We start from the raw sequence: 115,343 nt of genomic DNA on the forward strand, positions 1-115,343 counted from the left end.
GGCCCTGACGTGGACTTGATGTTCACCCCCATCTCGCAGGCAATGATGTTGGCGAGCGTGGTCTTGCCCAACCCCGGCGGACCATAGAGCAGCACATGATCCAGGGCCTCGCCGCGCTTTCGGGCCGCGTCGATGAAGATCCGCAGGTTCCCCTTGGCCTTTTCCTGGCCGATGTAGTCGTCCAGGGCGCGGGGGCGCAGTGATGATTCGACGTAGTCGTCGTCGGTCTTTTCAGGGCTTATCGTTCGAGTCGTCATGGGCTATTTCATCAGTACCCTGAGGGCCTGCCGGAGCACCGCTTCGGTGGAGGCATGGGGCTCGACGCTCATCTCGGCCAGCACCTTCCGCACCACCGCCTCCTTGTAACCGAGGTTCACGAGGGCCGAGGCCACGTCGTCGGCCACCTCGGCGGGGGCTTCGCTGGAGGGCGCCTCCTGGGCCGACGGCGCCATTCCCATCTTCCGGACCTTTTCCTTGAGTTCCAGCACCAGCCGCTCGGCGGTCTTTTTGCCGATGCCGGGTATGGACGAAAGCCTCACGAGATTCCCCTGCACAATGGCGGCGGCCAGTTCCTCAGGCTGGATGTTGGACAGAATGTCGCGGGCCATTTTGGGGCCGATGCCGGACACCGAGATGAGCCGTTGAAAGAACTCTTTCTCGGCAATGGTTCGGAAGCCGAAGAGGCTGATGGAATCTTCCTTCACATGGGTATGAATCGAGAGGGAAACGGTCTTTCCCTCCTCGGGAAGCTCGTAATAGGTCGAAAAGGGAATCTGGACCCGGTAGCCGACGCCGTTCACGTCGATAATGATGGCGTCGGGGGATTTGTGGGCAAGCCTGCCGGTAAGAAGGGCAATCATCGGATGCTCCGCAGCACGGATTTCATTACTGCTGAATTGGCGTGGCAGACCGCCACGGCCAGGGCGTCGGAGGCATCGGCCTGGGCGATCTCGGGGAGGTTGAGGAGCGATTTGACCATCTGCTGCACCTGCTCCTTGCGGGCGTGGCCATAACCGACCACTGCCTGCTTCACCTGCATGGCCGTGTACTCGCTGACCGGCAATCCCGCGTTCACCCCGGCCACGATGGCGGCCCCGCGGGCCTGGCCCAGCTTCAGGGCGCTCTGGGCGTTATGGGCGAGGAACACCTGCTCCACAGCCATGGCATCGGGTCGGTACTCTGCGATGACGCAGCGCAGCCCCTCGTAGATCGCGTGGAGACGGAGCGCGAACTCCCTGTGGCTGTCGGTATGGATGGCGCCGTTATCCACGTGCACGAGGCGGTTGCCGATCTTCTCGATGATGCCGTAGCCGGTGATGCGCGAGCCGGGGTCGATGCCGAGAACTCTCATGGGGAGACATTCTGCCACAGAGGGCGCGGAGAGCACAGCAGAAAAAAAAACGCGCGAAAGGAGAGACCCGGCTTCCGACTTCCGCGCTTGAACCAACCGGGGTGGCAGGGCCCGCCTACATGAGCTTTTCCATCTCCTCAGTGGAGATGTCGAAGTTGGCATAGACGTTCTGGACGTCGTCGTTGTCCTCGAGGCGGTCCATGAGCTTGAGCATGTTCTCGGCGTTCTTGCCGTCGAGTTTCACCATGGTCTGGGGAATCATGGTGATCTCGGCGGATTCGAAGGGGAAGCCGGCCTGCTCGAGCGCCTCGCGCACGTCAATGAACGCTGCCGGGTCGGTGAGCACCTCGTACTGCTCCTCTTCGTCCGCCACGTCGTCCGCGCCGGCCTCCAGGGCCGTCTCGAAGAGCTTTTCGAAGTCAACGTCCCTGGACAGGACAATGAGCCCCTTCTTGTCGAACATCCAGGAGACGCATCCCGCCTCGCCCATGTTGCCGTTGCACTTGGTGAAGGTGCTCCGCACCTCGCCCACCGTGCGGTTGCGGTTGTCGGTCATGCACTCCACCAGCACCGCCACGCCGCCGGGGCCGTATCCCTCGTAGATGATCTCTTCGTAGCTGACCCCTTCGAGCTCGCCGGTCCCCTTCTTGATGGCCCGCTCGATGTTGTCCTTGGGCATGTTCTCGGCCTTGGCCTTGTCGATGGCGGCACGCAGGCGCGGGTTGCCGTTCGCGTCGCCGCCGCCGATTTTGGCGGCAACGGTGATCTCCTTGATCAGCTTGGTGAATACCTTGCCGCGCTTGGCATCGGCCGCCCCCTTCTTGTGCCTGATGGTGCTCCATTTATTATGTCCCGACATGCGGTTGGTCCTCCTGTCCCTAAAAGTCAGCCACCGGCCTTAAACCGGGAAATACTATCACGGGAAATTCCGGGTTGTAAAGGCCCAAACTTCATGTAAAATAGCGGTGCCGGCACCGCTACGGAGCGTCGGAATCCCATCCATTCCCAACGAGGTATCGCATGCCAACCAGCACCCCTCTGGCCCCCCTCGCCCGCCTTGCACGACGCGTCTTCCTGGCCGGCACGGCAGCGGCGCTCCTCGCCGCATGCGCCACCACTCCCCAGATAGCCGACGAAGCAGACCGGGACCTTCCGCCCATCCTGGCCCAGGACGAGATTTTTCGCCCCTACGTGAAGATTGGCACCGTTGAAGTGAACCTCAAACGCTATGGCCGCATTGAGGAACTTCAACAGGAAGCCGAAGAGTGGGCCCGTGACGCCCTGAGCATCGAAGCGTCCAAAATCGGCGCAGACGCCGTCATCCTCCCCGAAGTCCGCATCGAGAAGAACACCTACATCATCTTTCCCGTCATGTACGTCAAGGGAAAGGGGACCGCCGTCAAATTCCAGTGAAGCCCCGCCCGCACCCCGCACTTCTGAACCGGGCGGCCGGGTTTGCGACCGGAGGATGATGCGGTGAGACCGGCCTCCCCCCAAGAATGCAACAACCGGATGCGAGACGCCCCCTGCGCTACCGACCGATTCAAACTCAGCCAACGCAACGGCCCGGCACTACGCCGGGCTGCCCCCAACCAACAACCTCGTTCGTAATCACGTCTCAAAGACCGCCCAACAGCATAATGCCCCGCCCGTATTTTCCTCGCTTGATTTTTCAATAAACCATGTTCTACTTATCAACAGAACGTTTATTCGCTCTCGTTTTTCAACCTGTTTATCACCTATAATATTGAATTTACAGGGATTATTTTTAGATAAACTTTTCAAAACAAAATTATATTGACGGAATTAAAACGCCGTGTTAGTTTTCCAACAAAATATAACGCTGTTTTTCAAACACCCCGATCACCACGGCGTGACAGGAAAGGGAATGATGACGAGGGAGAAAAGCTCATACGCGGTACAGACCGTTGAAAAGGCCCTCGATATCCTCGAAACGCTCACGGACGAGAGCCGTCACGCCACCCTTCCCTATCTGGCCGAAAAGCTCGACCTGTCCCGCAACAAAGCGTTCCGGCTCCTGGCAACCCTGGAGAGCAAGGGGCTGGTTGAACGGGACGAGACGAGCGGTGTTTATCGCCTGGGCATCTCATCTGTCGAACTGGCCCAGAGGCTGCTGAACAGCACGAGCCTCATCCGCCACGCCCACCCGATCATGGAAAAATTGGCGCGCAAGCATGACGAGGCCGTCTATATCGCGGTCCTCAAGGGGGACGAGGTCCTTTTCCTGGACATGGTGGACTGCGAGCAGGCCATCAAGACCGCCCCCCTGGTGGGACGGCGTTTTCCCTTTTTCAGCAATGCCGCCGGCAAAGCCATCCGGGCACTGGAGTCGACCGACCTGCTGGACCGCTTCCTCAAGAAGCGGGGGCGGAACGGCGGTTCCTTCGACCCAGCGGTACTTCAGCAGGAGTTGAAGGCCGTGCGCGAGCGCGGCGTTGCCGTTGATTTCGACGGCCTGGGCGAGGGGATCGTGAGCGTTGCCGTGGCGGTACGCGACTATGCGGGCAAAGTCATCGGCGCTCTGACCCTGCTGGGACCCTCATTCCGCATGATGGCATCCCGCATGGAAAACGAGATTATCCCTTCGCTGCGCGAAGGGGCGGAAATACTCTCCATGAAGTTTGGCTACGCAAAGCTGTGACCGGAGAACTGCCAGAACAAACCATGGGCGAAAGGGGGGAGGAGACGTAGAGGATTGCGACGAAAGGCAACGGGAGCGGGACGCTGCTCCCTGGGAATGCAAATTCACGACGAAAGGAGTAACGAACCATGGCAGAAAAACAGTACGATTGGGCGTCAATAGCCAAAAACCCCAAGTTCGTCGAGCTCCACCGGAAGAAGACCACCTTCCTGGTCGGCTGGTGGGTGTTTTCGACCGTCTTCTACTTCCTCCTCCCCATCGGTGCGGCCTATGCACCCGGCCTCTTCAAGATCAAGATCCTGGGACGGATCAACTTCGGCTACCTGTTCGCCCTTTCCCAGTTCTTCGTCTCCTGGGGGATCGCCATGTACTATGCCCATGTGGCCAACAAAGACTTCGACCGGCTCACCCGCGAGCTGGTGGATGAGCTCAAATAGGAAGGAGGTCTGTGATGAAAAAACTGATTGCCGGTATCACTCTGGCCCTTTCCCTGGGCTCGTTCGCCTTCGCTGAAGAGCCGGCCAAGGCCCCGGCCGCCCCCGGCGCTCCGGCTGCAGCAACCGCTCCGGCCGCAACGACTCCGGCTCCGGCGGCAACCGATGCCGCCAAAGCGGCAACGCCGGCCCCGGCTCCCGAAGCGAAGCACACCGTGAAGGCCAACCCGATGGTCACCATCCCCATCTTCCTGATCATTATCGGGGTCACCATGGCCGTTGTGGTCTGGTCGGCCAAGAGGACCAAGTCGGCCGCCGACTTCTACACCGCCGGCGGCGGCATCACCGGCACCCAGAACGGATGGGCCATTGCGGGCGACTACATGTCCGCCGCCTCGTTCCTGGGGATTTCGGGCATGATCTCCCTCTACGGCTACGACGGGTTCATGTACTCGGTGGGCTGGCTCGTGGCCTACATCACGGTGCTCCTGATCGTGGCCGAGCCCTGCCGTAACGCGGGCAAGTACACCCTGGGCGTCTCCCTCTACGGCTACGACGGGTTCATGTACTCGGTGGGCTGGCTCGTGGCCTACATCACGGTGCTCCTGATCGTGGCCGAGCCCTGCCGTAACGCGGGCAAGTACACCCTGGGCGACATCCTCTCCTTCCGCACCGAGCCCAAGGTCGTCCGGGCCGTCTGCGCCATCTCCGTCGTTGCCGTCTCCACCTTCTACCTGACCGCTCAGATCATCGGCGTCGGCATCCTCATGCGGCTACGTCGTGTTCGGCGGCATGACCGCCACCACCTGGGTCCAGATCATCAAGGCCGGCCTCCTCATGACCGGCGCGGGCCTCCTCTCCGTCCTGGTCGGTCTCAAGGCCGGCATGAACCCGTTCACGTTCTTCAACGACATCGCCACCAACCCCAACATCATCGAGCACGTGCAAAAGGTCGTTCTCAAAGACCCCGTTGCCGTGGCAGGCTTCGATTACGGGCAGCGCTTCCTTGAGCCGGGCCTCTTCCTGAAGAACCCGCTCGACCAGATTTCCCTCGGCATGGCGCTGGTGCTCGGCACCGCCGGCATGCCCCACATCCTGATGCGCTTCTTCACCGTGCCCACGGCCCAGGCCGCCCGCAAGTCCGTTATCGTGGCTATGTTCATCATCGGCTCCTTCTACATCCTGACCACGCTCCTTGGCTTCGGCGCCGCCATCCACGTGACCCCGCAAGGGATCACCGCAGTCGACAAAGGCGGGAACATGGCCGCCATGATGCTGGCCCAGCAACTGGGCGGCGACATCTCCCCCTTCCTGGGCGACCTGCTCCTGGCGTTCCTGTGCGCCGTTGCCTTCGCCACCATCCTGGCCGTGGTGTCGGGTCTGGTTCTGGCCGCTTCCGCTGCCATCGCCCACGACATCTACGTAAACGTCATCAAGGACGGCCACGCCGACCAGCACGAGCAGGTCATGGCCGCCCGGATCACCTCCCTGTGCGTCGGCGCCGCCGGCATCCTGATCGGCATCGCGGCCGAGAAGCAGAACGTGGCCCACCTGGTGGCCCTGGCCTTCGCCGTTGCCTCCTCGGGCAACCTGCCGGTGGTGGTCATGTCCCTCTTCTGGCGCAAGTTCAACACCGCCGGCGTCGTGTCGGGCCTCGTGGTCGGCACCGTGGCATCCATCGCCCTGGTGATGGTCTCCCCCAACATGACCTACCCGAAGGTCGTTGCCGCCGACGCCCAAAAGGTCGTCAAGAAGCTGGAAGAGAAGCAGGCCGGCGGTGCGGTCCTTTCCGAGAAGGAGATGAAGGATCTCGACAAGGCCAAGGGCGACTACGAGAAGAACAAGGACGGCAAATCGTTCCTCGGTCTCGACAAGCCGCTCATCACCCTGAAAAACCCGGGCATCATCTCGATCCCGCTGGGCTTCATCGCCGCCATCATCGGCTGTCTGGCCTTCCCGAGCCGCCGTTCCGAGGAGATGTTCGACGAGATCTACGTCCGCCAGAACACCGGCATCGGCATGGCAAAGGCCATCGACCACTAAACGGCACGCTGATCATCGGCACACCCGCAGGTCACGGGGGAAGGGAAACCTTCCCCCTTTTTTCATATGTTTTCATACCCACGTTTGATATCAACCGGAATTACTTCATAAAATACCATTAGCAAAATCCCCTCACCCAGCGTGGCGCCATTCGTTTCAAAACGAATACCAGGTATCCGCGCACCACGATAGCACCCATACCCACCTTGAAAATAAACAGACTGTTTGCTGCCATTCTATTTATTATTATTTAATTTCAATAACTTACAACCGGTTTCTTGTCCAAATAAAAAACTATTGCAAAAAAATATACAGCCGTTATATTAGGAACGCATTTCAGGTCAATAAAATGACGTTATTTCAGAGTGTTTACACCGCATTTCCGATGTCACACCAGTTGTACCCCCCGGCACCATTGTCATTAACAGCCCACCGGTCTCTATGCCGGAGCCCTGCCCCAGGCGGGGAGACATAACCGGCCCATACCCGCATGCCCACAATGAAAGGAGGACACGAAACCGAAACCGAGGACGTCACAAGCGCTTCGGTACAGGGCGGGACGCCGCTCTCGACGCGCTTACCACACATGAAAGGAGTAACTGAACCATGGCAGAAAAGCAGTATAACTGGAGCGCCATCGCGAAGAACCCCAAGTTCGTCGAGCTCCACCGGAAAAAGACCACCTTCCTGGTCGGGTGGTGGGTCTTTTCGACCGTTTTCTATTTCCTCCTCCCCATCGGCGCAGCCTATGCACCCGGCCTCTTCAAGATCAAGATCCTGGGACGGATCAACTTAGGCTACCTGTTCGCCCTTTCCCAGTTCTTCGTCTCCTGGGGGATCGCCATGTACTACGCCCATGTGGCCAACAAAGACTTCGACCGGCTCACCCGCGAGCTGGTGGATGAGCTGAAGTAAGGAGGAATGAATCCGATGAAGAGACTCATTGCAGCGTTTTCCCTCGCCCTCTCGCTGGGCACATTCGCCTGGGCCAACGAGCCGGCCAAAGCACCGGCCGCACCCCAGGAGCAGACCGTTGCGGCCCCTGCCCAGTCAGCAGCGGCCCCGGCCGCGCCCGCTGCTGAAAAAGCCGCCGTGCCGGCAGCACCGGCCGAGCAGAAGCATGAAGTGAAGGCCAACCCGATGGTCACCATCCCCATCTTCCTGATCATCATCGGCGCCACCATGGCCGTTGTGGTCTGGTCGGCCAAGCAGACCAAGTCGGCCGCCGACTTCTACACCGCCGGCGGCGGCATCACCGGTACCCAGAACGGATGGGCCATTGCGGGCGACTACATGTCCGCCGCTTCGTTCCTGGGGATTTCCGGCATCATTTCCCTCTACGGCTATGACGGGTTCATGTACTCGGTGGGTTGGCTCGTGGCCTACATCACGGTGCTCCTGATCGTGGCCGAGCCCTGCCGCAACGCCGGCAAATTCACCCTGGGCGACATCCTCTCCTTCCGCACCGAGCCCAAGTCGGTTCGGGCTGCCGCGGCCATCTCCACCGTTGCCGTCTCCACCTTCTACCTGACCGCCCAGATGGTCGGCGCAGGCAAGCTCATGCAGCTCCTGCTCGGCATCCCCTACAAGACCGCAGTCATCGGCGTCGGCATCCTCATGGTCGGCTACGTCGTGTTCGGCGCTGCTCTGCTCTCCGTCCTGGTGGGCCTCAAGTCGGGCATGAACCCGTTCACGTTCTTCAACGACATCGCCACCAGCTCCAACATCATCGAGCACGTGCAAAAGGTCGTCCTCAAAGACCCCGTTGCCGTGGCAGGCTTCGATTACGGGCAGCGCTTCCTTGAGCCGGGCCTCTTCCTGAAGAACCCGCTCGACCAGATTTCCCTCGGCATGGCGCTGGTGCTCGGCACCGCCGGCATGCCCCACATCCTGATGCGCTTCTTCACCGTGCCCACGGCCCAGGCCGCCCGCAAGTCGGTCATCATCGCCATGTTCATCATCGGCTCCTTCTACATCCTGACCACGCTCCTCGGCTTCGGCGCCGCCATCCACGTGACCCCGCAATCCATCATGAATGTGGACAAAGGCGGAAACATGGCCGCCATGATGCTGGCCCAGCAACTGGGCGGCGACATCCACCCCTTCCTGGGCGACCTGCTCCTGGCGTTCCTGTGCGCCGTTGCCTTCGCCACCATCCTGGCCGTGGTGTCGGGTCTGGTTCTGGCCGCTTCCGCTGCCATCGCCCACGACATCTATGTGAACGTCATCAAGGGAGGCCATGCCGACCAGCATGAGCAGGTAAAGGCTGCCCGGATCACCTCCTTCGTGGTCGGTGCCTGCGGCATCGTCATCGGCATCGCGGCCGAGAAGCAGAACGTGGCCCACCTGGTGGCCCTGGCCTTCGCCGTTGCCGCCTCGGGCAACCTGCCGGTCGTGGTGCTCTCCCTGTTCTGGAAAAAGTTCAACACCGCCGGTGTCATAGCGGGACTGGTGACCGGCACCATCGTCTCCATCGCCCTGGTGATGGTCTCCCCCAACATGACCTATCCGAAGAAAGTGGCTGAAGATGCACAGAAAGTTGTGGTCAAGCTGGAGGGGAAACAGGCGAGCGGTGCGGTTCTTACCGAGAAGGAAGTGGCGGACCTAGGCAAGGCCAGGGCCGACTACGAGACGAACAAGGACGGCACATCGTTCCTCGGTCTCGACAAGCCCCTCTTCGGGCTCAAGAATCCGGGCGTGGTGTCCATCCCGCTGGGCTTCATCGTGGCGATCATCGCCGCCCTTGCCTTCCCGAGCCGCCGTTCCGAGGAAATGTTCGACGAACTGTACGTCCGCCAGAACACCGGCATCGGCATCGCCAAAGCGGTGGACCACTAACGGGCTGTCAACGAATCAAACATTGTGTTAAACTTTGGGGGAAGGTCAGCCTTCCCCCTTTTTTTACCTTCGGAGCGCCTGGAAGATGCCCCATAGCGTCGAACAGCACATAACCGCCATCACTGATCGGATCAAGGATTTCGTCCGGTTTCTGGACCGGGAGGAAGTGACGCCGGTGCTGGCGGAATTGCGGGAGATGTTCGCCCGCGAGCTGCGGGCGACGGAGGGGTTCGCCTCCCACGAGCGCGAACTCCACGGCCGGATTCATCACGAATCCGATTACGAACAGTTGCGTGCCATCCATGACGAACTGAACACGCTGGAAATGGAGCGGTTCCTCGCCATCAGCTCCGTGGCGGCTCTCCACGCTAACTGCACGGAATACCGGGACATCCTGGCCGACCGGGCCCTCGTCCTGGCCGAAGGCGAAATGGAGCGCAACGGCCGCGGCCGGGCGCCATGCCGCTATGCCCTCTGCAGCATGGGGAGCGACGGCCGCGAGGAGCAGACCCTCATCACGGATCAGGATTATCTGATTGTCTATGGGGACGGGGGCGGAGAGGCGGCCGATGAATGGTTCCGGGAGTTCTCGGAGCTGATCGTGGAGCGGCTGGCACAGATCGGGTTCAAGAAGTGCACCGGCGACATCATGCCGTCGAACCCCACCTGGCGCGGCTCGCTCTCCCAGTGGCGACGCAAGCTTCTGGCCATCGTCCGTTACGAATACGAGGACTACGCCAAGAACCTCATGGACCTGATCGTGATCTCCGACGCGCGGCACGTGGCCGGTGACCGGAGCCTGGCGGAAACGCTCACCTCAACCATCAGGGCGTTGGAAAAGGATTATTTCCAGGTATTGTGGGGCATGGCCAAGGCAGCCACGGAAATGAAACTGGCTCTGGGATTTCTCAAACGGCTCTGGACCGAGGGATCCGGGGAACACAAGGGGGAGTTCAACCTGAAGCTGCTGGCCTGGGCGCCGCTGGTGATGAACGTCCGCATCCTCGCCATCAACCAGGGGGTGCCGGCCACCAATACCGTGAAGCGGATCGAGCACCTGGCCCGGGAGGGGAGCTTCTCGCCCCCGTTCGCCCACGGGCTCGTGGAAGCCTACGAGGTGCTCACCCGCCACCGGATTCTTCTGCAGATCAAGGTGATCAAGGGAATTCAGAAGAGCTCCTACTACCTTAATCCCTATACCCTCCCCGCCGAAGAGCGTGAAGCGATCCGTCAGGCCCTGCTCCGGATCGAGGACCTGCAGCGGACCATCCACACCAATTTCTCGATCATGTAGCGCCGTCACTTGAGCTGGCGCCAGCTCCGCAGGCCGATCTGGCTGCGGCCACTTCCCTCCAGCAGTTTGATGATTTCCCCCGTGGTCTTGGTGATGTACTTGTACTCGTGCTCATCTCCGGCCCCCGCGATGGCAGGCGTCGATGCGAGACCGTCCCCCAGGAGGGTGCCGGTGGGCTTCACCTTGAGATCGCCGAGTACCGTGTCGCCATAATCTACCTTCCCGTCCAGATTCACATCGAATACCGGCCTGATCACTTCCCCGCCGGTGTCCATGTTCAGCTCCATGAGCCAACTGATCCCGCCGAAACTGCAGGCATTGGTACTGGGGATGAAGGTGGTGAAGATTATCTTGCGCGACCGGGCCACCGGATCGGTGATCACCCGCTCCCCGGCCACGGGAAGGTCCAGATGCCACCCCTTGCTCAGGCCGATCGGATTGTTCGACGAGGTGCGCCAACTGCCCCCTCCTTCGTCGACCCGGGTAACCGTCTGGGCGGTCAGGTCGGCACGGGTGAGCAGGGCCCCGTTGGCAGCCTGGGCGTTATCGGGGTTGCTGGTGCTGTTGTAATCATAGACCCCGTAAAAGGTCTGGGCCTGGGTAGAGGAGATGTCCGTGGACTCATAATATTTGCCGGTGCCGAAAAAGACGATCTGGTAGCCGCCGCGCAGAACCACGTCGGGAACCGTGGTGATCGGCTGGACACTGCCCGCGGCAGTTTTCGCCCGGAACAGGGCCACGGGAGTCCCCGATCGTTTCCAAGCCACGTCCCAGGTGCTCCTGTTACTGCTGGAGAGGTCGAACTTCCAGAGGTGGCCCGTCAAATCTCCGGCATACACATAGTCCACAAAGCCGTCGGCATTCCTGTCAATGGCGGCCGGCGTGGCGAGACCGTTGGGCGAGACGCCGCTGAAGGTGCTCGCATCCGCGACGATCTCCCGAATAACCGCCCCCGTTGCCAAGTCAGCCACGATCAGGGTTGCGGCACGCCCCGAGGTGGTCCCCTCGTAACCGTTGGCCAGCAGCGCAACCCAGCGGAAGCCGCCCGACAGGGAACTATCCTTGAGCTTGACGATCAGGGGGGTGCCGAAGGAGTATCCCAACCCCACCACCGTACCGCTCGTTTCGCTTGGTGAAGTGTTGGTGATCTCCCAGAGGGGAATCGGGTTGGCGGCGTCGGTCACATCCAGGGCGAAATAGCCCTTGCCCCCCTCCCGCAGGCCGCAGACCGCAATGGTACGCCAGGATGGCGACGTTTCAGGCTTGCCGTCGAGGCCTTTGGCGGTAATGAACGCATCACCCACCGTGATCGCGCCGTTGACGTAGTTGGTGTGAGTATACGGGGTGGCGCGGAGCAGTTTCAGCTTGGGCAGGAGAATATTCGGAATAAAGGCCCACTCCTCGGCACCGGTGTCGGCATTGAACGCGTGCAGCATCCCGTCGTTGGCCCCGGCCAGGATCAGCGACTGGCGCGTGGCGTTGTTTCGCTTGAACGTGGCGTAGTTGTTGTCGCTGTAGTAACCGTCCGGCGGCCCGAGAATGACCGGAGCCGACTGGACCATGTCGCCGAGCTTGCTCGCCCGATGCCGGTAACCGGCCGGTTCGGCATCGCCCCGCACGTAGCCGATCATGGACGCGGTGCTTGCCGACGAGAAATTCATGAACCCGGCAGGGGCAAGGGTGGCTGCATTGGCGGAGGTAAAGTCGACCCGCCGGTACACGCCCGACTGGACGCCGGCGGTATAGACAGTGCGGGCGGAATTGGCATTCAGCAGCGCCCCGGCCTCCCACTTCGGCGAATCGGGATAGCCGGTAATGGCGCCGTTTGCCTTGTTGATGCCGTAGGCCTCCAGGTAGCCGCTCCAGTCGGTCGAATCGAACCGGGCCCGGTAGAGCGTGGTGTTTGAGGTGAGATATGCGGTACTGATCGCCACGGCGCTGGCGGAAGACTGTCTGCCGAGGATATCGTTGACGGCGTTCTGGAGAGCCGTTGCCAGGTCCATGCCCGACGTGGTGGTGTAGTAGGAGCCGCCGCCGTTCTCGGCGGTCGTCCGAAGCAGGCTGCTGTCAATGGTCATGCCGATGGTGTAGGTGGTGACGTTCTGGGTGCCGTCATGGGCTGCGGTTGCGTCGCTGCTGTTCATATGGGCGGCCACATCGGCCAGGTGGCTGTCGGCATCCATGGCATTGTCGCACCCATGGGAGCTGAAGTCTCCCCGGTAGCAACCGTCATAGGTCGGTTCGCCGTCGGTCACCACAATGGTGAAACTCTTCTGGCAACTGGATGTGATGGGGCTCGTATAGGAAACGCCGGAGTTATAGAGGGAGGCACCTCCCTTGAAGTACTGCCAGACCTCAGACAGGGCCTCGCCCAGGGGGGTCCAGGTCTCGGCGCTGATCCCGTTCACGCTCGTGTCGACGGTGGCTGAGGTCAGGTCGCCGCAGGTTCTGACAATGCTCCCGCCGTCAGTCTGCTTCCTGCCGAACCTGTCATAGCCGTCCACATTCAGTTTCGCCAGCCCGAACCTGACGCCTGACACGGTCTTCACCAGATTGCTGATGACCCCCCGCGCCGTCTGGATCCGGGTTTTCTGGAGCGCCGCATCCGTGCTCACCATGCTGCGCTGGCCCAATGTCGCATGATAAAACAGCCAGTTGAGATAGTTCCCGTCCCAGCGGGTATTGTCATAGGGAAGCGGAAGCGTGATGGTGACGCTGTTTTTGGTGAAGGTGCCCTTTTTGTCGTCCCGGATATAGTCGTTTCCGGTCGAAAGGTAGTGATACCCGTTACTGGTTGTCTGATAGTAGGTCCGGTCGTTGTCGAACTCGCCGCTGTAGCGGGTTTTGGGGTCGAACGCAGGGTGCTGCATGATGGTGTCCATGCTGCCCGAGTTGTCGAGCAGGATCATGACGTTGGGCTGGGAGATATTGAGCAGGAACAGGGGGATCTGCGAGACCGCGGCCAGAGCCAGGGATGCGGCGATGCCGGCAACAGCCACTGCCGCAGCCAACAGAGCAAACTTTTTGAGGGTCGGGTTGTCGGTGTTCATGGCAGGCTTCCTAATAGGCCGCAGTGGTGACCACCTGGATGTGCCTCGTGACAGTGGCGTTCCTGTTTTCACCTTCGGACGTAATCCGGTAGTAGTGGACCATGGCCCCGGCCGACGTGGATGTCCCCAGCTTGGCGCTCTCGCCCCCCGCATAGGAGGCGGGCGCGTTTTTCAGGTGCTGGATGTAGTAGCGGAATCTGCCGCTCTCCACACCGTCTGCCGTGACCGGTTCGGCATCGCTCCATACGGTGGCTGCGGTCGGTCGGGAGGTGGTGGTGTTGCTGAACCACGGGGCCGGGTTAAGCTGGTTCTCGGGCGCGGAACCCTGGTTCGCCAGCCACGCCAGGCCTGCCTTCACCCCGGATTCGGCGGCAAAAAAAGCCTTCTGTGATTCCTGGTAATGGGTGCTGAAGAGCATATCCATGAGGGTTGTCCGGTACAGGATCGCCACCATCAGGGAAAGCACCACCATCAGAACAAGGGCCAGCGCCAGGGCGGCTCCCCGGTTGTTTGTCAGCGGACGGACCATCGCGTCTCCCTTTTCACATATCCCTGATGGCAAGGTTTCGCAGCGAGATTGTCGTGCTCATCACCATCCGGCGGTATCCTCCCCCGCTCCGGGCCACACCGTTGCCGTCGTCTCCGGTGAGCCGGATGGAATCTCCGGCCCCGTACTGCCGATCAGGCTTTGCCGTTCGCACGATAATGCTGATCCGCACTGCCCGCAGCTTGTCGACGTCATGGTCGGGGTCGTCGGTGACGGGAGCATCGAGCCACGTGCCATCCCGGAAGTAATATTTGACCTGAAAATCCTCGATCCCCGCGGCGACCAACCGCTCTTCCACTGCGCCGGTCAGGCCGGCCTGGGACTGCCGGCGCAGGTTCATGTCGGCATCCACGTAGTACCTCACGGTGCGGAGGGCCTCGGGGGCCAGTCTCAGCACCTTGGCTCCGACCGGATAGCCGCCCGGTGGAAACAGGTCGACGGCAGGGTTGGACGGATTGTAGAAGGAGGCCAATGGCCCGTCGCCCGCGCCGTTGCCGTGCTTGACCGACAGCCCGCCGGCGGGTGTCGTGTCCGTTACCATCAGGATTGAGCCGTACTTGGCAAGATCAGTGGGATCATAGATGATGATCAGGTCGTTAGCGTTAATCCCGTCGATCGAGCTGACCGGGGTATTGCTCGACGATGGCGGCGGGACACTTCCTGACAGGGTAATGTCCGGCATCACGTCGGAGGGCTGATCGCAATAACGGATGGCGATGGAATCGGTATCCGCCGCCGGCACTGCCGCCTTGGGGGAGCCGAAGACGTTTGCCTCGACGACTGCGCAATAGTTGCCGGTGACCGTACCGACCCCCTTGTTGTAAAACCGTATCTTCAGGTTCCCCACATCGCTCAGGCCGTAGCCGGTCATCCGCAGGTCCCGCTCCATGGCGGCCATGGCCAGCCGGGCCTGCTGCTGCATCCGCACGGTCCCCTCCCGGACAAGGTATTCCTGCTGCCCGCGGAGGAATACCGTTGAAACGCCGGCCGTGACAATCGCGAAGATCACGATCACCACCAGCACCTCCACAAGGCTGTACCCCTTTGTGCCACCAGGCCGGAATGTCGTCATCGCCGCCTCTAGTAGTCCCGCTTCAGCATGGTGAACGTTCTCGATTTCTCGCGGCCGCTGCTGTTCCACCTGATTCTGACCGTAACGGTCTTGATCCCCGCCTCGGGGACATTGTCCTCCACCTTGACCTCTCTTACATAGCCGGCAGCCGCCGCATTGGCGCTGGTATAGGGTTTGAACGCGCCGCCGGTGGCGGGCAAAGAACTGCTATCCCTGGCAGTGAAGCGCTCCAGCATGTCCTGGCCGAGACTGGCCGCCACGGTCATGTCGCGGGTGAACCTGCCGGAATTGATGGACATCCAGAGAACCATGATGACCGACAGAAAGCCGACCACCAGAATCAGCAGCGCAATGAGCATCTCCACGAGGCTCATGCCCTGCTGGCTCGAAAGACATCCCTTGACCATCACTCCCGGCTTCGTCATTTCTTTGGCCCCGATTTCCGCCTTTTTGACTTCATCATACCCTGCAACGATACCCCATTGTCGAATGCAGCAACGCCCGTGCCACATGTCCGGAGGCCGCAAACCGGCGCACGGGGCGGGGATTGAGGCGAGCCGCGAAGGGGCATCGGCCCCCTACTATGAAAAACATGCGGCGTCATGCCCCTTGAGAGCGGGCATATGGCCGAAGGTCCCTGCGTGACGTTTTCGGCGCGGCGCTCAGCGTGTTACCGATGAATAGGCGGCACAGGCCCGCTCCGCCCCAGTGAGCAGGTCCATCATCTCCCCGGCCGACCCGGGCTGGGGTGCGTCAACCAGCCGATGCTCCATGCACTCAGCATAGCTCCGAAAGGACGGGGGCGCGGCGCCTTCCATGACCTGAGCGGCATCCGGCACGCCCGCCGGCGGCGGCGCGCCGCCGTCTTTGTGCTCAATACCGCTTTACCGCGCGTTCTGGTGAACGTCTTGCGGGCCGGCGATCCGGCCGGTTCCTGCAGATCAGCGGCGGATCGGGGATTATCGGTGAAATAGACGCTTCCGTCCCGCGCTTTCAGCTTGTACAACACCATGGGCGGAGGCGGAGGAGGAGCCTCTTCCGACGCCTGCTCCGAAACTGGTTCTCCTGCCCGCTCGGAACCGGTCTTTCCTCCGATGTTACCGGCCGGTGCGTCACCGGCGGCCGGTTTCAGCGGCTCGCGAGGGGCCGGTATCGATAGTGCCGCTTCAATTTCTCCCTCAGGCCTGCGGGCAGTCGACACCGGGGGACGCATGCCGGCAGGGATGGCAAACCCGTTCTTGAGAAAGGCGGTTCCAAAATCATTGAGTTTCGGAATCCTGGAATGGCACCCGTCACACTGCATGCCGTATTTTCCGGAAAAGGCCGACATGGCCGAGGCATCGGCGTACTGCCATGCCAGCACGGCCACTGCAACCAGAATCCGCAACATCCACGAGTTCACCCCCATCATGCCCCCACTGTTTACCCGTACTCGTTCGCTGACGGCGATACCGCACCGTCTGTCACCGGCTCACCATAATAGTAAGCAATTCTCATTCCTTCAACACACAAAAACATGAACACTGCCGGCCATCCCCCCCTTGCCCTTCCCCATCCCCCTGTGTTACAAGCTGGTATACATTTTTCCCACAGAGGTTCGTCATGCCCATAGCCACGAAAATCGCCGGCCACATTTCCAAGTCGTCCTGGATTCGCAAGATGTTCGAGGAGGGGGAGCGGCTGCGGCAGATCCACGGCGCCGACAACGTGTACGACTTCACCATCGGCAATCCCGATACGGAGCCGCCCCAGCAGTTCCGGGAAGAGCTCCTCAACCTGGCCCGGCATCCCGTGCCCGGCATGCACCGCTACATGAGCAACGCGGGCTATGCGGAAACCCGCGGTGCCGTGGCCGAAGTCCTTTCGGAGGCAGCAGGGCTGGAGGTGAAGGCCGACCATGTCATCATGACCTGCGGGGCCGGCGGCGCCCTCAACGTGGTCCTGAAGACCATTCTGAACCCCGGGGAAGAGGTGATCATCCTGGCCCCCTACTTCGTGGAATACAAGTTCTACATCGACAACCACGGCGGGGTGCCGCGGGAAGTCTGGACCGACCGCGGGACCTTCCAGCTCGACGTGGCGGCCATCGAGGCGGCCGTGACCGCCAAGACCCGGGCGATCATCATCTGCTCGCCCAACAACCCCACCGGCGTCATGTATCCCGAAGAGAGCCTGGCGGCCCTGGGCGAGATGGTGGCGCGGATGGAGCGGCGCTTCGACCGCCAGATCTACGTCATCTCCGACGAGCCCTATGCCCGGATCAGCTACGACGGCAAGCAGGTGCCGAACATCTTCCGGTTCGTGCAGAGTTCCGTCATCGTCACCTCCCACAGCAAGGACCTGGCCCTGCCCGGCGAGCGGATCGGCTATCTGGCAGCCAATCCCCGTGCGCGCGGCGTGGAGCAGTTCATGGAAGGTGCGGTCTTCTCCAACCGGGTCCTCGGCTTTGTCAATGCGCCGGCCCTCATGCAGCGGCTCGTGGCCAAGCTGCAGCGGGCCTCCGTGGACATCGGCGAGTACCAGGCCAAACGGGACCTGTTCTACGACAACCTCACCGCAATGGGATTCAGGATGGTGAAGCCCGACGGCGCCTTCTACCTCTTTCCCCAATCACCCCTGGCGGATGACGTGGCATTCGTCACCATGGCCCAGAAGCACCGCATCCTGCTCGTCCCCGGTGCGGGCTTCGGCGCGCCCGGCTTCTTCAGGATCGCCTACTGCGTGGATCGGGGGGTCATTGAACGGAGCCTGCCCGCATGGCGGGAGCTGGCCCGGGACGCGGGGCTTTCGGGGGGATGCAGGTAGCCGGAAACCCAAAGCAATTTCATTATGAACCCTGCATCACAATATCCCCTGACTTGACTTTGCGGATTGAAATACGCTAAGGTCATGTCACTTTTGACATAGCATCAACACCTGCCGCAGATACACGACAATACTAAACCATCCGCGAGGATGGGACGGAAAGCCCACAGGGTCTCCCCGAGACAGCCGGGTCGCCGAACTATCGATACCGATATTCAGGCGGCCCGGTTTTTTGTTGTGGTGGCGAACAAGGAGACAACAGTATGACCATGGGGAAAAAAATACAGGAAATGGCGGTATGGATAGAATTTCTGGTTGGATCGGGTCTTGCGATCTTTTTCCACCTGGTGCTCCACTACGAGCAGGCCGCCTACGTGATCTTCGGCATCGGCATCCTGCTGGCCCTGGGCACCTACCTGATCCGGGAGGACATCGAAAAAAACCGTGCCCACTTGGTGGAGCAGTATCATCAGTCCCATGAGATACCCTTTGCCCTGGCCAGCATCACCGATCCCGAGTGTCTGGCAAAGGCCCATGAGTTGATTGCCGGTGCCAAGCGGAGCATCACGCTCCTCCAGCAGGGGTACATACCGCTCGACGAGAACGAATTCTATCTGGAAGGGGCACGGCTGTCCGACCAGGCGGTGCGCGAAATACGGGCCGTGGATCCGCTCACGGCAGGCTACTGGACCCGGGGGGCCCTGGTCAACTTCTACCAGGCAAACCTGCGCGCCTGGACCGGGGGGTGAGGATCAGAAGGATCTTTGTCCTCAACCGGGAAGAGCTGGCCGAGCCCGAGATCCAGAAGGTGCTCCTGGGCCAATACCGCGACGACATCGACATCAGGATCGTCTATCGGGACGAATTGCCGGCAACGGGCGACGCCATCGGCAGAGACACCAACAGCTCGTTCGACTTCGCCCTCTACGACGACCGGGTGGCCACCGACGTTTTCGCCCATCCGGGCAAGTACTACGGCAGAAAGACGGGACATCCCGTTGAAGTGGCCAAGTACCGGCACCTCTACGACCTGATCGAGCACAGCGCCCATGCGGTCTGCGAGGAAGGGGACCGGATCGCGCCGTCAGCCGGGGCCATGCCGTTGGCATCATGACCTGGTTGAAAAAAGGCCGTAACCCCCAGGAGGGTTACGGCCCTGTCACAGGGTAGCGGATCAGCCTATCCCCTGCCCAACGCCTCCAGCATGGCGACGCCCATCCGCGTGGGGCTGGTGGCCACCACCACCCCGCATTCGGTGAGGGTCCGGATTTTGTCCTCGGCCTTTCCCTTGCCGCCGGTAATGATGGCGCCGGCATGCCCCATCCGCTTGCCCGGAGGAGCGGTGACGCCGGCGATGAAGGATGCCACCGGTTTTTTCATGTGTTCCGTGATCCAGTAGGCCGCATCCTCCTCGGAGGTGCCGCCGATCTCGCCGATCATGAAGACCGCCTCGGTATCCTTGTCCTCGTTGAAGAGCTTGAGCACGTCGATGAAGTTCATGCCGATGATCGGGTCGCCGCCGATGCCGACGCAGGTGGACTGGCCGAGCCCCGCCTCGGTGATCTGCTTGACCGCCTCGTAGGTGAGGGTGCCGCTGCGGGAAACCACGCCGATCCTGCCGGGCTTGTGGATATAGCCGGGCATGATTCCCACCTTGCACTCGCCCGGAGTGATGACCCCGGGGCAGTTCGGTCCCACGAGCCGGGTCCGGCTCTCCTGGAGGATGCGCTTCACCGGCACCATGTCGCGCACCGGAATCCCCTCGGTGATGCAGACCGCCAGCTCCAGTCCCGCGTCGGCCGCCTCAAGGATGGCGTCGGCCGCGGCCGGCGGCGGGACAAAGATCATGGACGCGTTGGCTCCGGTGCACCTGACCGCTTCCTCGACGGTGTTGAAGACCGGAATCCCTTCGATGTGGATTCCCCCTTTGCCGGGGGTGACGCCGGCAACGATCTTGGTGCCGTAGTCCCGGCACTGCTGGGTGTGGAAGAGTCCGCTGCGGCCGGTTATGCCCTGAACGACTATTTTCGAATCGCTGTTGATGAGTATGGACATGTATGTTCTCCGTTTATCCCGAAAATGGAGGGCGGGGATATCCCGCGCCCGCACGCGTCAGCCGAGCATCCCCACGATCCGTTCCGCACCCTCGCCCAGGGAGTCGGCGGTCTGGACGTTGAGCCCCGATTCGACCAGCAGTTGCTTCCCTTCTGCCACCTTGCTGCCGTCCATCCGGACCACGATCGGCAGGGTGCAGTGCACCTCGCTGGCAGCTTCGATGATCCCCTGGGCGATCACGTCGCAGCGCATGATGCCGCCGAAGATGTTGACGAAGACCCCCTTCACGTCCGCATCCTCCAGGATGATCTTGAAGGCCTCGGCCACCTTCTCGCGGGTGGCGCCGCCGCCGACGTCCAGGAAGTTGGCCGGCTCGCCGCCGAACTCCTTGAGCACGTCGAGGGTGGCCATGGCGAGCCCCGCGCCGTTGACCATGCAGCCGATAGTGCCGGAGAGCTTGATGTAGGAGAGGTCATACTTGCCGGCATTGATCTCCAGGGTGTCGAGCTGGGAGTAATCCACCATGTCCGGGTATTCCCGGTGCCGGAAGATGGCGTTGTCGTCGAAGTTGATCTTGGCGTCCATGGCCATGAGCCAGCCGGCACGGGTGACCACCAAGGGGTTGATCTCGACCAGTGAGCAGTCCTTTTCCAGAACCACCTTGTAGAGATTGAGCATCAGCTCCACGCAGTCTTCGCAGAGGGTGCCGGAAAGCCCCAGGGCCAGGGCGATGCGGCGGGCCTGGAACGGGCGAAGTCCCGTGTAGGGGTCGATGGTGAGCACATGGATCTTGTCCGGGGACTTCTGGGCCACCTCCTCGATGTCCACGCCCCCTTCGGCCGAAGCGATGAGGCAGTAGCGGGAGGTGGAACGGTCGAGGGTAATGGAGAGATAGAACTCGCGGGCGATCTCCACGGCCTCCTCCACCAGGATGCGGCGGACCTTGAGCCCTTCGGGTCCGGTCTGCGGGGTGACGAGGCGGCGGCCGAACAAGTCCTTGCCGTAATCCTGGGCCTGTTCCGGATGATGGACCAGCTTGACGCCCCCGGCCTTGCCGCGCCCGCCGGCATAGATCTGGGCCTTGATGACGCAATGCCCTCCCATCTCCTTGGCCGCCCGCTCCACCTGGTCTGAGGTGAGGGCCACCCGACCCCGGGGAACCGGGATGCCGTAGGCGCTCAGTATTTCCTTTGCCTGGTACTCATGAATGTTCATGCCGCCCCCTTTAGTATTAATAAAACGGTTTTACGTATACCATACGCACGACAAGAGTGGTAAGACAAACTCACAGAGCCAACCTTAACTGTTTACTCCTGTCGTCAACGACTTATAATGATACCAGACTATGTCCAGGGAGGAAGCCGTGCCCGGAACCGATCTTCAGGAACTTGTCGCCCGCGGGATGAAGGCCGCCGACAGCGGCAGGACCGCTGCAGCACTCGAATGTTTCGAGCGGGTGGTAAGATTGCAGAGCACCCCTGCCAACTGGTCCTATCTCGCCTTCTGCCTTGCCCGTGAGCGGCGGCAGTTTGAGCATGCGACCCGGCTCTGCGAGGAAGCGGTCCGCCGCGAGCCCCACAGCTCGGTTCTCTATCTGAACCTGGGAAAGGTCCATCTCCTTGCCGGCCGCAAGGACGACGCCATCAGAACCTTTCGCCAGGGACTCCTCTACGAGCGCAATGCCTTGATCGAATCGGAACTGCGCAGGCTCGGGCTGAGGAAACCACCGGTCCTGAGCTTTCTTGCCAGGGAACATCCTGTCAACAAATATCTCGGCATAGTGCTGAAAAAGTTGAAGATACGATGAGCCACCCGGGGCGATTGAAAGGAGGGGCGCCATGATCAGGCACCTGGAATTCAAGAGCAGAGCGCGAACCGACATGATCGACATCACGTCCGCGGTACAGGAGCAGGTGCGGTCTGCCGGAGTCCGGAACGGCGTGTGCCATCTCTTCGTGCTTCACACCACGGCGGGAATCACCATCAACGAGGGGGCCGACCCGGCGGTCCAGCGCGACATGGTCAGCTTCCTCGACCGGCTTGTCCCCATCGATCCCTACTTCACCCACGCGGAAGGGAATTCGGACGCGCACATCAAATCAACCCTCACGGGAACCTCACTCACCATTTTCATCGTGGAGGGGAAATTGCTGCTCGGCAATTGGCAGTCGGTCTACCTCTGCGAATTCGACGGGCCACGTCATCGGCGGGTAGCCTCAAGGTGGTGAACGATCCCTGACGCATCCACGGCTCAGTCACGGATCCCGTTCCTCAAGTTTCCCGTTGTTTTGCCGATAGGAATACTCATGAAAGAGTACATACTCGATAGCACTCCGCCCCGGACAGGGGGACGGCCATGATCGGAGCCGCCGGATCTCTCGTGGCGGCCGGCCTGCTGCTGGGGATGATCGCGGGATTTGTCATGCACCGCTCCGATTTCTGCATGGCGGGCGCCTTCCGCGACCTGTTCCTCTTCGGCAGCCTCACCATGCTTCGGCCCGTGCTGCTCATGTCAGCGGCAGCCATGGTCCTGTTCGAGGCCGGACGCTTATGTGGCCTGGTATCGCTGCCCCCTTTCCCCCTTTTCGAGATCCCCTCCGCATCGAACCTCGCGGGAGGCGCCATTTTCGGCCTCGGCATGGTGCTGGCGGGAGGATGTGTGGTGGGGACCCTCTACCGGGTCGGGGCAGGAAACGTCGCCGCCATGGTTACGCTGGCGGGACTCGTGGCGGGGAGCGGGCTCTACGCGGAGATCCACCCCGCCTGGAAGCGCCTGGCCGATGCCACCGCCATGCCGGCCCTGGGAACGACGGTCCCGGCGTACCTGGGGATCGAATCCTATTGGCTCACGGTGCCGCTGGCCACCGGCGCCGCCCTGGTCTTCCTCCGCTGGCGGCGCCAGGGCAGGCTGACCCGCCAGGCACAGGTGGAAGGCTACCTCCAGCCGTGGCTGACCGCGCTGGTGCTGGCGGGAGTCAGCCTTCTGTCCGTGATGGCCACCACCATGCCGCTGGGGGTGACCACGTCCTACACAAAGGCGGGAGTATGGCTTCTCGACCGGCTCGCTCCCGGACACCTGGCCGAGCTCTCCTACGTCCGGACACTGCCGCTCAACCTAGCGGCGACAACGCCCCTCGGCGGCATTCCCCTCATCGGCGGGCCCGCTCCGGTAATGGACGCGATCACGCTTGTCCAGGTACCGGTCATCGCCGGAATCATCGCGGGCAGCGCGCTTTCCGCGCTCCTGCTGGGGGAGTTCGGCCTCCGCTACCGCATCCCGGCCCGCCAGTACCTGGCAGCCCTGGCTGGCGGGATTCTCATGGGCCTTGCCGCACGGATGGCCCCCTCCTGCAACATCTGGCACCTGGCCGGAGGACTGCCGATTCTGGCGTGGCAGAGCATTATCTTTACGGCAGGACTCCTGGCCGGCGCCTGGCTGGGGAGCAGAGCCATCGCCCGATGCCTTGCATGACCGGCCCCTGACGGGCTTCCGGACCATCCCGCGACAGAGGTGTATGCCATGACAACCATTGAATTCGACATCCGCGGCCAGATATGTCCCTCCACGCTGCTGACGGCGCTGAAGGAAATCAACCACCACCGCACCGGTCTCAAAAACGGGAACTGCATGCTCGTGTTCCTGACCGACAACCGGGATGCAACCATCACGATCCCGGAAACGGTGCGCAACATGGGATATGGGGGCCAGGTGGAAAAGCGCGACGGATACTACGTACTGACGATCTCACGGGCGGGCTGAAGCAATGGGCATCATTGATACCTTGAAATCATTTCTCGGCAACCTGTCCGGCAGGGACGAGATCCGCCGGCTCCACAGGGAAAACGAGAAGTTGGCCGAGCGGGAGCGCAAGGCGATCGCCTATATCCGGGAGAAGACGAACCACCTGCTGGCCACCATGGGCACCCTCCCCCTGCGCCACGAAGAGCTCGACGACCGCAGCCTGCTGGAAGTGGATCCCATCGGCATCGTCTGCAACTCCTTCGAGCAGATTCTCGAACACATGAAAGAGGTGAATGCCGAGCTGAAGCTGGCCCATGACGAGATTCAGGGGATCTTCGACTGCTCCGACGCCGCTATTTTCGTGCTGGACACCTCGAGGAACATCCAGGCGAGCAATTCCCAGGCCCGGAAAATATTCGCCTACGACGGCAACCCCGTCGGGAAGACCTGCGATGAGATGATCTGCCGCATGGAGCACCCCGACGACTGCATTTTCGCGAGCATCATGGCCTCGAAGCGCGCCGAGCGGCGCAGCGAGTGCGGCCGCGTCGGAAGATGGTTCAACGTCCACGGCGCCCCCATCAAGGACCGTTTCGGCGACATCACCCACGTGGTTCTCTTCTACACGGACATAACCGAGGAAAAGCGGGTGCTCGACACGCTCCGCGAACGGGAGGGGATGTACGACCTGATCCTCGACAACGCCAGCGACCTGTTCCAGAGCATAGCCATCGACGGCTCCATCAACTACGTGAACCGGGCTTGGCGCACCACCCTGGGCTACACGGACGAAGACCTCGCCACGCTCTCCATCTTCGACGTCATCCATCCGAAGTCCGTGGACCACTGCCGGGAAATCTTCTTGAGACTGCTGGCCGGCGCGCGTTCGGGGCCGGTCTCCTTCTCCTTCGTGACAAAACACGGCCGGACCGTGCCGGTCACCGGCTCCGTATCGTGCAATTTCCGGGACGGGAAACCCTATGCCACCTGTGGCATTTTCCACATCATGTCCGGCATCGGCCAGGACAGCGCCGCCCCCTGCCCCGGCACGGAGGACCGGGCCGACAGCCAGCGCGCCGGCTGATCCGCGGCCATGGCCAGCACTGCTTCCGGTTCCTGTTTCGCCCATTCCCCCGACACCCTCATTCACTATCGTACCCACGGCTGCGGCCCGGTGCACGTGGTCTTCATCCACGGCTTTGCCGCGGCCCTGACCACCTGGGACGACCTGGCCCCGCTCTTCCCCCCCGACCGCTTCACCCTCTACCTGATTGACCTGAAGGGGTTCGGCTTTTCGTCCAAGCCGCGGTGCGGATCGTATTCCCTTGAAGAGCAGGCCGCCGTGGTCACGGCCTTCATAAAGGCACAGGGGCTTCGGCAGGTAGTGCTCGCTGGGCATTCCCTCGGCGGCGGCATCGCGTTGCTGGTTGCCCTCCGGGCGGGTGAGCGGGGTGACGACGGACTGATCGGCCGGCTGGTGCTCCTGGACTGTGCCGCTTACCCCCAGCGGCTTCCCCGCTTCATGCGGCTGCTCCGGGTACCGGTGCTCGCCCGGCTCGGCATGGCCCTGATCCCGGTACGCCTGATCGTCAAGGCCACCCTCCGCGCGGTGTTCGAGGACCCAGCCGCCATCACGGCGGAACGCATCCTGCGGTATGAAACCTGTTTCGGCAGAAGGGGGATAGCGCGGGTGCTGATCCGGACCGTGCGGGAGCTTTCCCGGACCGATGCCTCAACCGTCATTCAGCGGTATGGGGCGATAGACATTCCCGCCCTCATCATCTGGGGAGAAAACGACCGCATCGTCCGGCCGGCCCAGGGCCGCCGCCTGGCTGAGGACCTGCCGTCGGCGCGACTGGCCGTCATCGGCACCTGCGGTCACAATCCCCACGAGGAGCAGCCACTCAGGACCTACGAACTGATGCGGGAATTCATCGAACAAGAAGAGGAGAAGGGCGAGGGTGCGGGCACCGCGCAACGCGGCAGATGGCCTGCGCAGTAGTTCTGCATCAGATGAGTATGGCTAAGGGGTGCGGCGGAGTCCGTCGACAAAGCGCCGGTAGCGCTCCTCGCCGGCTATGAACCGGATGATCCTGACTCCCATGCCGCTCTTCCTGACGAGATGAATGACCTGGGGAGGAACCTTTTTGGACCACCTGACCATCCCTTCCAGGAAGACCGGATCGCCATCGGGCAATTCCAGTTCGATCTGAATGAGGGTACCCGGCGGGCAGAGGTTGGTGGTCTTGACGAAAAGGCCGCGGGCCGAGACATCTTCGGTAAAAGCGAGCCGGCTGGGGGTATCGGTTCCGAACCTGAGCGACAGGCGCCTTTTGACTCTTCCCGCCTTCCGTTTCTCGGCCATGACCGCATCCTTTCCGTTTCAACCCTGATCTGGGGTTCTGGTGAGAGTTACGGGCAGCGACTGACCAAACGAGACACTGCCACGACCGCCCGATTCGCACACATAAAATGTATGCGGTCATGGGGACCGGCGGGCGGTGTCTCCCGTGGACGCGGAACCGCCGGTTACGGCAGGGTGAAGGTGAAGGTGGCCCCGTGGCCCTGCACGCCATGGGCGGTTACGGTGCCGCCGTGCCGCTCGATGACCCGCTGTACGGTGGCGAGCCCCACGCCGGTGCCCGGGAACAGTCCCTCGTCGTGGAGCCGCTGGAACACCTCGAAGATCCGTCCCACCGCTCCCATGTCAAAACCGGCGCCGTTGTCGCGGAGATAAAAGACGCGTTCGCCGTTGCGGTCGATGGAGCCGAATTCGATCCGTCCGCCATCCACGTTACGGGTGAATTTCCAGGCATTGGACAGCAGATTCTGCAAGGCCACGCGGAGCAGGGAGGGATCTCCCTCGGCCGTCAGCTCGGGGGAAATGACGAAATCGACCCGGCGGGCCGGGTCTGACCGGCGCAGGTCCAGGGCGAGCTGGCTGACCATGGCGCCCATGTCCACCGTCTCGCGACGGAGCTCCTTGCGCGAAACCCGGCTCAGAACCAGCAGGGCATCCATGAGGTCCTCCATCTGGACCCCTCCCTCGCTGATGCATGACAACAGAAACCGCCCCTCGTCGCCCATCCGCTCACCGTATAATTCCCGAAGCGCCTCCACGGCACAGGATATCTTGGTGAGCGGAGCGCTCAGGTCGTGGGAGAGGGAATGGCTGAACGCCTCCAGCTCCCGGTTGTTGGCCGCCAGGTCCCTGGCGCGGCGCTCCAGGGTGGCATTGAGGGACCTGATTTCCTCCTCGTTGTGCCTGCGTTCGGTCACGTCGCGCACCACTTCGACGCCGGCGACAATTTCGCCGGAGGCATTGCGCACGGGAGAGAAGGTGATCTCCAGGAAACGTGTCTCCCCCCTGCTGGTGAGCCGGCGGGTCCCCGCACGCACTTCGCCCGTCTCCATGGTGCGGGCCATGGGGCAGTCGCCGCAGGTGTCCGGGTCTTCGCCGTATGCCTCGGAGCAGAGCTCCCCCCCATGCTCGCCGATGAGGCGCTCATGGGCCCGGTTCTGGTAGACGATGCGGAAATCCCGGTCAAGCATGCAGACCCCGTCGCCCACCGCGGCAATGACGGCATCGGTCCTGGCCTTTTCGTCCAGGGCAGCGGCTGCCGCCGCTTCCAGCTCCCGGACCAGCAGCCGGCGCTCCCTGAACAGCCTGCGGACGAAGATAATGAGCAGCAGTTGGGCAATGAGGGGGATCAGGTGGAACAGGGAGGCAAGCAAGGCCGGCACGTGAAGGTGGCCACACTCGCATTCCACCTGGGGGATGACGGCATCGATCACCGCATCGACGAACCAGAAGGCCGTAAGCGCCATCAGGGCCGTGACAATGATCGATTCGGTACCGTTTTTCAGCGGGACATTCATTGTTTTCACGGACAAGACCTCGCGTCCCTGCGGGGAGTCATCTCTCAAACAGCATCGACATTCCACCAGTTGCGCCACTGTACAACCAAAGATCACAATACGTTGATTTTTTGATGCAAGGACAATACCCATAACGCGAGGCGTGATACACTTCCCTGTAGAAGGCCATGGGAGACCTATGATGCCACCACTCTTCCACCCCCATCTCGTGAATTGCCCGTTCGAGGACCCGGGCCTCTACGTCGATTTCCTGTTCGAGCGGCGGGCGGTCCTGTTCGACCTGGGCGACACGGCTCCGCTGCCACCCCGAAAGGTGCTCCGCCTCTCCCACATCTTCGTCTCCCACACCCATGTGGACCACTTCATAGGCTTCGACCGGGTGGTGAGGCTCTGCCTCGGCCGGGAGAAACGGCTTCACCTGGTTGGACCGCCGGGATTCGTCGACCGGGTGACAGCGCGACTGGGGGGATACACCTGGAACCTGGTGGGGACCTTCCCCACCGACTTCACCGTTGCTGCAGCCGAACTCCATCCGGACGGAAGCATCCACAGTGCGGAGTTTCATTGCCGTGCGGCGTTCTCGCGGGAGAACGAGCAGCGGGATCACGTCCACGGCGGAGTGCTTCTGGATGAAGAGGCGTTCCGGGTCAGGAGCGTCTTCCTCGACCATGGCATCCCCTGTCTCGCCTTTGCCCTGGAAGAGAAAAACCACGTGCACATCCTCAAGAACCGCCTGCGGGAGGCGGGACTGCCGACGGGACCGTGGCTGGCGGAACTCAAACGGGCGATCCTGGGCGGCAGGGACGACGGGGAACCCTTCACGGTCTGGTGGCGGGAAGAGGGACAAGAACGCGGGACGCGGTTTTCTCTCGGCGAACTGCGGGAGCGCTTCACCAAAACCGTGGCCGGGCAGAAGATCGTCTACGTCACGGACGCAGCACCGACCCCCGAAAACCGGCGGCGCATCGTGGAGCTGGCGGCCGGCGCCGATTACCTCTTCATAGAGGCCCCCTTCCTGGATGAGGAGCGGGAGCGCGCCGGCGACCGGTGCCACCTGACCGCCCGCGTTGCAGGCGAACTGGGCAGGGATGCGGGCGTTGCGCGGGTGGTTCCGTTCCACTTTTCACCCCGTTACACGGGGAGGGAGTCGCTGCTGCGGGAGGAGGTGGAGCGGGCCTTCAGGGGGTGATGTCGAAGCAAAAAAACCGCGGCGCCGAAAGAGCGCCGCGGTCACGGTCAGACGGCTGACAAGATCAGACGCCGCAGCACTTTTTATACTTCTTGCCGCTGCCGCAGGTGCACGGGTCATTGCGCCCCACCTTGGCGCTCACGGCGGGCTGGGGCTTGATCCCATAGCCGTCGGTAAAATACCAGGCATCATCGACTTTGCGGAACTCGGCCAGTTCGTGGTGGGTGCGGCGTCCTCCGGCGTCGCGGTAACGGGCGATGAACTCCACCCGGCCCTCGGCGTCGGCGGGGCCTCCGCCCGCGGTGGCAACGATTTCGAGCCCCTCCCATCGGGATGATTCGGCCCACTCGCGGGTTCCCTTCTCGTCGAAATCGGCCCGGTGGTCCGGATGCGTCGTGTCGTGGATATAGCCTATCTCCGCACGGGTATAAGCGGTGTAGCGCGAACGCATCAGCTCTTCGGCGGTAAGGGCGGCGCGCGCCCCCGTGACGAGGGGCTCACAGCACTCGCCAAAGCTTTTGCCGCTACCGCAGGGACAGAGGTTGGTCATGGGTGGCTCCTTGTGGCGTGTAAATCGGCCCCGCTGCCATGGGTTCGGGGGGCCTCCTGAAAGCCATTACATACCTGCCCGCGCTGTCCGTGTCAACTGTTAAGGAGCCGCTACCGGAACGGGATGACGAACAGCGCATCAAGGAAGGCACCAACACGCTCCCGGTCTGCCGGAGTCAACGCGCTCACCGGTACCGGTGTGCGGAAGCGCCTCAAAAACCGCCGGTCGGCAAAGCCGAGCACGGGATTCTCGATGCCGAGACGGGGAGGTACGGCCAGCGGCGCGAGACGGAGAGCGCCCACATCGTGCCGGAGGGCAGGATTGAGCATCAGGAGCGCGTCCGGGGCGAGGCCGCAGCCGCCCCGGGGGTCGCGCCCCAGGTAGAGGACGAAGTTGGGCACCGGTCCGCCGGCCTGCTCCAGCCCGCGCAGGCGCGCCACCTCGGCCGCCGGCTCGGCAAGGGCGCGGGAGTGGGCGAAACGGAGCGGCACCAGGCCGGTCTCCCCCACCATGGCCATGAGCCCGTCGATGCCATAGGCACAAGCCCGGGGATGAAGCAGGGCGTCGGCAAGCCCCGCGTCCCCTCCCCCTTCGCCCGAGGCCTCCACGGCATGGCCGAGTCTCGACCCGGGCGGGGAACGGCGCAGGAGAGCCTTGAGCCGCGCCATGTCCCGTACGCCGGCGAGGCGCAGGGCCCGGCGGGCCGATTCCACCACCCGCCGGGCGCCCCGGCTGTACACCATGAGCCGGAGGATCCCTCCCGGCGCCAGCCGCCGCTCCAGGGCCCGCAGTCCCTCCAGGGGGTCTGCCAGGTGGTGGATAACGCCGAAGGAATCGATGAAGCCGTACCCCCCCTGGGCCGCGGCCGGGTCCATCAGGTCTCCCTGTTCGAAGGAAATGCCGAACCTGCCGTGCATCCAGGCGTGGAGCCGGGCCCGCCTGAGATTCGCGGCGGAGAGGTCCAGGGCGGTGACCGGCACGCCGGGGTTTGCCACTGCCGTGGGGTACGGGGAAAAGCTGCCGCAGCCGGCAAGGAGGATGCGGCGGGCCGCAGCCGGCGGCAGCGTGCCGTTGAAGCGGGCGTAGAGGGCGTCGAGGTTCAGGGCATAGGTGTCGCTCCGTCGCACCGACGCAGCGAGCGGATAGCGGGGGTAGACCCAGGTCTCGTAGTGAAGGCGGACCTGATCGTTCATGGCGCCGGGGTTTTCCGCAACCGGAATTTGCGCACCAGTTCCACCGGGTGGTAGGAGAGCTTGGCGGTGCGCAGGCCCGGCTCGCCCAGGTCCTGCTCGCGGTTCACGAAGGTGCAGTCGGTGAAGAGGCGACAGAACTCCCGGTTCACCAGTTGGGAAATCCCTTCCATGAAAGGGTCGGACTTTTCGAAGTGACAGACGGCCGTCTCGCGGTTGAGCCGTTCTCCCAGGGCAAAGGCCCCCACCCTCTCCGCCACGGCAATCACCACCCCTTCGAGCCCCAACTCGGCGGACAGAGTCACCGCTTCGGCGGCAGCGGCCGTTTCCGGGTCCAGCGACATGCTGCCGGCGACATCGCGCACCCGGCGCCACTCGTCGAGCAGCGCCAGGCATCCCTGGCGGTGGTCCGGCCCGAACACCCGCACCTCGAAGGGGTGACGCGCGGCAAAGTAGTTGATCCGGTTCTTCTTCTTGTGGAAGCGGTTGCCGGGAAGATCGGCCAGGTCCGACCGGAGATAGAGGTAGTCGAAGCCATCTCGGTCTTCTTCGGCCTGGATGTCCGCATCCGCCCCATGGCGCTCCAGAAAGGCGTCATCGGCCCCATAGATGGTGAGGCCGCCGGCCAGAAGCGCGCGGAGCGCCCCCTTCACGTCGCCGGAGAGGGGCGGCAGGGCGTACGCCTCGCCGCCGTAGCCCCGGCCGAGCACCACCAGCGCGTCACCCAGCCGGGTGAGGCGATAGTCGTGGACCCCGCGGAACAGGTAGAGATTGGCGAAGGTCAGTTCGGACACGCGGGGCTGAAGCTCGGCGAACAGGGCGTCCAGCAGCGGCTTGTCCGCCAGGGCAAGGGGGCGGGAGTCGGGGTGGCGGGGAATCTCCATGGCGTTCTCCACCCTAGAGCAGGATCACCAGCACCACCCCGCCGGCAATCACCGACAGGTTGCACGCCGCTGAAATCCCGTGAAGCTTCGAAAACTCGCGCCTGAGAGGATGATCCTTGGTGGTGGTTTCGAAGGAGGGGATCTGACGCTTGAGCTCCGCGGCCTTCGGCTCGACATGGAATGCCTGGAATGCCGTGACGGCAAGCATCACCACCATCAGGCCGCGGCCGGAATCCAGCTCTTTCCCCTGACGACCAGGAGCGCCACCAGGGCCACGGCGCCGCAGGCGAGCCCCCAGCGAAAGTAGCCCGGGAAGAGATAGCCAACGATGCGCCCGGCCGCGTCGCGGCTCTCGGAACGGAAGATGATCGGGGTCAGGATAAAGGTGAACAGGGCGGCGCCGCCGACCCACAGGGCGACGGCCAGGCGGCAGAGCGCGGAAACAAATGACACGGTAAACCTCCCTTACGGTGCTGGTATGCTTTTTCGGATCCCGAATCCCGAGTCCCTGCCTTTCACGGCGTTTCCCGGTCCCCGAGGGCGAAGCGCTCGATGATCCACCGGGCAATGCTGCGGTGCTGTGGGAGCGAACCGGGCATCCGGTCCACGCTGAACCACCTGGCATCCTCGATTTCATCGGGATCGACCCGGATCTCGCCGCCTGCGTATTCGGCCACGAACCCGGCCATGAGCTGGCTCGGGAACGGCCAGCACTGGCTCCCCACGTAGCGGATGCCGGCAATCTCAACCCCGGCCTCTTCCCGCACTTCGCGGCGGGCACACTCCTCCAGGGATTCGCCGAAATCGAGAAAGCCGGCCACGAGGCTGTAGCGCCCGGGCGTCCACTCGGGCTTGCGGACCAGGAGGAACTCGTCTCCCCGCCTGACAAGGATGATGGCGCAGGGATGGATGTGGGGAAAGTGCTCGGTCCGGCACGAGGGACAGTGCTTGCCCCATCCGCCGGCAAGGCGTTCCGTGGCACCGCCGCACCGCGGGCAACGGGTGCTGGAGCGCTCCCAGTGCAGAACCTGCTGGGCAATGCCACCCAGGGTCAGGGTCACGTCATCCAGACACTCCCCGCCTGCGTTGAATGGTTCAGCAGCCAGATGCGGCGGCAGCTCCGTCCGGGCGCCGACGCGGACGGCCCTGACCGGCATCCCCTGCCAGCGGCCCATGAGAACAGGCTCGGACTCGACAAAAAGCCCCTCCGGCAACGTCCCGCAGGGAAGCGCCAACCGGCCGCCCTGAGCGGCAACGACCAGCGAACCTCCGCGCAAAATGGCCCAGATGCCCGGTGAGCCGTCATCGGGGATGCCGGGATGGAGCATGTCGAAGCTGTCGCCGAGGACCGCCGCGTTGAAGGGGAAATTGACCGTATCGGGATAGCGCATGGGGCCTCCGGAGGCTGTAGAAGGGGGCGTCTCCGCAACCGGCGCCGTGACGCGGGGACTGGTGGCGCGCCGTCTGCGCCCCCGCAGACCGTTGCCTGCGAACAAGCTCTAATGATACCTGCCCCGCCGCGCCCGCGCAACCGTGAACTGTGCGGGTTGTTTCGCCTCCTCAGGGATTTCCTGGCTTGCGCGGCACGACATGGAGCCGGTATACTTCCCCTACGCCACCCACTAAACACTTTGGCAACAAAAAAGCATCAAGCAACTATGGAAATCTCCATGACCGAAAACAGGAACACGTCCGAAACCTTGCCGTTGCTGGTCATAGGGACGGGAATCCTTGCCGGGCTCTACCTGACGAGCTTTTACAGCTTCATTCTGTTCCATGTGCTGGTTGAGCTCTTCTCCGTGGTCATTTCGGGCGGGATATTCGTCATTGCCTGGAACTCGCGCCGCTTTGCAGCCAACGGGTATCTGCTGGCCATCGGCATCGCCCACCTCTGCGTCGGCGGCATCGACCTGCTGCACACCCTCGCCTACAAGGGCATGGGGCTCTTCCCCGGCTTCGACGCCAATCTCCCCACCCAACTCTGGATAGCAGGACGCTACCTGCAGAGCGCCTCGTTCCTGCTGGCCCCCTTTTTCATCGGCCGCCGGCTTCTGCCGCACACCCTGCTGGCCGCATACCTGGCCGTCACCTCGCTGACGCTCGCCGCCATCTTCGCCTGGCAGGCCTTTCCCGTCTGCTTTGTGGAGGGGGTCGGCCTCACCCCATTCAAAAAAGTCAGCGAATACATCATTTCCGCAACCTTCGTGGCAGCCCTGGCCCTGTTGAGGCTCAAGCGCAGGGCTTTCGACCGCCGGGTCGCCAATTATCTGTCAGGGGCCCTCGCCCTCATGGTGGGAGCCGAACTGGCCTTCACCTTCTACATCGACGTCTTCGGCCTGAGCAACCTGGTCGGCCACCTGTTCAAGGCAGCGGCCGTGCTGCTCATCTACCGGGGACTGGTCGAAACGGCCCTGACCCGCCCCTACGACATCCTGTTCCGGGAACTGGCGGAACGGGAAGAGGCCGTGCGGGAGTCCCACCAGCGCATCTCCGCCATCCTCGAAAGCATTACCGATGCATTCTTTTCACTGGATCACTCATGGTGCTTCACCTACCTGAACGGGGAGGCGGAACGGCTGCTCGGGCGCACCAGGGGAGACCTGCTGGGGAAGAGTATCTGGGAGGAATTCGCAGATGCCTCGGGCACCAGGTTTGACGTGGAGTACCGCCGCGCCGTGGCGAGCGGAGCGACCGCCACGTTCGAGGAGTACTACTCTCCCCTCGCCCGCTGGTTCGAAGTTCACGCCTACCCCTCGCGGGACGGGCTCTCGGTCTTTTTCCAGGACATCACCACCCGCAAGCGGGCCGAAGCCGAACTCCGCGCTTCGGAGGAACGCTTTGCCAAGGCCTTCAACACCGCGCCCACCATCATGATCATCGCATCCCTTGCCGACGGACGGTATCTGGAGGTGAACGGGGCGTTCGAAAAGGCCCTTGGCTGGCGGAAGGAAGAGGTGCTCGGCCGCACATCGTACGATCTCGGCATCTGGATTGACAAAGCCGAGCGCGAAGATGTGCTGCGCGAGGTTACCGGGCAGGGCTCGGTCCACGACCGGGAAATCGTGTTCCGCAACAGGAACGGTGAAACGATCATCGGACTCTACTCGGGCGTCATTATCGAACTGAACGGCGAGCAGTGCCTGCTGAGCCTTGTCCGGAACATTACCGCCCGCAAGCGGGCCGAGCAGCAGGTCGTCATCCTCAACAAGGAATTGGAGGCCCGGGCGGAGGTGCTGGAGGAAACCAACTGCGAACTGGAGGCGAGCGTCGAGCAACTGGAAGCGGTAAACCGCGAACTGGAGGCCGCCAACGAGGAACTGGAGGCGTTCAACTACTCGGTATCCCACGACCTGCGCCGCCCCCTCACCAACATCAACGGGTTCTCCCAGCTCATTCTGGAGTTGTACGGCGGTCAACTGGAAGATCAATGCCGCGATTTCGTCCGCAGCATTTACGACGAAACGCGCAACATGGACCATCTCATCGGAACCCTGCTCAACTTCTCCCGGATCACGCGCTGTGCCATGAAGCCCGAAACGGTAAACCTGAGCACCATGGCCCGTCAGATAGCCGAAACCCTGAGGATGGGCGAGCCGGAGCGCAGGGTCAGCTTCCATCTGACCGAAGGGGTGACGGCCCGGGGGGACGCGGGGCTACTCCATGTCGTACTGGACAACCTGGTGGGAAATGCATGGAAATACAGCAGCAAGCGCGCTGATGCCCGCATCGAGTTCGGCGTGACCGGCAGAAGCGGCGCCGCAACCTACTTTGTTCGCGACAACGGGGCCGGCTTTGACATGGAACTGGCGGAACGGCTCTTCGCGCCGTTCCAGAGGCTCCATCACACCGACGATTTCGAAGGGCACGGCATCGGCCTCGCCACGGTGGCGCGGATCGTCCAGCGCCACGGCGGGAAGGTCTGGGCGGAAGGAGAGGTGGGACAGGGGGCCACCTTTTACTTCACCCTCTGCTGAAGATAGGACACGAACGCCCTGTCCATGCCGCAGACATGGTCCACGAGCCACTGGAACAGGGCCCGGACGGTTTCGATCACCAGCAGGTTGGTTGCCCCCTGCTCAGCGAGCGATTCCCTGAAGCCGCAGAGCTGTTGCCGGAACGTCTCGTGGGCCGTGCGATGGGAATCGGCGTCGGGATAGTGGCATTCCCGCAGCAAGGTTTCTTCCTCGCAAAAATGCTCCTCGGCGTATGATTCGAGGAATACTATTGTTTCCTGCAACTCGTGCCTTGCGGTCCCTCCCGTGAGGGCATCCATGAGCCGATGGAACCGGTCGAAGAGCTCGCGGTGCTGCCGGTCCACTTGCTCGACCCCGATCAGGTACTCATCCTTCCATACAACCATCAAATTCTCCCTTCTCTATTTGTACTGCAAAGGTCGGCGCCTTTCGCCGGCCCTCCGCCATGCCGCGCGGAACCGGCCCGCGATGTCCCGGAGATTTTCGGAGAACGCCGAGAGGGGGTGGGCCGCAGTGGCGGCCTCCTCCGAACCGCGGGAGGACGCGTCGATCGCGTCCGAGACCTGCTGGAGGTTCATGGTGATCTGGTCGGTGGTGGCGTTCTGCTGCCCGGAGCCGCCGGCGATCCGGCTCACCAGCTCATTTGATTGCGTGCTCATCCAGCTTGCGGTAAATGGTCCGGCGGCTCATGCCGAGGAGCTTCGCGGCCTTGGTCTTGTTGCCGCCTGCCCGGACGAGGGCATCGCGGATCAGGGCTGCTTCGTCCGTTACCCTGGCCGCCCGGGGTGCCGGAAGACGCGGGGCGGCCGGAGCCAGGTCGGCGGGCAGGTGATCGGGCAGGATGACGTGCCCTTGGCACAGGATCGCCGCATGCTCCAGAACGTGTTCGAGTTCGCGCACGTTGCCGGGCCAAGGATGGGACATCAGCGTGTCCAGCGCCTCCTGGGAGATGGTGAGGGGGTTCCTCTCGAAGCGGGCGGTCAGGCGCCCGAGAAAGTGCTCCACCAGCGGGGAGATATCCTCTTTGCGCTCCCGGAGGGGGGGGAGTTCCAGGTGCACGACCTTGAGCCGGTAATAGAGGTCCTCCCGGAACCGCCCTTCGCGCACCAATTGCGCCAGGTCGCGGTTGGTGGCCGCCACGATCCGCACGTCGACCCGTATCGGTGTCGCATCGCCGACCCGTTCGAACACCTTCTCCTGAAGCACCCGCAGCAGCCTCAACTGCATGGCGGGCGATACGTCCCCTATCTCGTCCAGGAAAATCGTTCCGCCATCGGCCTTCTGGAAGCGCCCGTCCTTGTCCCTGAGCGCGCCGGTGAACGCCCCCTTCACATGGCCGAACAGCTCGCTCTCCAAAAGAGTTTCGGGAAGTGCGGCGCAGTTGACCGCCACAAAGGGCTTGTCTGCACGGCGCCCACCCCGGTGGAGGGCATCCGCGGCCAGTTCCTTGCCGGTTCCGCTCTCACCGGTGATGAGGACGGTGGTATCCACGTCCGACAGGGCCTCCAGCAGCGCATAGAGCCGCTGCATCGACGCGCTGCCGCCGACCAGCGACAGGTGCGAACGGCGCCCCGAGGCCCGGCGCTCCAGGTGGTCGAGACGGGTTTCGTCCCGGGCCACGAGGACCGCTCCGTCGAAACCTTCCAGTTGATCCAGCAGGGGCGACGTGGCGGCGGCGATCACACGATCGGGCTGCCCCTGCCTGCGGCAGACGAATCGCTGCCCTTCGATGGGCCGGCGTTTGACGAGGGTCTCTTCCAGAAGTTTCAGGCACTGGTGCTGGCAATCTTCGGGGCAGAAGAGCTCTTGAGCCTCGACCTTGCCCTTCGTGATACCGCAGAGGGTGGCGGCGGCAGTGTTACAGGCGATGAGCCGCATTCCCCGGTCAACGGTGACGATGGCATCCTTGACGCTGCGGAAGATCGCCTCCAGGTTGGAGCGGTACTGGTCCTTCTCCCTGGAGACCAGGTGGTGGCGGATCGCCATGCGGGCGACCCGGACAACGGTCTCCTGCTTCACCGGCTTGGGAATGTAGTCGTAGGCGCCGAGCCTGAGCGCTTCAGAGGCGGTATCGATGTGGGGATAGCCGGTCACCATGACGAAGGGGACGTCGAACCCGCGCAACCGTGCCTCGCGCAGCAGATCGACGCCGGTCCAGCCGTCGAGGACGATATCGGCAAAGACGAGATCGAACCCTGCGGGCAGGGCCGCCAGGGCTTCTTCGTAGTTCGATGCCACCGCCACCTCGTAGCCCTGGTGCTCCAGGAAGCAGCGGAAAGTATAGCGGAGGCTCTCCTCGTCGTCTACCACGAGAATGCTGTATGTCATAGCACCTCCTCGGAGGGAAGGTCAATGCTCACCAGGGTGAATTCCCCTTCGCGGCTCTCGATGGAGAGCCTGCCCTCGTGGTCGCGGACGATGTTCTGGCTGATGCTGAGCCCCAGGCCCGTCCCCTTGCAGGTGGGCTTGGTGGAAAAGAACGGCGTCATCACCTTGTCCTTGATGGCGTCCGGGATGCCGGTGCCGGTGTCTTTGAAGCCGATCCGGATGTACGGGCGGTCGTCGATGAGCACGCGTTCGCCCCGAATTTCCAGGATCTTGGCGGAATGGAAGCCGCGGAACTTCTCGTTGAGGGCATAGCGGGCGTTGCTGATGATGTTGAGGAAGACCTGCTGGAGCTGCTGATGGCTGGCCCTCACGCGGCCCAGGTCCGCCGGCACCCCGACCTTGAGGGTGATGCCGTCCTTGCGGATCTGGGCCTCGGTGAGGGTGAGCGTATCGGTCAGCACCTCGGCGACGTTGCAGGGCAGACGAGCGCCCATGCCCTCCCGGGCAAAGAAGAGAAGCCCCCGGACGATTCCCGCCACCCGATCCCCCTCCCGGATGATCCGCTCGGCGATATCGCGCTCCTTGCAGGCGGACGGCAGCCAGTTCACCAGCAGTTGCGCATAGTTGATGATTCCGTTGATGGGGTTGTTGATCTCGTGGGCCACGCCGGCCGCCAGTTCGCCCAAGGCGGCCAGTTGCCCCGACCGGAGGGCCTCTGCCTGGAGGGAGACCATCTCCGTCATGTCCGAGGCCAGTTCGATGATGCCGCGCACGGTGCCGTCTTCGCCGCGCACGGGAAAGTATCTCATGTCCCATATCTTGCCGCCGGCGGATGATACGCGCTCGTAGAAGGGCTCGCCCGAGCCGAGCGACGTGCGCACGGCAAAGGCGTCCGACGGTATGCCCCGCGCCCCCTTGAGGGAGACGAACTCCTGACCCGTGAGCCGCTCGACGTAATCCCCGTAGAGGTGCTCCGCGCTCCGGTTGGCCCAGAGCAGTTTCAGGTCGGTGGAAAAGAGGACAAGGCTGTCGTTGATGGAGTTCAGGAGCGCCATCAGCTCGCCCGAAAGCAGACGGCTGGTGGCCTCGCTGCGCTGGAGGGAGACAAAGGCGTCCCGTGCCCGCAGCAGGTAGGGGAGGCGGTGGTTGAGGAGCATCCAGTTCACGGGCTTTTCGATGAAATCGGTGGCCCCGGCGTCAAAGGCGCGGCCGATGGAACTCACGTCGTCCAGGGCGGTCATGATGATGATCGGGACATGCTCGCCGCCCGGCAGGCCGCGGATCGCCGCACAGGCACCATACCCATCCATGACCGGCATCATGATGTCGAGGAGGACCAGATCCGGCGAGTGCTCGCGATACATCTCGACCGCCCGGGCACCGTCCTCCGCATCGGCCACGCGGTAGCCCGAAAGCGTGAAGAGATTGCGCAACATCTTGCGGGTCACCGCATCATCGTCCACCACGAGGATCAGAGGAGGCGCATTTTCCAGGGGACATTCATCCATAACATGTTTCATCCGCAATTGAGTGATCATACTATACCGTATCGGTCATAAGTATCGGTGAATTTAGATTTTTTTCAACCTCTCTCCGGACCGGAAACATTTTTTTGTCATGGTTGGCTGTTTGACAGAAAAAAAGGCTGCGTCTGCCGCAGCCCCATCGTTCCCCTTCCTTTCATAATGTTCAGCAGTTCAGCCGGCGTGCCGGCATCATCGCCCCCGCGCCATGGCACGCGCGGGCGCGTCGCGCCATCTACCGGCCCGGAGCATCAGGCTCGCCTCATCGGGGGCCACCGGCTTGCCGAAGAGGAACCCCTGGGCCTCGTTGCAGCCATGGGCCAGGAGGAATTCAGTCTGGCTATGGCTTTCGACCCCCTCGGCCACCACCTGGAGATTCAGGTTGCGCGCCACGGCAATGATGGCCTTGATGATCGCCGCGTCCTCGTGGGGCGAATCGATTTCCCGCACGAACGAGCGGTCGATCTTGACCGTGTTCACGGGAAAGCGCTTGAGATAGCCCAGCGAGGAGTAACCGGTGCCGAAATCGTCGATGGAGATCCTGACCCCCATGTCCCGCAGCTCGGAGAGGGTCCGCATGGTTTTGTCGGTCCGTTCCATGAGGATGCCCTCGGTAATCTCGAATTCGAGACAGGAGGGGGGCAGTTCCGTCTCGTCAAGGACCTCTTTGACCAGAGAGGTGAGGCTGCCGCTGGTGAACTGGTGGCTTGAGAGGTTGATGGCCATGCACAGATCGGAAAAGCCCTCGTCGATCCACACCCTGGCCTGGGTACAGGCGGTTCTCAGCACCCACTCGCCGATCCGGACAATCAGACCGTTCTTTTCCGCCAGGGGGATGAAGGTCTCGGGGGGAATCAGCCCCAGCTCCGGGTGGCGCCAGCGGGCCAGGGCCTCGAAACCGGTAATCTCACCACAGGACAGGTCCACCTTGGGCTGGTAGTGGACGAAGATCTCACCCCGCTCCAGGGCCTTGCGCAGGCTGAGTTCAATGGCGAGACGCTGCTGGGCGGCTTCGTTCATGCCCCGGGTGAAGAAGCGGAACGACGGCCCCCCTTCTTCCTTTGCGGCAAACATGGCCATGTCGGCGTTCCTGACCAGAGAGCCGGTATCTTCGGCGTCGTCGGGATACATGGAGATGCCGATGCTCACCGAGACGAAGATCTCATGGCCGTCGATCCGGAACTCCCGGGAAAACTCGTTGGTAATCCGCTGCGTCACCGCAACCACATCGTCGACGGAGTCCAGGTTCCCCAGCGACAGGATGAACTCGTCGCCGCCGAAGCGGGCGATAGTGCCGCACAGGTCGCTCCCTGCCCCGCTGGCCACGCAGTCGCTGTCCCGGACACACCCCTTGAGGCGCTGGGCCGCTTCCCGCAGCAGGTGGTCGCCGGCGGCGTGGCCGAGGGTGTCGTTGATGAGCTTGAAGTCGTCAAGATCCACGAAGAGAATGGCAACCTGCTTGCCGTCGCGCCGGGCGCGGGACAGGACGAGCTCCAGCATCTCGCCGAAGAATATCCGGTTGGGCAGTCCCGTGAGGCTGTCATGATGGGCCAGGTAGCGGATCATTTCCTCCGACTGACGCCGCTCCGTCACGTCGCGCACGATGGCGAGCACCGTGCCGGTGCCGTTGGCGACGATCCTGGCCTCGTGGGTATTGAGGCCGCCGGGGCCCTCCAGCTCATACTCACAGACCATCATGGTTCCCGTGGCAAGGGTGTGCCCGATCTGGGCCATGAACTGGGCTGCCGCACCCGGGGGGAGGAGATCCGCGATGGTCCTGCCGCGGAGATTTCCCCCGAACGCCGCATAGGCGCACCCATTGCCGGCGCGGAAATCGAGGATGGTCCCCTCGCGGCAGACATGGAGCATCATGTCCGGAATTGCGTTCAGCAGTGCCCGGTTTTGCGCTTCGCTTTCATGGAGTTCCTGAAGGACACGGCTTGATCTGACGAGGTAGGTGAGGTGTTCGGGGAGGGTTGAGACGTTGATCGGCTTCTGGACGAAAAAGGTGGCTCCCGCATCGAACGCCTCCCGGACCGCATCCGAATCGCCCAGGGCCGTCATCATCACGACGGGGACCCGCTCGCCCCCGGGCATCTCCCGCAGGACCCTGCACACGGTCATGCCATTCATGTAGGGAAGGATCACGTCGAGCAGCACCACATCGGGCCTGACCCTGCCGAACTGGACCACGCCTTCCCGGCCGTCACACGCCTCCACCACCACGAATCCGGCCTCCTTCAGCACCTCCCCGGCAAGGCGGCGCACCTGCCGGTCGTCTTCGATGATCAGAACGACCGTCGGCCGTTCCGGCACCCCGTCCTTCATGCCGCACACGGCATCAAACCCGGAAAAGCAGCGCTGTTGCCCGCCGGTGGAGGGAAAACGCTGTTCTTTCTTCTTGCGTATGTAGTGGCGCACGGTCCATTCGGCCGGCGGACCGGGCACTGGCCGGGCATCGTCGTCCGCGGCGGGAGGAGCCGGGCGGCCGCCAGGGACGAACGAGGCGAACGGCGCCGTTGCATCCGGGTCCGGTTGGCTCACCAACCGCATCACATTCCGCTGCCGCGTACCTTTGCTCTCCCTGCCCATTGGACACCCTCCCCGATATCATGACGTCATGCAGTGCGAGCTCCTGCCAATCAGATTACAAGTGTCGTGCCGCCGTGAGCGTAATAACCGTATCGGAATAAAAAGCTGACACCTCCTTGAAAACATCAATGATTCACTATTGATACATGTCCGTTACCCGACCGATGGGCAACCGGCAACGTCATGACCTGCCGTATCTACACACTGTCAAGTGTGCCGTGGCACGATAGTGTGACATACAGGTCTGTACCACGACACACTCGTGAGGAGGTCCATCGGAAAACCTGGCCGGCGGACAACAACTCAGCGTCGAATAAAGTTATTTTTTAGGTTATACTCAATGAGTGCCATCTTACCCGTACCTACGGGGTCACAGACAGGATTCATTTCAGCGTCAAACTGCGCAGAATCGATGGGGCCTTACATGATTCAGGGCGATCACGCCAAAGACGGCACGGCATCTGCAAGACAGGGGGACCCCCTCGTGCGGGCCCTGGTGGTTGCGGTGCTGGTCTTTGCCGTGAGCGCGACGATCGTTACCCTGATGGAGCAGCGCTATCACCAGGAACAGCGGCACATCGTGGCCGAAGTGGCCGCCGGGGCGGCCCATTCCCTGGACCGGCAGCTCTCCCGCTCCCTTTCCCCCACCTACGTCCTGGCCTCCATTCTCCGGGCCTACGGTTCCATCAAGGATTTCGACAGCCTGGCAGCCGACATGATAACGCAGTACGGGGGCATCAGCGCGCTGGACCTGGCCCCCCACGGCAAGGTTTCGGCCGTCTATCCCCGGGCGGGCAATGAAAAGGCCGTCGGCTTCAACCTGCTGGACGACCCGACACAACGGGCCGAGGCCCTGCACGCCATCAACAGCCGCTCACTCACCCTGGCGGGTCCCCTGGAGCTCAGGCAAGGGGGAACGGCCCTGGTGGGCCGGTTGCCGGTTTTTCTGGAAACGGAAGCGGGACCGGAGCGCTTCTGGGGATTTGTCATCGCGGTCCTGCGCCTCCAGGATTTTCTCCCGGCAACCAACCTGGGCAGCCTGGCCCAGAGTGGTTACGATTACGAACTATACCGCTCCCACTCTGAAACGGGAAAGCGTCAGAGCATTGCCCGCTCCACCGACTCCCCCCTCCCGGCCCCCGTCACCCACGTGATAGAGGTGCCCAACGGCCAATGGGTCCTGGCGGTGGCGCCCCGGGGGGGCTGGCCGTGCTCTCCCCTCTATGTTCCCGGCTACGGGCTGGCTGTGACGGTTTCGCTGCTGGTGGGGGCCTTGTTCTTTTCCACCCAGCGCCAGCCGGCGCTGTTGCGTCGCCTGGTGGCGGAAAGGACGAAGGAGCTGGAGCGCACCAACCGGGAGCTCACCACGAAAGTTACCGAGGTGGAGCAGGCGCGCGCGGAAATCCGCACCCTGAACGACCAACTGGAATTGCGGGTTGCCGAGCGGACGGCCCAACTGGAGAACGCCAACCGGGAGCTGAGTTCCTTCAGCTACTCGGTCTCCCACGACCTGCGGGCTCCCCTGCGCCACATCGCCTCCTACGCCCAGGTCCTGCTCCATGAACAGGGCGACAAGCTCGATGGGGAGGGAGTGGAGATCCTGGGCCGGATCCATGCGGCGGGAGCCGGATGGGGGAATTGATCGACGCGCTGCTCAATCTCTCCCGGATGTCCCGGGACGCCCTGCGCTGCAGACCGGTCGATCTGGCGGCACTGGCCCGTGAGATCCTTGACGAACTGAACACGGCGGAGCCGGAGCGCCGCGTGTCGGTCACCCTCCCCGACCGGCTGGAGTGCTGCGCCGACCCGGACCTCATCAGGTCGGCGCTACGGAACCTGCTGGAAAATGCCTGGAAGTACACGGCCAGGAACCCGGATGCAGCCATCGAGTTCGGCGTGACCCAGGATGCGGGCACCCCGGTCTATTACGTGAAGGATAATGGAGCGGGCTTCGACATGAGGTACGCGGGCAAGCTGTTCGAGCCCTTCCAGAGGCTCCACGGCGAAGGGTGGTTCGGCGGAACCGGCGTGGGCCTTGCCACGGTGGACCGGATCATCCGCCGCCACGGGGGCAGAATCTGGGCAGAGGCGGAGTTGGAAAAGGGGGCTATCTTCTACTTCACGCTGAGCGGAGATGAGGACAACCTTGCGGAGGAGAAGTGACAATGCCGGGAACTCCCGGCATTGTCGGCAACATCTGGCGGACAACCACTACCCGGCGGCCCTGAACCGCCCCGCTGCGGCATGCTGCTCTTCGGCAAGGCCGGCAGGTCCAGCGGGATCAGTTTGAGGGACAACGTCAGTGCTGCCGGCCGTGCAGGCATTCTCATCCCTATCCTCCCGAGCACTCATCCCGACAGTCCACGCCGCCCTATGCCGCCAGCCGAAACTGCCCCACCAGCCGCTGCAACTCCTCGGCCTGGCGTTTGAGCCGCTCCGCAGCCAGGGCCGACTCCTGGGCGCCATGTGCCGTCTGCTGGACGACATCCGTAATCTCCTGCATGTTGCGGCTGATCTCATTCGTGGTCGCGGTCTGCTGTTCGGCGGCGGTTGCGATCTGGTGCACCTCGTGGACCACGTCGTTGATCCGCGAAAGGATGTCCTCCAGCGCCTCACCCGACCTGGCGGCCTCGCCGGTGCCGCTTTCCACGTCCCGCACGCCTTCTTCCATGGAGCTTACCGCATCATGGGTTTCCGACTGGATCGCCTTGATCATGCCGGCAATCTCGCGGGTCGCCCGGGTGGTGCGCTCCGCCAGGGCACGCACCTCATCGGCCACGACCGCGAAGCCCCGGCCGGCTTCCCCCGCACGGGCCGCCTCGATGGCGGCATTCAGCGCCAGCAGGTTCGTCTGGTCGGCAATGTCTTCGATCGTCTCGATGATCTCCCCGATCTGCTCCCCCCGCGCCCCGAGCTTTTCCACGGTACGGGCCGCCGCGTTCACCCGCTCGGCAATGCGCCCCATGACCCGCACGGTGGACTCCACCACGCCGGCCCCGTCATCGGCCGACAGGGAGGCACGGTTCGCCCCCTCCGACGCCAGGGAGCAGTTCTGGGCAATCTCAGCGGATGTGGCGGCCATCTCTTCGCTGGCCGTGGCCACGGTGCCGGATTGGGCCGCCACCTCCTCGGCGCCGGTGGCCATCTGCTCGGCCGTATCGTAGACATGGGCCGCCGCCGACGCCACCTCGGCGGTGGTCAGGGCGACCCGGGAAATGATGCCGTGGAGCTTGTCGGTGAAGGTGTTGAACCAGGCGCTGATCTCGCCCAGCTCGTCGGTCCTGTCCGCATTGAGGCGCTTGGTGAGATCGCCCTCCCCTTCGGCCATGTCCTTCAGCATGGCAAGCATGGTCCGCAAAGGGGCCGTGATGCTGCCGACGAGAAGGAGCCCCCCGGCGAGTGCCAGGACAAGAAGCACCAGGGTGATGACTCCGTCGCGGACAATGGCCGTTGAAGCGGCAGTGGCGAGCCGGTCAGCCGTTGCCATGACCCCGGTCGAGAGGTGGTCCTCCACCTGCTTCATGGCATTGATCTTCTCGGTAATGGTCGTGAACCAGACCCGGGGGTCCACGCCGAACGCTCCCTCCCGGTGCCGCTCAAGTGCCCTGCTGCGCATTTCATCTACCGTGGCGGCGGCGGGGCTGGCCATCTTATCCTTGAGCAGAGCCACGGCCCCGTCGCTCGCATAGGCGGCGAAAAGGCGGAGGTAGGCGTCCTGAGCCGCCAGGATCGAAACGAAGCGGCGATAGGTCTCGTCATCGAAGGAACCGGCCGTGAATACGGCATTGAGGGTTGCCCGCTCGCGCCCCGCCTGCTCCTTGGCATTGATGAACGCGGCATAGGCACTGATCTCACGGGAAAGATCGTGGTGGGAACTGGTGCGGGCGATCCGCGTAACGAGATCGGTAAAGGAGCCGATGAGCCCCGAATAGAAGGCGAACGAGTCCTTGCCCGCCAGGTGGAGCGACGTGGCCGATCCGCGGATGTCGCCAAGCCGGCCCAGATCGGCCATGGCCGTGTCCAGTGCCGCGCGCACCGGTGCAAGCCCTTCGCCGTTGGCCGCGACAAACGTCTTGAGATCGTTGATCCGGCTGTCGGTTTCGTTGCGCTGGCGGTTCAGCTCATCGCCGAAACGGGCCCCTCCGGACGCCAGGAACCCGGCGGTCATGCCCCGCTCCTTCTGCGCCTCGTGAATCATGGCGCTCGCCTTGACCGCCAGTTGCGTCAGGGTCCTCACGCTTCGTGCGCTTGCCATGGCGCGGTAGTTGCCCGCCATTTCCATGGCGGCAAAGTAGACAAGGCCGAGCAGGGGAAAGAGAAGGATACAGAGCATCTTTGATCTGATCTTCATGGTGACCATCCGCGTTAACTCCTTCGCATCGAGGGATGACAGCAACCGGCTACTCCGGCGGATCGCACCATATCCCACCCACCAGGGTGTCACGATTCGTTGCAGGCATTACACTACTCCATATCGGGATTTTCCCGATTGACTTTAGGTAAAATACAATTTGTTACAAAAAAGCCGGCAACAGGCGCGGGCTCTTACAAAGCCAGGATCGGCAGCACAGCACCTCAGCCGCCATTCCGTGAACGTATACGCACGCCGGGCACCGGACAGCGTATACGTTTGCCCTCGCGAGACAAAAAAAGGGCCGGTCGAAACCGGCCCCTGACAGGGGGGAACTGATGGGGTTTTGCGGATATCAGACGATGCTCAGGCGAGCTTGAACTTGCACACCAGGCCCTGAAGCTCCTCGGCAAGTTTCGCCAGTTGTTCTGCGGCCTGGGCCGACTCCTCGGCGCCTCGCGCGGTGAGTTGGACCACCTCGGTGATCTGCTGAATGTTGTTGTTTATCTCCCCCGTGGTTGCGGTCTGCTCCTCGGCGGCGGTGGCAATCTGGCTCACCTGCATGGTAACGCCGCCGATCTGCTCCAGGATCGCCTGCAGGGCCTCGCCCGACTTGGATGCGTTGGAAGTCCCTTTTCCCACCTCCCTGACCCCCTCTTCCATGGAGATCACGGCCCCCTTGGTTTCCCCCTGGATCGCCTTGATCATCTGGGAGATCTCCTTGGTGGCCTTGGTGGTCCGTTCCGCCAAGGCCCGCACCTCGTCGGCGACCACGGCGAAGCCGCGCCCCTGCTCGCCGGCACGGGCCGCTTCGATGGCAGCATTGAGAGCAAGGAGATTGGTCTGGTCGGCGATATCCTGGATGGTGCCGATGATCTCGCCGATCTGGTCGCTCCGCTCACCCAGGGATTCGACGGTGTGCGCTGAATCCTTGACCCGCTCGGCAATGTGGTTCATGACGGTGAGGGTCTCCTGGACCACATCCGAACCGGTCTCGGCCCGGTCATTGGCATGGCGGGAGCTCTCGGCGGCCAGGGAGCAGTTGTGGGCGATCTCGGCCGAGGTGGCGGCCATCTCCTCGCTGGCCGTGGCCACGGTGGCGGCCTGCTGGGCCACTTCCTCGGCGCCGGTGGACATCTGGGTGGATGTGGCATGGAGCTGGGTCGCCGCGGCAGTCACCTGGGAGGCGTTCTGGGCTACCATGCCGATGATCTCGTTGATCTTGGTCGCGGTACTATTCACCTCGCGCGCCAGCAGCCCCATTTCGTCGGCACTGTCGACGTCGGCCCGGGCCGTCAGGTCACCGGATGCCACGCTGGTGAGAACGTCGAGCACCTTGTTGAGCGGGGCACTGATGGAACCGGCGATGGCCATGCCCGCAACGGCGGCAAAGCCGACCACGGCCAGCACGATCACCACCATCACGATGAACGAACGCCGGTACGAGGCCATGTCCGCTTCGTACATCCGGTGAGCTCCTGCGATATTTTCCTGCACCATCGATGCGATGATCTTGCCGGGGTGTCGTAGAGGGGGGCCACGCTCTGGGTGGCAAAGGCCACGGCCTCGGCCCGGCCCGCCTCATCGCCCTTGGCGGCAGCGGCCTTGATCTGTTCGGCGAGTCTCGTCCCCTTCTCCATGTAGGATTCAAAACCGCCCCTGAACTCGGCAAGGGATTTTTTGTCACCATCCGTCAGTTCCTGCTTGCCCAGATCGCCGAGGATCTGCTTGATCCTGTCGGCGGTCTTCAGAAACTCCTGTTCCTTACCGGCAATCTTTTCCGCATCTTTCATGGCGAGCATGTAGACGAGCGCCAGCCGCATCTCCAGGAAATCGCTCTTCATGCCGGAAAAGCCCGCCACGCGTTCCATGCCGGTGTTGGCCTCCTTCACGCTGTTGCTCAGGGCGCGCATATTGTTGAGTGCCATTGCTCCCAGCACCACGAGCCCCAGACACCCTGCGGCCACCAGGGCGAAAATCTTTGTCCTCACTTTCAAGTCCCGCCACGCTTTCATCGTATCCAGTCTCCTTCCAGAATAAAGATAATTTCCTAACTCGACATAACCAGCTAATGTTATTATCATTTACATAAGCATATCGGCACGATCCGACCAAACTTTAGAAAAAAGCAATTCAATACCAAAACAGCAACAATTCCATGTCAGTTCAGAGAACATGAATATTTAACAACGATTACACAGCCCTGGTATCGGAAATGATCCATTGCATTCCGCCCCCGATTTCCCTAGACTTATTTTTTTAATCCCATGCCGTCAGGAAGTATCGCCATGACCATACGCCTCCCCGCAGAGTGGGAAGAGCAGGACGGGGTGCTCATCGCCTGGCCCCATCCCGACAGTGACTGGCACCCCTGGCTCCGGCTGGTGGAGCCGGTCTTCGCCCAGATCGTCCGAGAGATCACCCGGTTCGAGACCGCCCTGGTGGCGGCGGCCGACGGCGAGCGGACCGCCGCGCTCCTGGAGGCCGTGGGCGCCCGCATGGACCGGGTAACCATCGTGGAACTTCCCACCAACGATACCTGGGCCAGGGACTTCGGCCCCCTTACCGTGGAGCGGGACGGTCGTCCCGTGCTGCTGGATTTCGGTTTCAACGGCTGGGGCCTCAAGTTCGCCGCGGACCGGGACAACCTGGTGACCCGCCGCCTTGGCCACCTGGGCGTTTTCGGCCATATCCCCACCGAAACGGTGGGGCTCGTCCTGGAGGGGGGAAGCATTGAAAGCGACGGCCGGGGCACGATCCTCACCACTGCCGAGTGCCTTCTGAATCCCAACCGCAACCCCCACCTCTCGCGGACGGAGATTGAGGAGGCTCTTGCCTGCCACCTGGGGGCCGAGCGGGTCCTGTGGCTCGAGAACGGCTTCCTGGCCGGAGACGACACCGACTCCCACGTGGACACCCTGGCCCGCCTGGCACCGGACGATACCATCGTCTACGTCCGCTGCGACGACGCCGCTGACGAGCACTATGCGGCGCTCTTCATGATGGAGAAGGAGCTGGCGAACCTGCGCACCCGCGAAGGGAGCCCCTACCGGCTCATCCCCCTCCCCTGGCCCCGGGCCTGCTTCGATCACGAGGGACAGCGGCTGCCGGCCACCTACGCCAACTTCCTCGTCATCAACGGCGCCGTTCTGGTCCCGGTCTACGACGACCCGGCGGACGAGGCGGCCCTGGAGGCCATTGGCCGGGCGTTTCCAGACCGCGAGATCGTCGGCATCGACTGCCGGCCCCTCATCATGCAGCACGGTTCCCTCCACTGTGTAACCATGCAGTTGCCCAAAGGAGTTCTGTCATGTCCAAACTGAGCGTCGCCCTTGTCCAGCAGAGCTGCACCGCCGACAAGGATCTGAACCTTGCCAAGAGCATCGAGAACATCCGCAAGGCGAGCGTCCTGGGCGCGCGGCTCGTGGTGCTCCAGGAACTGCACGCGGGGCCCTACTTCTGCCAGAACGAGGATACCGCCCATTTCGACTTGGCCGAGCCGATTCCCGGCCCCACCACGGAACTGCTCGGCGGCGTGGCCAAGGAATTCGGCGTGGTGCTCGTCTCCTCGCTGTTCGAGCGGCGGGCTGCGGGGCTCTACCACAACACCGCCGTGGTCTTCGAGAAGGACGGCTCCATGGCCGGCACCTACCGGAAAATGCACATCCCCGACGACCCGGGCTATTACGAGAAGTTCTACTTCACCCCCGGCGACCTGGGCTTCGAGCCGATCCGGACCTCGGCGGGGAACCTCGGGGTCCTGGTCTGCTGGGACCAGTGGTATCCCGAAGCCGCCCGGCTCATGGCCCTGGCCGGCGCCGACCTCCTCATCTATCCCACGGCCATCGGCTGGGACCCCCGTGACGAGGACGGGGAAAAGATCCGCCAGAAGGATGCCTGGGTCACCATCCAGCGAAGCCATGCCGTGGCCAACGGCATCCCGGTGGTGAGCGTCAACCGGGTGGGGCATGAGGCGGACCCCTCGGGAGTTCTCCCCGGCAGCCAGTTCTGGGGCTCCAGCTTCGTGGCCGGCCCCCAGGGCGAGATCATTGCCCAGGCATCCAACGACGGCGAGGAACTGCTCATCGCCGAACTGGATCTGGCCCGCAGCGAGGCGGTCCGGCGCATCTGGCCCTTCCTGCGCGACCGGCGGATCGACGCCTACGGAGACCTGCTGCGCCGCTACCGGGACTGAGAGGCCCCCATGCTCCAAGACAAGGAATTGCTCGAAGCGCTCTCCGGCGCCCGAGTGCTCACCTCCATGATCACGCCGGCGGTGCTCATTTCCGCCGCGGGCACCCTCATTTTTTCCACCTCCAACCGGCTGGGGCGCGTGTTCGACCGGGTCAACGGCCTGAAAAGCGAGATCGAGTCGGTCCTTGCCGGAACGCTCCCCTTTGCGGCGGAACGGATGGCGTTCCTGAGGGTACAGGTGCAGAAACAGCGGGTCCGCGCCCGGCTCATCCAACACGCCCTGGCGGCCCTCTACACGGCAACGGGCCTCTTCGTGGCATCGAGCCTCGGCATCGCCTTCAACGTGGCCTACGGCAGCAGCGACACCAGTTGGATCCCCACCGCCCTCGCCCTGGCCGGCGGCCTCTTCCTCTTCGCCGCCAGCGCCATCCTCATCTACGAAAGCCGCCACAACCTCACCTTCATCAACCGCCACATCGATTTCGTGGAATATCTGGAAGAGCAGTACGGCAAGCAGAACGGAAAACCCGCGGACGACATTTGAAATTCGCTTTCAATTTGTTACACTACTCTTTAAAAGATGGACATTTTCCCTTTGTGAGGAGGTCGTGTCATGGTCGGAGGCATCGGCATGGGTGGAGTCGGCTCACCGCATTCAGCGGAACGGGACCGGCGCAACGACGAACTCCTCCGCGGAGCGGAGCGAAAGGGTGACAAGGACGTCCGGAACGAGGTCAAAGACCGGGTAACTATCGGCGAATCCCCCGGGGAAACCAGGGAGGTCACCTATGGCAAGCCGCTGGACCGGGAGCAGTTCCTTGATTCGAAGTTTCTCATGCTGCGCGAGCTGGTGGCGAAGACCTTCACGGAGCAGGACATTGCCACGGCCATCGATGCGGGCGGGGGGAAAACGGTAAACCTGGAGGACCTGACCCCCGATGAGGCGGCAAAGCTGGTGGCGGACGACGGTTACTGGGGGGTTGAACAGACGTCGGACCGCATCGTGGAGTTTGCCGCCTCCCTGGCCGGAGGCGATGTGGCCCTCCTGGAAAAGATCAAGGAAGGTGTCGTGAAGGGCTTCGACATGGCCAAGAAGGATTTCGGCATGGAGTTGCCCGAGATATCCCGGAAAACCTTTGAAGCCGTCATGCGAAAGCTGGATGAATGGGCGCAGCAGGCAGGCGCGAAGCCGGAGGGAGAGGAAGCGGCCACCTGAGACGGGTGCCGGCAGCCCTGCCGGCGCGGGTAACCGGCAGAACAGCGGAGGTGGGCCGTTCGAGCGCAGCAAGGATTCCGGCACCGGCCTGATAACTAAAGAAAAATGTGTGGTGCTCCTTGCAAAGGGGCCGTGTCCCCGTACAATTGGGGGCAGACTTTCGCACTAAAAGGAGGAGCGCCATGAAACGACTGATAGCAGCCGCACTACTCACCCTGTTCTGTGCCGGCCTCGCCGTTGCCCACGACACGGTCGTGGTCCTGGAAGCAAAGAACGGCAACGTCACCTTCGACCACAAGAAGCACGCCGGGGTGAAGGGCGAATGCAAAGCCTGCCACGAGACCGAGGCAGGGGGCAAGATCGCCGGCATGGGCAAGGACTGGGCCCACAAGACCTGTACCGGCTGTCACAAGGAGATGGGGAAAGGCCCCACCAAGTGCGGCGAATGCCACAAGAAGTAACAGTTGATTCCTGGAGAAAAAAGGGGGATGGCCACTGGCCATCCCCCTTTTTCATCATCCCCCGAAACGCCTGACAAAGACGCCCACGCCGAGCCGTTTGCGCAGCGCCCGGAAGTAGAGCTCCTCATACGCGCCCGCCGAATCCTCCCAGGTGAACCGTTGTGCCATGGCATTGCCGATGAGGGCTGACATGGCGTCCTTGCGGTGGTACCAGGTATGGACCGCCCACCCCACCGTGTCGAACAATGAGTCGGCATCGTGGCTCCAGAACTTGAAGCCGTTGCCGGTCAGGTTCTGCTCGTCGAAGTTCTCCACGCTGTCGTCGAGTCCCCCGGTGGCCCGGACAACGGGAAGCGTGCCGTAGCGCAGCGAGTACATCTGGTTGAGCCCGCACGGCTCGAAGGCCGACGGCATCACGAAGAAGTCGCTCCCCGCCTCGATCCGGTGGGACAGCCCGTTGTTGTAGCCGATATATAGCCCGAACTGTTCGGGACAGGCGCTCTTCACGTCTCCGAAGTAGAAGTGCGACCAGGGCTCGCCCGCCCCCAGCATGACGACCTGTACGTCCAGGGCGAGGATGCGGGGAATCGCTTCGGCCAGGATGTCGATCCCCTTCTGCTTCACCAGCCGCCCCACCATGCCGAACAACGGCACGTCCTCCCGCTCGGGCAGGCCGAAGAACCGCTGCACGTCACGCTTGCACAGCTTCTTGCCCGACAGGTCGGCACTGGAATAGTTCGCCACGATGTGCGGATCGGTCTCCGGGTTCCACTCGTCGTAATCAACGCCGTTGAGGATGCCGACCAGATCGGCGGCCCGTGCCCGCACTACGCCGTCGAGCCCCCACCCGTACTCCGGCGTCTGCATCTCCCGGGCGTAGCCTCGCTCACGGTGTTAAGGACCGTGGCGTGATAGATGCCCCCCTTGAGCAGGTTGGTCTGGTTGTCCTTTTCGAGCCCCAGAAAGGTGAAGTGCTCCCAGCCGATGCCCAGGACCTCCATGGCGCCGGGGTAGAAATTCCCCTGGTGCTGCATGTTGTGGATGGTGAGCACCGATGCGGCACCGCCCACCAGGGGGTCGTCGCGGTAGAGGGTGTTCAGGAATACGGGCACCGCGGCCGTGTGCCAGTCGTGGGCATGGAAGACATCGGGCGCGAAGCCGATCATCCTGGGCAGTTCCATGGCGGCCCGGGAAAGGAAGATGAACCGGTTGTCGTTGTCCATGTAGCCGATGTTGTCTTCCTCGTAGAGCCCTTCCCGGCCGTAGTACCCCTCGTGTTCGAGGAAATAGACCGGCACGTCGGAGCCGGGAAGCCGCCCCTCCCAGACGCCGCAGTACTGGTTGCCCATGATCCCCATGGGGACCACGAGCACGCCGGGAAGCCGCGTCAGTCCGTACCGCTCCGGGTCGATCCGGTAGTAGCGCGGCATCACCACCCGCACATCGTGCCCCATGCGGGCCAGGTATCTGGGCAGCACCCCCACCACGTCCGCAAGCCCCCCCTCCTTGGCGAAGGGGACGCACTCGGATGCAGCCATGAGGATGTTCAGTCGTGTCATGTCGAATGCTCCGTAATGTGGAAATGGAAGTCAATCCGGGGAATTGTAGCCCGAACCCCCGGCGGCTCAAAGCAAAAATTCCATGCAGCGGCAATCTCTTCGTTCCTGACGGGCCATAACTTGTGATAGGCTCATGAATACCATCGTCACCCCTCACAGGAGAACCAGCAATGACCGACCTGCCCCAATCCTCCGGCGAACGCCATATCGAACGGATCATGGAGGAGCTCGACCCCTCATCGGAGCGCTTTCAGGTACTGGAAACCGCGAAAAAGTTCAAATCATCCTGGGTGGAGCTGGGCGACCGACTGCTCGGCGTGAACAACCGCAATCTCTACCGGGACTGGGGATACGGCAGCTTCGAAGAATATTGCACCAGGGAAGTCCGCATCAAGAAGGAAACGGCCCGGAAGCTGACGCTGGCCTATCGCTTCATGGAGCAGCACGAACCCCAGCTCCTGGCCCGGCGGGAAGAACCCCGTCCCCTCCCCGACTACCGCTCCATCGATCTCCTGCGCCAGGCCCGGGAGGAAAAGGGCTTTTCAGAACAGGAATACGCCGACCTGCGCAAGCGGGTCGTGGAGGAGGAGCGGAGCCACCCCACGGTGCTGAAGCAGTTCAAGGAGGTCGCCGGGAGCAGGCAGGAGCCGGTGCGTGACCCGGCGGTCGCGGTCAAGGGCGCTCTTGCCGCGGCGCGGCGCCTCGAAACCGCCCTGGCCGGGGTGGACGGGCTGTCGGACGGGCATCGGGAAGCGGTGAGAGGGCTGGTTACCCACCTGGAGAATGAACTGGAGGAACTGGCCGTGACGGTCGAGCACGGCTAAGGTTTCCCGCCCCGACGCAAAAAGGCCCGCCACCATGTGCGGGCCTTTTTGCGTCGGAGATCCGCCACGCTCACATCTTGGGGAAAAAGACGAACAGCAGCACCGCGAGCCCCGCCAGCACCCACATGCCTGCAGAGACCTGGTGCCTCTTGCCGGCGGCGGTCTTGAGCAGGGGGTAAGTGAGAAGCCCCGTGCTCATGCCGACCCCGATGTTGTACGTGAAAATCATCAGCACAATGGTGAGGAAGGCTGGAACCAGCTCGGTAAAGTCCTCGAAATCGATCCGGCGGAGCGGCTCGATCATGAAGGAACCGATCACGATGAGGGCGATGCCGTAGGCATGGGGAGGCACGATGGTGAAGAGCGGGGCGAAAAAGAGGGACAGCAGGAAGAGCCCCGCCACCACCAGGGCCGTGAAGCCGGTGCGCCCCCCCTCCTCAATGCCGGTGGCCGATTCGATGTAGGCGCCGGTAGTGGAGGTGCCCAGCAGCGGCGCCACGGTAGTGGCGAGGGCATCGGCCAGCATCGGCTTCTCGATCTCCGGCAGGTTACCCTGCTCGTCCAGCAGATCGGCCCGCATGGAAAGGCCGATGAGGGTGCCAACCGTATCGAGGAACGCCATGATGAAAATGGTAAGGACCACGGGGAAGAAGCGGATGTCGAGGGCATCGCCGATGTTGAGCTGAAACAGGATCGGCGAGAGATCCGGCGGCATGCTCACGAATTCGGTCGGCATGGGCGTCACTCCAAAGGCCACCGACAGGACGGTGGTGGCGACGATGCCGATGACGATGGCCCCGTGAATCTTGCGCGTCATGAGAAACACGGTGAGGAGATAGCCGAAGACCGCCAGGAGCACCGACGGTGAGGCGATGTTGCCCATCTTGACCGGCGCCCCCGGCACGCCGAGGGTAACGAGACCGGTTTCGTTCAGGCCGATGAAGGTGAGAAACAGGCCGATGCCCACGGCAAAGGCGCATTTGAGCGAGAGCGGGATCGCCTCGGCCAGCCAACTCCGCACCTTGAAGACGGTCAGGACCGTGAACAGCACGCCCGCCACGAAGACCGCACCCAGGGCAGTCTGCCATGAATAGCCCAGCACCTTGACCACGGTGAAGGCGATAAAGGCGTTCTCGCTCATGTACGGGGCAATGGCAAAGGGGCGGTTGGCGTACAAGGCCATCACCACCGTGCCGAAGACCGCGGCCACGATGGTGGCAGTCGTGGAGGGGCCCCGCGGAATGCCCGCCGCTTCGAGAATGGCGGGATTGACGATGATGATGTACGCCATGGTCAGGAAGGTGGTGATGCCCGCCACCGTCTCCCTGCGGTAGGTGGTGTTGTGGCGGTCGAAGTGAAAAAAATGTTTCATGGACGCCTCAGAAAAGTGGATATGGGTTTCGGACGGCGCTCGGGGTACCAGGGGGTCAGTCCCCTGTTCTGTGACGCCGCTCACAGCAATACCATGCTGCCACAGACTAAAATTGCCTCAACAGATCCATAATCCGTTACGCACTGTTTTCGAAGAGGTAAACCCCGGGCAACCGGGGGGCACAAAGCTGCGGGTCCCGCCGGTAATGGCGGGATAGCCGGGTTGGCGAAGAAACAGTTCCGCGTCCCTCAGGGGGCAGGCTGTTTCTTTTTTTTTGGCCGCGCCCACCACTCACGCACGAAGGAGGAACCATGAAAGCGGCAGTATTGAGTCTCGCCATCCTTCTCGCGGCATCGGCATCGGCCCTTGCCCAGCCGTTGCAGGTGGTCCTTGCAACCACCGCCACGGCCCTTACCGGCACCGTCATCAAGCCGGCGCCCACGGAGTTCTACGGCCTCGAAGTCGTGCTGCAGCTCCCCGTGGGGATCACGCCGAAACTGGACCCGCTCACCCCGGCAGGTACTTCCTCGATCCGGCAACGGTCGTCATGGTGGACAACAGCATGCTGAACACCGGCACGCTCGTCTCATCCGCCCTGACCCCCTCGACGGACCCCACCGTGGGCGACACCGTGAAGTTCCTGCTCGTCAATCCCTACGGGGTCAAGTTCGGGACGTTCGGCTCGCTCTGGTTCGACTTCAAGCCGGGATTCGTGCCGAACTACAACGCGACCACACAGAATGTCAGCAACGCGGACTTCAAGGTCTTGAGCTACCGAGTGCTGGACGTCTCGGGCGCCGAGATTTCCACTGACCAGGCCGCCGCAAGCATCAGCAAAACCTACGTATGGAAGCAACCCTAAGTGGTGCCCGAGCCGTTCAGGGCGTACCGGGGCAATCCCCGGGCCCGCCCTGAACGGCTAATACCCCTTCACCGCATAGATCCCCGGCGCGTTGCGCCAGTATCCCTTGTAATCCATGCCATAGCCGAAGAGGAAACGGTCCGGGGACACAAGCCCCGTGAAGTCGGCTTTCAACCCCGGCCGGGCCTTCCGGTCATGCTCCTTGTCCACGAGCACGGCGGTGAGGACCTCCGCCGCCCCCTCCTGCCGGCACCATTCGGCAATGGCGTCGAGCGTTGCCCCCTCGTCCAGGATGTCATCCACGACCAGAACCGTCCGTTCTCTCAGGTCCACAGCGGGCCGCACCCGCCAGTCAAGGGATTTGCCGAAGATGTGGTGCCCGTAGCGCGTGGCATGGAGGTATTCGATCTCCAGGGGGAACCCGAGCCGGGGCAGCAACTTGCCGGTGACGATGAGCCCCCCGTTCATGACGCAGAAAACCAGGGGATTGGCCTCGGCCAGACGTTCGGTGACCGCGGCGGCAAGCCGGTCGATGGCGGCCTCCACTTCTGCTTCGGAGAAGAGACAGTCGGCCTCTTGGTAGACTTGCTTGATTTCATCGAGAGTTACGGACATGAAAGACCTCGCGGGAACATGACGATCGCAGGCCACAGTAGCCCAAGGCGCTCGCCTTGACAAGCAGGTTGACATGAAAACGACCAGGCCACTTTCACCATGCCCCGCCGGAAGCGGCTGAACCCGGCAGGACATCACATGAGCATCGTAAGCAGTATCTGCACAATGAGAATCTTGCTGATGGTGGCCACGGGATAGACCGAGGCATAGCCGATGTTGGGAAGATCGTTGCCGGTCTGCTCCAGGGCATAGCCGAGAACGGCGGGCTGGGTCTGGAGGCCGGCGACCATGCCGATGAGGATGCTCATGGGAATGTTCATGAGTCTGTGGCCGATCCAGAGGGTGGCAAGGGCCGTAAGGCAGGTGACCACCGCTCCGGCAGCGAAGATGGCCAATCCGCCACCCTTGGCAAGGGTGGTGACGAAGCCGTAGCCCGCCCGCGTGCCGACTCCGGCAAGGAACAATACCAGGCCGATCTGGCGCAGGGTCATGTTGGCGCTGTAGGGCAGGCTCCAGACCATGGAGCCCGACCGGCCGATGGTGCCGAGGATCAGCGCCACTATGAGGGGTCCGCCGGCGAAACCGAGCTTGAGGGTGATGCCGCCGGGCAGGGGGATGGGGATGATCCCGAGCAGAAGTCCCAGGGCCAGCCCCAGACTGAAGGTGAGGATATCCACCTCGCTCACGGCCCGGTAGGAATCGCCGAAAAAGGCCGTCACTTCCGCCATGTGGTCGCGGTGCGTGACGACGCGCACCCGGTCGCCCAGTTCGAGGACCATGTCGTCATGGGGCAGGAAATCGTCGTCGCCGCGCCGGACCCGCGTGATGGTGGCACCGTAGTTCTCGAACAGGTTCAGCTCTCCCAGCTGCCGCCCCGCCACCCGGGGATTCGAGACAAAAATCCGCCGGTAGTCGTACTCGCTCCGGTCAACGGTGATCTCCTCCTCACTCACTTCCCCCAGAAAGGCGGCCACCCGCCGTAATTCCGTCTCAGTCCCCACCGCGGTGACGAGATCGCCCGGCTGGAAGCGGACTTGGGGGCCGGTGAGAAGATATGAATCCCCGCGCCTGATCCGGCCGAAAATCACGTCCCACTTCTCATGGCGGGCCAGTTCGGCCACGGTGTGGCGCCCCGCCCCGGGCCAGGCGATGCGTACCGTCATGCTCCGCAGCGCCTCCGACGCGGTTCCGGCAAGCCTGAGCCGCTTCCCTTCCTCGCCATAATCGATTTTCCAGAGCTTCTGCACCAGGCTGATGGCGAGCACCACCCCCATGACCCCCATGGGGTAGGCCACCGAGTAGCCCACCACCGGTTCGGCCAGCAGCAGTTCACGCAGTTCCGGCGAAGCAATGTGCTTGACGGTTTCCAGGGCCCCGGCCAGGGCGGGGGTATTGGTGAGGCTGCCGGCGAAGAGGCCGGCGGTGACGGTGCCCGTAAGCCCCAGGAGCCGCTGGGCTCCCACGGCAAGCCCGGCGGCGACCAGGAGCATCCCGATGATCAGGGCGTTGTTGCGGACCCCCTCCCGCCGCAGGGACGCCACGAATGCGGGTCCGCTGGAGAGGCCGATGGTATAGACGAACAGGGCGAGGCCCAGGACATAGACGATTTCGGGAAGCTTCAGCTCGGGATGGAGCGATCCCATGGCCAACCCCACGAAGAGCACGGCCGCAACCCCGAGGCTCGATCCCCGGATTTTGATCCTGCCGAGGGGATAGCCGATTGCCGCCACGAGAAACAACACAAGAAGAGGGTTTTCAAGGAGGATTGAAAGCATGGGAGCGGGGCTCACATCCGGAGCGTGGGCTTGATGGTGTCGGGAATGAAGCTCTCGGCCGTGCGCCACCCCTTGCCCGGCACGTGAACGGGCTCGAACCGGTAGGCGATGAAGCGAGAAGGTCAAAGGGAGGCGGCATGTCAGGGTCGTACCGGACCACCTTGTAGCCGATCAGGTCGCCGACGGAGGGAGCGCGGGAGGACTCCTTGAGGGTGCACGCCTCGATGGCCTGGCCGCCATGGCGGTTGGCCAGACGGATGCGGAAGTAGCGCTCCCCCTCGGGACTTACGCGTACAAATTCCTCCACCAGGGCGGGAATCACCGCTTCGAGGAGAATGCGGTTTTCCAGGTTCCGGCAGGCGTAGTCGAAGGCGGCTTCGGCGCTGTCGAAGATGGCGGGATCAGCCTTTTTCCGTTTGAACAGTCCGAACACGACCGCCTCCTGACTGATCCGTGATTACCGCTCGTGTCTCGTGTGGTTAGCCCTTGGAAGCACTTGCGAGGTATTTTGCCTGCTGCCACGGCGCGGCGACGCAGGCCTGGCCCGGCTACGTCAGGGAGCCGTAACGACGGCAGCGGTCAAAAGGACCACAATTACGAGAAATTACTGGCCAATCGGGACACTAGCCCGCTTTGACTCTCATCGTCCGGAGAAAAACAACCACTGCGCCGCTGCCCCCCATGTCCCGGGGGGCCGGCGCAAATTCGGCCACCATGCCCTTGCCCCGCTCCCGGAGCCAGGAAAGGACCGCTCCCTGGAGCACCGGCTCGCCGGAAGAGTTGTTCCCCTTTCCCGTAATGACAAGGACAGCCTTCTGGCCCCTCCGATGGGCACCGGCGATAAACCGCTCCAGGCTCGCCACTGCCTCTTCCCGGGTGAGCCCGTGGAGGTCCAGCTCAAGATCGATCCGTATCTGGCCATTTTTGAGCTGGCGCAACCGGCTCACCGGGCGGGGAGCACCGCTATCGCCCGGCAGGCTTTCGCGAAAATTCACATCGAGCTTCAACCGCGCGATGGCTTCGGCAAAGGCCGCCTGGTCGGCAGCCTCCAGACTCTTCGCCGGATCATCGCCAGCGCCCCGTGCCGGCCCGGCCGGCTCCTTCCGTTGATGCTGCGCCGACTGTCCCTTGTCCGGCCGATCCATCCGGCGCACGCCGGCCATCTCCCTCAGGAAAAGATTCAGATCGTCGGGCTCCGCCATGCTCCGGGGCGGAGGGGGGGCAACCGTCGGCGGCGTTTTCTCCGGGGTGGCCGGCTCGGGACGGAAACCCTTGAGGCCGCTGAAGGGACTGGGGGAGAACTCATTCTTTTTCTGTCCGGATTGCGGACTTTTCTTCTTCATGGACATCGTGCGTCAGGGTGCGTCCTTGGGCACGAGGATGATCTCGATGCGCCGGTTTTTAGCCTTGCCTTCATCGGTGTCGTTGGGAGCCACGGGATGATACTCCCCATAGGCCACGGCAGACAGCACGGCCGGGTCAATCCCCCGGCTCTGGAGGAAACGGGTCACGTTGATGGCGCGGGCCGCGGAAAGCTCCCAGTTGGTGGGGAAGCGCTTGGCAAGATTGCCGACGATCTGGACATTGTCCGTATGCCCTTCGATCCTGATGGCCTTGTCTTTCACATCCTTCAGGATCTCGACCACCTTCTGGAGGATGTCCATTCCCGCCGGCTTCACCTCGGCCTTGCCCGAGTCGAAGAGAATGGCGTCCACCATGTTCACCGTCAGCTTTCCCTTGAGTTCGGAAATGGTCACCTGTCCCTGGGCGATCTCGCCCTTCATCTTGTCGAGCAGGTCCTCGTAGGTCTTGCTCACCTCCCGTACCTGCTCCTCCTTGGCCTTCTGGGTCGAGGCGATGTCGGCCTTCAGGCGGGCATTCTCGGCTTCCAACTGGCTCACCTTCTGGCGCAGCTCCACAATGTTCTGGGAGAGCGAGTCCGATTTCGCCTGGAGCACGCGAGACCGGCAGCCTCGTCCTTGAGCTTGGCAAGGGCACCCTTGAGCCCTTCGTTCTCCGAGGACAGGGCCGTATATTTCTCCTGCAGCGTTGCCAACTCCTTTGACAGGTTATCGGCTTCTTCGACTTTTTTCAGATACTTCCCCTCGCCGACAAGGCAGCCGGACAGCATCAGGGACGAAAGGGACAGCATCGTCAGGATCAGCATTCGTTTCAGCATGGAACCCTCCTTTTCGCTCTGCAACGACTGGCACGGCCCGCCGCGACGAACATCAGCAACGGGCGGCAGTGTCGCGTGTTGAATCATTGGAAAATATACACCGGCACCATGGCGGCCGCAAGCACAAGGGCCTGAGGAATCCACAACCTGTGATAGACTCTGGACATATCCGCCCCGAAATACTCGCGCGTCAGGACGAGACACAGATGGACCGGCGAGATCATGACCCCGGTAAACCCGCTTCCGAACGCAAGCGAAAGCAGCCCCAAAGACGGGGCATCGCCCCCCATCAGCGGCATGAGAATCGGAAAGGTGATCCCCACGAAGGCCACGGTGAGGCCGGTCATAACCCCCGCGAGAAATGGAATGACCGTGATGATGAGCACTGCCGGCAGGCCGCTCTCGGCGAAAAAGCGCGAGATGCCGTCCAGTGCCCCGGTCAGACGCAGAGTCTCCTGAAAGATCATGATCCCGAAGACGAGGGTCATGGCCTTGGGCGATATGCTCTCCCTGAGCGACCGGACAATGGCGGCCGGCGAATACCGGTGGGCCAGGTACATGAGCACGGTCACACCACCCATGACCGGGACCGGATTCACCCGGAAGACCACCACCAGGACCAGGGCTGCCATAATGGGCGACACGGCAGCGAGAAACATCCGCAGCGCCTTCCCCCGCCCCACGGACGTGCTGCTGCCGGCCGGAGTCGGGCCAACCCCCGCGAAGGCGAACACACACCCCCAGAGCACCACCGACAGGGCATAGGGAAGGTTCGCCAGGACGATCTTCTGATAGGGGATGTGCGCCAGTCCGGCCACGAGAATAATGCCGGGATAGAGGGGGGAGACGTATTCCCAGATATGGCGATACCAGTAGTTGACGAACGCCTTCTGGTCGGCGGGGATCGACAGGCGGGACGCGGCCTCGCTCACCATGGGCGCCGAAAAGACCGCCCCGCCCGGAGAGGGCAGCATTCCGATCATTGCCGGCATGGACGCCATGATGAACCGGGCGTCGGGGAAGACCTCGGACAGGCTTTCCACCATCCGCTTCAGGGTACCGGTGGAGCGGAGAATATTCTCCATGATCATGGTGAAAATGAGGGTAGCCGTCATCTCCAGCGCATTGGGAGAGGCCAGCGCCACCCAGGCCCCGGCGAGGAAATCGAGCGGCGGCGTCAGATAGAGAAGCGCCAGGGTCGCCGCTCCGATGAGCATCACGAGTCCCAGGTGCATCGTGCGCCGCAGCAGGAAGACCACCACGACGAGGACGACGAGGGTTCTGAGGAGATCGTTCATGTCCGGCCCGGAAAGAGGCTTGGGTTACCTGCCCGCGAATGAAAAAAGGGACGGAGCCGCCCCTTTTCGTACTGCAATGCGTCCGAGGACGCCGCCTATTTCCGGATGAACCGCCGCTTCATCCCCATGGCGGCCGCCTGTTGCTTCATGACGACGCTCTGGCGCTCCAGGTGAAACTGGAGCCACATCTCGCCGTAGTTCTTCATCTTCATCTTCTTCCCTTCCTTGAGCGCCTCAAGGCTGGCGGTCAGCTTGTCGTCGCCCGGGATCTTCTTGAGGCCCCGCTCCAGGACTTCCCTGGCCTGTCCCATGTCCTCGCATTCGGTCCAGCAGTAGGCATATACGCTCCAGAGCAGCGACTCCTTGGGGCTCCACTGGACCGCCTTCTCAAAGGTCTCCTTCATTTTGTCCCGCTTGTTCCGCTTCATGTAGGTGATGGCGAGCATGGCCATGGCAACCCAGTTTTTGGTGAAGGCCTTCTCAAGATAGGGGAACGCGCCGGAGAAATCCCGTTTCAGGTAGTAGATGATGCCGATCTGGGCGTTGATCTGCCCCTCCACGTAAATCTGCCAGCGGGAGTAGCGGAGGCCCTCTTTCAGGTCGCGGATCGCTTTTTCCACCCGCTGGGCCTGGATATCCCGGGATGCGCTCTCCATGAGGGCCAGAACCTTTTTCATGACCACGCGAGAGATGAGGAGGAATGAGCCGCCGAACAGTGCCAGCCCCACCAGGATGGCCCACCACCAGGCCGAAGTGCCGGCGGCGAGGATGACGACGACAATGGCGATAAGGGCGATCGCGCCGGAAATCAGGAAGTTGTACATTGCAGATGAAGTCCTTTCATTCGTGTGTGCAGTGAGGGATGGCGAGTATTAGCTGTTCTCTCCGCCGTCTACCGGCACCATCGCCCCTTTTTTCTCCACATACTTGGCGACGATGATCCGCTTGCCGGGGTGAAGGGCCATTTTGCCCTTCAAGTTGTTCCACGCGGCCAGAATCCGTTGGGAAATATTGAATTTCTTCGACAGTGAGGCCACGGTGTCGCCCCTTTTGACCGTGTAGTACTTGTTGAATTCGCGGGACTGGTCCTTCTGCGGCGACGCTTGGCAACGGCCCTTTCCGCAGTATCCTCCGGTGCTGCCGGCACCGGCACCAGCAGGGTGCGGCCCCGGATATTCGAGGTCGGCTTCAGCTTGTTCACCTCGGCCAGAGCCCCGGCGCTGGTGCCGTAGCGCCGCGCGATCGCCTGCAGGGTATCCCTTTTCTTCACCCGGTAGCGGCTGTACACGATCCGCTCGATGTAGCGCTGGTCAGGGGGAATCTGGGCGTACGCCTCATCAAAGGATTTTCGCTTTCCCTTGGGGATTTTGAGCTCGTAGTCGGGATAGTCGGGGGGGGTGCACCAGCGGCGCAGTTCCGGATTCAGATCCTTGATGGTCTTGACGTCCACCTCGCAGAGCTTGGCCACCAGGTCCAGGTCGGTGCGCGAAGGGATGGCAACGGAGTCGAATTCGACGGGGGGAAGATACGCCACATCGGCGAAACCGTAGCGGGCCGGCTCCTTTGCGATGATGGCGGCGGCCAGGAGCTTGGGCACGTAATCCTTGGTCTCCCGCTTGAGGTACGACCCCTTGGATATCTCCCAGAAGTCCCGCGTGTTGTATTTGTCGATGGCGCGCAGGATCTTGTTTTCGCCGGCGTTATAGCCTGCCGCGGCCAGATACCAGTCCTGGTTGAAGAGGGAGTAAAGCTCCTTCAGGTACATGGCGGCGGCCACGGTCGACTTGAGGGGGTCGCGCCGTTCGTCGATCCACTGGTCGATCCTCAGGTCATAGCGCTTGCCCGTGCCCGAGATGAACTGCCAGGGCCCCACGGCGCTCGCCACGGAGACGGCGTGGGGGGTGAAGCCGCTCTCGATCATGGCCAGGTAGACCAGGTCCTCGGGAAGCCCTTCCTTCCTGAGAACCTCGCGCATCATGGGGATGTATCGTTCGGAGCGGGAAAGCCAGCGGGAAAAGGACTTGCGGCCGGAGGTCTGGAAATAGGTAATGAAGTACTCTACCTTGCCGTTAAGGGCAAGCGGGATGTCCGACTCGGGGAGGTCCTGGCCGGGGAGCTGCAGTTCGAAGTCATCGACCGGGGATGCCTCGTCCTCCACGACGATGAGCTCTCCCATGGCCGGCTCCAGCGGATTCGCCCGGCGCCCCTCGGCAAGGGGGGCAGCCTTGGACCGCGCCGCTCCCACGCGGGGCAACACTCCCGACAGATCGGCCTGCAACGAACCGTTCCCCAGGGAGGCCAACTCCCGAAGGGGGTTCGCGTGGAAATCGGATGCCTGGGCAATGGGTGTGAACAGCAGGACTATGGCCAGCAGGAAAAAAGATCGATTCATGGGAGCCCTTCCGCGCACTTTCGCGAGGGAATAATGTGGGAAGTCCGGGCCATGCCGGATGCGGCAGTATAGTCGTATTTCACCAACCTGTCAAGATTAGGAGGTTTTTGGGTGATAACCGGTTGAAGGGACAGGCGTTTCGGCTCAGGAGAGGTCGGGCGGCGCATCCGGCCCTGCCTCGTCGGGCCAGAAACGCCGCTCCATCTCCAGCAGGAGCGGTTCAAGGCTCGAACGGTCCACGGCGCTGATGGTGATGGCCCCATGGCGGCGGGCCAACTGGCGGATTTTCATGAATGCCAGGGGACTCTTCCGCTTCAGCTCGGGCACCAGGTCTCCCTTGTTGAACACCACCAGGCGCGGTTTGTCGCCGAGCTTAAGCTCTTCAAGGATCTTTCCCACCTGTCCGATCTGCTCCTCCATGCGGGGATTGGAGCAGTCCACCAGGTGAAGGAGGAGATCCGCGTCCTGGAGCTCTTCCAGGGTCGCCTTGAATGCCCCCAGCAAAGACGCGGGCAGGGAGCGGATGAAGCCGACCGTATCGGTGATGATGACCTCGCGCTCCCGGGGGAAACGGAGCCTGCGGGTTGAGGTATCGAGGGTGGCGAAAAGGAGGTTTTCGGTAAAGACGTCGCTCTTGGTCAGGGCGTTGAGCAGGGTCGACTTCCCCGCATTGGTGTAACCCACGATGGAAACGATGGGAAGGCCGGCCCGCACCCGCTTCTGGCGCCGCTGCTGGCGACCCCGGGAAAGCTCCTCCAGCTCCCGCTCCAGCTTGGCGATGCGGTCCCTGATGCGGCGGCGGTCGATCTCCAGCTTGGTCTCGCCGGGCCCCCGGCCGCCGATCCCCCCCATCAGGCGCGACATCTGCACCCCCCGCCCCGTGAGGCGCGGCAGGATATACTTGAGCTGGGCAAGCTCCACCTGGACTTTGCCGTCGAGGCTCGTGGCCCGGCGGGCGAATATGTCGAGAATGAGCTGGCTCCGGTCTATGACCTTGAGTTCGGTCAGGGCCGAGATGGAACGGACCTGGGCCGGGGAGAGCTCCTGATCGAAGATGAGAAGCGTCGCCCCGAGCTGGAGCGCCCGAATCAGGACCTCCCGCGTCTTGCCCTCCCCCATCAGGTAGCGGGGATTGAACTGGCGGGGACGCTGGATCACGGCATCGAGAACTGCCACGCCGGCGGTGCGGGCCAATTCCCGAAGCTCGTCCATGGAATCCTCGGCCTCCTCCCGGGGCTGCTTCGTGACCGAGATGAGGATGGCCCGCTCCTGACCAGCAGCGACTTCCCGGGACTCGGTGGCAACGGCCTTTTCCAGAGAACGCTCGAGGGTCGAAATGAAGGCGCCGAAATCCATCCGGTGGGCGGCCAATGGCTCGGCTGCCTCCACGCGGTAGGGATGGGCACTGTCATCGGAGGGATTGAGCGACGCGGTCTGGATGGCGAGCCGGCGGTCGTCATCGTGGACCTGGATGACCGCCATGAGGTCGAAGCGCAGGAGCGCCAGGTCGGTGAGGTCGTCCTCGGAAAAGGAACCGCCTCTCAGGTGAGTGTGGATGTAGCGGAGCCCCCGCAGGAGCCGCCGGCCCAGGGGATAGTCGGACAGGTCGGGGATGAAGAGCTCCCGTTCATCGCCGATAATGACATACTCGACTGAGCCGTGGCGGTTGACGAGAATTCCCACCCGCCGGCGGATGTCCCGGGTGATGTCCACCATCCGGGCCGCCAGTTCTGGGGTGATCAGTTCGTCGGGCGGTACCTTGCGCCGGTAGAGCCGTTCAAGGGCCGCCACCTGGCTCGGCTTGAGCCCCATGAGGTTGCCGTGCAGATGTTTGATTGAAAACTCCTTGGCCGGCAGCGGCCCCGTTGGTCAAAGCCCTATGATATTATACCCGCTGTCGACGAAGTGCACTTCCCCGGTCACTCCGCTCGACAGATCGCTGGCCAGATAGAGGGCCGCTCCGGCCACCTCGTCCTGGCTGATATTGCGGCGGAGGGGCGCTTTTTCGGCCACGTGGCCGGCGATCTGGTTGAAGCCGCCCACCCCCGCTGCGGCGAGGGTTTTCAGGGGACCGGCAGAGATGGCGTTGACCCGGATGCCATCGGGACCGACGGCCTCGGCAAGGTACCTGACGCTCATCTCCAGGGCCGCCTTGGCGACCCCCATGACGTTATAGTTCGGGAACACCTTCTGTCCGCCATAGTAGGAAAGCGTGATGATGCTCCCCTGCCGCTCTTTCAGGAGGGGATGGGCTCCCTTGGCCAGGGCGACGAGAGAATAGGCGCTGATGTCCATGGCGAGGGAAAAGCCTTCCCGGCTGGTGTTGAGAAAGGACCCCTTCAGTTCGTCCTTGTTGGCAAAAGCCACCGAATGAACAAGGGTGTCGAGCCCTCCCCACGAACGCTCGACCCGGGCGAAGACCGCCTTGATGTCATCGTCATCGCGAACATCGCAGGGAAGAACAAGGCTCGCCCCGACGCTTTCGGCGAGCGGAATCACCCGCTTGGCCAGGGTTTCGTTGGCATAGGTGACCGCCAGGTCGGCGCCTTCCCGCCGGAACGCCTGCGCAATGGCCCACGCGATGCTTTTCTCGTTGGCGATGCCGAATACGATCGCCTTCTTGCCCGTCAATAGACCCATGAATCCATTCCTCCCACCTAATGCTGTCGACTGTGCCGAGCAGTCCGCTCGGCTCGGTACAGGGGGATAGTAATACAAAAAAACCCCATCGTTGGCAAGACATATGGCGATTTTATGATACAAGTGTGGATGGGGAGGACGCCATGACCGGCACCTACACCGAACTCTTGGAGGGAAGCGAGCGTTTGAGCGGTCTTGCCGACGTGGACGAGGTAATCAAAGCTCTCTCCCGCCTCCTGCGCAAGCTCGTCAAAACCCGATGGATCGCCGTCTATTTCTTTGACCGCGAACGGAGGGATTTCGCCCCGGCCCGCAGCACGGGGCTCCCGGCCCGTTTCGTTCCCGTGTTTCGCGAGATGCCGCTGGCGCCGGACAAGATCCCTCTCCTGAAAGGCATGCTTCGCAAACGGCAGCACCTGATGCTCACGGACCCCGGCTCCTCGGACCTGCTCACCCCGAAGCTCCGGAAACTCCTCCGCAACCTCTGCGTGCTGGCGGTCCCCATGGTGGTCAGGACCCAGGTCATCGGTGCCGTGGTCATGGCCCGCACCCGCGAGCTCCCTCCCTTTTCCGCCGCTGAAACCGCCATCATCCGCGATCTGGTTTCCCACGCGGCACTGGTGGTTTCCCACATGCAGCTCTTTGACGAGTCCCTGGACATGGCCCTGGACCTGGCGGGGCGCATCGACGTGATCCTCACCATCGACGAAATCAACAAGGCCATCTCCTCCTCCCTCTCGCGGGAGAGGATCATGGAGACGGCCATGACACAGGTGGAGCGGATCACCGGCTGCGAGCTCGTGGCGATCCTCCAGGCTGAAGGAGGGGGGCTCACGGTCATGTCGTCCCATGCCTCGGGACTTGAAATCCCCGCCCCCCTCCGCCCCGGCGCGCCCCTTTCGCTGGCGGGCTGTACCGCCTGGACCGCCTTCCGCACCGGCCGCAGCGCGAGCATCGCCGACCTGGCCGACGCCAGGAAGCCCGGCACCGTCTCCCGGACCCTCCTGACCGCCGGTATCCGGTCGCTCCTGGCCATTCCCCTCATGTCGCGCGACCAGGTCAAGGGGGTGCTGCTGTTGGGCGACACGGAACCCGGCACGTTCGCCCGGGGCGAAACGTTCACCATCGAGAAGATCGCATCCCAGATGGCGGTGGCACTGGAAAACGCCCGGCTTTACGAAGACATGCGGAGCCTGTTCTTCAACACCGTGTCCAGCCTGGCCAATGCCATCGATGCCAAGAGCCCCTGGACCAAGGGGCACTCGGAACGGGTCATGCACATCTCGACCCGCATCGCCAAGGAGATGGGTCTTTCGGAACAGGACGTGGAACGGATCCGGCTCGGGGGGCTGCTGCACGATATCGGCAAGATCGGTGTCATCGAGGCGCTTCTGGAGAAGCCGGCGCTCCTCTCGGAGGACGAATTCCCCCCCATGAGGCTTCACCCGGAAAAGGGGGTTGCCATCCTGGCTCCCATTGACCAGTTAAAGGAAGTGCTTCCCATTATCCTCTACCACCACGAGCGGCTGGACGGCTCGGGCTATCCCGAGGGGCTCACCGGCGACCACATCCCCCTGGGGGCGCGCATCGTAGCGGTGGCTGACTCCTTCGACGCCATGGTGTCGGAGCGGCCCTATAAACAAGCCTGCACCCTCCCGGAAGCCCTGGAAGAGCTTCGCGCCGGCGCCGGCAGCCAGTTCGATCCGGCCGTGGTCGAGTGCTTCGGCAGGTACGTCAAGCGGGTGATGGGCAGGGGCGGCGGCACCACGCCCGGGGCGCTCTGGGAGGTCGCCTAAAGGAGCGGTAAGGAGAACCGCGGCGGGCAACGGCCAGGGGCCACTCGTAACAGGGAGTGCCCGGATGTTACGACGGATATGGCAGGGCTGCCCGGGTGGTGCCGCAGGCGCGGCGGGGCTGTGGAGGGGCATTCAAATGGCGTGAGCAGAAGATGTGAGGCAGCGATCAGGGGCGGACGGATTCCTGCCCAGTCTCCTCCGGCGGGGCGGCAGGGGTGGCACTCGCCGGCTCGCGGGCGCCACGCGCTTCTTCCAGCCGCGCAAGACGTTCTTCCACGCGGCCGAGGCGCTGCTCCACCGACTCGAGAAGATCCAGCGCCCGTTCCATCTTCGCCTTGACCGCAAAGACCGCAAAGGGGAGCACCAGCCAGACGGCCACCACGAACAGGCCGAGAATCGCCATCATAACCATCATGCCGCCGAAAATTTCCATCTTCCGCTCCCTGGGCGCTGTTGAGCGATCTCATTCCCGTCGCAGGGTACCCCTCACCCCCTTAAAAGTCAATCACGCCGGAGGGCTGCCCCCTCGGCGGCGCCGGCGCAACACCAAAAAAATGCTTGCGTTTTTCCTGCCCCATGCTACCATGCCTAAATTTTAAGCAACAGGCTCACACAACCGTCAACACATGATCCGTTCTCTTGCCATAGGCTCCCTGACCCTGGGAAACAACCTCATCCTCGCCCCCATGGCCGGGATAACCAACCTTCCCTTCCGCCTTCTGGCCCGCGAGCAGGGGGCAGGTCTTTGCTTCACCGAGATGGTGAGTGTGAACGGACTCGTCCGGGAAGGCAAAAAGAGCTTCGAGCTCCTGCGGAGCGTGCCTGAAGATCGCCCCCTCGGCATCCAGCTTTTCGGCGACGATCCGGACGTCATGGGCCGGGTGGCGGCCATGGTGGAGGAATACGGGGACCTCATCGACATCAACATGGGATGCCCCGTGAAGAAGGTGGTGGGGACCGGCGCCGGGAGCGCCCTCATGCGAGAGCCGGACAAGGTGCGGGCCCTTGTCAGGGCCGTCCGGCGGGCCACGCGGCTGCCGCTGACCGTGAAGATCAGGAGCGGGTGGAGCTGCGAAGACGCCAATTTTCTCCAGATAGCCCGGATTGCCGAGGAGGAGGGATGCGATGCCGTTACGCTCCATCCCCGGAGCAGGGCGCAGATGTTCGAAGGCACGGCCGACTGGACGAAGCTCGCCGAACTGAAGCGGGCCGTCGCCATACCGGTCATCGGCAGCGGCGACCTGTTCAGCGCGGCCGACGTGGCCGCCATGCTCGACCGGACCGGCTGCGACGGGATCATGATCGCCCGCGGCGCATTGGGAAATCCGTGGATCTTCAGGCAGGCCCTGGACCTGATGGCCGGCCGCGAGCCGTCGGTCGCCTCCCCGGCCGAACGATTGGCAGTGGCCTGGAGGCATCTGGCCCTGTTCATGGAAATGGCCGGCGAACGGGTAGCCGCGCGGGAGATGCGCAAGCACCTGGGCTGGTACTCCCACGGACTCCCCGGTGCGGCGCAGTTCCGGAAGGAAATCAACGAGATTGAGGGCAATGGCGCCCTGATGGAGGCGGTGAGCCGCTTTTTCACGGCCGCGGAGGCGCCATGACCCCCGAAGAAAAGAAAGAGGAATTCATTGGCACCGTGATCGACAGTGTCGGCGACGGCGTCATCGTCATCGACCTGGACGGACGGATCGCCCTCATGAACCCCGCTGCGGAGGAGATCACCGGCATTTCGCGACGGCAGGCCCTGGGACATCGCTTTGACCTGGTCTTCCATCGGGAGTCGGTACTGCGGGAAATGGTCGGCAAGACCGCTGCCAGCGGCATGACCATATCCGACCACGAAAACATCGTCATCCGGAAACTGAAGCAACTGACGCCGGTTTCGGCAACCACCTTCCCCCTCATGCTCCCCCATGGCGAAACCATCGGGACTATCCTGGTGGTGCGCGACATCACCAGCATTCGGGAACTGGAAAATGCCGTCCGCAACGCCGACCGGCTCTCAACCCTGGGGACCCTGGCAGCGGGGCTGGCCCACGAGATCAAAAACCCCCTGGGGGGCATCAAGGGAGCGGCCCAGCTCCTGGAGCTGGAGCTGCCCGCCGACAGCGAGCTGCGCGACAACGTCCGGATCATGCTCAAGGAGGTGGAGCGGGTCAATCGGATCGTCGAGGAACTGCTGGCCCTTGCCTCGCCCCGGGGGCTGCAACTGGGCAAGGTGAACCTCCACAAGGTCATCGGCGACATCCTCACGCTCCAGAAGCGCTCGACCGAAGGGAAGAACGTCGCCTTCCAGCAGCAGTTCGATCCCAGCATCCCGCCCATACTTGCCGACGAGGGAATGCTGACCCAGCTCTTCCTGAACCTCGTGAGGAATGCGGTCGAAGCCGTGGGTGACGACGGTTGCGTCCGGGTCGCCAGCCGGGTGATATCCGACTACTCCATGACCCAGAAGGGTGAGCGGCGTTCGCGGATGGTGGCCATCGACGTGGCCGACAACGGCCCCGGCATCCCGCCGGAGCGACTTGGACAGCTCTTCACCCCCTTTTTCACCACCAAAGCCAAGGGAACGGGTCTGGGGCTGGCCATCTGCCAGAAAATCGTGACTGAGCATCGGGGGATGATCAAGGTGGAATCGGCCCCCGGCAAGGGCACCACCTTCACGGTGATGCTCCCTCTGATTCAGTAGCCGGGAACGTTCCCTTGCATGTTCACCCCCATATCCACAGTTCGAGGTCTGCAATGGTACTGAACCGCATATTGGTTGCCGACGACGAAGAGAGCATGCGCTGGGTCCTCTCGAAGGCCCTGCGCAAAAAGGGATTCACCGTGGACCTCGCCCGCGACGGGGAGGAAGCTTTGCGCCTGGTCCAGTCCAACGAGTACGACCTGGCCATCCTGGACATCAAGATGCCCGGGTTCACCGGGCTGGAACTGCTCGACAAGGTGCGGGAGCTCAAGCACGATCTCCTCATGGTGATCATGACCGCCGAGGCGAGCATGAAAAACGCCGTGGAAGCCATGAAGCGGGGGGCCTACGACTACATAACCAAGCCCTTTGACCTGGACGTGATCGATGCCATCATCGAAAAGGTGAACAAGGCCCGGGAGATCACCTCCCAGATGACCATTCTGCGGGAAGAGCTGAAAGAGCGCTACCACCTGGAGAAAACCGTCATCGGCAATTCTCCTGCCATGCGGGAGGTCTACAAGACCATCGGCAAGGTTGCCCCCAGCGACGTGACCGTTCTCGTCCAGGGGGAGTCGGGAACCGGCAAGGAGCTCATCGCCCGGGCCATCCACTTCAACTCCAAGCGAATCGGCAAGCCGTTCATCGCCCTCAACTGCGCCGCCATTCCCAAAGAGCTGCTGGAAAGCGAACTCTTCGGTTTCGAAAAGGGGGCGTTCACCGGCGCGGTCGAGCGCAAGCTGGGCAAGTTCGAGCAGGCCAACGGCGGCACCATCTTTCTTGACGAGATCGGCGACATGCCCCTCGACCTCCAGGCCAAGATCCTGCGGGTGCTCCAGGAGAAGGAAGTGACCCGCACCGGCGGCAGCCAGAACATCGCAGTGGACGTGCGGATCGTGGCGGCCACCAACCAGAACCTGGAGGAACTGGTCCGCAAGAAGCAGTTCCGGGAGGACCTCTTCTACCGGCTCAACGTGGTGCCGATCCAACTGGTGCCGCTGAGGGAGCGAAAGGAAGACGTGCCCCTCCTGGTGGCGTATTTCCTCCAGAACGCCTGCGCGGAACTGGAGGTTTCATCAAAGAAATGCTCCCCCGAAGCCATGGCGCTCCTCACCACCCACAACTGGCCGGGCAATGTGCGGGAATTGGAGAACACCATCAAGCGGGCGGTGATCCTCTCGTCGGATCCGCTCCTCATCACCTCCGACTTCCCGGGGTTGTGTTCCCGCCAGGCAGCAGGCGAAGCACCCGCGGCGGACGATCTCTCCCTGGAGGCACTGGTGGACATGAAGCTGCGGGCGAGCCTTACCAAGCTGGACAAAATGGAGAGCGGGGATATCTACAACCTTGTCCTCAAGCAGGTCGAGCGCCCCCTCATCCGCTTCGTCCTGGAAAAGACCCGGGGCAACCAGGTGAAAGGGGCGGAGATCCTCGGCATCAACCGCAATACGCTGCGCAAGAAGATCCAGGAGCTGGGGATCGAACTGAGAAAAGACTGAAAGGAGGAAGCATCTGATGAAAATTATGGAGAAATTCTTCCTCGACCGGCAGCAGGCAGTGCTCGTGGTCATCGACGTGCAGGAAAAGCTCTGCGCGGCCATGGACCCGGAGGTTCTGGAACGCCTCACGAAGAATACCGGCATTCTGCTGGAGGCGCCCAGGAGCTCGGCATGCCGGTGGTTGCCACTGAACAGTATGCGAAAGGCCTCGGCTGCACCCTTCCGGTCCTGAAGGAGAAGATCGAGGGAGACGCCTGCGAGAAGATGACCTTCAGTTGCTGCGGCGACGAAGCGTTCCTGAACCGTCTCGCGGCACTGGGACGCAAGCAGGTCATCATCACCGGCATGGAAACCCATGTCTGCGTGCTCCAGACGGTTATCGAGCTCCTGGAGCGGGGCTACCACGTCCACCTGGTGCGGGATGCCATCATGAGCCGCCGCAAGGAAAACTGGTTCGTGGGCATGGAAGTGGCGCGGGACGCCGGCGCGGTCATCACATCCACTGAAACGGCCCTGTTCCAGCTCCTCCGCGTGGCCGGCACCGATGAGTTCAAGAAACTGTCGAAACTGGTGCGCTAGCGGATCGCTATCGCACGCCACCCATGGGCCGTCCGAAGGGGACGGCCTTTTTTTATTGTTGAATGCGCCGGGCTTCCCGGCATCACGGATTCGGGGAATAAAAAAGCCCCCTCTCCCAGGAGGGTAGGACGAGGGGGCACCAGAACGGGAGAATGGGTTAAAAGAGGAAGGTTACCTTGACGGAGAACCCGTTGATGAGCGGGTCCAACTGCCGGGAAATCCGCTGGCTCTGCTCGCGGATTTCGTCATGGGGTGCCAGGTCAGCGTAGCCGATTTCGATGGGAACGCCGCCGCAGTTGAGCGTCACATCGCCGGCGGGGCTGGCTGATATGCTGAAAAAGGTGGCATCAGATCGGGAGACGGGTGAGGCGGGAGGGGAAGAAACGATGGCCGATGAATCATGCCGGCGGCCGATGCGAGGTAGGCGGGAATCGAGTCCGCCAGTACCGGCGTCGCCGCAACAGCCACAACGAACAGTACGGCCGCACCAACGGCCGTGCCCCATCTGCGACAATACTCCCGAAAAACTCCCATTGCTCGTCTCCTTCCGGCACCGGATAAAGAACAAGCCGGGGCCGAACGTCGTCGTGCTGACATTTCGGCATCCCGGCTGTCTCAGAGAGACCCTGTGGGCTTTCCGTCCCACCCTCGCGGATGGTTTAGTATTGTCGTGTATCAACAATATGCGGTTTGCATGTGTAATGCAAACCGCATACCACCCAAGTAACGCTACTGTTCCCCTTTTGAAACCCACCATTAAAGAGAGCGCGCGACGAATCGAAACGACCGTGCGGTGACCTTTTCCGTCGTCCGATGACGAAAAAGGTCGCGATCAGGCGGCAAGCTCCGTGCAATCACGTCGTGATTGAGCCACAGCACCGGAGCCTGGGGCACCCAGGAATGATCGAACATGAGGCGCCCCACCGCCTGGAAGACCGACTTGGAAAGCTCTGCGCAGACGATGCTCCTGGGATCGGCGTTCACTCCCTCCTGATTTTGGTTGCATAAAATCACCGTGTTTTGTGGGGTCACATCGAATTTTCGGCGTTTTTACCACACAATAACTGCTATTAATATCAAGAATATCAACAAGTTATACTTTTTTCAAGGTATGACTATCCTACGGCTGAAGAGAGACGGCTACAACCCCGGACCACTTGCTGGTAGTCCCGCTCCAGGTCACAGCGGTGCTGCCGACATAGCTGTCGCTGGCGGTATGCATCACCGTGACGAAAGTTCTGCTCGTTTGCACATTGTGTGTAGTGCTGGTAATCACCAGACACTTGGCCGTTTATAAGGGGTGGCCATACCGCCCTTGAATGGATTAAAGATGAAGTTGCTCAGACAACATCTTTCCATCAAGGAGGAACGGTATGACCACCGCAGAGAAAGTAGCACGAAGAAAGCTCAGTTTGCTAGACCTTGCCGGAGAACTTGCCAACGTCAGCAAGGCATGCAAGGTCATGGGCTATTCACGGCAGCAGTTCTACGAGATCCGGCGCAACTATCAGACCTATGGTGCCGTCGGTTTGCTCGACCGCCTGCCCGGTGCCAAGGGACCGCATCCTAACCGGGTCGATGAGGCAGTGGAAACAGCGATTCTGGAGCACTGCCTGAACCACCCCGGTCATGGGCCGTTACGGGTTTCTCAGGAACTGTCCCTGAAAGGGATTCAGGTCAGTTCTGGCGGCGTGCGGGGTGTCTGGAGTCGGCACAGCCTGTTGACGAAGCAGGAACGTATGCTCCGGCTCGAAAAGAGTGTCAGAGAACAATCTTTCGAACTTTCCGACGAACAGATTCGGCTCTTGGAGCGTTTCAGCCCGGAGTTCCGAGAGCGGCATATCGAGACGAAACATACCGGCGATCTGGTGGCCGTGGACACCTTCTTTGTCGGCACTCTCAAGGGCGTCGGCAAGATCTACCTGCAGTCGGTGATCGACTGCTATTCCCGCTATGCCTGGGGCAGGCTCTACACTAACAAGCTGCCCCTAACCGCCGTGCATGTTCTCAACGAAGACGTGCTACCGTTCTTTGAGGAGCACAACGCCAGGATCAACACCATCCTGAGCGACAACGGCCGGGAATTCTGTGGCAGGCCGGACAACCATCCCTACGAGCTGTTCCTGCAGCTTGAAGAGATCGAGCATCGTACCACCAAGGTCCGGCGGCCCCAGAGCAACGGGTTCGTCGAACGGCTTCACAAGACCCTGCTGGACGAGCATTTCAGGGTCATGGGACGCACCAAGTGGTACGAATCTATCGAGGAGATGCAGGCCGATCTGGACGACTATTTCCGGCACTACAACCATGAACGCCCGCACCAGGGACGCAACATGAACGGCAGAACGCCGTACACCGCCTTCATAGAAGGCTTGCCAATGGACGAAGAATCGGATACTGAGAACTCGAATCTGGCAGCGTAAATCTGAAACCCATTCAAGGACGGACTGTCAGGTGATTACTGTCTCTGTACACTCTGCTAGTAATTTATCTAGGTATATAGCATTATCTAGTCGCATTTATGTAAATAGGTCACTGAGTCATGTCATTGCAACGAATTTCTTTCAATATCACTCAGACCAGTAAAAAGGTTACGCTTGTGATCAAACTCCATGTTTCTGGTGTAATCAGGATTCAAGAAATATTTAAAGCTGATTTCTGCAGTTTTATTGCCTTTTGGTTCAAATGTAATATCTCCATATATTTTCCCATACATGGCCCTTACTAGATTGCCATTCTTCACATCTGAACGAATGCGGAAATAATAATTATTATCTTTGTCAAAACTATTTTTGTATACATTTATAGGCGCAGCATTATTAAAATGTGTCAATTCGCTTACATATCCTTCTTCAGGAGCTAAACGACCTAATTTAAGTCCAGTGCCAATTCTGAGCTTTTGCTTTACCAGTTGTATTCCATCAAATTTATTGGCAAATGAAATAGTCAATTTACTCTTATAATTGTCCCAACCAAGGTATTGCTTCTCAAGTTTAAAGATCATATCTGAATGAGTTCCACCTCCATAAGGAGGCACCCAATCAAATTTGATAAGATCAAAACCTATTTTCTTCCCAATCGCCGGTATTTCAATCGGAGAGAATTTTGTGTTTCGTGCATACACAGGAACAAGATTGCCAATTTTATACAGTACAATCTTGACTTGTGGATTCCAAGGCTGCCAAAACTTGAATTTTACATCCTTAAAGGTATAACCCAACCCATTAACATAATAATTGTCCTTAGCTGCAGTTAAAGAATATTGATTAGTACCACTCAGAGTAGCAGAATAATTCCCATTATCATCAGTATATCCACTAACTGATTTTTCTCTATTACTTCCGACTCCAGTAAACGAAGCAATAGTTACTGTTGCAGCATTGATAGGTTTTTCTTGTTCATCAACTACTTTAACTGTTATTTTCCCTACATTTATATATTGATTACTCAATATACAACCACTAATAAATATAATAATAACAAACATCAAACAATACTTGATCATTTAAAGCCTCCATTGGTTACGAAGGCATCGAACAAAGAGTAAATATATAGATATGATATATCTATTATATCGCTATGAAGCCAAACATCATTATATTCAATATCTCGTCTTGGCCAAACAATACCGTCTCCTACTCTTTTGATGAAATCCATCTGCATATCAAAATTATGGCGTATATCCCCAAGCATCTTTATTGGATTCCTTCCTGCCGCGCCCGTTCTTGCCGGTATAGCTTCCGCCAAGAGCCTGTCGCGATTTATTGTCGCATAATCACTGCCAGTTAATTCATTGATTAAGGAGCTGTCACTCTGCTTGATATTGAAAAATGGTTTTGTTTTTAATTCATTTTCAGGAATATTATTTGCCAGGAGAGATGAAATAGGCTTTCCAAACGAAGCTGGTTCTGAATAATCATTCAAGTTAAATCCCCAGCCTCCGTAGGTACTGCCGGTATATCCTTCGACTGCCATACGCCCTTTCAGCTTTTCCTGAAGTGACCACGAATATGTGCCAACATACAAAATATTAAGCACCTTTCCGCTATTGATATCTTCTAAGCCAGGCAAATCAGGCGCTCCAAACAAATTTTCTTGATTTGGATGTATTCTAAATACCTGATCGCCTGAAGAGTAATAATTGTAAAGCCTATCCTTTGGAATATCTGTAAAGCGATTACGCCATGTTAGCTTTGATCGCCCATCTGGTGTCGTAAATTTCGTGTGCCATTCTGAGGCCCAAAGCCTTTCATTGTAATTGCTCCAGTCAAGATGGACCATATTTGGATCTTTCTCTGTATCGCCATACGCTTCAAGGGCTACTGCCGCATTAACCAAGAAGTATTTACTGATGTTGGCTTTCCAATCATTCATGGCACTGGAAACAAGCATATTTCCAAGGCTGTGAGCTGCCACAACCGTATCACTTCCATCTCCGCTAACTGTCCAATTTATAAAATTGGCAAATGTGGGTGCTGTTTTAAAAGCATGCTGAACATTGATGTGATAATTTCCCGTGCGATTCCCCCAAGGCCCATATATCCCTGACTTTCCCATCCATACCAAGATACGGCCCAAAACCTTGACTTTGAGCCTGACCAGTACAACCGTTTGAACATCTCGGCATGGAATCCCCTGGCCTCCTGACCATCAACGTTGTACCCATGCAGAGCAACAAGATTAGAGTCCGCGTTGCATTCGGAATCGGGGAAGTTCGCTGGCTGCTCACTCGGCAAAACAAAGCGATCCGGTTCTCCACCTGATTTTGAGTTGTGTTCAGGGAGAGGCCCATTGCCACCTTTTGCAAATTGAATTAGGTTCTTATGCCTGAACATCTGCTCCACGCCGTCAATGCTCAGGTTCAACTCTGTACTGAAGACTACCTTACTTTCAGTATCGTATACCTCGAGGAAGAGGGGGCCGCTGCTTTTGCCAACCCCTTCGATCAGAACGATCCCGTTTCCGAGGGTCGCTGCATTTGTAATAAATGCTGAGCTGAGCGTATTAAAGCCAAACTTTGTCCAAGTGGGTGGCGAAAACGGCCCCGGAAGGGAAAATCGTAAGGATCATAAAGATGATTAGAATTGTATTTTCTTTCATTGGTTGCTCCATTTGGACAGATTACGGCAGTCCAACCCCTTCTCCCTCCGACAAGTTGGAAAAGAGATTCCTTTTCGGATCAAATTCAAGGTTACGAGTGTAATCGGGATTGAGATAATAATGCATTTCGACCCCCCCATTCCCACCTACTGGACCAAATCTGATATCACCCAATATTTTTCCGTACATAGCACGCTTGAACTTTCCATTTTCAGTTTCAGAACGCACCCTAAATATATAGTTATTGTTATCCTCTTTAGCCGCTCTCGACCCATAAATTCCTGACGATACCCGCTTCGTCATTTTGGGTTGGTATCCTTCTTCTGGAGCAATACGTGGCAACTGAAACCGACTGCCTACACTAAAATCACCACCACGATTGTCTTTGATTAGCAGAATTCCATCATGCCTATTGGGAAAAGTGATCGTCAGTGTTGCATCAAAATTATCGCTATCCTTGTAAATCCTCTCAACACGGAAAATCAAATCGCGATGGACTCCTGCTCCATAAGGTGGCACCCAATCCGCCATCATAAGATCAAAACCAAGATCTTTATTAATTGCAGGAAATTGAAAGGTACGATTTCGTACATACATGGGCACTGGTTCGACAATAGGACGAAGCACTATCTTGATATTCTTGTTCCAAGGTTGCCAAATTCCTATGCTTCTTATGAAAAAGTCATGGTGGAATACACTGTTGTAATATCCAGCCTTTTTTACAACTCCTCCTGTGACACCATCACTTGATGATCCTAAGGAGCTAAAAGAACCATTTTTATCAGTTGTTCCCTTCGTTGCATCTTTTGTTAGGCAACCGCCGTAAAAACATAATTCGATATTTGCACCATCAATTGGCCTTTCTTCCTCATCAACTACCTTCACCGATATCTTTGCTACATGTACAAACCTCGCAATCAATGCCCAAGCAACAAAAACAACAACGAGGAGACTAAGAAAATAGCGTATTTTCATTGCAGCTCACCACCATTCATTACTTTGACCCAATCGTCGTACATTAGGCGAACATACGATTGTTTTCCTTGATGCGCTGAAAATGCCATCGGGTCCGGTCATCCCCTTCTCTGTCACAACTTTTTGTTGTCCTTTTCCGTCCGGCTCTCCGAATGAAATGCCTGCATTTACAGCCTCCATAGGATTCCCTTTTTCATCGACAACCTTTATAGATATTTTGGCTTCAGGAAAATCAAATGCTCGTGAACAACCCAGCAGCAAGACAAAAAAAAACTGACATCACATATACTGATAATCTGATCATTATTTCAGTCCTCCTAACGAGACAATGGTATCGAACAAGTTATAGATAAAAGGATATGCGACAGCCTTAAGGTCGCTATGCCGCCAGTTTCTTTCAAATCCCCTGACAGCAGGCCAATCCTTATTGTAGTTTTTGAACTTTTTTTCCATATCGAAATTGTTAGGCTCTTTTAGTGCGGCAACCAAGGAGTCTGCAAGAACAGATCGGGCCATCAACAGCGCAAGGACTATAACGATGATGATAATGTGCTTATTTTTTATTGACTACCCTATTTGGCTAGTTGTTTGATTTTAATTTTTAAATGCGTCGCAAAACGTAGTCTAATTTGTTAACAGTGGCCACTTAGCAGGCTGTTGAAATTCAAATAGAGAAAACAGCCGTTTTATGGTAGTTTATCGCGCATAACACTTTGCAATTATTGAGGAAAGTTATGCGCGGTTTTGACAGCAACACAGAAGCACTTTTTACCTATGTGACTCCTGAATCCTTTGTCCCGAAGGACCACCCCTTGCGGGCCATTCGTAAAATGGCTGACGAAGCCCTGGCAGGGATGGACAAGCTCTTTGACAGTATGTATGCCACAACCGGCAGATCGTCGATCCCGCCGGAGAAGCTCTTGAAAGCCCAACTGCTGATGATTCTTTACTCCATCCGTAGCAACCGGCAGCTGGTGGAGCAGATCCACTACAACTTCCTGTTCCGCTGGTTCCTTGGTATGGGCCTGGATGAGAAGGTCTGGGACCATTCCAGTTTTACCAAGAACAGCGAACGGTTGATCGGTTCCGAGGTTGCTGCCGAGTTTCTGTCACGGATACTGGCTCAGGCGGAAAGAAAGCGCCTTTTGTCACGCGAGCACTTCACGGTTGATGGCACCCTCATCGAAGCCTGGGCATCCATCAAGAGCTTCAAGCCCAAGGATGGTCCACCGTCAGCTGGCGGTGGAGGCAGAAACGAGACCGTGGATTTCAAAGGGCAGAAGCTTACCAACGAAACCCATGGTTCTGTTACCGATCCCGATGCCCGTCTCTACCGCAAGGGAAAGACCAAGGAAGCCAAGCTCTGCTACCAGGGGCACACCCTGATGGAGAACCGCAGTGGCCTGATTGTCAGGACCAAGGTAACAATGGCATCCGGTTCCGGCGAACGCGAAGCGGCAAAGACAATGGTGCAGCGTCTCCCCCGGACCACCCGCCGCATATCGCTTGGCGGTGACAAAGGCTACGACACGGAAGCCTTCGTCAGAGAACTCCGCCGGCTCAGGATCACACCGCACGTGGCGCAGAACACCACGAACAGAAAGTCGGCCATTGACGGTAGAACCACCAATCATCCGAACTACGCCATCAGCCAGAAGATCAGGAAACGGATCGAAGAAGGCTTTGGCTGGATGAAGACCGTAGGCAGGTTACGCAAAACGATGTACCGGGGAATCGAGAAAATCGCCATGCAACTTGACCTGCACGCAGCGGCTTACAACCTGGTTCGGATGAAAAACCTGGGCCTTGGTGTCACCTGACAGGGGGAACATCCCTCGAATCAGGCAACAACAGCAGCATATGAGGTTGATAAAGAGCAAAACGGCGGACTGAAACCCGATAAAGCGCTCAACTGATTCAAAAAAATCGAACTAAAAGTTCTTCAATCTCAAATAGGGCCGATTTTCAACGACCTGTTAGAGATGTCATTGCAGCGAATATATTTCAGACCAGTAAAAAGGTTACGCTTGTGATCAAACTCCATGTTTCTCGTGTAATCAAGGTTCAGGAAGTACTTGAAAATTATGGCAGTCCAACCCCTTCTCCCTCCGGCAAGTTGGAAAAGAGATTCCTTTTCGGATCAAATTCAAGGTTACGAGTGTAATCGGGATTGAGGTAATAATGCATTTCGAATCCGCCATTCCCACCTATTGGACCAAATCTGATATCACCCAATATTTTTCCGTACATAGCGCGCTTAAACTTTCCATTTTCAGTTTCAGAACGCACCCTAAATATATAGTTATTGTCATCCTCTTTAGCTGCTCTCGACCCATAAATTCCTGACGATACCCGCTTCGTTATTTTGGGTTGGTATCCTTCTTCTGGAGCAATACGTGGCAACTGAAACCGACTGCCTACACTAAAATCACCACCATGATTGTCTTTGATTAGCAGAATTCCATCATGCCTATTGGGAAAAGTGATCGTCAGTGTTGCATCAAAATTATCGCTATCCTTGTAAATCCTCTCAACACGGAAAATCAAATCGCAATGGACTCCTGCTCCATAAGGTGGAACCCAATCCGCCATCATAAGATCAAAACCAAGATTTTTATTGAGGGCAGGAAATTCAAACGTTCTGTTTCGAACATACATTGGGACAGGTTTAACAATGGGCCTAAGAACCACTGTTATTTCCTTATTCCACGGTGATAAATAAATTGTTTTTCTCGGATAAAACATGTACCCGAATGCGCTGCCATAATAGCCTGCCTTCGAAATTCCGCCACCGACATGCCCATCTGAACACCAACCCATATAACTAAATTTGCCGTTACTGTCGGTGACTCCTTTGATAGCTTCTTCCGTCAAGCAACCGTATTTAAAACAGAGTTCAATATTTGCATTTTGTACTGACAATCCAGTTTCATCTATTACCTTCAGGTTAACCTTGGCGACTGGTGGCAATATTTTCCAAAATATCCAGGCCACAGATATAACAATCAATATAATAATTATGTTCCTTTTAATCATTGCAAATCACCAGTGTTTAGTATTTTTACCCAGTCATCATATATTAGCCTGACATAAGGATAGGCAACATAGTAGAGATCATTATGCTTTCAAATATAATATTGGGTGTTTCTCACCCACGGTGCATTTAGACGGTCTAATAGATATTTTTTCTGTATATTGACGTTTCTCTTCAAAGTCCCCTTATCAAAAACACTTACTCCATCATGCCCAGCAGCAAAGGTGAGCGCAGGAATTTCATTGGCAAGTAATTGTTCTTGCTTTGCAATTGAAAGCATGAAACGTGTTACAAGCTGATCTGAATACAAAAACCCATTATCAGCATCTTTTTTAAAAAATGGTTTTGTTTTAAGGACATTTTTATCAAGTGCATTAGCTTCTGTTGGCTGAATAAGGCCACAGATCCCAACCGAATCAATGCATGAAATGTAATACCCGTCATCCTTGTTGAATCCCCAACCACCATAGCTCATTCCGTCATTAATCATCCGCCCTTTTGTCAGTTCCTGAAATGCCCAGGGATAAGGTCCGAATTTCTCGGGATAAAAGCAGGAAATTTCGAAATTCAAATCCTCAAGCCCCGGTACATTATCAATATTTGGCGGATACGTCGTAGGTGTGCCCACAGAGGGAATAACATAATCAAAAGGCAAAAAAGCTTCGTCAGTGGGCGCAAAGAAGACGAAAGTCTTATTGCCCGGGTTCTCTCGGACTCTGCTAAAATAGTCTCGCCAAGTCAATTCAGCTCGAACGTCTGGCGCCAGGAACTGCTTGTACCACTCCGAGGCCCACAGGAATGGTTTATACCCTACCTCGTTATTATCTTCGTGCGGGTAGCGCCATCTGGGGTGGAACATGGGGGCCTTCGTGTTTTTATACCAATCAGAACTGGAGTCATATGCCCCATTCGCCCCTTCATAAAAAGATGTTTTGGGGGTGTACGCCTCTGCGGCCACGGCAGCATTAATCATGAGATAGCGGTAATAATCCATCCCTTCCTGTATTGCAGTGGAAAGGACCATGTTCCCTAGGCTATGTGCCGCAAATACTGCATTTCCTAGCCCTCTATCTCTGACAAAGCCTTTAACCAGCATTGAAAGCATGTCTAACATTTACATGGTAATCTGGGGAGCGTTGGCCAACACACGGCAGAGGAAGGGGCATTTGTGAATCGTACCCATACCAGGTTAGCCGACGCCGAACCCGGTTCTCTCGCTGGGTAGCTGAGATTCTTGTACGGAAGTGCACCAAAGATTGGGCGCTTTTTCTGGTGCACCATCCGATCGAGACTATCCCTGAGTTCCTCCAGTTCTGTACCGGTGAGAATTCCATCCTCCAGTACCGCTTCAATCTTGGACAGATACCGCTCCACTTCCGTAGCGTATCTGTCGGCCATCGCGTCATGTCGGTCAACTGCCTTACCTGATACAGACATGGCATGTTCTCGCCGTGCTGTGAACCTCTCCTTGAGAATGAGATGGGATGCCCTGACTCTTTCGGCAATGACACGAAATCTAGCAACCTCTTCAGAGGTTGCCTCTCACTTCTTCAGCCTTTGCGCAGTTCGCGCCAAAATATCACTAGTTTCTCTGAACTCAGCGGAAAGCTCTTTTTCTACATCAACCGCGCCTGCAAACGCTGGGATAAATACAGAGGCAATTACATAAAGAACAAGCCGTACATACCTTTTCACGTTTCCTCCATCGATTAGTCATAGAAAATCTATCCGGATGGATAGGATGATTACCATCCGCTGTCTATAAACTGGGCCTTAGAGTTTCAACGTTGATTTTGCAGGAGACGGCCAAAAAGCTAAAACTCAAATAATTTTAACAATATAGCACACAAAGCGGGCGAGATGCTGACTCAAGCCGGGTTCGTCACGCAGGCTTGGCTCGCCATAAATCCGCTCCGCCACTGGACTGCATCAAAACGATGTTTAGTGGATAAATGTGACACATTTAATGTAAGTGGTCTTATCTTGTCAAGCACTTTATCACCACGAACACACTGCCTAACCCACTGTAAATTAGCGACGAAACCAATATCGCACCAATATATGTTCGTGCGGCGAGCCTGATTTAGACGCAAAATATCACGTGTTTTTTTGAAAACCCGGAGACCTTCAAGTAAGCAGCCGGATACGAAAAGAGCCGCCCCATGGGGCGGCTCTTTTTTCGCGTACCGAGTACCCTTCAGACAATCAGGCAACGAGCCGGCGGGCGATGATGTCATGGTTCAGCCACAGCACCGGAGCCTGGGGCACCCAGGAATGATCGAACATGAGGCGCCCCACCGCCTGGAAGACCGACTTGGAAAGCTCTGCGCAGACGATGCTCCTGGGATCGGCGTTCATGGCCATGAGCGCGTCCGACGCGGTGAGCATCAGGGCGGCCTGCTCCGGCGTGTTATGGCGGGGCCACTCTTCCAGCTTGCCGAAGGATGCCAGAACCGGCGAAGCAAGGTAGGCATCGGCCTGGGCCAGCACGGCGTCCATGGTTTCCCCTTCCTTGAGCAGCGCCTGGCAGGCGGCGCGGATGCCGGCTGCCGCGGAGGAGCCACCTTCCCGCGCAAGGGCGTCCAGCAGCGGATACAGGGAAAGTTCCACCCCGAGGAACAGGGCGCTGGAATTCGTCTGGATCTCCGGCGAATTGTAGACCGTGGCCTTGACACCCTGCTGCCAGGCCCGGCAGGCCCATTCCTCAAGGCGGATCTTGGCCCACCCCTGCAGATAGGGGGTGTAGGATTGCCACCGGTACTCGCCGCCGACGAGCACCTCGCAGCCATGGTAGCCGTAGGCTGCGTAGGAAACCCTGGCGCCGGCGCCTTCCGCCCGCGCCCGCAGCGGAGCGGTGGCATCCACAAGGGCACCGAAGGTGTCGGCGGTCACCTCGTCGAAGGACAGGCTGCACAGCCGCCCCACGTCGGAGTTCCAAAAGAGCTCCGAGGGGAGGAAGCGGTCTCCCTGGCCCTTGAACACGCGGTTGAGAAGCGGCATGAGGGTCCGGGCGCGGGGAATGCCACCGGCCATGGTGTGCACGATCAGGAGATTGGCCCCCGCCGGGACGAGCCCGTCGAGTTCCCGCGCGAACTCGGCCAGGTTGCTCCGGAAGCGGGCGAGCCCCTTCCGGCGCGACTCTTCGATGGCGGCCATGTCAAGGGCGGTTGTGGCTACGGTCTCGGGCTTCACCCCCTTGAGCCGGTCGACCGGGGTGAGCCCATCGCCGGCAGGCTCCAGATCGAAACCGGCTTCCAGCGGGACATTAATGATCTTTCCCCCCAGGTTCGCCTCGGCTTCGGCCAACTCTTCGGCAGTAAGGGGGCGCACCGGCCCGTTGTTGTCGCGGCGGCCCACCGTGGCGCCGACAATGGTCATGCCGGCCTTCCGGGCCTCGTCAACGATGCCGTTGGCGTAGCCGCGGCCGAACAGCTCGCCGAAGAGGACGAAAACATCGCCGGGGCCATAGCCGGCAGCGGCGGGAACGTCACGGAGCGGAGTGTATGTGGTCATGATTGATTCCTCGATTCGTAATGGTACTGACGGCCGGCCACCGGGGCCGGCCGGTTCCGGAGGATGAGCCGGGCTGCAGAGCGGGCGGCACGCTACTCCTTATCCTCCACATCCACGATCAGGCCGCGACCGAAACAGACGCCGCGCTTGGCCGACTTGATGAAGTCAATGAGGTAGCGGACATCGTCGGTGATGTGGAGGGAGCGCTCCACCTCTGCCAAGGCGTTCTGCATGTTGAGACCCGAGAGGAACAGGAGCTTGAAGGCATTTTTGAGCGCCCGGACGCGGGACTGGTCGAAACCGTTGCGCTTGAGGCCCACCAGGTTCAGGGCCTTCACCGTATGGGTGTCGTCCATGATGCAGAAGGGAGGCACGTCGCGGGACGTGCGGGACAGCCCCCGCATCATGGCAAAGGTACCGATGCGGCAGAACTGGTGCACAACGCTGTTGCCGGAGATGATGGCCCGGTCCTCCACCACCACGTGGCCTGCCAGCAGCACGCCGTTGACCAGGATGATGTTGTTGCCGAGCACGCAGTTGTGCCCCACGTGGGAGTTTACCATCAAGAGATTGTTGTCGCCGACCACCGTTTTGGTGCCGGGACGGTTCCCCCGGTGAATGGTGACGTGCTCGCGAATCATGTTGCCGTTGCCGATGATGGTCCAGCTCTCCTCCCCCTTGTAGCCGAAGTCCTGGGGATCGTGGCCGACGATGGCACCGTAGTGGATAGTGTTGTTCTCGCCGATCTGCGTCCAGGGGCCGATGACGGCGTTGGCCATCACCCTGGTGCCGGCGCCGATGGAGGAGTGGTCCCCCACGATGACGTTGGGGCCGATTTCCACGCCAGCGGCAATGGTGGCGGAGGGGCTTATGTGGCGGTCGGATGAATGTTAGTAGTCATGATGCTTCTCCAGATTCTCGAACTTGGTGAATTCGCCGTTGAACAGCAGGTTGACGGAGCCTATGGGGCCGTTACGCTGCTTGCCGATGATGATCTCGGCGTCCTTCTCGTGCCCCTTGGTGCAGGAGCCGTCGCGCTTCTTGCAATCATCGCAGTAGACGGCGTCGCGATACACGAACATGATCACGTCGGCGTCCTGCTCGATGGCCCCCGATTCCCGCAGGTCGCTCATCATGGGGCGCTTGTCGGTGCGGCTTTCCAGGCTCCGGTTGAGCTGGGAGAGCGCCACCACCGGCACCTCCAGCTCCTTGGCCAGGGCCTTGAGGGAGCGGGAGATTTCCGAGATCTCCTGCTGGCGTGACTCCTGGCTGGAGCCGCGCATGAGCTGGAGATAGTCCACCACGATCATGCCGAGGCCGTTCTCCGCCTTGAGACGCCGGGCCTTGGCCCGCATCTCCAGCACCGGAATGGCCGGGGTATCGTCGATGTAGAGCCGGGCCTTGGCAAGCTTGTCGGCCCCGTGGGTCAGCTTGTGCCAGTCGGTGTCCACCAGGTGGCCGGTCCGCAGGCGGCTGGCATCCACTCGCGACTCGGAGCAGAGCAGACGCATGACCAGGGATTCCTTGCTCATCTCCAGGGAGAACACGGCCACGGGCAGGGGCGAATCGGCATGGGCCGCGGCATACTGGGCGATATTGAGGGAAAAGGCCGTCTTGCCCATGGAGGGACGGCCGGCAATGATGATGAGATCGCCCGGCTGGAAACCGGCAGTCATCTTGTCCAGATCGTAGAACCCGGTGGGAACGCCGGTTACGTGCTCTTTCTTTTCGTAGAGGGTCTCGATCCTTTTGAAGGTATCCTTGAGGATGGTGCCCACCGGGGTGAAGGCGGGGCGGAGCTTGTTCTCGGAAATCTCGAAGATGGTCTTCTGGGCGCCGTCCAGAAGCTCGTCCACCGTGGTCTCCTCGTCATAGCCGCGGGTGACGATGTCGGTGGCGGCGGTGATGAGGCGCCTGGTGACCGACTTTTCCTTCACGATCCGGCAGTAGTAGGCGATGTTGGCGGCAGTGGGGACATAGTCCACCAGGGTGGCGAGATAGGCGCCGCCCCCCACCTCATCCAGCTCTCCCTTGCGCTTGAGCATGTCCGTGAGGGTGATCAGGTCGCAGGGCTCGCTCCGGTTGGACAGGTCGATCATGGCCCTGAATATCTTGCGGTGGGACTCGCGATAGAAATCGTCGGCCTCGATCAACTCCAGACAGCGGTTGATCGCCTCGTTATCGAGGAGCACGCCGCCGAGAATCGACATCTCGGCCTCAATGCTCTGGGGGGGAACTTTTCTCAGATCGACCGCGGACATGACCTGCCTTGGGAAGAAACGCTGGATGTGAGTCGGAGGAAGGGGTACTATACCCCGCGCCGCCGGTCCGGGTCAACCGTTTTGACCGGGCCGGCGGCGCGCCGGAATAATGCGGATCAACGGGAGGGTACATGCCGGAGTTGCCGGAAGTGGAGACAACCCTGCGGGGGATAGCGCCCCATGTGACCGGGCGGCGGGTGACGGCGGTCACGGCCCGGGCAGCCAAGCTGCGGTTGCCGATTCCCCCCGAGTTGGGCGAGCGGCTCACCGGCAGGGTCATCGAGGGGGTGGAGCGTCGGGCCAAGTATCTCCTCTTGCGCTGCGGCGACGGCACGGCCATCATCCACCTGGGGATGACCGGCACGCTCCGGGTCGCTCCGGCCGGCAGTCCGCCGGGAAAGTACGACCACCTGGACCTGGTCCTGGACGACGGCCGCACCCTCCGCTTCAGGGATCCGCGCAAATTCGGACTCGTCCTCTGGACCGGCAGCGACCCCCTTGCCCACCCGCTGCTGGCACAACTGGGGCCGGAGCCCTTCCCACCCCTGTTCAATGGGAGCTATCTCTTCGCGCGCAGCCGGAAGCGGAATACCGCCATCAAGCTTCTGCTCATGGACAACCGGATCGTGGTCGGCGTGGGGAACATCTACGCCAACGAAGCCCTGTTCCGGGCGCGCATCCATCCCGAACGCGCCGCGGGGTCACTCTCTGAGGAAGACTGCGCCACGTTGGCAACCGCCGTCGAGGATGTGCTGCGCGACGCCATTGCCGAAGGAAACGCCACCCTCCACGAATTCATCGCGGCCGAGGTCCCTTCGGGGTATTTCCGCATCGATCTGGCCGTCTACGGGCGAACCGGCAAAGTCTGCACGGCCTGCGGCACTCCCATCGCCCGGACCCGGCTCGGCAACCGCTCCACCTGGTTCTGCCCCCTCTGCCAGAAATGAGCACCACCGGCTGCGCCGGCTCGGCCGGGACGCAACGGGCGGACGGTCAGTTACAGTCGTCGCGCCAGAGACAGCCGTCCTGGCCGCACGAGTCGGCGCGGCCGGTCCCGTAACACGCGTCGTTCCCTTCATCCGACTGGATCGCCCGGACGAGTTCCGCCTTTTTCATGGAGCCGGCCTTGATCCCCCGCTGCTTGGCAATCTCTTTGACTTGCTGCATGTTCATCACTCTCATCCTCCCCATGGGCATGTTGTTTTCACCGCATTACATCACAGTACCAGCCGTGTATTGCGGCACCATCACAACGTGATAACGATATCAGGAAATCAGTCCGCTGCAACCGCGGCTCAGCGCCCCCTGTTTCGCGGGCAGGGCGTCGATCTCCTGGGAAACCTTATCGTCACATCTGAAAAAACATTTAATTGTTTCATGAAAAATTCCGCATTTTACTCCCTTGCACTTTCTTGCTCGACAAACTGAGAATTTTTCAATAAAATCCCGCCGTATACTGTATACACTTACGCGGACCACATGGCCCGGGGCGCATGACGATTCCCGCCCGACCCTGCATTCCCGGCCGTCAGCCCATGATCGAAAGGAGAGCACGCGATGTCCACCAAGCCGTTCGTCTACCAGGACCCTTTCCCCCTCGGCAAAGATGAGACGAAGTACCGCAAGATCGAGGGATCCGAGAAGCACGTCACGGTCGAGCAGTTCGCCGGCAAGGAAGTGCTGCGGGTCTGCCCCGAGGCGCTGTCCATCCTCGCCAACGAGGCGATGCGCGATGTATCCTTCCTGCTGCGCCCCGAGCACAACGAGGCAGTAGCGAAGATCCTGCGCGACCCGGAAGCGTCCATGAACGACAAGGGCGTGGCCCTCGCCTTCCTGCGCAACGCCGAGATCTCCGCCAACTTCGAGCTTCCCATCTGCCAGGACACCGGCACCGCCACCGTCATCGCCAAGAAGGGCCAGCAGGTCTGGACCGGCGGCAAGGACGAGGAGTATCTCTCCAAGGGGGTCTACAAGACCTACACCGAGGAGAACCTCCGCTACTCCCAGACCGTTGCCCTCAACATGTACGACGAGATCAACACCGGCACGAACCTCCCGGCCCAGGTCGAGATCCAGGCCGTGGACGGCGATGCCTACAAGTTCCTCTTCATGGCCAAAGGCGGGGGCTCCGCCAACAAGACCATGCTTTTCCAGGAGACCAAGGCGCTGCTCACCCCCGAGAAGCTTGAAAAGTTCCTCGTGGACAAGATGAAGTACCTGGCACCGCCGCCTGCCCGCCCTACCACATCGCCGTGGTCGTGGGCGGCTGCTCCGCCGACCAGTGCATGAAGACCGTCAAGCTTGCCTCGGCCAAGTACCTGGACGCGCTCCCCAGCCAGGGGAATGAGCACGGCCAGGCGTTCCGCGATGTGGAGCTGGAGGAGAAGCTGCTCCAGGCCGCCTACAAGCTCGGCATCGGCGCCCAGTTCGGCGGCAAGTACTTCGCCCACGACGTCCGGGTCATCCGGCTTCCGCGCCACGGCGCTTCCTGCCCCGTGGGGATGGCGGTCTCCTGCTCCGCCGACCGCAACATCAAGGCGAAGATCACCAGGGACGGCCTCTTCGTGGAAGAGCTCGACCGCAATCCGGGCCGCCTCATCCCCGAGCAGTACCGCGGCAAGCACGAGCACGGCGTCAAGATCGACCTGAACCGCCCCATGAAGGAAATCCTCGCCGAGCTCAGCAAGTACCCGGTTGCAACGCCGCTGCTCCTGAACGGTACCATCGTGGTGGGCCGCGACATCGCCCACGCCAAGTTCAAGGAGATCATCGACGCCGGCAAGCCGGTGCCCGAGTACCTGCTCAACCACCCGATCTACTACGCGGGACCGGCCAAGACCCCGGCCGGCAAGCCCTCCGGCTCCTTCGGCCCCACCACCGCCGGCCGGATGGACTCCTACGTCGATCTCCTCCAGTCCAAGGGCGCATCCATGATCATGATCGCCAAGGGGAACCGCAGCCAGCAGGTGACCGATGCCTGCCAGAAGTACGGCGGGTTCTACCTGGGCTCCATCGGCGGCCCGGCCGCGGTTCTGGCCGAGGAGAACATCAAGAAGGTCGAGTGCATCGACTTCCCTGAACTGGGGATGGAAGCGGTCTGGAAGATTGAAGTGGAAAACTTCCCGGCCTTCATCCTTGTGGACGACAAGGGGAACGACTTCTTCAAGCAACTGGGTCTGTAAGCACTGAAGCCCACCACGCCCCCGGCCTCCTGCGGCCGGGGGCGTTTTTGCGCGTATCGGTCAATGGTAGCGGGCCCGTGTGCCGGGGCGCCGGACGGACGCAGACAAAGGATCAGGAACCATGCAAGTCATCGACGACGGCCGCTGCTTCATCTGCGGCAAGGACAACCCCATCGGACTCAAGGCGGAATTCGTCACCGACCCTCACCAGCGGCGCGCCGAGACGCGCGTTCGAATCCCGGAGGTCTTCCAGGGATGGCAGGGGGTGACCCACGGCGGCATCATCTCGGCCCTGCTGGACGAGATCTGCGCGCAAGCCTGCATGGCGAGCGGACTCCAGATAGTGACCAGCGAACTGCGCCTCCGCTACCGCGAACCGGTACCCACCGGATCAGAGATAACGGTAATCGGCCAGGTGACGGGCGAGCGGCGCCGCCTGGTGGATGTGAAGGGGTGGGTCGAACTGGACGGACGGGTCATGGCCGAGGCCGAAGTGACCATGTTCCGGGTGGGGTAATCTCTCCGGCCGATTACTCCTTCAACTGTTTCTTCAAACTGTCGCGGTGTTTCTCGTACGCTGCGATGTGATCGCCCTTCTTGATCTCCGACTTCTTCCAGTAGATGGTATCTTCGGCGTTTCCATCCAGAACCGGATTTTTGAAGAATATCCTGGCCGTGGCAGGTTGCTTGTCCTCTTTACGCTTCTTGTCGCTCTCCGCGCGGACCGCCGCGATGGCTGCCTTGAGCGTGGAGCCCGAGCTGCTGTTTTCAGATCCCCGGAGCATCCAGTAGTTTTCGGTCTCGTCGTCCCCCTGGAGCTGGTACTCAACAATGTGATCGATGTGGAACGTCATCTTCTCGCCGGCCCGATTGAAGCGGGGGCGAACGATATCCCGGTCGCTCATGCCGAGATCGGCGGCCTTCTTCCTGAGGGGCTCGCTCAGGTTCTGCCTCGCCCAGGATTCCCACTTGCCGACCTGACCTGTTTTGCGGTCCCTTTTTTCATGGAACAGCTTATCGGCCTTGGCCCGTCCCGTATAGAGGGTCTTGTGCTTTGCGCCCGCCCCTGCGTGCTCCTTGCATGAAGGGATGGGGAACGGCTTTTCATGGTAGAGGTCCCCTGCCCCGGCAGCTTTCCCCTTTTTCTTGACCGTCTTGAGATCCTGGGTGGGATTGAGGGTAGCCGCCACGATCCAGTTCTCGCCGCCGTCCCGGGCCTTGAGGTCCTTGAGGCCGTACTCCTTGCGGCGACGGATCGATTTCAAGACGGTATTGAGCTCGTCGAGGCCGATCCCGGTCTTTTCCGCATAGGCCAAGGCCTGATCCAGGGCCGTCTTTACCCGCCCCATGCGCGCGGCAACGTCGGTTGCAGGCTTGTCGGCCTTCTTTTCCGGCTCCTTCGTTCCCGGCTTCTTCCCCCTTTTTTCTGCCTCCGCCTGGTACTGCCGGACCGTTTTGCCATCGGCGGTCCGGGCGTTGGGGTCGGTAGGCTTTTTGGCTTTTTTGGGTCCTCCAGGCGTAACCCTGGCCTTTGCCGGAGATTGCTTCGGCGCCTCTCCCTCCTGGGCCGCCCCCTTCTTCGCCTGCTTTGGCGGTGGCTCCGCCGCCCTGGTATTCTTTTCCTTCCACGCCCCCTTTTTCTCCCCCTTGTCGCCGGAACCTCCCGTGGCCTTGTCGCTGTAGAGATCGGTCATGAACTTCTCAGCGGAAAACTCCACCGGCTTGAACTCGACAGAAGGTGCCTGGCCGGAGCCGAAGACGTAATCCACCGTGGCGCCTACGCCGAAACTGCCGCCCATGGGCCATTCCTTCCCCACCAGGGGCCAGGTCCACCGCTTGTCGGGCACAGGGGACCACCACGGGGCGTCGATCTCCACGAAAAGGTCGCCCGACAGACCCAGGAACGGCTGGGCCGCGATCTCCATGTCGCCCCGGATGAAGAACTCCCCCTTTTTATCCTCTCCTTCGGCACCTTTTTCCCGGTAGCCGATGACGGGTGTCGCCTCGGCGTACCCCCTGATCCCGGCCAGGGCGTTGACGCCGGCCCCGGCCTTGATGTCGTGGGACAGGATTTCGAGGCCGGCACCGGCCTCGCCCCGGAGCCGGAGACCGGCCGCGGCGGAGATATTGAGACTCCCCTGGACAGTGAAGTTCTGAGCCTTTTTCGGATCGGTGGAGTAGGTCCCCTCCACCACGATATTGTAGAACTTGGCCGGACCGAGCTTGGCAAAGGCACCCATCCCCACGTTGGCAAAGATGAAGATGTTTCCCACCACGGGAATGCCATAGGAGGCCCGGGCCTCCACCTTGAAGAGGTCCTTGTTGAAGTCCTTCTGGGGAAAGAGGATGAATTCCTTCTGGGGAGTGATCTTGCCGATTACGGTGAGGTTTCCCCGAGGATCAACGATGACGTGGGCTGTTCCGTTCAGCCAGTCGGTAAAGGCAAAGGTAAGGTCCCCCTCGCCGAAGACCACGTAGTCGACCTTGTCGCTACGCGGGCCAACTGTGGCCGCCGGTGCAGGTGTTCCCTCCCGGGCCGTGCCGGCGGCTTCGAGTCGGGCCGCCGCCCCCTTTTCCATGAGACGAAGGAGGACCTCGCCGGAAAACTTCTCCCCCGTGTAGCCGACCTTACCCTCACCCGTAATGGCCCGGCCGTCCCAGCCCACTGCCACGTTGCCGGAGAACCCCTTGGGCAGGGTGAGCCCCACCGTGGCCATACCGGTGACGATCCCTTCGGTGGACCGTTTCAACTCCAGGCTGCCCGAAGCGAGTCCCCGCACGGTCACCGCCGCGCTCCCTTCGAAGGTGATCGCCTCGTTGACCGCCTCAAGGGTGAGGGTACCGGTAAACGCCCCTCCCATCCGGATCTGCGTACCCTTGATTCCCAGGTGGAGGGCACCGTTCTCCAGGGTATTGATCGCTGAGCCGAGCCGGCTCAGGTCCAGGGCGCCGAGCCCCACCAGGTCGGGAGTCTTCCTGATCAGGGCGGCAAGATTCCCCTTCTCCCCGTCAAAGCCCACCCGGCCCCTGATCTTTCCGCCGTCGCCGACCGCCACAATGAGAGAGGGGGCGAGAGCACCCGTGAACAGTGGGTGAGTCAGGGGGATTGCCTGCTCCTGCACGGAGTAGCGTTCCCCGGCCCGGCGGACCTCCAGCGGACCGGCCGCGAGGCTGCCGAACCGGACATTGACGTTCCCTCGCGTGCGTTCCTTCAGGAAGCCGGCAATGGGCGGGGGCGGCACAAAGGTGGGCATCCCCTTCAGCTCCATGATGCCGGGGGCGGTTTCCCCCGTGGCATCGGCTGCGGTCGCAGCCTTGAGCACCTCTCCGGTTCGACGATTACCGATGGTCCGCTGGAGCTGACGGACCGGGCCGGCAGGCGTGCCGGGGCGTGCCGGCGACGAAACCGGAGCGGGTCGCTCCGGGCGCCTGGCTGTGTTGATCGGTTTCGGTCCGGCTTTCTGAGAAGTCATGGATGTCCCCGGCTACTGGTTGCTCCCGCGGGGAGAGCCCAGGATTGGAGAGTACAACGGCGACGGACCGGTCATGCCGCAGGCCAGATGACCCGTTGCCGCCCACGGCAAGGGTTTCGTGCTCCGCTGCCGTGACGGCGTACCGCCTCGCGGATAATGGCGGCATAACCGCTCGCAGCCCGCTCCATGGAGAACGATCGGGCAATTTTCTGCCGGCCGGCCCGGCGCATGGCCTCGGCGCGGGTACTGTCTTCCAGCAGTGCCAGGGACGCGGCCGCGAACCCGTCCGCGTCAGCGGCATCCAGCAGGATCCCGTCGCACCCATCCTCGATCACCTCGGGGATAAAGCAGCGCCGGGAGGCAATCACCGGCACGCCGGCGGCCATGGCCTCGAACAGTCCCCAGTTGGCCGCCCCCTCGAACAAGGGAAACAGGATGACATCCATGGCCTGGAGGTAGCGGACGAACTGGTCGTAAGGGACAAAGGGCCGGAAGATGAACTCCTCATCCGCCATCCCCTCCTGCCGCAGAGCGTGCCGCTTGAACGAGGAATCCCCCAGGTAGGATGCTTCGTTGCCGTAGATGCTCGCCTCATCGCCGACGACGAGAAAGTGTGCGTCGGGACGGACGGCTCGAATCCTGCCGGCGGCCCGGACAAACACGTCGAAGCCCCGCACCGCCTCCAGGGTCCTGCCCGCAAAGCCGATGACCGGCCCGTCCCCGGTTATGCCCAGTTCACGCCGCAGGGCCTCCCGGTCACCTGCCGGTGGAGGCAGGGCAAATCCCTCCATCCGGACCCGTACCTTGCTGCGCAGCTCGGGTGGAAACAGGTCGCGGGCGTAGGCGGAGGGAACCACGCAGAGATCCGAATGGATCACGCTGGAATGGATAAGAGAGCGCAGGGCCACGTCCATGAGGCTCTGGGGATACCGGCCCGGGAATTCATCCCGGCAGAAGGCCGGATGGTATCCGGGCAGCTCCACATAGGAGACCACCGGGATATTGAGAATCTCCCGGACGAACAGGGTTGCCCCGAAAGATGCATGCCCCACCACGGCGTCGATGCCGGTGGAGGCATGGATGTGCGCCAGGGCCTCCACGATGGCCTTGCCCCGGCGCGCCCCCTCCTCGATGCAGCGGGTGTAGTAGGTCCCCGACAGGGGCGATGCCTCCTCCCCGTACCCGTAGTAGGCGACGGGCGGATTGTCCCGGCGGATCTGCCCGGTGAACGCCCGATCCACCAGAAAGGCACACTCCCACCCCCTTTTCCGGGAAAGAGCGTTGGCTATCCCGGTGAACTGGTTCGGATGGGAAGGGTGGACGAATACAACGTTCATCGTATTTTCGCCAGTTTCCTGGCCGCGTCGATGAAGCCGCGCGCCCGTTTGGGATCGCCGCCCAGGGCGGTTGCCACGGCATCGACGGAGGCGGCCGCAAGATCGGCAATGGTCGAGATGCCGGCTGCCGTCAGTTTCCCGGCCATGGCCGGCCCGATCCCCTTCACGTCCGTCAGGTGCGGAGCCTGCGTGCCCTTGCCGTGGGGAACGATCACCGTGGGGGCTTCCACTGTTCCGGGACCGCTCATGATCGGGCCATGAATGGTTACGCTCGGAATGGTCATGGTAGGGATAGTGGGCACCGTGAGCGTCGGCGCGGTTATGGTGAAGGTCGGCTGGGTCAGGGTAAACGTGGGCCGCGTCAGGGTGAAGGTCGGCTGCGTCAGGGTGAACGTGGGCGACGTAACCGTAACGGTTGGAGATGTCACGGTTATTGTCGGCTCCGCAGCGGCAACGGCCGGGATGGCTACCCAGCGCAGGGACAGCGTGCGCTGGCCGACCCCCGGTGCGGAGAACATGATGTCGAAGCTTCCGACGTCCTGGTATCTCAGCACCCGCACCGTGACGAACGCCGTCTGGCCGGCATAGCGGAGGACCGGACCGTATTCCACGTGCTCGCCGTAATCTATGCCCACCTGCACGCAGAAGAGATTATCGTCGAACCCGGAGGTGACCCGCGCCGTGCCCACGCCGTCGGAATTGGTCGTGATGGAGATCCGCCCCGTTCGGGCCGAGGCCCCTCCGCCGCCTGCGGCGCTGATGGTGATCTTCTTGCCGGCGGGATCGGCGGCCAGGGTCACATTCTGTCCGGCTGCCAGGTCGATGGCTGCGCCGGGATTGACGACAAGGCTGCCGCCGTTCACGGTGAGCCCTGCCAGGGAGCGGTTCCAGCGCATGGCATTGGCGTTGGAGACGTGCTTATCGCAGGTGGTATCGTCACTGGCGGGGTCGACACAGGCCGGACCGGTCTGCTCGTGCCGGGTGTTGTGGGGGTTGCCGGTGACCCCCGAATGGCTCTCACCGATCGTGATGGTCCTGGCGGTGGTGTTGGGCGTGATCTGGACGGCGTTTGCCGCCACCAGGTCCACGTTGCCGCCCGGGCTCTCGACCCCGTCCACGCTCTTCAGCGCTCCCACCTGGGCCGCGGTGGTCATGTGGGGATTGCCCAGGTCGGTCAGGTGGCGGCGGATCATCTCGAAGAGTTCGGGATTGGTGTGCACGACGATGTTCTGGATGATGTCCGGGGTGCCGCTCCAGACCCCTCCCTTGCGGATCACCAGGGCCAGCGGCACCCGGCAGGGCTCCCCGCAGGCAGGGCAGCCGGCCAGGATGCGATCGAAGTGGGCCTTCAACAGCGCCCGGATGTCCGCCCGGCCGGCGGTCGTGTCCGTGGTGAAGAGTCCGGACCAGGCGTCGTCAACCGACGGGACCGGGCCATCCCATTTCTGCACGGCCAGGGAAAAATCCTCCCGCACCCGGCTGTAGCAGCAGGTTTCGCCGCAGGCGTTGCCGCTGTCGGCCATGGGGGCCGGAGCCGGCTCCATGCGGCAGTCCTCCCGGCTCAGCCAGAGACAGTAGGCCGTGACATCCGGGGCCGGCTCGAAGGTGACGGAGGAGGGCCTGTCCACCACGATCTCCCGGCCGGCACAGTCGATGGCCACCCCTTCGCCGACACTGAGCGTGACGGTCTTTTTCGACTCGTCCCAGGAGGCGGTCACCTCCAGGCCGCAGACCGCTCCTGTGCCGAGCACCATCCTGTTGATCAGGTGGCGCTTGCCGTTCAGGTAGGACTGCTCCATCTCGAAGTCCCGGACTGTCATCAGCTTGCCGTAAAAATAGAGGTTTCTCTGGAATGGGCTCAGGGTGCGGTCGTTCGACATGGCGTCCTCCTTTTATGTATCCGTTCGTCAGGCAACATGACCCTCTCCGTTCAAACGGCCTGGCTCCGCTGTTCCGGGGCCCGCTCGTTCCAACGGCTTACGTCGCCTGCCGGTTTCAGGTTCACTCAAACAATGTATCCACACCCTGTCGCGCCCGGACCTGCGTCTGTCCCGCCTTCTCGCCGTCGGCCAGATAGGTCTGCCGGGCGAGCGACGAGGAGGTCTCCAGGGCAAAGAGGGGCTGGTTCAGGTTGGTATTGACCTCCAGATAAGTGTGCCCCCCCAGCCTGAACAGGGGCTCCAGGGCTACCACCGTGGCGCAGGTATGGGCCGGGCGCTCGCGCGCCACGATCCGCTTCACGGTCTCGATCCTCCCCGAGCCGCCCGGCTGAAGGAGAACCGTGAAGTGGTAGGGATCTTCCCCGAAGAGTCTCATGGTTTCGCGCCACTCGCTCCGGCCCCGGATGCAGTCCAGCTGGAACGCCTCCACAATCCACGGTTCCTTGCCGGTGTAAAGAGTGATGAGTTCCGCCAGTCCACCGCGGGTACCCCTAAAGCGGTACAGCTCATTGGCCCGGGCGATCAGGGTGCGCAGCCGTGCCCCGCCATCTTCGAGCCACTGGTCCGCATCGGGAAGCGCCAGCCACGAGGCGAGCCAGGGGAGGAAGCCGGCCGGCACGGCCCAGGGGTCGGCATAGCGCCGGGTCGTGAATATTTCGCGCTCCAGGTCGTAAAGGACGCTCTCGAACAGGGAAAGAAACCGCTCCAGGAAATCACGCCCCCGCTCGTCGTCCTGGAAGACGGCCGGAAGGTAGCGGAGATACGATTGTTTGGGAAACTGGAGACGGAGGCTCGCCACCGTGGGGGTGGCATGCCGGTCTTCGGAGACCAGCTCCAGGCGCACCCGCAGATACCGCCCCTCCTTCCGCTCAAAAAGGGCGTCGGCCGGATTTGACGGGAAGCTTAGCCACTCGCCGTCAGCCGGCAGAAGCGACGGATCGCGGCCGGTTTCGTAGATGAAGTAGGAAAGCCTCACCTGGGTCTTGGGGGGGACCGTCGCGTCCAGGGTCACCCGGTGCCAGAGGAGTCGGCCGTCGCCGGTATCGTATGAACGGGAGGTGTAGATGCCCGTTACCGGGCCGCTGCCGGTCCACGAGCCTGCCGGCGGATAGCGCCGGCGACGGGTGAGACGGGCCACCTCCCCATCCTCCAGGGCGTAGAACTCCCCGCCGGGACCGGAAAACAGCCGCAGGGCCTTCCCTTCGTACTCCTCCAGGGGGCTCCAGTCACCTGCCGACCTGACGGCATACATGAACCGCTCCCGATCAGAGACGTACCATTTGCCGTCGGCGTCCACCGCCAGACCGGCAGGCTCGAAGCCGAGGTCGTCCAGGCCGACGGTGCCCAGGAATCGACCCTGGTCGTCAAAGGTAACGATGGCGTTGAGCCCCGTGTCGAGGCAGTGGACCAAGGCCCTCCCGCCGGCCGGGGAGGGGGCCGGGCCCAGCGCCAGTGCCACCGGCTGCTTCAGCCGGTCGGCGCCGAAGGGGGGCACATGGGGTACGGATTCGCCATGGTGATCGAAACGCTGGATGCGCCGGTTGCCGGCATCGAGCACATAGAGGTTGTCGCAGGGGTCCACCGCCAGATCCAGGGGGTGATCGAACGTCCCCGGTCCGGTTCCGCCCGCCGGGTTCTCGGCTCCGATAAACCGGCGCACCTGCCAGTTAACCGTGGCAAAGACGCAGACCCGGTTGTTGTCCGTATCGGCCACGTAGAGATTGCTGCTCCCCAGAGCCATGGCCCGGGGTCCACTCAGTTCCCCTGCCCTGCTCCCCCTGCCGCCGAGGCAGGGTATCCGCTCCAGTCGGCCGGACATGGGGTCCAGACGATAGAAGCGCTCGCCGGCCAGCATGATCAGCGTTCCGCAGCGATCAGCCACCAGGCGTCGGGGCGGATGCGTCCCGCGAGCCCCAGACGGCGGTCGAGTCCGTGCACCATCTCGCCGGCCAGTGCCAGTCCGCCGTCTCCCACGGCCACCAGGCCGTTGGTGGCTGCCCCGGCGGCCCATGCCTCGCCGCTCGCCACATGGATTATGGTGTACTCGTTGTCTTCCACGCCGTGTCTCCCGTGTCAGTACGTGACGGTGCACCGGCCGGAGCGGGCAGTCACGTCCACCTCGTGCCGTTCGGAATAGACCAGGGCGTCCCGGTCTATCATCAGATTGCCCTCGCCGTCGGCCCGCGTGCACGTATCGCCCGAAAGCGTCGTCTCCAGCACGCATTCCACACCGCTCACCTCCCTGATGGCTGCAATGATCTCCGAACGGTAGACCCCTCTGCCAAAAGGCCACCCCGTCCCGTCCTCGCCCCCCTTCAATGGGTGAAGAAACGCCAGAAGCCGCTCGGCCACCCGCGCCCGCAACTCCTCGGGACGTACCCCTTCGCCGGCGCTGACCCGTGTTCTGACCGTCACCTGCGCGTAGAGGGGAGGAATCACCCTGACGCGGGTCGTCACCAGCCGGTGGCGGTCCAGGTGGTCGCACACCGCGCGCAGGAACCGTGGGCCGGGATACGGCCGCGGGGTAAAGGACCAGGGCACCACGACCACGGTCACCGTGGCCGGCACAGGACGATCCTCCGGCGCTTCCGGCTCCCAGAGGGGAAGCGCCCGGGCGCGGGCCACCCGGAGACCGGGGGTATTCAGCGCCAGATACTCGAAATCATCGGAGGTTATGGCCCGGTCCACCTCCCGCAGTTCCAGGGGAGCGCGGGCAATGGCCTCCTCGAGCGGCTCGGCGTCTCTGCCGCCGCTGGCGGACGCGTCATTGCGCGCGGCAAGGTCTGCCAGCAGGGGATCATCGAAGCGCCACGACGCCAGGGGCCTCAGGTTTCCCGCCGCGCCCCCGCCTGACAGATAGTCGGCCCGCACCCGAGCCCCCTCCGGCAGGACACGCCCGTTGCGGCCATCACCGAAAAGGATGGTACCGCCCGCCGGATCGAGCACGAAATGCCGATCCATGGGACCCGAGGCGTCCAGGTTGTCGCGTTCGGCCCACTCTTCCCAGTCCGTGCCGGTCAGGACCCTGACCCTGAGGCTCCCCTCCATGGCCGGCCGCCGGGCAAGGGGAACTACCTGTCCCGGCATGCCATTGCCCCAGTCGGCGCCGGATGAGGAGGCAAGGATCTCGTCCACCACCGATACCGCCTGGCGCGCCGTCACCGTATTGAGGCGGATGGAGTCGATGCGCGGCGGTATCTCGTAGAAGCCCGCCCCCTGCCGGGCGGCGGCGCGGCGGCATGCCGACAGACCCTCGGAAGGCAGCGGCACGGCGGTGATCTCTTCCGGCAGGCGACAGCGGATCATGGGATAGCGCGGTGCGGGCACCGTTGCCGGCAGGTAAGGCGAGGTGGTCGCCGTCATGTCGGCAGGCACTGAAAAGAGAATCTGTCCGGAGCGGGTCAAGCCGGTGGTGCCGTCCTCCAGCAGATCGAGCCGACGGTAACCGGTATCCGTGGAATACTCCCAGACCAGATCCACCGGGGGTACGGCGGCGGCCGGTTCGTCCCGGTGAGCACCAACGGGAGGCAGGTCTGCTTCGTAGAGGTCGATGGCGAGGCGCACCTCCCGCCCTGCCGGAAGCATCCGCTCAAAGGCGATGAGGAGCGTGCCCCCCGGTGCCGGCTGCTCGCCGAAGGCGGGGAAAAAGAGGGCATCGCGGGCATTGGCATCGGTGACATTGCGGAAGCCGCCGCCCCAGGCGCTGATGACGGCAGCGATCCGGTTGTTCAGCAGGAACAGGTCGTCCGTCGTCTCGAAGGGGAGGGGTTCCCCTCCCGCCTCGGCCGTGAGTCGTGTACCCCGCGGGATCATCAACTCGCGGCCGGCGGTGGACGAGAGGGTCAGGGCCACGGTGGCGGGCACTGCCGGAACCGGCCGGATACCCACGAGACGGAGGAAGGTCCGGTAGTGGTCGGGGGTAAGGCAGTTGAGCCCGTAGATCTGCATCTCCGCCAGCCAGGCGAAGAGCTCCACCAGCGTGATCCCCGGGTCCGATGCGTTGTGGTCGGTCCACGCCGGCGCGCGCACCGCAAGGCTCGCCACTGCCTCCCGCACCAGGTCGGCATATCGTTTGTCGTCAAGATCCGGTATCGGTACTATGGGCATAACGCTCTCACTCCCGCATGGTGCTATGCGTCGCCGGCCCGTGCCGCGACCCGATGGTCTCCGCTGGAAACGAGCAGATAGGGGTCCACCGGCCGCGTCGGCTCATCCGCCTCGCCAAGTTCCATCCGTCGTCCCATTTCATCGACGGCCGTTACCGCCATGCTCGCCACCCGATCAACCCCCTCGACCTCCTCCAGCAAGCGGTAGAGGTCCGAATGGCAGACCAGGCGGCCAAAGGGCCACCCTCCGCCGTCCCACCCGCCGGTCAGGGGATGGAGGAACCGCCCGAGAGCGGCAAGGGCCGCCGTCTCCACCATGGGGGCCAGGTCGAGACTACGGGGCACCAGGGCGGCATCAACCGACACCCGCACGTAGGACGGCCGGGTCACCACTGCATGGCAGGGGGCGGTCACCACGTTGGCGCCGTGACCGGCGATACTTTCCTCCACCCGCCGGCGCAGTGCCGCCGATGGGATGGGCCGGTCATCGGCCGTGCGCGGCACGATGATCACCGTCAGCCATCCCGTGCGGGTCATGCCCCGGTCATCGCACACGGGGAGGCACTTGACCAGGGCCATACCGGGAAACAGCTCCCGGATCAGGCTCTCGTAGTCCTCAACGGTAACGGCCCGGTCGCGGCGCCGCAGGCTATGGGGCCCCGCCGGTAGAGGGCGGAGATATCCTCACCCTCGACCCCGCCTCCGCAGGGGCCGGGATTGACGACCTTGTCCACCAGGGGGATGCCGGTCCGCATGCGGGCAATCGCCCCCCCGCCGAGGTTGCCGGCAGCACCTCCGCCGGTGCGGTAGCTGACCCGGACGTTGTTCGTTCCGGCAGGCAGCACCCGGCCCCTTTTCCCGTTGCCAAAGGAAACGATGCCGCTGCTCCGGTCGATGCCGTAGTGCCGGTCTAGCGGCCCCGAGGCCAGGAGGTCGTCGCGTCCCTCCCACCGCACCCAGACTTCGTTCACCCGTCCTTCCCGGTCAGTCACCCTGCTGATCCGGCCGGGAGCGTCTGCGGCGAGGCGATCCAGCTCTGCGGCGGAAATGAGCCCGAACTCGTTGACCCAAACCTGGTCGTCAAAAACCGGCTTTCGGGCAAGGGTGAAGCTCTGGTCCGGCAGCCCGTTCCCCGATCCCGGCCGCTCGTTCCTCACGGAGGTGAGCTGCAGGGCCCGGGCGGCATTGAGGTAGATGCCCCGGGCAATGGGGGGGCTGTTGGAGGGAAGCTGCCGCCACGACCGCCACCGGGCCGGATTGAGGGTGATCCCCCTCAGGTGGGCCGGTTTGCCGACGATGCGGGGGATGTTCAGGTAGCCGCGGCGCATCCGGTAGGGAAGACCGGCGCCGAGGGCCGTGGGGGCGTACTCCCCTGCCACGAGCACCGCCCGGAGCCAGTGGAGCCGCGTGCCGAAGAGCGGTGCCGGAACGCCCCCTTCGGGCACTACGAGGCGGACGATGCCGGCGCGGGTGAGGCCGGCTGTGCCGTCTTCCACGTCAAGCCTCAGCCACTGGCACGCTACGGCGTCGTAGACTTCCCACTGCACCCGGGGTTTGAAGTCGCGGGCATAATCGATTTCGGCCAGGTCCAGGTAGAGGCCAATGGGCCCCTTGGCCAAGGGGCGGTCGAACCCCGCGTAGAAGGCGGGGCGCAGGTCGGCCAGGGGGCGGAACGGCCGGAAGATCGCGCCCGTGCGCAGCACGGCAAGACCGTCGTCCCACTCCAGATTATTGCGCGTCAGGATAGAATCGGGCTCACCCATGGCCGAGGGATCGGTGCCGTCCCAGGAGAGGGTGATGCGCCCCAGGCGCGGCGGGGTGAAGCCGGCCGCCACGGCCTGGCCGTTCACGATCTCGAACTCCCGGCCATAATCGCCGGAAGAGAGCCGGACCCGGATCCACCAGTTCCGCTGGCCGCTCACTTCCACCTCCGCCATGTCGGCAGGGCAGGTGAAGGTCACCTCGCCCGTGGCCAGGAGGCCGCCGGTGCTGTCGGCCACGTCGCTGATGGCACACCAGCCGGTCCCGTTCCAGTACTCCCATGACAGGCCCGGCCCCGGCGCGGCAGCACGGCCTGACCGGTAGCTGACCACTCCGGCCTTGTCGTAATAGGCCTTGGCCGTGGCTTCGCGGATATTCCTGGCCCGGAGCAGGTAGGAGGAAGCCGGGCGAGCGCTGCCGGGAGCCCGGATTATCCCGGCAACCTGGGCGTCGGACCGGGACAGGAGTTCACCGGCCGTGGCGATGCCCGCTCCCCTGAGCCGGGCCGAGAAGACGGCGCCGATCCCCTGGACCCGTTCGATGGGCACGTCAAGGTCCGTGGCGCAGGTAATGCGGAGGGTAATCCTGGCCCCCCTCTTGGAGAAGACCTCCCGGCTTGCCAGGTGGAAGGCGGCCAGTGGCATGGGCTTGTCGCCGAAGGGAAGGAGGTTCCGGATGAAATCGCCACCGGCAGTCACGGTGAGGTCCTGGGGAACATCGCCGGCAAAAGCCACGTCAGGGTGAATCACCGCGGTGGGAAGCGACCTGGTGCCGACCCCCACCACGGTGCGGAGCACGGCGTCCTTGACCCGCGCCAGGGCAGTCGTGCCGTCGGCACCTACCTTCGGCACCCCCTTGAGCCAGATGCCGTCGATGCCGTTCACCACGCACCGGCCCAGCTCCGGCCGACCGGCCCCGGTGGAGAGAATGAGCCTGCGACGGCACCATCGAATCTCGCCTCGAACAGCGTCTCCCGGCCGTCGGCATCGGTGTAGCTCCAGGCAACCTGGTCGGCCAGCGCCCGCGGCACGCCGGACAGGTGGATCTCCACGCCGCTCCGCACGGTGAAGAGCCCGGTCTGCCGCAGATAGAGGGCATGCTCCTGGAGGTTCTCGGTGCCGTGGAAGATCGTAAAAGAGCTTGCCGCGGTCCACGCCTCCGTGTGGCCGAAGACCTTCTCCCTCCCGCCCGCCGTATCGGGGATGGTGCTGTAGAGGGCCGCGATCCTGCTCGGCACGGCCAGCACGTTCTCGTCGGTTTCGAAGAGGAGTTCCGGGTGGTCCGCGGTCTTTTCCGCCATGACCTGGGTACCGGCGACGACGAGGGCGCTTCGGTCCGCATCCTTGGCCAGGGTGAAGACCACCACGGTTTCGGCCGGCCGGGGCGGCAGGAGCCGCATCCCCAGCACATCCAGAAACGCGGCCAGATGGCGCTCGGGCACACGGTTGAGCCGCTGGAGCACCTCCACCACCATGTTGCCGAAGACGCCGGCCAGGGCACTTCCCGCATCGCCGTCGACACCGCCGCTCCACTCGGGCACATAGAATGGCGCGGTGGCGCGAATCTTCTCGACCACATCCGCGGCCGTACGGCCGTCTATCAAAGGGAGATCGGCATTCATGGCAGTTCGCACCTCGATGTCACGCGCTTTCCTTCAGATAGAACGGGTACACCAGGTTGAACCGGGTGTTGGTGCTCCGCACCCGGTATTCGATATCGATCAGGAGCCGTCCCTCGGCCGCCTCCCGGGGTGAGGCTGTCACGGCCAACAGCTCGATCCGGGGTTCCCACAGGATAAGGGCCTCCTTCACCTCGTTCTCGATCAGTCCCAGGGTGGTGGTGTTGATCACCGAGAAGACGCGGTCGTGGATGCCGCAGCCGAAATCGGGGCGCATGACCCGCTCTCCCCGGGCCGTGCCGAGGATGATGCGGATCGACTCCGCGATGTCCTCTTCGGCCGAGGAAAGGATCATGCTGCCATCCGCACCAGCCGTCACCGGGAACTTCCATCCCGTGCCCAGGAATTCTCTGGTCTTGGTCACTGCGCCCTCCCTATCCGATCATCACCGTGGGACACCCCAGGGTGATGTTGTTGGGCGGCCCCGACTCCACGATGGAATCCCCCTGCCGAGCCGCCGGCAGGCCGCCGATGAAAACCGTGGCGCTTCCCGCCGCCACTGTCCCCCCCACGTGGGGCGACGGCCCCGGATTCATGAGCGGGCAGGCGTGAAAGTCGCTCCCCGCCCGCCAGGCCGGCATGCCGCCGATGAGCACCGTGGCGCAGCCGGGCCCCGGCCCCAGGGGAGTGCCGTGGGATGTCATGTCTCCTGTCCGTGCCGCCATCGGCATGAAAATCTCCTTCAGACGTTTTGTTCGATCACACAGCCACCACTGGTTCCAGGGAGGCGGCGGGGCTCCCGCCCCATCTCCCCCGACACCGAGAAGGATGTCAGTTGATCTTCACCATGGACCCCTGGATGGTCATAACGGCCCCGGCCTTGAGGGTCATGTTGGCGTCCGACTGGATCTCCACCATCTGCCCCTTGATCGTGAGCTTCATGGAGCTCTCGATGCCGATGCTGTTCTGGGCCGAATCGATCACCAGCTTGTTGGAACCGCTCTTGTCCTTGATCTCGATCTTCTCGCCGCCGCCCGCATCGTCCAGGGTGATGGAGTGCCCCGCCTTGGTCCTGATCACCACCTTTTCCGCCCCGGACGTGTCGTCGAAGACCAGTTCGTGGCCGCTGCGGGAGGTGATCTTGCGGATATTGTTGTTGCCGTCGCCGTTGTCCCCCGGCGGGGTATCGGTGCCGTTCCAGAGGCTGCCGAGCACGTAGGGATGCTGCACGTCGCCGTGGTCGAAGGCCACGAGCACCTCGTCCCCCACCTCGGGGAGAAACCAGAGGCCGCGCCCCTTGCCGGCCATGGGGGTTACCACCCGGGCCCAGGTGCTCTCGTCGGCATCGTCCTTCCAGGGAAACCGCACCTTGACCCGCCCCATCCCCTCCGGATCCTGGTTGTCGGCGACGACACCCACCGCTACGCCCGGTGATTTCCCCTTCTGGTCGTCCTTGCCTTCCGCGTCGAGCAGATCATAGAGACCCAAGGGCGTTCCTCCTCACTTCGAAAGTGGTCCGGTAGCCCGAATCCCCCAGGCTGTGCCGCGCCCCCTTCACGTAGTACCTGCCGCTGAACCGCGTGCCGATCCCCTGGATGGCCACGGTAATCCCCGGCCTGAGCTCCGGCATCCCGATGGTCTCCCCCGTGCCGGTGATGAAGCCGTCATTGAGGCGATTGAGCTCGGCGCGGGCCAGGGCGTCGGCCTCTTCCCGGGAAAACACGGGCCGGTCCTCGATGCTGCGAACCACCGGCTCCCCCCCTGCCCCTGCCTGTTCCGCGCCGCTCACACCGCCGGCAAGCCCCTTCAGATCGGCAGCCGTAGCCTTCCCCTCGATACGCTCCTTGGTGGCCGGATTCCACCCCCTGACCCGCACCTCGCTCACCTGGGCGGAGGTGGACAGGCGGGGGGTGAAGCTGACGAGGGTGCGGCCCCACTGGAAAGTGAGCAGTTCCGTTTCCCCGTCCGTCGGGGTACGGAACATGAGGGCCTTGCCCCGGACAAACACCTCGAACCCCAGGTCCCGCGCCAGGCGCCGCAGGAACTCCAGGTCCACCTCGTCCTCCCCCTGCCGGATGCTCGGATGGACCGTAGCGGTTGCCTCCACCCCCGAGGCGTCGAGGCCGTTCAACCGGGCGATCTCGGAGGCGGCGTCACTGGCCCGGGCATTGGTCCGGGAGAAGTGGCTCTTGACCTTCTGGAGACCGTGGGAATGGTCATACCCCTGCACCATGAGCGAGGGGACGCCCGAATTCTGGAACGCGGGGGTCAGGGTATGGAGTCTCCCCTCGAAGAGGGGCTTTGGCGCCGGCACCGCCCGCCCCGTATAGCCGAGAAAGACCTTCACCTCCGCACCGGGCACCAGCTTCGGGTTATCGAGCCAGGTAAAGGTCTGGCTCCGGGGGTCGAGGGTCTCGTTGAAGGCCAGCGACACCATGGCCGGAGCATCGAGGGTTTCGTCCACCTCCACGCTCACGATCCCGTCCTGGGGGATCGTCTCGCCGTCGATCTCAACCCGGAAGCGGGGCGCATAGTAATCGAGACTGATCGTTTCGTCGGCCATGGCTCACTCGATGGGGGGAATGACCAGGTCGGTGCCGGCCTTCACCCGCCGGGGATTGACGATGCCGCTCTCCCGGGCGATGAACCGCCACTGGGCCGGGTCCCCGTATTCCCGGGCCGCCAGAAGCCAGAGGCTGTCCCCCTCCCCCATGGTTCTTACTTTGGTACGATCCGGCGACTGGAGCGGCTTTTCCCGGTTGAGGCCGGTCCGGAACTCCTTCAGCGCCACCCCCACCGTGGCCCGCACGGGGGTCCCGTCGGCCAGAAACATGGTGAACCGCTGGGTGGCCCGCTCCAGCACGCCGGTGAAGCTCTCGCCTCCGCCCCAAACGAAGCGGCAGACGGGCGGGGCATGGGTCTCGGGATCGATGTCGAGGAACGAGGTGATCCGCTTGGTGTGGATCCGCACATCCTGCCCCGTCTCAGAGGTATCGAGAAAGAGATCCATGGTCAGGGTACGGGCAGTGCCCCGGCTGAACTGGAGCAACGGAGCCTCCAACCCCGGGATGGCGATCTCCGCGTACTGGTTACCCTTTTCCACCGCGTATTCGGTGGGATTGAACAGGACCGCCACCTCCTCGCCGGTGTCGGCGTTCACGAGCTTCGCCTTCTCAAGGGCCATGCCCCGCACCTCCCCTCATCGTCCCCGCCGTTCCCGTTCGGTGACGAGTCTCCGTTCGATCACCCGGCAGACCTCGTCGGCCAGCCGATTCACATCCACCGCGGCAGCCGGTGCCCGCGCCACCCGCCCCGTCTCCGCCGCCACCGGCCCGGCAAAGGGCACAGCGTTAGCCGGCACGGCTGCCGGAGGGCGGGAGACGTGGGCCGACCGGCTCACGGGGCCGGCCACCGCGTGGGTCAGGGTAAGCTCTTTCTCCAGAGTGTCGGCGGGCACCGGAGACACCATCCCCCGCCGGCGGTGATCCAGGGCAGCCGAACCGGCAACCGTCCCCCTCTCCGGCAGGGAGGCCGTACCGACTCTTGCCGGAACCCCTGCGGAGCCACTGCGCTCTCCCACGGCAGCAAGGCCACCGAGGGGCCGGACCGTGCCAATCAGCCGGGTCCGTGGCGCCGGCAACCGCTGCCCGGCGGGGAAAGACCGCACCGACACGACTGCCGGATGATGCCCACTGGTGTGGCTCTTTTCTCCCAGGGGCTGAATTGCGGCTACTCCGGCGGGTGTACGCCGCATCATGCGGACGGCCTGATGCGGGGAACCGTTCCCCTCAGCGAACTGTTCACGACGGGGATCCGGCAGGATCCCGCCCCGGCCGGACATCGACATCGTAACCCTCCCCACCGGCACCGCCCGTGAGAATGAATCCCCATCATGCCGGTGGTTCCGGCCATCTTCCCGCCGTCCCGGGTTCCGATCCCGTCCCCTCACGTCTTCAAACCTGCCGAGGATGGTGCGTAGGATCTCCCCGTCAAGGTAACGGGGCAGCCCGCCGGCAGAATGGACAAGGCGGGCTGCCGTATCACTCCCCCTGCCGGCGGCCGATGCACCCGGCCCCTGTTCAACCGGGCCCGCTGGCGCCATCGCTGTTCCGCCGTGTCGCAACACACTGGAAACCGACAGCTCTCCTGTGGGCCGTCCCATGACCAGAGAACCATTCGTCTGCCAGAAGAACCGGAGCGACAGACTCAGGTCCAGGCGCCCGGTCCGCCCCGGATGCACCAGCGGCACCGGCGTAAGCGTCATGGGCCCCCGCAGGTAACGGCCCAGCAGCCGCTCGGGCGTCAGCAGCGAAACCGTACCGGGGCAGCCGCGGCAGCCGATCGCTCTCCGCCAGCGGCATCTGTCCCTGATCCGCTCGGCAAGGGTCATGGGTCACTCCACCTTCAGCCGTTGTGCACCAGTTCCACCTTCTCAATGGCCGTGGTATTGCCGTCGGCCTTCAGTTCCGGCCCTTCCCACTTGACCGGAAAGGCACCGGAGAACTCCATGCGCCAGGCGGGATTTCCCTCCCGATCCATGAGAATCACCGCACCATTCCGGCGGGACACCGTACCGGCGATCACGTCCCGGTACCATTCCCAGAGAACCCGGCAGTCGGTGATCCCCCGCCTGAGCACCAGGTTGGGATAACGGGTGATCTTCCGCAACTTGTGGGGATGCTCATTGACCCCACCTTCCCGGTACTCCTCCACCTCGGTTTCGGCCTGAAGTCCGGAGACCTCGGCGAAACCGCCCACCACCAGCCCTTCCAGTTCCACCAGAAAGCGAAAGGCGCCGTAGGGGTCTTTTCTGTTGTCGAGCGCCATGGGCACATCCTTTCCCGCGCCGCGGGCCGTCCGGCACCTCCGGGACCCGGGTCGTTCCGCTACAGATCAGCGATGCTCGTGGCATCGGCGTTGGCGGACCGGTTGATCCGCGATATCTCCTCGCACCACCGGCGCCGGTCCCGATGCTCCATCCCCATGATCTCGTCATGGGGCCAGTGCAGGTAATAGGCGATGAAGGCTACCTCCTCGTAGATGCGGTCGAGGGGGTAGCCCGCTATTCCCCCGGGGCGAGCTCCATGGTGAAGGCGTGCTCGCAACGGGGGCAGACGGCCTTAACCTGGGCAGCGCCGCCGTCGTTGATCTGCCGGTAGAACTCCTGCAAATATGACAGGTCGGAAACAAAGAGCCCTTCCACGATGCGGGGATTCACCTCCGGCAGGCTCCCCAGCTTGACCATGACCCGGGAGAGCAGGATCACGGTCAGGTAGGCCGGATTCTGCTGGACCCGGGGGTCCTTCAGGGGGAGGACCTCGTCGGCCGCGGTGGCGAGCCTCATGATCCCCTGACGGTGAAGGTTCCCCTCGCCGTCCACGTACCCCTTGGGAAGGGTGAATTCAAATTCGGTCTGAAACGCCATGGTCATCCACCTTTCTCATTAATCAGCTCACGCGCTTCATTCCCTCGTGGACGATCTCCACGCTCTCGATGGCCACGTCGTTCCCCTTGGCATTGAGGTCGGCCGGATCATACTTGTTCGGCCAGGCGTTCTCGAACTCCCACCGTGCCGCAGGATTCCCCTCCTCGTCCATGAGGATCACGGCCATGTTCTTGCGTGCGTCCTTCATCTTTCCCTGCATGACGAGCTTGCGCCAGTTGAAGAACTCCAGCGAATCGGTAGTGCCCCATTTCAGGGTCACGTTGCCGAACTTGTTGAGTCCCGAGAGCTTGCGCAGGCGCGGCTCCTCACTCCCCTCCCGGTACTCCACCACGTCGGTGGAGGTATCGGGCACTGTCACCTCGCTGAATCCGGCCTGAACGATGCCGTCGATCTCCACGAGAAATCTGAAATTCCGGTATGGATCTTTTCTGCCGGCCATATGGTCATCCCCCTTGAGATAGTGTTAGTTCGGCGCCGCCCTACCCCTTGGCCCCGGCGGTCCACTGGGCGATGCGGAAGATCACGAATTCCGCCGGCTTAACCGGAGCCACGCCGATCACGCAGATCAGCCGGCCGTTGTCGATGTCGTCCTGGGTCATGGTGGTCCGGTCGCACTTGACGAAAAACGCCTCTTCCGGGGTGGCTCCGGCCAGGGCGCCGGTGCGCCATACCCCGGTCAGGAACTGGACGATGGTCTGCCTGACCCGGGCCCAGAGCGGGATGTCATTGGGTTCGAACACCACCCATTGGGTCCCCTCGTCGATGGACTCCTCCAGGAAGATGAAGAGTCGCCGAACGTTCACGTACTTCCAGAGCGGGTCGCTGGAGAGGGTGCGGGCGCCCCAGACGCGGATCCCCCTGCCGGGGAAGGCGCGGATCACGTTGACTCCGCGGGGGTTCAGCACGTCCTGCTCCCCCTTGGTGATGGGGAACTCCAGATCCACGGCGCCGTTCACCTTCTCGTTGGCCGGGGCCTTGTGCACCCCCCGCTCGGTGTCGCTGCGGGCGTAGATCCCCGCCACGTGGCCGCCGGGCGGCACCAGGCGCTGCACCCCCGCCTCGGGATCAATGACCTTGAGCCACGGATAGTAGAAGGCGCCGTACTTGGTTTCGTTGGTGTCGCGGGGCGAGAGGTTCGAGACGGTGGAGCCCTGGGCCGCGTCGATGATGGCGAACCGGTCCTTCAGGTTCTCACAGTGGGTGATGAGGGAGCCGGGCAGTCCGGCAACCCCTTGGGCGTTGGGAGCATAGACAAGGGAGATGTCATCGATCTCCTTGAATCCGGTGAGTCCCTTGCGGTTACCGGGGGAATCCGTATCGCCCCGCTCGTAGTCGGAGAGGATGAGCGCGGGGTGATCCGGTAGACCGACGTGGCGTCGGGTTGGGTCGTCCAGGCGACGCTCACCGTGGCCACCCGCGTCGAGCCCACGTACCCGGAGATGGTTCGTTTCTGCCCCAGCCCGGTGCCGGAAAGGATCTCGACGGCCATGCCGTTGTAGGCATTGTTCACGGCCGAAGCGCCGGCGGCCAGGGTGATGGTGGAGGCGGCCCCGGCCTGGGCCGTACCCTGCTGGGCCAGCACGTCACCCCCTCCTGCAAGCGAGGCGACGGACGAAACGTAGTAAACCGACGTGCTGTCGGGCTGGGTCGTCCAGGCGGCGCTCACCGTGGCCACCCGCGTCGAGCCCACGTAGTCGGAGATGGTGCGGACCTGCCCCTTGCCGGTCTTGTCGGCGATCCAAACCTGCATGCCGTTGTAGGCGTCATCGGTGGCCGAAGCGGTGCTGGCCAGGGTGATGGTGGAAGCGGCGCCGGACTGGGCCGTACCCATATGCCCTGCCTTGGCGTCGGGGGCGCCCCCCGTGTCGCCGGCCTGCCTGCCGAGCCGTACCAGACTGGAAACCGCGTTCACCCGTTTGTCGTAGTAGTCGGGAGACGCCTCGTCCACCGACAGGTTGTCGTAGAACTCCACCGCCGTTGGGCGAGGGTTCGCCTTCTGGTCGTAGTCCGGGTCGAACAGGGCGGTGGGGGCTGATTTCCAGTAATAGACGCTCAGCCTGAACCCCGACAGGCTCCCGGGGCTCACCTTCACGGCCACCCTGTTGCCCCAGGCCCCTTCGCCGATGGCAGTGACGGTGAGGGCGTTGGCCGAGCCGGCCGCAAGCTTCACGGTGGCCGCCGTGGCGGCCGCATCGCCAGCTTTGACGATCCGCCCCACATAGCAGCGCTTCCCGCCGTTGTCAAAGAACCCCTGGACCGTGTAGGGAAGGTACTTGTCCGACCCCAGGTAGCTCCCGAAGACCCGCTGGTACTCCAGCCAGCTGGTTACCAGACGCGGCACCGTGGGCCCCCGCTCCGTTTCCCCCAGGAAGCCCGCCGTGCTGGTGCTCACCCCCTCGATGGGCTTGGCGCCGATTTCGAACTCCTCAACGTACACTCCGGGCGACAGATATTCGGGCATCGCGCATTCCTCCTTTCAGTGTGTTCCCCTATGATCAATCAGCCTCTATTCGGCAGTTGAACAGTGCCGGATTCAGGATCAGAGCTGTTGCAGGCTGATCACTCCCACGGACTGGGTCGTCCCCTCGACGATCTCCAGATCCCGCTCGTCCGGCCGGTATCCCGCAGCGCTCGTACTGAGCCTGATTACGAACAGCCGGGCGGACGCGTTCCTCTGATAGACAACGAATTCCCCGGTGCCGGCCGTGGAGGTGGTGGAGGGAGCTGCAGCCGCCAGAAGGTGGACCGGGGTGCCCGCGGCATGGCCGAAACGGAGCGGCGCCGCCAGGTTGAACGGCTGGGAGGCGTTGGACGGCAGAGGCGCCGCGATCCGGACGATCTCCTGACGGGAGGGGTCTCCTTCCCTGACCAGCAGCATGTCGCCCGCGGCCAGTTCTCCCGACAGGTGCTCAAGGCGGATGGCCGGCTGGCCCGCCTGGGCGCCCCCCTGCCGCACCCGCCCCTTCACCGATGGTGCGGGCATCCAGGGAACCGCCTCCACCCGGGCATCCGGCACGCCCAGGTCCGCTTCGTTCCTCACCACGCAACGGACCAGCGTGGTTCCGGGCGGGAATGGGTAGGCAGCGGACGGCTTAAGCAGCAGTTCCACCACTGGCAGGCCGGGATCCAGCAGCGCGGTGTCGATCTCCTTATCCTCCGCCAGGTAGAGCTCTGACCGGGCGCTCACCCGGTACGTTCCCGCCGGCAGATCCATGAAGAGATGCCACCCGCCGGGGTTGCGAACGCCCTGGGTTCCGCCTCCCGTGAGCGTCACCGTTACCCCGGCCGGAG

At 62.0% G+C, this 115,343-nt stretch carries 80 protein-coding genes, 18 pseudogenes and 3 other annotated features (2 of these 101 cut by a window edge); of the genes and pseudogenes, 35 read left to right on the plus strand and 63 right to left on the minus strand.

Going from position 1 to position 115,343, the window contains the following annotated elements; translation table 11 throughout:
* The 4 genes from A2G06_11410 to A2G06_11425 all read right to left on the minus strand — a co-directional run.
* Window positions 1-257, minus strand: the beginning of a protein-coding gene (locus A2G06_11410; GenBank protein ID ANA40784.1) for a Holliday junction DNA helicase RuvB. Its footprint begins 760 nt before the window's first position; 257 of the gene's 1,017 nt are visible here — the first part of the coding sequence; the start codon lies at window positions 255-257; its stop codon lies beyond the left edge, outside the window.
* 3 nt (window positions 258-260) lie between these two features.
* Entirely contained in the window at window positions 261-860 is a 600-nt protein-coding gene (locus A2G06_11415) for a Holliday junction DNA helicase RuvA (GenBank protein ANA40785.1), read from the minus strand.
* Window positions 857-1,351: a crossover junction endodeoxyribonuclease RuvC gene (locus A2G06_11420; protein ANA40786.1), complete on the minus strand. Its 495-nt coding sequence runs from the start codon at window positions 1,349-1,351 to the stop codon at window positions 857-859. Before A2G06_11420 ends, A2G06_11415 begins: the two co-directional genes overlap by 4 nt.
* A gap of 115 nt (window positions 1,352-1,466) precedes the next feature.
* Window positions 1,467-2,210 carry a transcriptional regulator gene (locus A2G06_11425; GenBank protein ID ANA40787.1) on the minus strand — a complete coding sequence of 248 codons (744 nt, stop codon included), beginning with the start codon at window positions 2,208-2,210 and terminating at the stop codon, window positions 1,467-1,469.
* Between the two features lie 161 nt (window positions 2,211-2,371).
* Here A2G06_11425 and A2G06_11430 point away from each other — a divergent pair, with 161 nt between their 5' ends.
* The 7 genes and pseudogenes from A2G06_11430 to A2G06_11460 all read left to right on the plus strand — a co-directional run bounded on the left by A2G06_11430 (window position 2,372) and on the right by A2G06_11460 (window position 10,622).
* Window positions 2,372-2,764, plus strand: a complete 393-nt coding sequence (locus tag A2G06_11430; GenBank protein ID ANA40788.1) for a hypothetical protein — start codon at window positions 2,372-2,374, stop codon at window positions 2,762-2,764.
* Between the two features lie 478 nt (window positions 2,765-3,242).
* The gene (locus tag A2G06_11435) at window positions 3,243-4,013 is read left to right on the plus strand and encodes an IclR family transcriptional regulator (GenBank protein ANA41666.1); all 771 of its coding nucleotides are present in this window, start codon (window positions 3,243-3,245) and stop codon (window positions 4,011-4,013) included.
* Window positions 4,014-4,141: 128 nt separating this feature from the next.
* Window positions 4,142-4,450: a hypothetical protein gene (locus A2G06_11440; protein ID ANA40789.1), complete on the plus strand. Its 309-nt coding sequence runs from the start codon at window positions 4,142-4,144 to the stop codon at window positions 4,448-4,450.
* Between the two features lie 14 nt (window positions 4,451-4,464).
* Window positions 4,465-6,490: pseudogene (locus A2G06_11445) on the plus strand (cation acetate symporter).
* 606 nt (window positions 6,491-7,096) lie between these two features.
* Window positions 7,097-7,405: a hypothetical protein gene (locus A2G06_11450; GenBank protein ANA40790.1), complete on the plus strand. Its 309-nt coding sequence runs from the start codon at window positions 7,097-7,099 to the stop codon at window positions 7,403-7,405.
* 15 nt (window positions 7,406-7,420) lie between these two features.
* Window positions 7,421-9,328, plus strand: coding sequence for a cation acetate symporter (locus A2G06_11455; GenBank protein ANA40791.1), 1,908 nt, complete (start codon window positions 7,421-7,423; stop codon window positions 9,326-9,328).
* Window positions 9,329-9,413: 85 nt separating this feature from the next.
* Window positions 9,414-10,622, plus strand: a complete 1,209-nt coding sequence (locus A2G06_11460) for a nucleotidyltransferase (protein ANA40792.1) — start codon at window positions 9,414-9,416, stop codon at window positions 10,620-10,622.
* 5 nt (window positions 10,623-10,627) lie between these two features.
* Here the strand turns inward: A2G06_11460 and A2G06_11465 are convergent, their stop codons facing one another.
* From A2G06_11465 to A2G06_11485, 5 genes and pseudogenes are all read right to left on the minus strand, one after another.
* The gene (locus A2G06_11465) at window positions 10,628-13,672 is read right to left on the minus strand and encodes a pilus assembly protein PilY (GenBank protein ID ANA40793.1); all 3,045 of its coding nucleotides are present in this window, start codon (window positions 13,670-13,672) and stop codon (window positions 10,628-10,630) included.
* 10 nt (window positions 13,673-13,682) lie between these two features.
* On the minus strand, window positions 13,683-14,201 hold the full coding sequence (locus tag A2G06_11470; GenBank protein ID ANA40794.1) for a pilus assembly protein PilX: 519 nt from the start codon (window positions 14,199-14,201) through the stop codon (window positions 13,683-13,685).
* A gap of 13 nt (window positions 14,202-14,214) precedes the next feature.
* Entirely contained in the window at window positions 14,215-15,291 is a 1,077-nt protein-coding gene (locus tag A2G06_11475; GenBank protein ANA40795.1) for a pilus assembly protein PilW, read from the minus strand.
* Window positions 15,292-15,299: 8 nt separating this feature from the next.
* Entirely contained in the window at window positions 15,300-15,698 is a 399-nt protein-coding gene (locus tag A2G06_11480) for a pilus assembly protein PilV (GenBank protein ID ANA41667.1), read from the minus strand.
* Between the two features lie 255 nt (window positions 15,699-15,953).
* A pseudogene (locus A2G06_11485) lies at window positions 15,954-16,699 on the minus strand (cytochrome C).
* Between the two features lie 194 nt (window positions 16,700-16,893).
* Here A2G06_11485 and A2G06_11490 point away from each other — a divergent pair.
* Window positions 16,894-18,096, plus strand: coding sequence for an aspartate aminotransferase (locus A2G06_11490; GenBank protein ANA40796.1), 1,203 nt, complete (start codon window positions 16,894-16,896; stop codon window positions 18,094-18,096).
* Between the two features lie 122 nt (window positions 18,097-18,218).
* Window positions 18,219-18,295: a binding site (cyclic di-GMP riboswitch class I), on the plus strand.
* 64 nt (window positions 18,296-18,359) lie between these two features.
* Window positions 18,360-19,210 (plus strand): annotated as a pseudogene (locus tag A2G06_11495) (hypothetical protein).
* A gap of 65 nt (window positions 19,211-19,275) precedes the next feature.
* On the opposite strand, the gene A2G06_11500 reads toward A2G06_11495, so the two are convergent.
* Window positions 19,276-20,151, minus strand: a complete 876-nt coding sequence (locus tag A2G06_11500; GenBank protein ANA40797.1) for a succinate--CoA ligase subunit alpha — start codon at window positions 20,149-20,151, stop codon at window positions 19,276-19,278.
* A 57-nt stretch (window positions 20,152-20,208) separates the two neighbouring features.
* Window positions 20,209-21,366 carry a succinate--CoA ligase subunit beta gene (sucC, locus tag A2G06_11505; GenBank protein ID ANA40798.1) on the minus strand — a complete coding sequence of 386 codons (1,158 nt, stop codon included), beginning with the start codon at window positions 21,364-21,366 and terminating at the stop codon, window positions 20,209-20,211.
* A 148-nt stretch (window positions 21,367-21,514) separates the two neighbouring features.
* Here sucC and A2G06_11510 point away from each other — a divergent pair, with 148 nt between their 5' ends.
* From A2G06_11510 to A2G06_11535, 6 genes are all read left to right on the plus strand, one after another.
* Window positions 21,515-21,958 (plus strand): hypothetical protein, encoded by a 444-nt coding sequence (locus tag A2G06_11510; protein ANA41668.1) that lies wholly within the window; start codon window positions 21,515-21,517, stop codon window positions 21,956-21,958.
* A 31-nt stretch (window positions 21,959-21,989) separates the two neighbouring features.
* Window positions 21,990-22,379: a hypothetical protein gene (locus A2G06_11515; protein ANA40799.1), complete on the plus strand. Its 390-nt coding sequence runs from the start codon at window positions 21,990-21,992 to the stop codon at window positions 22,377-22,379.
* 128 nt (window positions 22,380-22,507) lie between these two features.
* The gene (locus A2G06_11520; GenBank protein ANA40800.1) at window positions 22,508-23,623 is read left to right on the plus strand and encodes a hypothetical protein; all 1,116 of its coding nucleotides are present in this window, start codon (window positions 22,508-22,510) and stop codon (window positions 23,621-23,623) included.
* A gap of 48 nt (window positions 23,624-23,671) precedes the next feature.
* The gene (locus tag A2G06_11525) at window positions 23,672-23,911 is read left to right on the plus strand and encodes a tRNA methyltransferase (GenBank protein ANA40801.1); all 240 of its coding nucleotides are present in this window, start codon (window positions 23,672-23,674) and stop codon (window positions 23,909-23,911) included.
* A 4-nt stretch (window positions 23,912-23,915) separates the two neighbouring features.
* On the plus strand, window positions 23,916-24,977 hold the full coding sequence (locus tag A2G06_11530) for a histidine kinase (GenBank protein ID ANA40802.1): 1,062 nt from the start codon (window positions 23,916-23,918) through the stop codon (window positions 24,975-24,977).
* Window positions 24,978-24,986: 9 nt separating this feature from the next.
* Entirely contained in the window at window positions 24,987-25,895 is a 909-nt protein-coding gene (locus A2G06_11535; GenBank protein ID ANA40803.1) for an alpha/beta hydrolase, read from the plus strand.
* A 21-nt stretch (window positions 25,896-25,916) separates the two neighbouring features.
* On the opposite strand, the gene A2G06_11540 is transcribed toward A2G06_11535, so the two are convergent.
* Window positions 25,917-26,258: a pilus assembly protein PilZ gene (locus tag A2G06_11540; protein ANA40804.1), complete on the minus strand. Its 342-nt coding sequence runs from the start codon at window positions 26,256-26,258 to the stop codon at window positions 25,917-25,919.
* 164 nt (window positions 26,259-26,422) lie between these two features.
* Entirely contained in the window at window positions 26,423-27,781 is a 1,359-nt protein-coding gene (locus tag A2G06_11545; GenBank protein ANA41669.1) for a histidine kinase, read from the minus strand.
* Between the two features lie 172 nt (window positions 27,782-27,953).
* Between A2G06_11545 and A2G06_11550 the strand changes: the two genes are divergently transcribed.
* Window positions 27,954-28,961: a ribonuclease Z gene (locus A2G06_11550; protein ID ANA41670.1), complete on the plus strand. Its 1,008-nt coding sequence runs from the start codon at window positions 27,954-27,956 to the stop codon at window positions 28,959-28,961.
* Window positions 28,962-29,025: 64 nt separating this feature from the next.
* Here A2G06_11550 and A2G06_11555 read toward each other — a convergent pair whose 3' ends face one another.
* The 5 genes and pseudogenes from A2G06_11555 to A2G06_11575 form a co-directional block, all read right to left on the minus strand.
* Window positions 29,026-29,511 carry a hypothetical protein gene (locus tag A2G06_11555; GenBank protein ID ANA40805.1) on the minus strand — a complete coding sequence of 162 codons (486 nt, stop codon included), beginning with the start codon at window positions 29,509-29,511 and terminating at the stop codon, window positions 29,026-29,028.
* 110 nt (window positions 29,512-29,621) lie between these two features.
* Complete coding sequence (locus A2G06_11560) at window positions 29,622-30,704, minus strand: SAM-dependent methyltransferase (protein ANA40806.1); 1,083 nt, start codon at window positions 30,702-30,704, stop codon at window positions 29,622-29,624.
* The gene (locus tag A2G06_11565) at window positions 30,701-31,585 is read right to left on the minus strand and encodes a hypothetical protein (protein ID ANA40807.1); all 885 of its coding nucleotides are present in this window, start codon (window positions 31,583-31,585) and stop codon (window positions 30,701-30,703) included. The genes A2G06_11560 and A2G06_11565 overlap by 4 nt, the downstream gene beginning before the upstream one ends.
* Before the next feature lie 13 nt (window positions 31,586-31,598).
* Window positions 31,599-32,038 (minus strand): annotated as a pseudogene (locus A2G06_11570) (hypothetical protein).
* Between the two features lie 62 nt (window positions 32,039-32,100).
* Entirely contained in the window at window positions 32,101-32,976 is an 876-nt protein-coding gene (locus A2G06_11575) for an NADH pyrophosphatase (GenBank protein ID ANA40808.1), read from the minus strand.
* Window positions 32,977-33,255: 279 nt separating this feature from the next.
* Between A2G06_11575 and A2G06_11580 the strand changes: the two genes are divergently transcribed.
* On the plus strand, window positions 33,256-35,559 hold the full coding sequence (locus A2G06_11580; protein ANA40809.1) for a PAS domain-containing sensor histidine kinase: 2,304 nt from the start codon (window positions 33,256-33,258) through the stop codon (window positions 35,557-35,559).
* On the opposite strand, the gene A2G06_11585 is transcribed toward A2G06_11580, so the two are convergent.
* The 5 genes from A2G06_11585 to A2G06_11605 form a co-directional block, all read right to left on the minus strand.
* Window positions 35,541-35,945 (minus strand): hemerythrin family protein, encoded by a 405-nt coding sequence (locus tag A2G06_11585; protein ANA40810.1) that lies wholly within the window; start codon window positions 35,943-35,945, stop codon window positions 35,541-35,543. The two genes, A2G06_11580 and A2G06_11585, sit on opposite strands and share 19 nt — an antisense overlap.
* A gap of 15 nt (window positions 35,946-35,960) precedes the next feature.
* Window positions 35,961-36,194, minus strand: coding sequence for a hypothetical protein (locus A2G06_11590; GenBank protein ID ANA40811.1), 234 nt, complete (start codon window positions 36,192-36,194; stop codon window positions 35,961-35,963).
* 4 nt (window positions 36,195-36,198) lie between these two features.
* On the minus strand, window positions 36,199-37,887 hold the full coding sequence (locus A2G06_11595; GenBank protein ID ANA40812.1) for a sigma-54-dependent Fis family transcriptional regulator: 1,689 nt from the start codon (window positions 37,885-37,887) through the stop codon (window positions 36,199-36,201).
* Window positions 37,884-39,425, minus strand: a complete 1,542-nt coding sequence (locus A2G06_11600; GenBank protein ANA40813.1) for a histidine kinase — start codon at window positions 39,423-39,425, stop codon at window positions 37,884-37,886. Before A2G06_11600 ends, A2G06_11595 begins: the two co-directional genes overlap by 4 nt.
* Window positions 39,426-39,602: 177 nt before the next feature.
* Window positions 39,603-42,002 carry a diguanylate phosphodiesterase gene (locus A2G06_11605; protein ANA40814.1) on the minus strand — a complete coding sequence of 800 codons (2,400 nt, stop codon included), beginning with the start codon at window positions 42,000-42,002 and terminating at the stop codon, window positions 39,603-39,605.
* Between the two features lie 424 nt (window positions 42,003-42,426).
* On the opposite strand from A2G06_11605, the pseudogene A2G06_11610 reads away from it, so the two are divergent.
* Window positions 42,427-44,165 (plus strand): annotated as a pseudogene (locus A2G06_11610) (histidine kinase).
* A 208-nt stretch (window positions 44,166-44,373) separates the two neighbouring features.
* Here the strand turns inward: A2G06_11610 and A2G06_11615 are convergent.
* Window positions 44,374-46,362 (minus strand): chemotaxis protein, encoded by a 1,989-nt coding sequence (locus A2G06_11615; protein ID ANA40815.1) that lies wholly within the window; start codon window positions 46,360-46,362, stop codon window positions 44,374-44,376.
* Window positions 46,363-46,719: 357 nt separating this feature from the next.
* Window positions 46,720-48,368: pseudogene (locus tag A2G06_11620) on the minus strand (chemotaxis protein).
* Window positions 48,369-48,641: 273 nt separating this feature from the next.
* On the opposite strand from A2G06_11620, the gene A2G06_11625 reads away from it, so the two are divergent.
* From A2G06_11625 to A2G06_11645, 5 genes are all read left to right on the plus strand, one after another.
* Window positions 48,642-49,676 (plus strand): agmatine deiminase, encoded by a 1,035-nt coding sequence (locus tag A2G06_11625; protein ANA40816.1) that lies wholly within the window; start codon window positions 48,642-48,644, stop codon window positions 49,674-49,676.
* The gene (locus tag A2G06_11630; GenBank protein ANA40817.1) at window positions 49,664-50,548 is read left to right on the plus strand and encodes an acyltransferase; all 885 of its coding nucleotides are present in this window, start codon (window positions 49,664-49,666) and stop codon (window positions 50,546-50,548) included. Before A2G06_11625 ends, A2G06_11630 begins: the two co-directional genes overlap by 13 nt.
* A 27-nt stretch (window positions 50,549-50,575) precedes the next feature.
* Window positions 50,576-51,091, plus strand: a complete 516-nt coding sequence (locus A2G06_11635; GenBank protein ANA41671.1) for a hypothetical protein — start codon at window positions 50,576-50,578, stop codon at window positions 51,089-51,091.
* Window positions 51,092-51,160: 69 nt separating this feature from the next.
* A complete protein-coding gene (locus A2G06_11640) occupies window positions 51,161-51,763 on the plus strand; it encodes a hypothetical protein (GenBank protein ID ANA40818.1) in 603 nt (200 codons plus the stop codon).
* 182 nt (window positions 51,764-51,945) lie between these two features.
* A complete protein-coding gene (locus A2G06_11645; GenBank protein ANA40819.1) occupies window positions 51,946-52,224 on the plus strand; it encodes a cytochrome C in 279 nt (92 codons plus the stop codon).
* Window positions 52,225-52,278: 54 nt separating this feature from the next.
* On the opposite strand, the pseudogene A2G06_11650 reads toward A2G06_11645, so the two are convergent.
* Window positions 52,279-53,783 (minus strand): annotated as a pseudogene (locus A2G06_11650) (glycogen synthase).
* 170 nt (window positions 53,784-53,953) lie between these two features.
* Between A2G06_11650 and A2G06_11655 the strand changes: the two are divergent.
* Window positions 53,954-54,607, plus strand: coding sequence for a hypothetical protein (locus tag A2G06_11655; GenBank protein ID ANA40820.1), 654 nt, complete (start codon window positions 53,954-53,956; stop codon window positions 54,605-54,607).
* Window positions 54,608-54,677: 70 nt separating this feature from the next.
* On the opposite strand, the gene A2G06_11660 is transcribed toward A2G06_11655, so the two are convergent.
* Window positions 54,678-55,979 carry a guanine permease gene (locus A2G06_11660; GenBank protein ID ANA40821.1) on the minus strand — a complete coding sequence of 434 codons (1,302 nt, stop codon included), beginning with the start codon at window positions 55,977-55,979 and terminating at the stop codon, window positions 54,678-54,680.
* Window positions 55,980-56,125: 146 nt separating this feature from the next.
* Window positions 56,126-56,209 (plus strand) — a binding site (cyclic di-GMP riboswitch class I).
* 81 nt (window positions 56,210-56,290) lie between these two features.
* Here A2G06_11660 and A2G06_11665 point away from each other — a divergent pair.
* Window positions 56,291-56,841 (plus strand): annotated as a pseudogene (locus A2G06_11665) (hypothetical protein).
* A 57-nt stretch (window positions 56,842-56,898) separates the two neighbouring features.
* On the opposite strand, the gene A2G06_11670 reads toward A2G06_11665, so the two are convergent.
* The 10 genes and pseudogenes from A2G06_11670 to A2G06_11715 form a co-directional block, all read right to left on the minus strand.
* Window positions 56,899-57,456 carry a hypoxanthine-guanine phosphoribosyltransferase gene (locus A2G06_11670; GenBank protein ANA40822.1) on the minus strand — a complete coding sequence of 186 codons (558 nt, stop codon included), beginning with the start codon at window positions 57,454-57,456 and terminating at the stop codon, window positions 56,899-56,901.
* A 134-nt stretch (window positions 57,457-57,590) separates the two neighbouring features.
* Window positions 57,591-59,231, minus strand: coding sequence for a transporter (locus tag A2G06_11675; protein ID ANA40823.1), 1,641 nt, complete (start codon window positions 59,229-59,231; stop codon window positions 57,591-57,593).
* A gap of 11 nt (window positions 59,232-59,242) precedes the next feature.
* Window positions 59,243-59,664: pseudogene (locus A2G06_11680) on the minus strand (hypothetical protein).
* Window positions 59,665-59,854: 190 nt separating this feature from the next.
* Window positions 59,855-60,574 (minus strand): DNA mismatch repair protein MutS, encoded by a 720-nt coding sequence (locus A2G06_11685; GenBank protein ANA41672.1) that lies wholly within the window; start codon window positions 60,572-60,574, stop codon window positions 59,855-59,857.
* Between the two features lie 12 nt (window positions 60,575-60,586).
* Window positions 60,587-61,410: pseudogene (locus tag A2G06_11690) on the minus strand (chemotaxis protein MotB).
* 83 nt (window positions 61,411-61,493) lie between these two features.
* The gene (locus A2G06_11695) at window positions 61,494-62,708 is read right to left on the minus strand and encodes a hypothetical protein (protein ANA40824.1); all 1,215 of its coding nucleotides are present in this window, start codon (window positions 62,706-62,708) and stop codon (window positions 61,494-61,496) included.
* A gap of 95 nt (window positions 62,709-62,803) precedes the next feature.
* Window positions 62,804-63,532 (minus strand): hypothetical protein, encoded by a 729-nt coding sequence (locus A2G06_11700; protein ID ANA40825.1) that lies wholly within the window; start codon window positions 63,530-63,532, stop codon window positions 62,804-62,806.
* 48 nt (window positions 63,533-63,580) lie between these two features.
* A pseudogene (locus A2G06_11705) lies at window positions 63,581-65,100 on the minus strand (lytic transglycosylase).
* 144 nt (window positions 65,101-65,244) lie between these two features.
* Window positions 65,245-66,912, minus strand: coding sequence for a GTPase HflX (locus tag A2G06_11710; GenBank protein ANA40826.1), 1,668 nt, complete (start codon window positions 66,910-66,912; stop codon window positions 65,245-65,247).
* Between the two features lie 57 nt (window positions 66,913-66,969).
* A complete protein-coding gene (locus A2G06_11715; GenBank protein ANA40827.1) occupies window positions 66,970-67,740 on the minus strand; it encodes an enoyl-ACP reductase in 771 nt (256 codons plus the stop codon).
* A 143-nt stretch (window positions 67,741-67,883) separates the two neighbouring features.
* Between A2G06_11715 and A2G06_11720 the strand changes: the two genes are divergently transcribed.
* Complete coding sequence (locus A2G06_11720) at window positions 67,884-69,536, plus strand: metal-dependent phosphohydrolase (protein ID ANA40828.1); 1,653 nt, start codon at window positions 67,884-67,886, stop codon at window positions 69,534-69,536.
* Between the two features lie 166 nt (window positions 69,537-69,702).
* On the opposite strand, the gene A2G06_11725 is transcribed toward A2G06_11720, so the two are convergent.
* A complete protein-coding gene (locus A2G06_11725; protein ANA40829.1) occupies window positions 69,703-69,969 on the minus strand; it encodes a hypothetical protein in 267 nt (88 codons plus the stop codon).
* Between the two features lie 193 nt (window positions 69,970-70,162).
* On the opposite strand from A2G06_11725, the gene A2G06_11730 reads away from it, so the two are divergent.
* From A2G06_11730 to A2G06_11745, 4 genes and pseudogenes are all read left to right on the plus strand, one after another.
* Window positions 70,163-71,140, plus strand: coding sequence for a nitrogen fixation protein NifR (locus tag A2G06_11730; protein ID ANA40830.1), 978 nt, complete (start codon window positions 70,163-70,165; stop codon window positions 71,138-71,140).
* Window positions 71,137-72,228: a PAS domain-containing sensor histidine kinase gene (locus tag A2G06_11735; GenBank protein ID ANA40831.1), complete on the plus strand. Its 1,092-nt coding sequence runs from the start codon at window positions 71,137-71,139 to the stop codon at window positions 72,226-72,228. Before A2G06_11730 ends, A2G06_11735 begins: the two co-directional genes overlap by 4 nt.
* A gap of 53 nt (window positions 72,229-72,281) precedes the next feature.
* Window positions 72,282-73,727, plus strand: a complete 1,446-nt coding sequence (locus A2G06_11740) for a transcriptional regulator (protein ANA40832.1) — start codon at window positions 72,282-72,284, stop codon at window positions 73,725-73,727.
* 16 nt (window positions 73,728-73,743) lie between these two features.
* Window positions 73,744-74,306: pseudogene (locus A2G06_11745) on the plus strand (hydrolase).
* 157 nt (window positions 74,307-74,463) lie between these two features.
* Here A2G06_11745 and A2G06_11750 read toward each other — a convergent pair.
* Window positions 74,464-74,840 (minus strand): annotated as a pseudogene (locus A2G06_11750) (hypothetical protein).
* 63 nt (window positions 74,841-74,903) lie between these two features.
* Window positions 74,904-74,980, minus strand: a binding site (cyclic di-GMP riboswitch class I).
* An 82-nt stretch (window positions 74,981-75,062) separates the two neighbouring features.
* Window positions 75,063-75,290 (minus strand): hypothetical protein, encoded by a 228-nt coding sequence (locus tag A2G06_11755; protein ANA40833.1) that lies wholly within the window; start codon window positions 75,288-75,290, stop codon window positions 75,063-75,065.
* 389 nt (window positions 75,291-75,679) lie between these two features.
* Here A2G06_11755 and A2G06_11760 point away from each other — a divergent pair, with 389 nt between their 5' ends.
* Both A2G06_11760 and A2G06_11765 read left to right on the plus strand, forming a co-directional pair.
* Window positions 75,680-76,729 (plus strand): transposase, encoded by a 1,050-nt coding sequence (locus A2G06_11760; protein ANA40834.1) that lies wholly within the window; start codon window positions 75,680-75,682, stop codon window positions 76,727-76,729.
* Window positions 76,730-81,115: 4,386 nt separating this feature from the next.
* Window positions 81,116-82,201 (plus strand): transposase, encoded by a 1,086-nt coding sequence (locus tag A2G06_11765; protein ID ANA40835.1) that lies wholly within the window; start codon window positions 81,116-81,118, stop codon window positions 82,199-82,201.
* Window positions 82,202-83,506: 1,305 nt separating this feature from the next.
* Here A2G06_11765 and A2G06_11770 read toward each other — a convergent pair.
* From A2G06_11770 to A2G06_11785, 4 genes and pseudogenes are all read right to left on the minus strand, one after another.
* Window positions 83,507-84,439, minus strand: coding sequence for a hypothetical protein (locus A2G06_11770; protein ID ANA40836.1), 933 nt, complete (start codon window positions 84,437-84,439; stop codon window positions 83,507-83,509).
* A 1,181-nt stretch (window positions 84,440-85,620) separates the two neighbouring features.
* The gene (locus A2G06_11775; protein ID ANA40837.1) at window positions 85,621-86,928 is read right to left on the minus strand and encodes a hypothetical protein; all 1,308 of its coding nucleotides are present in this window, start codon (window positions 86,926-86,928) and stop codon (window positions 85,621-85,623) included.
* Window positions 86,929-87,020: 92 nt separating this feature from the next.
* Window positions 87,021-87,829, minus strand: a pseudogene (locus tag A2G06_11780) (acyl-[acyl-carrier-protein]--UDP-N-acetylglucosamine O-acyltransferase).
* Window positions 87,819-89,189, minus strand: coding sequence for a replicative DNA helicase (locus A2G06_11785; protein ANA40838.1), 1,371 nt, complete (start codon window positions 89,187-89,189; stop codon window positions 87,819-87,821). Before A2G06_11785 ends, A2G06_11780 begins: the two are co-directional and overlap by 11 nt.
* Before the next feature lie 131 nt (window positions 89,190-89,320).
* Between A2G06_11785 and A2G06_11790 the strand changes: the two genes are divergently transcribed.
* Complete coding sequence (locus A2G06_11790; GenBank protein ID ANA40839.1) at window positions 89,321-90,136, plus strand: DNA-formamidopyrimidine glycosylase; 816 nt, start codon at window positions 89,321-89,323, stop codon at window positions 90,134-90,136.
* A 46-nt stretch (window positions 90,137-90,182) separates the two neighbouring features.
* Here the strand turns inward: A2G06_11790 and A2G06_11795 are convergent, their stop codons facing one another.
* Window positions 90,183-90,362 (minus strand): SAP domain-containing protein, encoded by a 180-nt coding sequence (locus tag A2G06_11795; protein ID ANA40840.1) that lies wholly within the window; start codon window positions 90,360-90,362, stop codon window positions 90,183-90,185.
* A gap of 384 nt (window positions 90,363-90,746) precedes the next feature.
* On the opposite strand from A2G06_11795, the pseudogene A2G06_11800 reads away from it, so the two are divergent.
* Together A2G06_11800 and A2G06_11805 are read left to right on the plus strand one after the other, a co-directional pair.
* Window positions 90,747-92,371, plus strand: a pseudogene (locus A2G06_11800) (fumarate hydratase).
* 121 nt (window positions 92,372-92,492) lie between these two features.
* A complete protein-coding gene (locus A2G06_11805) occupies window positions 92,493-92,888 on the plus strand; it encodes an acyl-CoA thioesterase (GenBank protein ID ANA40841.1) in 396 nt (131 codons plus the stop codon).
* A gap of 13 nt (window positions 92,889-92,901) precedes the next feature.
* Here A2G06_11805 and A2G06_11810 read toward each other — a convergent pair whose 3' ends face one another.
* From A2G06_11810 to A2G06_11895, 18 genes and pseudogenes are all read right to left on the minus strand, one after another.
* Complete coding sequence (locus A2G06_11810; GenBank protein ID ANA40842.1) at window positions 92,902-95,844, minus strand: hypothetical protein; 2,943 nt, start codon at window positions 95,842-95,844, stop codon at window positions 92,902-92,904.
* A 71-nt stretch (window positions 95,845-95,915) separates the two neighbouring features.
* Window positions 95,916-97,181 (minus strand): glycoside hydrolase, encoded by a 1,266-nt coding sequence (locus A2G06_11815; protein ANA40843.1) that lies wholly within the window; start codon window positions 97,179-97,181, stop codon window positions 95,916-95,918.
* Complete coding sequence (locus A2G06_11820; GenBank protein ID ANA40844.1) at window positions 97,178-99,061, minus strand: hypothetical protein; 1,884 nt, start codon at window positions 99,059-99,061, stop codon at window positions 97,178-97,180. Before A2G06_11820 ends, A2G06_11815 begins: the two co-directional genes overlap by 4 nt.
* A gap of 121 nt (window positions 99,062-99,182) precedes the next feature.
* Window positions 99,183-101,179, minus strand: a pseudogene (locus A2G06_11825) (phage tail protein).
* Window positions 101,180-101,194: 15 nt separating this feature from the next.
* On the minus strand, window positions 101,195-103,228 hold the full coding sequence (locus A2G06_11830) for a hypothetical protein (protein ID ANA40845.1): 2,034 nt from the start codon (window positions 103,226-103,228) through the stop codon (window positions 101,195-101,197).
* A gap of 23 nt (window positions 103,229-103,251) precedes the next feature.
* Window positions 103,252-106,609, minus strand: a pseudogene (locus A2G06_11835) (hypothetical protein).
* Window positions 106,610-106,628: 19 nt separating this feature from the next.
* Window positions 106,629-107,030: a baseplate protein gene (locus tag A2G06_11840; protein ANA40846.1), complete on the minus strand. Its 402-nt coding sequence runs from the start codon at window positions 107,028-107,030 to the stop codon at window positions 106,629-106,631.
* A gap of 10 nt (window positions 107,031-107,040) precedes the next feature.
* Window positions 107,041-107,337 (minus strand): hypothetical protein, encoded by a 297-nt coding sequence (locus A2G06_11845; protein ANA40847.1) that lies wholly within the window; start codon window positions 107,335-107,337, stop codon window positions 107,041-107,043.
* 100 nt (window positions 107,338-107,437) lie between these two features.
* Window positions 107,438-108,094, minus strand: coding sequence for a phage tail protein (locus A2G06_11850; GenBank protein ANA40848.1), 657 nt, complete (start codon window positions 108,092-108,094; stop codon window positions 107,438-107,440).
* Window positions 108,081-109,169 (minus strand): hypothetical protein, encoded by a 1,089-nt coding sequence (locus A2G06_11855; GenBank protein ANA40849.1) that lies wholly within the window; start codon window positions 109,167-109,169, stop codon window positions 108,081-108,083. The genes A2G06_11850 and A2G06_11855 overlap by 14 nt, the downstream gene beginning before the upstream one ends.
* Before the next feature lie 3 nt (window positions 109,170-109,172).
* Window positions 109,173-109,790 carry a peptidoglycan-binding protein gene (locus A2G06_11860; GenBank protein ID ANA40850.1) on the minus strand — a complete coding sequence of 206 codons (618 nt, stop codon included), beginning with the start codon at window positions 109,788-109,790 and terminating at the stop codon, window positions 109,173-109,175.
* 15 nt (window positions 109,791-109,805) lie between these two features.
* On the minus strand, window positions 109,806-110,996 hold the full coding sequence (locus A2G06_11865) for a hypothetical protein (GenBank protein ANA40851.1): 1,191 nt from the start codon (window positions 110,994-110,996) through the stop codon (window positions 109,806-109,808).
* Window positions 110,997-111,010: 14 nt separating this feature from the next.
* Window positions 111,011-111,433: a phage tail protein gene (locus A2G06_11870; GenBank protein ID ANA40852.1), complete on the minus strand. Its 423-nt coding sequence runs from the start codon at window positions 111,431-111,433 to the stop codon at window positions 111,011-111,013.
* A 59-nt stretch (window positions 111,434-111,492) separates the two neighbouring features.
* Window positions 111,493-111,672, minus strand: coding sequence for a hypothetical protein (locus tag A2G06_11875; GenBank protein ANA41674.1), 180 nt, complete (start codon window positions 111,670-111,672; stop codon window positions 111,493-111,495).
* On the minus strand, window positions 111,669-112,031 hold the full coding sequence (locus tag A2G06_11880) for a hypothetical protein (protein ANA41673.1): 363 nt from the start codon (window positions 112,029-112,031) through the stop codon (window positions 111,669-111,671). The genes A2G06_11875 and A2G06_11880 overlap by 4 nt, the downstream gene beginning before the upstream one ends.
* Window positions 112,032-112,053: 22 nt before the next feature.
* Window positions 112,054-112,491, minus strand: coding sequence for a phage tail protein (locus tag A2G06_11885; protein ID ANA40853.1), 438 nt, complete (start codon window positions 112,489-112,491; stop codon window positions 112,054-112,056).
* A 40-nt stretch (window positions 112,492-112,531) separates the two neighbouring features.
* A pseudogene (locus A2G06_11890) lies at window positions 112,532-114,513 on the minus strand (phage tail protein).
* Between the two features lie 78 nt (window positions 114,514-114,591).
* Window positions 114,592-115,343, minus strand: partial view of a hypothetical protein gene (locus A2G06_11895; protein ANA40854.1) — the 3' portion only. The gene runs 97 nt beyond the window's last position; only the last 752 of its 849 coding nucleotides appear in the window; its start codon lies off the right edge, out of view — the gene reads right to left on this strand; it ends in the stop codon at window positions 114,592-114,594.

The organism is Geobacter anodireducens (assembly GCA_001628815.1).
Lineage (GTDB): Bacteria > Desulfobacterota > Desulfuromonadia > Geobacterales > Geobacteraceae > Geobacter > Geobacter anodireducens.

What these genes read in the sequence shown, in the direction of transcription:
- A2G06_11415 (ANA40785.1), bottom strand. Translation starts at nt 860, where the DNA reads ATGATTGCCCTTCTTACCGGCAGGCTTGCCCACAAATCCCCCGACGCC.
- A2G06_11420 (ANA40786.1), bottom strand. Translation starts at nt 1,351, where the DNA reads ATGAGAGTTCTCGGCATCGACCCCGGCTCGCGCATCACCGGCTACGGC.
- A2G06_11425 (ANA40787.1), bottom strand. Translation starts at nt 2,210, where the DNA reads ATGTCGGGACATAATAAATGGAGCACCATCAGGCACAAGAAGGGGGCG.
- A2G06_11430 (ANA40788.1), top strand. Translation starts at nt 2,372, where the DNA reads ATGCCAACCAGCACCCCTCTGGCCCCCCTCGCCCGCCTTGCACGACGC.
- A2G06_11435 (ANA41666.1), top strand. Translation starts at nt 3,243, where the DNA reads ATGACGAGGGAGAAAAGCTCATACGCGGTACAGACCGTTGAAAAGGCC.
- A2G06_11440 (ANA40789.1), top strand. Translation starts at nt 4,142, where the DNA reads ATGGCAGAAAAACAGTACGATTGGGCGTCAATAGCCAAAAACCCCAAG.
- A2G06_11450 (ANA40790.1), top strand. Translation starts at nt 7,097, where the DNA reads ATGGCAGAAAAGCAGTATAACTGGAGCGCCATCGCGAAGAACCCCAAG.
- A2G06_11455 (ANA40791.1), top strand. Translation starts at nt 7,421, where the DNA reads ATGAAGAGACTCATTGCAGCGTTTTCCCTCGCCCTCTCGCTGGGCACA.
- A2G06_11460 (ANA40792.1), top strand. Translation starts at nt 9,414, where the DNA reads ATGCCCCATAGCGTCGAACAGCACATAACCGCCATCACTGATCGGATC.
- A2G06_11465 (ANA40793.1), bottom strand. Translation starts at nt 13,672, where the DNA reads ATGAACACCGACAACCCGACCCTCAAAAAGTTTGCTCTGTTGGCTGCG.
- A2G06_11470 (ANA40794.1), bottom strand. Translation starts at nt 14,201, where the DNA reads ATGGTCCGTCCGCTGACAAACAACCGGGGAGCCGCCCTGGCGCTGGCC.
- A2G06_11475 (ANA40795.1), bottom strand. Translation starts at nt 15,291, where the DNA reads ATGACGACATTCCGGCCTGGTGGCACAAAGGGGTACAGCCTTGTGGAG.
- A2G06_11480 (ANA41667.1), bottom strand. Translation starts at nt 15,698, where the DNA reads ATGGTCAAGGGATGTCTTTCGAGCCAGCAGGGCATGAGCCTCGTGGAG.
- A2G06_11490 (ANA40796.1), top strand. Translation starts at nt 16,894, where the DNA reads ATGCCCATAGCCACGAAAATCGCCGGCCACATTTCCAAGTCGTCCTGG.
- A2G06_11500 (ANA40797.1), bottom strand. Translation starts at nt 20,151, where the DNA reads ATGTCCATACTCATCAACAGCGATTCGAAAATAGTCGTTCAGGGCATA.
- sucC (ANA40798.1), bottom strand. Translation starts at nt 21,366, where the DNA reads ATGAACATTCATGAGTACCAGGCAAAGGAAATACTGAGCGCCTACGGC.
- A2G06_11515 (ANA40799.1), top strand. Translation starts at nt 21,990, where the DNA reads ATGATCAGGCACCTGGAATTCAAGAGCAGAGCGCGAACCGACATGATC.
- A2G06_11520 (ANA40800.1), top strand. Translation starts at nt 22,508, where the DNA reads ATGATCGGAGCCGCCGGATCTCTCGTGGCGGCCGGCCTGCTGCTGGGG.
- A2G06_11525 (ANA40801.1), top strand. Translation starts at nt 23,672, where the DNA reads ATGACAACCATTGAATTCGACATCCGCGGCCAGATATGTCCCTCCACG.
- A2G06_11530 (ANA40802.1), top strand. Translation starts at nt 23,916, where the DNA reads ATGGGCATCATTGATACCTTGAAATCATTTCTCGGCAACCTGTCCGGC.
- A2G06_11535 (ANA40803.1), top strand. Translation starts at nt 24,987, where the DNA reads ATGGCCAGCACTGCTTCCGGTTCCTGTTTCGCCCATTCCCCCGACACC.
- A2G06_11540 (ANA40804.1), bottom strand. Translation starts at nt 26,258, where the DNA reads ATGGCCGAGAAACGGAAGGCGGGAAGAGTCAAAAGGCGCCTGTCGCTC.
- A2G06_11550 (ANA41670.1), top strand. Translation starts at nt 27,954, where the DNA reads ATGCCACCACTCTTCCACCCCCATCTCGTGAATTGCCCGTTCGAGGAC.
- A2G06_11555 (ANA40805.1), bottom strand. Translation starts at nt 29,511, where the DNA reads ATGACCAACCTCTGTCCCTGCGGTAGCGGCAAAAGCTTTGGCGAGTGC.
- A2G06_11560 (ANA40806.1), bottom strand. Translation starts at nt 30,704, where the DNA reads ATGAACGATCAGGTCCGCCTTCACTACGAGACCTGGGTCTACCCCCGC.
- A2G06_11565 (ANA40807.1), bottom strand. Translation starts at nt 31,585, where the DNA reads ATGGAGATTCCCCGCCACCCCGACTCCCGCCCCCTTGCCCTGGCGGAC.
- A2G06_11575 (ANA40808.1), bottom strand. Translation starts at nt 32,976, where the DNA reads ATGCGCTATCCCGATACGGTCAATTTCCCCTTCAACGCGGCGGTCCTC.
- A2G06_11580 (ANA40809.1), top strand. Translation starts at nt 33,256, where the DNA reads ATGACCGAAAACAGGAACACGTCCGAAACCTTGCCGTTGCTGGTCATA.
- A2G06_11585 (ANA40810.1), bottom strand. Translation starts at nt 35,945, where the DNA reads ATGGTTGTATGGAAGGATGAGTACCTGATCGGGGTCGAGCAAGTGGAC.
- A2G06_11595 (ANA40812.1), bottom strand. Translation starts at nt 37,887, where the DNA reads ATGACATACAGCATTCTCGTGGTAGACGACGAGGAGAGCCTCCGCTAT.
- A2G06_11600 (ANA40813.1), bottom strand. Translation starts at nt 39,425, where the DNA reads ATGATCACTCAATTGCGGATGAAACATGTTATGGATGAATGTCCCCTG.
- A2G06_11605 (ANA40814.1), bottom strand. Translation starts at nt 42,002, where the DNA reads ATGGGCAGGGAGAGCAAAGGTACGCGGCAGCGGAATGTGATGCGGTTG.
- A2G06_11615 (ANA40815.1), bottom strand. Translation starts at nt 46,362, where the DNA reads ATGGTCACCATGAAGATCAGATCAAAGATGCTCTGTATCCTTCTCTTT.
- A2G06_11625 (ANA40816.1), top strand. Translation starts at nt 48,642, where the DNA reads ATGACCATACGCCTCCCCGCAGAGTGGGAAGAGCAGGACGGGGTGCTC.
- A2G06_11630 (ANA40817.1), top strand. Translation starts at nt 49,664, where the DNA reads ATGTCCAAACTGAGCGTCGCCCTTGTCCAGCAGAGCTGCACCGCCGAC.
- A2G06_11640 (ANA40818.1), top strand. Translation starts at nt 51,161, where the DNA reads ATGGTCGGAGGCATCGGCATGGGTGGAGTCGGCTCACCGCATTCAGCG.
- A2G06_11645 (ANA40819.1), top strand. Translation starts at nt 51,946, where the DNA reads ATGAAACGACTGATAGCAGCCGCACTACTCACCCTGTTCTGTGCCGGC.
- A2G06_11655 (ANA40820.1), top strand. Translation starts at nt 53,954, where the DNA reads ATGACCGACCTGCCCCAATCCTCCGGCGAACGCCATATCGAACGGATC.
- A2G06_11660 (ANA40821.1), bottom strand. Translation starts at nt 55,979, where the DNA reads ATGAAACATTTTTTTCACTTCGACCGCCACAACACCACCTACCGCAGG.
- A2G06_11670 (ANA40822.1), bottom strand. Translation starts at nt 57,456, where the DNA reads ATGTCCGTAACTCTCGATGAAATCAAGCAAGTCTACCAAGAGGCCGAC.
- A2G06_11675 (ANA40823.1), bottom strand. Translation starts at nt 59,231, where the DNA reads ATGCTTTCAATCCTCCTTGAAAACCCTCTTCTTGTGTTGTTTCTCGTG.
- A2G06_11685 (ANA41672.1), bottom strand. Translation starts at nt 60,574, where the DNA reads ATGAAGAAGAAAAGTCCGCAATCCGGACAGAAAAAGAATGAGTTCTCC.
- A2G06_11695 (ANA40824.1), bottom strand. Translation starts at nt 62,708, where the DNA reads ATGAACGATCTCCTCAGAACCCTCGTCGTCCTCGTCGTGGTGGTCTTC.
- A2G06_11700 (ANA40825.1), bottom strand. Translation starts at nt 63,532, where the DNA reads ATGTACAACTTCCTGATTTCCGGCGCGATCGCCCTTATCGCCATTGTC.
- A2G06_11710 (ANA40826.1), bottom strand. Translation starts at nt 66,912, where the DNA reads ATGGGGCTCAAGCCGAGCCAGGTGGCGGCCCTTGAACGGCTCTACCGG.
- A2G06_11715 (ANA40827.1), bottom strand. Translation starts at nt 67,740, where the DNA reads ATGGGTCTATTGACGGGCAAGAAGGCGATCGTATTCGGCATCGCCAAC.
- A2G06_11720 (ANA40828.1), top strand. Translation starts at nt 67,884, where the DNA reads ATGACCGGCACCTACACCGAACTCTTGGAGGGAAGCGAGCGTTTGAGC.
- A2G06_11725 (ANA40829.1), bottom strand. Translation starts at nt 69,969, where the DNA reads ATGGAAATTTTCGGCGGCATGATGGTTATGATGGCGATTCTCGGCCTG.
- A2G06_11730 (ANA40830.1), top strand. Translation starts at nt 70,163, where the DNA reads ATGATCCGTTCTCTTGCCATAGGCTCCCTGACCCTGGGAAACAACCTC.
- A2G06_11735 (ANA40831.1), top strand. Translation starts at nt 71,137, where the DNA reads ATGACCCCCGAAGAAAAGAAAGAGGAATTCATTGGCACCGTGATCGAC.
- A2G06_11740 (ANA40832.1), top strand. Translation starts at nt 72,282, where the DNA reads ATGGTACTGAACCGCATATTGGTTGCCGACGACGAAGAGAGCATGCGC.
- A2G06_11760 (ANA40834.1), top strand. Translation starts at nt 75,680, where the DNA reads ATGACCACCGCAGAGAAAGTAGCACGAAGAAAGCTCAGTTTGCTAGAC.
- A2G06_11765 (ANA40835.1), top strand. Translation starts at nt 81,116, where the DNA reads ATGCGCGGTTTTGACAGCAACACAGAAGCACTTTTTACCTATGTGACT.
- A2G06_11770 (ANA40836.1), bottom strand. Translation starts at nt 84,439, where the DNA reads ATGGTCCTTTCCACTGCAATACAGGAAGGGATGGATTATTACCGCTAT.
- A2G06_11775 (ANA40837.1), bottom strand. Translation starts at nt 86,928, where the DNA reads ATGACCACATACACTCCGCTCCGTGACGTTCCCGCCGCTGCCGGCTAT.
- A2G06_11785 (ANA40838.1), bottom strand. Translation starts at nt 89,189, where the DNA reads ATGTCCGCGGTCGATCTGAGAAAAGTTCCCCCCCAGAGCATTGAGGCC.
- A2G06_11790 (ANA40839.1), top strand. Translation starts at nt 89,321, where the DNA reads ATGCCGGAGTTGCCGGAAGTGGAGACAACCCTGCGGGGGATAGCGCCC.
- A2G06_11795 (ANA40840.1), bottom strand. Translation starts at nt 90,362, where the DNA reads ATGAACATGCAGCAAGTCAAAGAGATTGCCAAGCAGCGGGGGATCAAG.
- A2G06_11805 (ANA40841.1), top strand. Translation starts at nt 92,493, where the DNA reads ATGCAAGTCATCGACGACGGCCGCTGCTTCATCTGCGGCAAGGACAAC.
- A2G06_11810 (ANA40842.1), bottom strand. Translation starts at nt 95,844, where the DNA reads ATGACTTCTCAGAAAGCCGGACCGAAACCGATCAACACAGCCAGGCGC.
- A2G06_11815 (ANA40843.1), bottom strand. Translation starts at nt 97,181, where the DNA reads ATGAACGTTGTATTCGTCCACCCTTCCCATCCGAACCAGTTCACCGGG.
- A2G06_11820 (ANA40844.1), bottom strand. Translation starts at nt 99,061, where the DNA reads ATGTCGAACGACCGCACCCTGAGCCCATTCCAGAGAAACCTCTATTTT.
- A2G06_11830 (ANA40845.1), bottom strand. Translation starts at nt 103,228, where the DNA reads ATGCCCATAGTACCGATACCGGATCTTGACGACAAACGATATGCCGAC.
- A2G06_11845 (ANA40847.1), bottom strand. Translation starts at nt 107,337, where the DNA reads ATGCCGATGGCGGCACGGACAGGAGACATGACATCCCACGGCACTCCC.
- A2G06_11855 (ANA40849.1), bottom strand. Translation starts at nt 109,169, where the DNA reads ATGGCCGACGAAACGATCAGTCTCGATTACTATGCGCCCCGCTTCCGG.
- A2G06_11860 (ANA40850.1), bottom strand. Translation starts at nt 109,790, where the DNA reads ATGGCCCTTGAGAAGGCGAAGCTCGTGAACGCCGACACCGGCGAGGAG.
- A2G06_11865 (ANA40851.1), bottom strand. Translation starts at nt 110,996, where the DNA reads ATGACCCTTGCCGAGCGGATCAGGGACAGATGCCGCTGGCGGAGAGCG.
- A2G06_11870 (ANA40852.1), bottom strand. Translation starts at nt 111,433, where the DNA reads ATGGCGCTCGACAACAGAAAAGACCCCTACGGCGCCTTTCGCTTTCTG.
- A2G06_11880 (ANA41673.1), bottom strand. Translation starts at nt 112,031, where the DNA reads ATGGCGTTTCAGACCGAATTTGAATTCACCCTTCCCAAGGGGTACGTG.
- A2G06_11885 (ANA40853.1), bottom strand. Translation starts at nt 112,491, where the DNA reads ATGGCCGGCAGAAAAGATCCATACCGGAATTTCAGATTTCTCGTGGAG.